Below are 111,384 nucleotides of genomic sequence, written 5' to 3'. Positions count from 1 at the left end.
TGTCGATCGCGCCCACGCTGCGCCTGTTCCGCAGCTTCGTGCTCGACGAAGTAGGGCAGGACTACGTGCGCACCGCGCGCGCCAAGGGCATGCCCGAGCGCCGCGTGGTGTGGGTGCACGTGCTCAGGAACGCGGCGATCCCGATCATCACGCACGTCATGGCCAACCTGCCGGCGCTGCTCATCGGCGCCTTCCTGCTCGAGCGCTTCTTCGGCATTCCGGGCATCGGGCGCGAAGTGATCCTGGCGGTCGAGCGCAGCGACTTCCCGGTGATTAAGGCGATCACGGTGTACGTGGCCGCCGCCACCATGGTGTTCAACCTGCTGGCCGACCTGATGTACCAGGCGGTCGATCCGAGGGTGCAACTGAAATGAGCGGCAATCCGGTGACCCTCGATCATGTGGCTTCGCCCGGCCTGTGGGCGCTCGCGTGGCGCCGCCTGCGCGCCGACAAGGTGGCCATGGGGTCGCTGGCGGTGGTGGCGGCCTTTTTGCTGATGCTGGTGCTGTCGGCCAGCGGCCTGGTGGCGGCCGACTGGGAGGACGAGGTGGCCGTGAATTACGCGCCGCCCACCTTCATGGGGCCGGACCCGGCGCTGGCCGCGGCCAGCGCGCGCGCCGCGCAGCCGGTGCCCGACAACGCCTTCGACCCGCTCGCGCCCGAGCTGCGCGAACTGCGCGCGCAGCTCGACAAACAGGGCGTGACGGCCCAGCGCGAGCGCCGCGCCACGCTGCCCTTCGGCGCCGACAAATGGGGCCATGACATCATCAAGAAAACCATCAAGGGCGGCGAGACCTCGATCGTGGTCGGGCTGGTGGCGGCACTGGTGGCGGTGGCGCTGGGCACGCTGTTCGGCGCCGTCTCGGGCTTTTACGGCGGCCGCGTGGACGATTTGTTCAACTGGTTCTACAGCGTGTTCACCTCGATCCCGTCGATCCTGATGATCCTGACCGTGGCCGCGGTGCTGCAGCAAAAGGGCGTGCTGACGATCGTGCTGATCCTGGGCCTGACCGGCTGGACCGGCCCGTACCGCCTGATCCGCGCCGAATACATCAAGCACAAGGCGCGCGAATACGTGATGGCGGCCGACGCCATCGGCGCGTCCAGCTGGCGCAAGATGTTCGCCCACATCTTCCCCAACGTTTCGCACGTGGCGCTGGTGCAGATGTCGATCCTGGTGGTCGGCTTCATCAAGGCCGAGGTGATCCTGTCTTTCCTCGGCTTTGGCGTGCCGGTCGGCGTGGTCTCGTGGGGCAGCATGCTCAACGAGGCGCAGAACGAGCTCATTCTCGGCAAATGGTGGCAGCTGACCGCGGCCGCCAGCGCGATGGCGCTCCTGGTGACGGCGTTCTCGCTGTTCACCGACGCGCTGCGCGACGCGCTCGACCCCAAACTGAAGTGAGGCAGGCGATGACATCCACCATGCTGCTGTCGGTGCGTGACCTGCGTGTCTCGTTCAGGACCGACAAGAAGAACACTTTCGAGGCCGTCAAGGGCATCTCCTTCGACATCCCGCACAACGCGACCGTCGCGCTGGTGGGCGAATCCGGCAGCGGCAAGTCGGTGAGCTCGCTGGCCGTGATGGGGCTGCTGCCGCCGGAGACCACGATCATCGACCCGCGCTCATCGATCCTGTTCGGCGATCGTGAGGTGATCGGGTTGCCGGTGGCCGAGCGGCGCAAGTTGTGCGGGAAGGACATCGCGATGATCTTCCAGGAGCCGATGTCCTCGCTGAACCCGGTGTTCACGGTGGGCTTCCAGATCGGCGAGGTGCTGCGCCGGCACATGGGATTGAGCCAACGCCAGGCGCGCGCGCGTACGCTCGAGCTGCTCGAGGAAGTCGGCATTCCCGACCCGGCCAACAAGATCGACGCGTTCCCGAGCCAGATGTCGGGCGGCCAGCAGCAGCGCGTGATGATCGCGATGGCGATCGCCTGCGAGCCGCGGCTCCTGATCGCGGACGAGCCCACCACGGCGCTGGACGTGACGATCCAGAAGCAGATCATGGAACTGATCGCGCGGCTGCAGAAGAAGCACCAGATGTCGGTCCTGTTCATCACCCACGACCTGGGCCTGGTGGGCGAGATTGCCGACCGCGTGATCGTGATGCGCCATGGCGTGGTGCGCGAGGAGGGCACGGCCGCGCAGGTGTTCGGCGCGCCGCAGGACGCCTACACGCGCGCGCTGCTGCACTGCCGGCCCAGGCTGGACGAGCGACCGCTGCGCCTGCCGGTGATCGACGACTACCTGTCGGGCAGCGTCAAGCCCGGCATCGTGCTGCCGCAGCGCGAGCGCGGCACTGCGCCGGGCGACGAGAACGTGCTGGAGGTGAAGAACCTGTCCAAAAGCTTCTGGCTGCGCGAGGGCCTGTTCGGCAAGCGCGAGTTCAAGGCGGTCAAGGACGTGTCCTTCAACCTCGCGCGCGGCAAGACGCTGGGCGTGGTCGGCGAATCCGGTTCGGGCAAGACCACGGTCGGCCTGACCCTGCTGCGCCTGCACCGGGCCACCGGCGGCAGCGCCATCTTCGACGGCCGCGACCTGGTCACGATGGCCGACCGCGACTACCAGCCCTACAAGCGGCGCATCCAGATCATCTTCCAGAACCCGTATGCCTCGCTCAACCCGCGCTTTACCGTCGGGCAGATCCTGCTCGAGCCGATGCGCATCCACCGCATCGGCGCAAGCGACGCCGAGCGGGTGGAGATGGCGCAGCACCTGCTGGCGCGCGTGGGGCTGCCGGCGCAGGCCTTCCACCGCTACCCGCACGAATTCTCGGGCGGGCAGCGCCAGCGCATCGCGATTGCGCGCTGCCTGACCATGAAGCCGGAGATCCTGGTGTGCGACGAGTCGGTGTCGGCACTGGACGTGTCGGTGCAGGCTCAGGTGCTCAACCTGCTGCAGGACCTGCAGGACGAGTACAAGATGAGCTACATCTTCATCTCGCACGACCTGTCGGTGGTCAAGTACATCTCGGACCAGGTGATGGTGATGCACCACGGCAGCGTGGTCGAGATGGCCGACTCGGACGAGCTGTACCGCAATCCGCAGCAGCCGTACACGCGCCAGTTGCTGGCCGCGATCCCGCGCGGGGCGTAGGGCCACCGCATACCGGTAGGGTGGGCGGGTCTCCCGCCCACGCGTTCAAGCGACGCAAGCTCTCTCGCTCAGGCGTTCAGGCCACACAAGCGTGGGCTGAACGCGTGGGCAGGAAACCTGCCCACCCTACGCAAATGCATAAAACCCTGCTACAAAGATGCATTTTAAATGCATCTTTAGTGCTAAGATGCAAGCCTAGCATTTGAAAAGGAAGCATCATGAACATCGAAAAATTCAAGCACCAGCACCTGGACATCCTTGCCAGCATCGCGCGCCTGCGCAAGCTTGCGCACGCGGGCGTGGCCGAGAACGCGGCCGCAATCGCCGAGGCGATCGTCGGCTTTTCCGGCATCATCAAGCTGCACCTGGCGGTGGAAGACCGCAGCCTGTACCCGGCGCTGGAGGCGAGCGGGGACGCGGAGCTGGCGCGCATGAGCCGCGCCTACCAGAGCGAGATGGACGGCATCGCCGGCGCCTACCTGCAGTTCGCGGCGCGCTGGAACACGCCGCGCCAGGTGGCCGGCGCGCCGGACGCGTTCCGGGAGGACGCCAACGTGGTGCTGCGCCAGCTGTATGAGCGCATCAAGCGCGAAGACCACGAGTTCTATCCCGCGATCGACGCCGCCACCGCGATCGCCTGAGAAGGTTGCCAAAAAGCCGCGCGGGTCCAGCGGGCGCCGCGCTTTTCCGCTACCATCCACCCATGTCCCAGCTCGCCCACCTCATCCAAACCTACGGCCTGTTCATCGTGTTCGGTATCGTCCTGATCGAACAGGCCGGTTTGCCGATCCCGGCCATGCCGGTCCTGATCGTGGCCGGGGCCCTGGCGGTGGACGGCCAGGTCAACTGGGCGCTGTGCCTGGTGGTCAGCGTGGCGGCCTGCCTGGTGAGCGATTATTTCTGGTTCCGCGCCGGCCGCTACTACGGCAAGCGCATCCTGCGCCTGCTGTGCCGCATCTCGCTGGCGCCCGATTCCTGCGTCGGCCAGACCGAGGACAGGTTCAGCCGCTTCGGCCCCAACGCGCTGGTGGTGGCCAAGTTCGTCCCTGGCCTGAACACCGTCGCGCCGCCGCTGGCCGGGGCCATGGGCACCACCACGCCGCACTTCCTGGCGCTGTCGGTCGCCGGCGCGTCCTTGTGGAGCGGGGTGGGCGTGGGCGTTGGCGCGTTTTTCCACGACAGCGTGGACAGCGTGCTGAGCATGTTCGAGTCGATGGGCACCACGGCACTGGAAATCGTGCTCGGGCTGCTGGCCCTGTTCATGCTGTACAAGTACGCCGAGCGCCGCCGCGTCCTGCGCGAAATGGGCGTGCCGCGCATCGGCATCGAGGAACTGAAGGCGCTGATCGACGGCGGCCACGACCCGGTCATCATCGACGCGCGCGGCACCACCGCGCGCCAGCTGGAAGCGGCGATCCCGGGCGCGCTGGTGTACCTGGACCACGAGCCGGACAAGCTCATGGCCACGCTCGACCACGACCGCCACATCGTCGTCTACTGCAGCTGCCCGAACGACGTCACCGCCGCCCAGGTGGCCAAAGAATTCCTCACCAAGGGCTTCCACCGCGCCCGGCCACTGCAGGGCGGCCTGGATGCCTGGAACGCCTTCCACGCGCTGCCGCCCGTGCCGGCCCAGCCTTGCGGCTGCAACGCCACCGGCGCCTGATTTCCGCTTTCCCACGCCGTCTGCCGCGCCTTGCGGTAACTTGACTACTTTTTCTCGTCACCGCAGGGGCTTCGGCTCGTCCAAAGTCGTCATTCTTCTGTACCTAAACTACAAATTACTTGCGTTCACGCCAATAAATCCTTAAAGTTGGGGCTTGTCCGTATGTAAGCTCCCCATGACCGTCCACCTCGATCCCGCGCCGTCCCGGCAACCCGTTCCCGTCCATGCCGGCGGGGCACGCCTGCTGGCGGACATTGGCGGGACCAACGCGCGCTTCGCCCTCGAAACCGGCCCGGGCAGCATCGGGCTGATCGAGGTGTTCGCCTGCCGCGACTGGCCCACCCTGGCCGATGCGGTGCGCGCCTACCTGGCGCTGCCCCAAGTGGCTGCGGCCGGCGCGGTGCGCCATGCCGCCGTGGCCATCGCCAACCCGGTGGACGGCGACCTGGTGCGCATGACCAACCACCACTGGGAATTCTCGATCGAGGCGTTGCGCCAGGCCTGCGGTTTTGACACGCTGGTGGTGGTGAACGATTTTTCGGCGCTGGCGCGTGCCTTGCCGCACCTGGACCAGGACCAGAAGCGCCAGGTCGGCGGCGGCACCGTGCGCCCGCGCAGCCCGCTCGGCCTGCTCGGCGCGGGCACCGGCCTGGGCGTGTCTGGCCTGATTCCGGCAAACGCGGGCTACACCGCGCTCCAGAGCGAAGGCGGCCACGTCACGTTTTCGCCGGCGAACGAGGAAGAGGTCGCGATCCTGCAATATGCGTGGCGCGAATTCGGCCACGTATCGGCCGAGCGTTTGCTGTCGGGCGCCGGGGTCGAGCTGATTTACCGGGCGCTGGCGCACCTCGCCGGCGGGCAGGCCGAGCCGCTGGATGCGCCGGAGATCTCGCGCCGCGCGCTGGCCGGCGAATGCGCGCTGTGCGACCGCGCGCTGGAAGCGTTTTGCGGCATGCTCGGCACCGTGGCGGGCAACCTGGCCGTCACCCTGGGCGCGCAGGGCGGCATCTACATTGGCGGGGGCATCGTGCCGCGGCTGGGCGCGCGCTTTGACAGCTCGTGCTTCCGCCAGCGCTTCGAGGCCAAGGGGCGCTTTTCCGACTACCTGGCCCAGGTGCCGACCTTCGTGATCACCGCGCCGTACCCGGCCTTCGTCGGCGTGTCGGCGATCCTCGCGGAAGCACTCGGCGCTTGACATTTGCCGGGTTGTCGCAAGAGGCTTGTCCGTTTGCGTGTTTTATCGGGTACAATGGCCGCCAGTTGGAAGAAACGGTGTCGTTCGCCCGCACCGTGCGCTGTCGGAGCCTGGCCTCCCAGCCGCATCCGGGCTCCGCGTTTCGCTTGAAAATCAACGGCGTGCAGCCCGCCTGGCGGTGCTGCCATGTGGCCGGGCCCAGGTCCCGGCGCCAGTAACGTTCTGTCCGGCATTCACACCGGGCCACGGAAATCCAGTTTCAACGGGCAGTATCCATGGCGCGCCTTCTTGCGAGTGGCGGCGTCTGGCTTTCGTTAATCTGGGTTTTGTTTGATATTTTCTTCGCACCCGATTTGGATTGATCCGCTGACGACACCGTATGAATATTGATGAGGCCAAACAGGTCCTCGAGACCGCCTTGTTGTGCGCGCGCGAGCCGCTGTCGATCCATTCGATGAAAAAGCTGTTCGGGGACGACGACGCCGAGGGCGGGCAGGACAGTATCGGCTCCGACAAGATCAAGATCCTGCTGGAAGAATTGCGCCAGGAATGGCAAGGACGCGGGGTCGAACTGGTGGCGCTGGCCACCGGCTGGCGCTTCCAGAGCCGGCCGGAGATGAAACAATACCTCGACCGGCTGTCGAACGAAAAGCCGCCGAAGTATTCGCGCGCCACGCTCGAGACGCTGGCGATCATCGCCTACCGCCAGCCGGTCACGCGCGGCGACATCGAGGAAATCCGCGGCGTGGCGGTGAACTCGCAGACGATCAAGATGCTCGAAGATCGCGGCTGGATCGACGTGGTCGGCCACCGCGAAGTGGTGGGGCGCCCGGCCTTGCTGGGCACCACCAAGCAGTTCCTGGACGACCTCGGCCTGTCCTCGCTGTCCGGCCTGCCGCCGCTGCAGCCGCTGGCCGAACTGCCCGACACGCGCAGCATCGAAGCGCTGGAAGCGGCGCTGCAGGAAAACTTCGAGCAACCCGGCGATGCCTTGCCGGACCAGGCGGCAAACGATACTTCACCCGTTGAAGTCCCGATTCCCGACAGTGCGCCCGAGCCCGAGATGGCGGTGGCGTCCAGTCAGCAAAACCAAGAAATCGAATGATGAATCAAGTTGACACCACCGAGACCATCGCCGCGGAGACTGGCGCGCCAGAGCAGGCCAAGCCGAAGCGGCGCACGCGCGCCAAGCCCGAGGCCGACCAGCCGCAAGCGGACAAGCCCCGGCGCGCCGCCAAGAAGCCGGTAGCGCAGGAAGCGGCGGCGCCGCAGCCGGCGCCGGAGGCGGCCCCGGCACCGGAAGCCGGCAAGAAGGGCCGCGGCCCGCGCCAGATGCGCGAGCAGCGCAGTGCCCGCGCCAAGGAAGCGCAGCGCGTTCAGGGCGCCGAAGCCCCGGCGGCCGAGGAGCGCCAGGAGCGCGCCGACCAGGCCCCGCAACCGCAGCAGGCAGGCGCCAAAGCCAAGCCGGGCAAGCACAAGCAAGGCAAGCAAAAACAACAGGGCAGGAACAAGCAGGCCAAGGGCGGCGCCCCGCAGGGCAAGGGCAACCAGGCCGACGCCGTGTTCTCGTTTGTCACCTCCGACGAGTTCGACGCCAGCGAAGGCGGCCGCGGCGCCCAGCCGAAGGCCAAGGTGCGCCGCGACCTGACCGCCGAGGACGACGCGCCCAAGCTGCACAAGGTGCTGGCCGAAGCAGGCCTGGGTTCGCGCCGCGACATGGAAGAGCTGATCATCGCCGGCCGCGTGTCGGTGAACGGCGAGCCGGCGCACATCGGCCAGCGCATCCTGCCGACCGATGCGGTGCGCATCAACGGCAAGCTGGTCCAGCGCAAGGTCTCGACCAAGCCGCCGCGCGTGCTGGTGTACCACAAGCCGGCCGGCGAAATCGTCAGCCACGACGATCCGGAAGGCCGCCCGTCGGTGTTCGACCGCCTGCCCACGATGAAGACTGGCAAATGGCTCGCCGTCGGGCGCCTGGACTTCAATACCGAGGGCCTGCTGCTGTTCACGACCTCCGGCGACCTGGCCAACCGGCTGATGCACCCGCGCTACAACATCGAGCGTGAATACGCGGTGCGTACGCTGGGCGAGCTGGAAGAGGGCATGCGCCAGAAGCTGCTGTCCGGCGTGCCGCTGGACGACGGCACGGCCGCGTTTTCCAAGGTGCAGGACGGCGGCGGCGAAGGCGTCAACAAGTGGTACCGCGTGGTGATCGGCGAAGGCCGCAACCGCGAGGTGCGCCGCATGTTCGAGCAGGTCGGGCTGACCGTCTCGCGCCTGATCCGTACCCGCTACGGCATGATGACCCTGCCGAGCGGCCTGAAGCGCGGCCGCTGGGAAGAGCTGGACGAGCACGAGGTGCGCGCCCTGATGAGCGCGGTCGGGATCGAGAAGAAGGCCGGCGCCGGCGACAAGGGCAGGAACGGCGCCAAGGGTGCCAAGCCGGATCCGCGCCGCGCCGACGGCAACCGCATCGACCGGGCCGACGCCAACCGCAACGTGGACCCGTTCGGGCCGCCGGTGGTGCGCGTCGGGACCGCGCCGGGGGCGGGCCTGCCGGGCGTGCGTCCCGCAGGCAAGGGCAACCGTGGCGCCAACCCGTTCGCCGGGCAAGGCGGCGCGCGCCAGGGCCAGGGGCAGGGCCAGGGCCGCTCGGGCGGTGGTGGCGGTGGCCGTCCGCGCCAGCCGGACCCGCTGCAGACCACGTTCGGCTTTGCCGGCACCGGCGGCGGACGCCGCGGCGGCCAGGGCCCGCGCGGCTCCGAGCACGGCCTGCCGCGCCGCGGCCGCCGCGGTTAAGCCATAGGGTGGGCAGCTTTGCTGCCCACGCGTTCAAGCAGCTTAAGAATGCCCGCTGCGCCGAACCTGCATACGATTGTTGAACGCGTGGGCGGGAGACCCGCGCACCCTACCGGGTCGCTGGCGGGGCTTGCGTGATAAAAACAACAATCTGGCCGCATCTATTCATTTGGAACGCCCCAGATTGCGGCTGGTGCGGTTTTTGGTTATAATTCGCAGCCTAATCAAAGTTCTTCCCAGCGTTTTCTTGGTGCAAGTGCTTTCATCTGGTTGGGAATACAAAAAGATGGGCAGATGCCCATTTTTTTTTTGTTGAATTGGTTTTTCGCCCTGGAGAAGTGCGGTGCAGCAGTTTGAATTGATCGCCAAGACAGTAAGCGGCCTGGGCTACGAGCTGGTCGATGTGGAACGGGGCGAGCGCGGTATTTTGCGCGTGTACATTGATTTCCCGGCCGCCGTGGCCGAGGAAAAAGGCCCGATCACGGTCGAGGATTGCGCGACCGTGAGTTACCAGCTGTCGCACGTGCTGACCGTGGAAAACGTCGATTATGAACGGCTCGAGGTGTCCTCGCCCGGGCTCGACCGGCCGGTGCGCACGCTGTCCGACTTCGCCCGCTTTGCCGGGCACGAGGCGACGGTCAAGCTGCGCGTGGCGATGCCGGGCACGAACCGCAAGACTTATACCGGGATCTTGCACGCGCCTGAAGGCGACAAGATCGGTTTGGAATTTGAAGGCAAGGATGGGCCGGCGTTGTTGGAATTTACGCTCGCCGAATTGGACAAGGCACGCTTGGTGCCGCAGGTGGATTTTAGGAGTCGCAAAGCATGAGTCGCGAAGTTTTGTTATTGGTTGATGCGCTCGCGCGCGAAAAAAACGTCGATAAGGAAGTCGTCTTCGGGGCGCTCGAGTTCGCCCTGGCGCAGGCGACCAAAAAACGCTATGAAGGCGAAGTCGACATCCGCGTGTCCATCGACCGCGAAACCGGCGAGTTCGAGACTTTCCGCCGCTGGCACGTCGTCCCCGACGAGGCCGGCCTGCAGCTGCCCGACCAGGAAATCCTGCACTTCGAAGCGAAAGAGCAGATCCCCGACATCGAAGTGGACGAGTACATCGAAGAGCCGATCGAGTCGGTCGAGTTCGGCCGCCGCTTCGCCCAGGACACCAAGCAGGTCGTGCTGCAGCGCGTGCGCGACGCCGAGCGCGAGCAGATCCTGCAAGACTTCCTCGAGCGCGGCGACGCGCTGGTGACCGGCACCATCAAGCGCATGGAACGCGGCGACGCGATCGTCGAGTCGGGCAAGATCGAGGCGCGCCTGCCGCGCGACCAGATGATCCCGAAGGAAAACCTGCGCATCGGCGACCGCGTGCGCGCGTTCATCCTGCGCGTGGACCGCAACATGCGCGGCCCGCAGGTGATCCTGTCGCGCACCGCGCCGGAATTCATCATGAAGCTGTTCGAGCTGGAAGTGCCCGAGATCGAGCAGGGCCTCCTGCAGATCAAATCGGCCGCGCGCGACCCGGGCGTGCGCGCCAAGATCGCCGTGTACACCGCCGACAAGCGCATCGACCCGATCGGCACCTGCGTGGGCATGCGCGGTTCGCGCGTGCAGGCCGTCACCGGCGAGCTGGGCGGCGAGCGCGTGGACATCGTGCTGTGGTCGGAAGACCCGGCCCAGTTCGTGATCGGCGCGCTGGCCCCGGCCAACGTCTCGTCGATCATGGTGGACGAAGAGAAGCACGCGATGGACGTGGTGGTGGACGAAGAGAACCTGGCAATCGCGATCGGCCGTTCGGGCCAGAACGTGCGCCTGGCCTCGGAGCTGACCGGCTGGAAGATCAACATCATGACCGCCGAAGAGTCGGCCAACAAGGTCGCGCAAGAGACCGCAGCGATCCGCGCGCTGTTCATGGAAAAGCTGGATGTGGACCAGGAAGTGGCCGACATCCTGGTGGAAGAGGGCTTTGCCAGCCTTGAAGAAATCGCCTACGTCCCCATTTCCGAGATGCTCGATATCGAGTCGTTCGACGAAGACACCGTCAACGAACTGCGCACTCGCGCCCGCGACGCGCTGGTGACCGAAGCGATCGCCTCCGAGGAAGGCCTGGAGGGCATGGACGACGATCTGGTCAACCTGGAAGGCATGGACCGCACCACCGCCGGCAAGCTTGGCCTGGCAGGCATCAAGACGCTCGAACAATTCGCAGGCCTGGCCTACGACGAATTCGGCGCCATCCTGGCGCTGCCGATCGAACGCGCCCGCGAACTGATCAAGAACGAGTTTAATGATGTGACCGACGACGAGATGAAGCTGGTCGACGCCAAGTACGACGACCGTGCCAAGGGGCTGCAGGCGAAAGCCTGGAGCCAGGTGGAAGCCACCGCCAAGGCATAAGCAACAAATCTTTATCATCTGTCGCGACACATAGAAAAGAGGACTGAATGGCGAGTAACAACGTAGCCCAATTTGCCACCGAACTGAAGATGCCTGCAGACCTGCTGCTGACTCAGCTGCGTTCTGCTGGCGTCGAGAAAAGTTCGACGTCAGATCCCTTGTCGAAAGATGATAAGGACAAGCTGCTGAACCACCTGCGCCGTACCCACGGCGCCGGCGCGCAAACCGAGAAGAAGAAGATCACGATCACGCGCAAGGAAACCACTGAGATCAAGCAGGCCGATGCCACCGGCAAGAGCCGCACGATCCAGGTCGAAGTACGCAAGAAGCGCACCTTCGTGCAGCGTGACGACCAGCTGACCACGGCCGCTGCCAAGCCGGCCGAGCCGGCCGCCGCGCCCGTCGTCGACGCCGCCGAGCAGGCGCGCCGCGAGGAAGAGGCGCGCCGCCAGAGCGAGCTGATCGCACGCCAGGAAGCCGAGCTGCGCGAGAAGCAGGAGCGCCTGGCCAAGCTGGAAGCCGAGAAGGCCGCCCAGGCCAAGGCTGCCGAAGAACAAGCCAAGCGCGACGCCGAAGCTGCTGCCAAGCGCGAAGCCGAGCGCAAGGCTGCCGAAGCCGCCGGCGCTGCCGCCGCCAAGAGCGAGACGGCACGCAAGGCCGAGGACGAGGAAGCCAAGCGCGTGGCTGCTGCCGCCGCCAAGGAAGCTGCCGAGCGCGCCGCCGAAACCGAGCGCGCACGCAAGGCCGTGGCCGACGAGGTGGCGCAGATCCGCGCCATGATGTCGCAGCCGCGCCGCGTGATCAAGGCGCCCGAGCCGACCCCGGCCCCGGTGGCCGCCAAGCCGAAGGCCGCCGAAGGCACGCTGCACAAGCCGGCTGAGAAGAAAGCCGCCGAGGCAGCGCCCAAGAAAGGCGCCGACAAGAAGTCGATCAAGTCCGCTAATGTCGCCTCGACCTGGTCGGACGACAAGAAACGCGGCGCTGGCATCAAGACCCGCGGCGCGGCAGTGCCGGCCGGCCGCGATGGCTGGCGCGGTGGCGCCAAGGGCCGCCGTGGCCATGGCGAGGACCGCGAGTCGAACTTCCAGGCCCCGCTCGAGGCGATCGTGCACGACGTGTACGTGCCCGAGACCATCACCGTGGCCGAACTGGCGCACAAGATGGCGGTCAAGGCCTCCGAGGTCATCAAGCAGCTGATGAAGCTGGGCCAGATGTGCACCATCAACCAGGTGCTGGACCAGGAAACCGCCATGATCGTGGTCGAGGAAATGGGCCACAAGGCGCACGCCGCCGCGGTGGACGATCCGGAAGCGATCCTGGCCGAGCAGGGCGAACAGACCCAGTACGAGTCCAAGCCGCGCGCTCCGGTGGTCACCGTCATGGGCCACGTTGACCACGGCAAGACCTCGCTGCTGGACTACATCCGCCGCGCCAAGGTGGCGGCGGGCGAAGCCGGCGGCATTACCCAGCACATCGGTGCGTACCACGTGGACACTCCGCGCGGCATGATCACCTTCCTGGACACCCCGGGCCACGAGGCGTTCACCGCCATGCGTGCCCGCGGCGCCAAGGCGACCGACATCGTCATCCTGGTGGTGGCGGCGGACGACGGCGTGATGCCGCAGACCAAGGAAGCGATCGCCCACGCCAAGGCGGCCGGTGTGCCGCTGGTGGTGGCGATCAACAAGATCGACAAACAAGGCGCCAATACCGACCGCGTGACCCAGGAGCTGGTGGCCGAAGGCGTGGTGCCGGAAGAATACGGTGGCGATTCGCCGTTCGTGCCGGTGTCGGCCAAGACCGGCCAGGGCATCGACGACCTGCTGGAAAACGTGCTGCTGCAGGCCGAAGTGCTGGAACTGAAGGCACCGACCGACGCGCCGGCCAAAGGCCTGGTGGTCGAGGCCCGCCTGGACAAGGGCCGCGGCCCGGTCGCGACCATCCTGGTGCAGTCGGGTACCCTCAAGCGCGGCGACATCGTGCTGGCCGGTTCCTCGTATGGCCGGGTGCGCGCGATGCTGGACGAGAACGGCAAGTCGGTGGCCGAAGCCGGTCCGTCGATCCCGGTCGAGATCCAGGGCCTGACCGAAGTGCCGCAGGCCGGCGAAGAGACGATGGTGATGGCCGACGAGCGCAAGGCGCGCGAAATCGCGCTGTTCCGTCAGGGCAAGTTCCGCGACGTCAAGCTGGCCAAGCAGCAAGCAGCCAAGCTGGAGAGCATGTTCGACCAGATGGCCGAAGGCGAAGTCAAGAACGTGCCGCTCATCATCAAGGCCGACGTGCAGGGTTCGCAGGAAGCGCTGGTCGGTTCGCTGCAGAAACTGTCGACCTCGGAAGTGCGGGTGCAGATCGTGCACGCAGCCGTGGGCGGCATTTCGGAGTCGGACGTCAACCTGGCGGTTGCGTCGAAGGCAGTCATCATCGGCTTTAACGCCCGTGCCGACGCGTCGGCGCGCAAGCTGGCCGAGGCCAACGGCGTCGATATTCGCTACTACAACATCATTTACGATGCGATCGACGACATCAAGGCCGCCATGTCGGGCATGCTGGCGCCGGAGAAGCGCGAGCACGTCACCGGCCAGGTCGAGATTCGCCAGGTCATCCTGGTGTCCAAGGTCGGCGCGGTCGCGGGCTGCCTGGTCACCGATGGCGTGGTCAAGCGTACCTCGTCGGTGCGCCTGCTGCGCAACAACCTGGTGGTGTGGACCGGCGAGATCGACTCGCTCAAGCGCTTCAAGGACGACGTCAAGGAAGTGCGTGCCGGCCTCGAGTGCGGCCTTTCGCTGAAGAACTACAACGACATCCAGGTGGGCGACCAGCTGGAAGTGTTCGAGATCCAGGAAGTGGCCCGTACGCTCTAAGCACAGTCTTAGGAGTACCATCTGGGGTCAGGGAGCATGAAAGCTTCCTGGCCCCAAGTTTTATTTGAATCGCACACGTCGTCCCGGCGAAGGCCGGGCCCCATGCTGAGCTTGCTGAAGCGGCGACTGTCGCGTGCTGGCACACTCAGCATGGGTCCCCGCCTCCGCGGGGACGACGATAAAAGAATAAGCAGTCAGAACATGGCAAAACACAGCAAAAGCATCCCCCAGCGCGGCCAGCGCGTGGCGGACCAGATCCAGCGCGACCTGTCCGAGATCATCAGCTTCGAGCTGAAGGACCCGCGCGTGGGCATGGTCACGCTCACCGAAGTGCAGGTCACGCCCGACTACGCGCACGCGAAGGTCTACTTCACGCTGCTCAAGGACAGCCCGGAAGCGGTGCGCGCCACGCTGGACGGCCTGACCAAGGCGGCCGGCTTCCTGCGCAACCAGCTCGGCAAGCGCCTGCACATCCATACGCTGCCGCAGCTGCACTTCATCCACGACACCTCGACCATGCGCGGCATGGCCATGTCGGCCCTGATCGACCAGGCCATGGCCACCACGCGGCCGCAGGAAGACAGCGACAACGACGCGGACACCGAGTGAGCGAGCGCCCGTTCAAAAAAGCACGCGAGATGGTGGACGGCGTGCTCCTGCTGGATAAGCCGGTCGGCCTGTCGTCCAACGACGCGCTGATCAAGGCCAAGCGCGTGCTCAACGCTAAAAAGGCCGGCCACACCGGCACGCTCGATCCGTTCGCCACGGGCCTGTTGCCGCTGTGCTTCGGCGAAGCGACCAAGTTCTCGCAGGACCTGCTGGAAGCAGACAAGACCTACGAGGCCACCGTGCACCTGGGCGTGATGACCACCACCGGCGACACCGAAGGCAGCGTGGTCGAGGGCCGCGAAGTGGACGTGACGCTCGAGCAGATCGAGGCGGCGCTGGCGCGCTTTCGCGGGCCGATCATGCAGGTGCCGCCGATGTACTCGGCCTTGAAGCGCGACGGCAAGGCGCTGTATGAATACGCGCGCGAAGGCGTCACGCTCGAGCGCGAGGCGCGGCCGGTCACCATCCACGGGCTCGATTTCATCGGCTACGAGGCCCCGTTCCTGAAGATCCGCGTCACCTGCAGCAAGGGCACCTACGTGCGCGTGCTGGGCGAGGACATCGGCGCGGCGCTGGGCTGCGGCGCGCACCTCACGGCACTGCGCCGCACCGGCGTTGGCGGCTTGACCTCCGAGCACATGATCACGCTCGAAGCGCTGCAGGCGCATCCCGATCCGCGCTCGCTGCTGGCGCCGGTCGATGCGCTGCTGTCTTCGTTCCCGCGCATCGACCTGACCGACGATCTGGCCAAGCGCTTCCTGCACGGCCAGCGGCTGGCGCTGGGCAAGGAGCCGGCGGTGGCGGTGCCGGCCGAGCAGGGCAGGGCGCGCATCTACCACAACGGCCGGCTGCTTGGCACTGGCCTCTTCGGCGAATACGCGATCCTCGCGCCCGAGCGCCTGGTCGCGGCGGCCCCTTCGGCATAACGCTGTCCGCGCTGTCCGGCGGACGCGGTATGCATGCGTCCGCGGACGGCGCCGCCGCTGGCTTTCCCCTGTAAGGACAGGCTGGCATGGGTCTTGCAAAAAGTGGGTACCGTCACTTTTTGGAGATTGTCCATGCACCTGCGTTCGCTGGCCCTTGCCGCCACCGTCTTCCTGGCCTTTGCCCCGGCCGTCCACGCCGCCCCTGCCACGCGCGATGCCGTCATCGACGAGACGCTCGCCCGCATCAAGGCCGACTACGTCTTCCCCGACCGCTTCGGCGCGATCGAGCAGAACGTGCGCCGCCACCAGAAGGCCGGCGACTACGCGGGCGCGGCCGACGAGCGGGCGTTTGCCACGCTGCTGACCACGCACCTGCAGGAGGTCTCGCACGACAAGCACATGTCGCTGCAGCACCAGCCCAATGCGCAGGCGATGCGCCCGGCCGCCTTTGTCAGCTCGCCCGCGCAGCGCGACAATGAACGCCGCGAGAACTACGGGCTGCGCAAGGTCGAGGTCCTGCCGGGGAACGTGGGCTATCTGGACGTCATCCAGTTTCACGACAACGGCCAGCTCTGCGGCGAGACGATCGCGGCGGCGATGGGCTTTTTGGCCAACACCGACGCCCTTATCATCGACCTGCGCAGCAACCGCGGCGGCGGCGAAGCGATGCAGCTGCTGGCCAGCTACCTGCTCGACGGGTCGATCGACCTGATGGAGCTGCGCATGCGCGGCCGCGGCACGGAGCACATGTTCACGCAGGCCTACGTGCCGGGCAAGCGCTACCTGGACAAGCCGGTGTACGTGCTCACGTCCAACCGCACCTTCTCGGCAGGCGAGGCGTTCGCCTACGCGCTGCAAAGCCTGAAACGCGCGACGCTGGTGGGCGCCACCACGCGCGGCGGCGGCAATCCCAACGAGCTGGTGGCCGTAGCCAACGACTACCTGCTGTCGGTGCCGATCGGCGAGTCGGTCAGCCCGGTCACCGGCAAGAGCTGGGACGGCGTCGGCGTGCCGCCGGACGTTGCGGTGGACGAGAAAGAGGCGCTGGCCGTGGCGCATCGCCAGGCGCTGCAGGCGCTGCGCGAAGCGAGCAAGGACGAGGCGCAGCGCACCAGCATCGGCAAGGCGCTGGCCGCGCTGGACAAGGCCTGATCGCTGACTGCCTGACCGTCGTTCCGGCGCACGCCGGAACGACGTTTTCACTGCTGACGAAAGGGCTGGCTGCGTGCCCGGTCGAACGTGCTCAGTGCGAACCGGCCGCGCTGAGCGCATCGGCCATGCGCACCAGCCGGACGAATTCGGCGCGGTAGCCATCGGGGTCCGTGCCGCGCGCCGAGTTCGCCAGCGTGGCGATGTCGGCATAGCTGTAGTCGGCCAGCTGGTGTTCGCCGCGCAGGCGCTGGCCGAATGCGGCAACAGCGACCGCGAAGCGCTGCTCGTCCGGCACCGCGTCCAGGCGCTTGTGCGCCGACGCCGCGCGCACGGCATGCTCGACCAGCCGGCTGGACGCTTCGCCCGGCAGCTTGTAGCGCAGCTTGACGAAGCAAAGCTCGTCGCCCTTTGCACCCGAAGCCGGCGTGGCGCGCGCGCCGCCGTAGCGCAGCGGATCGACGCTGCCCGTGCTTGCCCCAACCGGCGTGATCTCGTAGATCGCGGTGACGGTGTGGCCGGCTGCCATGTCGCCGGCATCGACCTTGTCGTCGTTGAAGTCCTGGCGATCGAGCATGCGGGTTTCGTAACCGATTAGGCGATAGGCCTGCACCTGGCCGGGGTTGAATTCGACCTGCAGCTTGACGTCGTTCGCGATCGGGAACATGGTCGAGCCGAGCGCATCGCCCATGGCCTTGCGCGCTTCGAGCAGGGAATCGATGTAGGCTGCCTGGCCGTTGCCCGACTGGGCCAGGCGCTGCATCAGCGCGTCGTTCAGGTTGCCCTCGCCAACGCCGAACACCGACAGGTAGACCCCGGTCTTGCGCTTGGACGCGATGAAATTCTCCAGCTGGCGCGGATCGGTGATGCCGACGTTGAAATCGCCGTCGGTGGCAAGGATCACGCGGTTCACGGCTTGCGCGTCGAAGTTGCGCTCGGCAAGCGCATAGGCGCGCTGCAGCCCCTCGCCGCCGGACGTGCTGCCGCCGGCCCGCAAGGCTTCGATCGCGGCGAGGATCTTCTGCTTGTCCTTGCCCGGCGTCGGCTCGAGCGCCACGCGGGTGTCGCTGGCGTAGGTGACGATGGCCACCTGGTCGTCATCGCGCAGCTGGCTGGCGAACAGGTGGAAGCCTTGCTTGAGCAGCCCCAGTCGATCGGCGGCGTCCATCGAACCCGACACGTCCACCAGCAGCACGACGTTGGCGCGCGGCCGTTCGGCTGCATGCAGGTCGAACCCGCGCACGGCGATATGCACCAGCTGGTTCGCTGGGTTCCATGGACTCGGCATGACCTCGGTGGTGACCGCGAACGGCTCGCTGCGGCCGCGCGGCGCGCTGTACTGGTAGGGGAAGTAGTTGACCATCTCATCGACGCGCACGGCGTCGGGCGACGGCACGCGGCCCTCGGTCAGCACGCGCCGCAGATAGGCGTACGAGGCGGTGTCGACGTCGGCGCTGAAAGTGGAGACCGGCTGCTCGGCCACCAGCAGCGGCTTGTTCGGCGCGCTGGTTGCAAACCGGTTGCCCGGCTGGAGAAACGGCGCGGGGCTGTACCGGGCGCCAGTGACCGAAATGCGCGCGGCCTGCGTCGGGGCCAGGGCGCGCATCTCACGGGCGCGCGCAAACTGGAAATCGCTGCCGGACGCGGGCGGCGCCGGCGCCGGGCTGGGCGCGGGGGGACTGGTGCTGCAGGCTGCAAGCAGGACAAATACGAACGCCAGCGCAGGGGTGATGCCGATCGAGCGTCTCATGACAGGGCCTTTCGCAGGTTGTTGTCGCGATAACTTGCGATAAGGACGAGCCCGCTGCAACGGCATTTACATCCTGTAATCGATTCGTGAAATTGTCACGCTCGGATGCGATACTGGCCGCGCCTGCCGCGCGCTTGGCCCCCTGCTGTGGCGGCTCATCCGCAAGCCGTTGAAAATTCACGGCTTTTTCGGGGCTGCGATGGAGCAGCGGCCGTATCCGTGCTATACTAGCCGGTTTCCGAAATTGGCAGCACGTACGGCCCCTCGTACACCCGCAACAATCTCACCTGGATAGACAATGTCAGAGACCAAACGCGCGATTCGTAATATCGCAATCATCGCCCACGTTGACCACGGCAAGACGACCCTGGTCGACCAGCTGCTGCGCCAGTCGGGCACCTTCCGCGAAAACCAGCAGGTCGATACCCGCGTCATGGACTCGAACGACCTCGAGAAGGAACGCGGCATTACCATCCTGTCGAAGAACTGCGCGGTCGAGTACGAAGGCACCCACATCAACATCGTCGACACCCCGGGCCACGCCGACTTCGGCGGTGAGGTCGAGCGCGTGCTGTCGATGGTGGACTCGGTGCTGCTGCTGGTCGATGCGCAGGAAGGCCCGATGCCGCAGACCCGCTTCGTGACCCGCAAGGCGCTGGCGCTGGGCCTGAAGCCCATCGTCGTGCTCAACAAGATCGACCGTCCGGGCGCGCGCGCCGAGTGGGCGATCAACCAGACCTTCGAACTGTTCGACAAGCTCGGCGCCACCGACGAGCAGCTCGACTTCCCGGTCATCTACGCCTCGGGCCTGAACGGCTACGCGGGTCTTACCGAAGACGTGCGCGACGGCGACATGAAGCCGCTGTTCGAAGCGATCCTGAAATACGTGCCGGTACGCGACGACAACCCGGACGGCCCGCTGCAGATGCAGATCACCTCGCTCGACTACTCGTCGTACGTGGGCAAGATCGGCATCGGCCGCATCAGCCGCGGCCGCATCAAGCCGGGCATGGACGTGGCCGTGTTGAACGGCCCGGACAGCACCCCGATCAAGGGCCGCATCAACCAGGTGCTCAACTTCAAGGGCCTGGAGCGCGTGCTGGTCGATGAAGCCGTCGCCGGCGACATCGTGCTGATCAACGGTATCGAAGAAATCGGCATCGGTTCGACCGTGTGCGCACCGGACACCCTTGACGCGCTGCCGATGCTGACCGTGGACGAGCCGACCCTGACCATGAACTTCATGGTCAACACCTCGCCGCTGGCCGGCCGCGAAGGCAAGTTCGTGACCAGCCGCCAGCTGCGCGATCGCCTGGACCGCGAACTGAAATCGAACGTGGCGCTGCGCGTGCTGCCGACCGACGACGACACCATCTTTGAAGTGTCGGGCCGCGGCGAGCTGCACCTGACGATCCTGCTGGAGAACATGCGCCGCGAAGGCTTCGAGCTGGCCGTGTCGCGCCCGCGCGTGGTGTTCAAGGACATCGACGGCGTCAAGTGCGAGCCGTACGAACTGCTGACCGTGGACGTGGAAGAAGTGAACCAGGGCGGCGTGATGGAAGAGCTGGGCCGCCGCCGTGGCGACCTGCAGAACATGGAACCGGACGGCAAGGGCCGCGTGCGCCTCGAGTACCGCATCCCGGCGCGTGGCCTGATCGGCTTCCAGGGCGACTTCATGACCCTGACCCGCGGCACCGGCCTGATGAGCCACGTGTTCGATGCCTACGCCCCGGTCGATAACGGCAAGGGCGAGCTGGCTGGCCGTCGCAACGGCGTGCTGATCTCGCAGGAAGACGGCGCCGCCGTCGCCTACGCGCTGTGGAAGCTGCAGGACCGCGGCCGCATGTTCGTCGAGCACAACACCCCGGTGTACGAGGGCATGATCATCGGTATCCACTCGCGCGACAACGACCTGGTGGTCAACCCGGTCAAGGGCAAGCAGCTGACCAACGTGCGCGCCTCGGGCACCGACGAAGCCGTGCGCCTGGTCCCGCCGATCCAGCTGTCGCTGGAGTACGCGGTCGAGTTCATCGAGGACGACGAACTGGTCGAGATCACGCCGAAGAGCATCCGCCTGCGCAAGCGCTTCCTGAAAGAGCACGAGCGCAAGAAGGCCAGCCGCGAGGCCGCATAAGCCGCCGCGCTGCACAAAAAACCCGCTGTTTTACGACAGCGGGTTTTTTTTCGCGCCTGCCGCGCGCGTGGCTCGGCAAGCCATCCATTTGGCTTCTGCCGCCAGCGTGTGCCGATGCATTTTTCAACACGGCAGTTATAACATGGTCATTCTTAATTAGCTTTTGATTAAGAGCAACTCGCTCCCACCGGACCGCCTCGGAGAAGGCCACAAGCCGGGATCGGACACGCGCGGATCGTGCCGGGAGCCGGGCAGAGTCCCATCGTAGCAATTACAACAACCATGGAGATAACAATGAAACTGCTGAACAAACTGGCTCTCGCCGCCGTCGTGTCCTCGTTCACCGCCTACGCCTCGGCCATGACGCCGATCGCGGACAAGGAGCTGTCCAAAGTCTCGGGCCAGGACGGCGTCTCGATCGCCGCCGACCTGCATATGAACATCGGCGAGTTCAAGTACACCAACACCACCGAAAACGCCTCGGTCAGCTTCAAGAACATCGGCATCAACGGCACGTTCGCGATGACCCTGGACGTGATCAACGGCACCTCGTTCCTGGCTGATGCCTACGGCAGCACGCTGGGCGTGATCGACCCGACCACGATGGGCGCAACCCCGGCTGCGGCCGCACAGGGCGCCGCGCTGCAGGCCTTCTACGGCGGCGGCGACGTGGTCAAGATCGCGATCCCGAAAATCGCGGTGGCAGCTGCCAACGGCCTGAACGTGTCGGTGGGCGGCATCTCGATGGGCGGCTCGAACGCCTCGTTCGGCGCCATGGCGATGAACGACATCAAGCTGCAAGGCAGCAGCGTCTACATCTGGGCCCACTAAGCCCTGCGCAGCGGCCCGCGGCACAAGCGCGGGCCGCTTTTCCTACCTCGCCAAACACCACTGCCGATGCGTGTTCCGACACTTCGCACCTGTGCGATGCGGCTTGCCGCGTCCCTGCTCGCCTGCGTGACGCTGGCCGCGCAGGCGCAGCTCAAGCCCATGTCCGACGCCGAACTGGGCGCGGTGCGTGGTCAAGGCTTGTTCACGGTGTCCAACAGCAGCCTGAACGGCTTCGATTTCACCCGCATCGGCCTGGACGCCGACGTGACGCTGAGCGCCAACCTGTACCAGATGCGCATGGGCGAGTACACCTGGGCCGCGCGCAACGGCGGCGGCGCCGACCTGGACATCGGCGCGCTGCAGTTCGGGCGCAGCGACGCGGGCGATGCGCGGCGGCTGGTCCAGATCACCAACCCTTACTTTGAATTCGTCTATCGCGACACGGCCACGGCGGGCGTGCGCGAAGTGATCGGCATGCGCCTGGGCTTTGACGGCATCGCGGGCGACGTCGGCATGCGCATCGCGACCCTGTCCGGGGCGCTGCGCATCGACGGCGGCGCGGCCGGCGTGGTCGATACGCTCAACGATCCCGGCGGCGGCAAGCGCTGGGATGGCACCTGCGCCACGTGCACGCTGTCGCTGTCGCAGGTGGGCGCGGTGACCGCGGGCGACGCCAACGGGCCAAGCCGCGACTTCTGGATCGCGGTGCTCAAGGCGCCGGTGCAGTTCCCGTCCGCGCCCGGCATGCCGGCGCTGACCACGGCGCAGGCCGGGGTCTGGCTCAACTGGCGCGACAAGCTCACCGCGCTGACGGTGAACGGCGCGCTGCCGCCGAACCTGCCGCCGGGACGATGAGGCGCCTGCTGCTCCTGTTGCTGTCGGTCCCGGCCGCCGCGCCCGCGCTCGAGCGCCTGCCGGACAGCGCGCTGGCCAAGGTGTCCGGGCGCGACGGCATGAGCTTCAACCTGTCCGGGTTTGCGATCGGCGGCAATGCCGAGCTGCGCTACACCACGGGCGACAACAGCAGCGGCTTTGCCATCTCCAGCTTCAGCGCCTCGCGCTCGGACAATACCGCCGCGCCGTTCGCCGACCCGTATCGCCTGGACGTGCTCAAGGGCGCGCCCGGCATGGCCGACATCATCACGCTGGCGCGGCCGGCCAACGCGGCCGGGCTGGAGGTGTGGCAGGCCGCGTTCGACTTCAGCGTGCGCGCCGGCGGGCGCGACGCCTACGGCGGCTGCGTGATGCTCAAGGACCTGAGCCTGTTCGGCGGCGCGCTGCAGTGGTCCACGCCGCAGGCGGACGAGGGGCTGGCCTTCGGCTACTCGCTGCGCGCGACGCTGGGCAGCCTGACCCTGCAGCCGAACGGGCGCGATGCGCCAGGCGAGGCGATGGTGCTATCAGGCCTGCGCATTGGCGCGGCCAACGACGGCGCCGAGCCGGTGGCGCCGTGGAAGGTCGCCGACATCACCAGCCAGCCGGGCATCTTCAACGCGCGCACCGACGCGGCGGGCAATCCAAGCCTGCACATCGGGATCGGCTGGCCCGACGCGCAAGGCGCGCCGTCCGGCACGCTGCAGATCTCGAACATCGGCTTTCGCAGCGATGTGGGCGGCGCGGTGGACCTGGGGTCGTCGCGCATCGGCGCGATCCAGCTGCAGTACCTGGACATCAAGTTCCGCCAATGAAGCGCCACGCTTGCGCCTTCCTGTTGTGCGCAGCCGCGGCAGGCGCGCTGGCCGGCCCCAGGCCGCTCGACGAGGGCGAGCTGGCGCAGGTGGCAGGCCGCGACGGCGTGAGCTTTGCGGTGCGGCTCGAATTGAATACGCCCGGGGCCGACGGCAGCAGCGGCGACAGCCGGTTGTCGATCGGCCAGCAGGTGGACGGCAGGACCACCTACACGGTGGTGAAGAACCTGTCGGGCGTGGTGCAGATGGTGGGCCTGAACATTTCGGCGCACACCGCGCCGGACGGCAGCGCCTACGTGGCCATTGGCCTGCCCGGATCGACCCGGTTCACCGACGCCGGCTTCGAGTCGCTCAGCGTGCAGGCCGACCCGCGTGCGCCGGTCACCAGCAGCCTTGGCCGCTTCATCCTGAACGGCGAGATGACGATGCAGGGACAGTTGCGGCTGTGGGGGCATTAGCGCGGCTGGCCAGCTGCAGTTCCTTGGGCGCCTTGCCGAACCAGCGCAGGCAGGCGCGGTGGAAGGCGCTGGGGTCGGCAAACCCGAGCTTGTAGCTCAGGTGCTTCAGGCTGGTCTTGTCGCTGCCCAGCTGCTGCTGCGCGATCGCGCGCCGCACCTCGTCCAGCAGGGTCGAGAAATCGGTGCCTTCGTCGGCCAGCCGGCGCTGCAGCGTGCGCTCGCTGATCGCCAGGCGCCGCGCCACCGTCTCGCGCACCAGCGCGGCGCCCTCGTCGATCATGGCCGGCAGCAGTGCGCGCACCCGCGCGGCCACGCTGCTGCGCTCGGCCACGGCCAGCTTCTCGTCCAGCAGCCGCGTCAGCCCGGCGGCGGCCAGCGGACTGGCGGTGGGGATCGGCGCCAGCAGGTCGGCGTTGGCGAATGCGAGCGCGTTGCCGGGCGCGCCGAAGTGCACCGGGCAGCCGAAGCGCTGCTCGTACTGGCTGCTGGCGGCCGGCGCGGGATAGGCATATTCGACCAGGGCCGGGCGCAGCGCCGGGCGCCCGGCGACGAAGCGCAGCGTGGACAGCAGCAGGTTCCAGGTGAAGTCGTAGCGCTGCTGCGGCACCGGGCGCGCGCTGCCGATCAGGTGCAGGCCGACGCGGGTGTGCTCGCCGGTCGGCTCGATGGTCGCGCGCACGATCGGCGAGAACAGCGGCAGGTAGCGCATCAGGCTGTCGGCCGCGTTCTTGAGCGTGGGCGCGGCCAGCATCAGGTGGCCGAGCGCACCGAGCCAGCTGAGCGGGTCGGGCGGGAAGATGCGAAAGCCGAGCAGCGGGTCGCCGGCCGCAGCGGCCAGCGCTTCCCACAGCAGGCTGAACTGGTCCGAGAGCGCCAGCAGGTCGGGGGCCTGCGCGGCGCTCTCTTCGAAATCGGCCAGCCCGGCGCGGGCGAACAGCGCGCCCGCGTCTTCGCCGCCAGCCTCGAGGCAGGAGCGGATGCACTGTACGACGTCGTGGGCGGACAGGTAGTTCACGCCGACACGCGCACCAAACGGCGCGCAGAGTTCGCGGTGCTCATCGATTGTCTCCGTCAAGGCGGCCCTGGCCGGAGCGGCGGGCCGTCGTGTTTTTGTTAATTATGTAACTTGCAGAAACAATGGCGCGTCGGAAAACGATCCCGTCTTTATCAAAAAACGCTCAAGCGGCCCTCACGGGCGGGCTTGCTGGCGCGCACGCGCCGGGGTGATGCCGTAGGCGGCCGCAAAGCAGGCCGTCATGTGGCTCTGGCTGTTGAAGCCGCATTGCGCGGCCACGCGCGCGATCGAAAAGCTGGTGCGGGTGAGCAGCTGGTACACCCGCTCCAGGCGCTGGCGCAGCACGTAGCGGTGCGGCGGCATGCCCATCGCCTCTTCGAAGATGCGGCGAAAGTGCGATTCCGAGACCCCGGCGCGGGCGGCCAGCGCGGCGTTGGACAGGTCTTCCGACAGGTTCTGCCCGATCCATTCGAGCACCCCCTGCAGGCGCCCCAGGTGCAGCGGGTCGGGCGGGGCGCGGCGCGCGCTGTGGCCTTCGATCACGCGGCAGGTCTGTTCCAGCATCAGTTCGGACAGGCGCGCCAGGAAGCCCTGGTTGGGGGCGGCCGGTCCGCCGATCTCGGCCAGCAGCTGCTGCGCGCTGGCCCCCACCAGCGGATCGGACAGCGGGGCCGATTTGCCGCGCCGCGCCAGCAGGCTGGCCAGGTGGGTGACCTTTTCGTGGCTGGCATCGAGGAAGTGGAACATCGCGAAGTCGATCGCGCCGCCGAACATCCAGCGGCTGGCAAAGCCGGGCTGGAATACCGCCGAGGAGCTGGGGATGAAGTCGAGCGGGCGCCCCGATGGCCGGCGGATGGTGGCGCGCGCGCCGCCCAGGTGGCAGGCCATCACCATGGCGTCGAGCGCGGGCACGTCGCAGGCGTTGAGCTGGAAGATGTAGCGTTCCGCGCGCAGCGGCAGCCCGGCAATCTCGGCGCTGGCGACCGGCTTGACGCCCAGCGCCTGGCTGATCCTTTCCCACGTCCTCATCCTGGCCCTTCCATGAGCGGTTTTTAACAAAAACGTCAGCGTTTTATAACACTTGCTTTGCTTGCATGCATCCAAAATATGAACAAAGTGCAATAAACGTAGCCAAAGAGCCACGTTAAGACAAAAACAGCCGGCGCTGCTGCGCCAGGGAGACGCAATGATCACAGTGTTGCTGGGAGTCCTGGCCATGGTGCTGGGAGGCTCGGGCATCTGGTCGCGGCACGCGCCGCAAGACCGGCCGGAGGGGCAGTTCGCGATGCCCGCGGCGCTGTCGGTCGCCTCCAGCGCGCCGCAGGCGGTGACGCTGGAACCGTTCTCCGAACTGAAGTACAAGCACATCGTCCGCCAGGCCTACGACTACAGCTGCGGCTCAGCCGCGCTGGTCACGATCCTCAACTACCACCTGGGCATCGCCGTCACCGAGCAGCAGTCGATGGAAGGCATGATGGCCTTCGGCGAGAAGGACAAGATCATCGAGCGGCGCGGCTTTTCGCTGCTGGACATGAAGCGCTACCTGGCTTCGCTCGGGGTGGACAGCGCCGGCTTCAAGGCCGAGCTGCCGGACCTGCTCACGCTGGCCGAGCCGGCCATCGTCCCGATCGACTACGCCGGCTTCAAGCATTTCGTCGTGCTGCGCGGCGTGCGCGACGGCCTGGTCTTCCTGGCCGATCCGTCGGCCGGCAACATCACTTTCTCCGTGACCGAATTCGCCACGCTGTGGGACCGCAACACGCTGTTCATCGCCTATCCCCCCAAGGGCCACGCACCGGCCGCGCTGCTGGCGCTGTCGGACCAGGAGTTGGGCGTGGTGGACATGGACCGCGTGCGCGACCGCGGTTTGCTGCGCGCACCCGATATCCAGCCGCAGATGGAACGCCTGCTCAACGGCATGGGCGGCACCTGGATCCACAAACAATAGCCAATCAAGGAGCCCCATGAGAATCCCCCGATCGCTGGTACTGGCCGCCATCTTCTTCGCCGCCCCTGGCTGGGCCCAGCAAGCGCCAACCGGCGGCGCGAGCAGCGATGCCGTGCGCGATGCGCTGGCCAAGAAGGACGGCGACGTCGACCAGACCACGCTGCTGAAGGACACGCTGACCGCCGTCGACAAGCAGTACTCGCTGATCCGCAAGGGCCACACCCAGCTCAACTACGAATTCAACTACGCCTACATCGGCCAGGAAAAGATCAACGCCGACCTGTCCTCGGGCACCGCGACGCTGTTCTCGATCGAGAACACGAGCTCGCACACGTTCACCAACACGGTGATGATCGACCATGGGCTGCTCAACAACCTGAGCGCGAACGTGACGCTGCCCTTCATCAGCCGCTATTCGGACGCGGCCGGCTACTCGGGCGTGTCGCACACGATCGGCGACCTGGGGCTCGGGCTGCGCTGGCAGCCGCTCGAATCGAAGCGCGACGAGACCACGCTCACCGTGACCAGCGCGCTGCGCCTGGCCACCGGCACCAGCCCGTTCAAGGTCGATCCGCAGCGCGGGCTGGCCACCGGTTCGGGCATCCACATGCTCAACCTGGGCCTGAACATGACCAGGATCGTCGATCCGGTGGCGCTGTTCGGGTCCTTCAGCGCCGGCTTCGGCGCGCCGGCGCGGCATCTGTCGCAGATGCTTTCGGGCGCGGTGCTCAAGGACGTCAAGCCGGGCGGCACGGTGGGACTGGGGCTGGGCTTTGCCTATGCGCTGTCGTACAAGATCACCACCTCGTTCTCGTTCCAGGAGGCGATCACGGCGCAGTCGCGGCTGCGCTTCGAGAACGGTAGGGAGGCGCAGACCGGCACCCAGTCGGCCGGGGTGCTGTCGGTGGGCGTGGGCTACCGCACCTCGCCCAAGACCACCGTCAACGTCACCGTCGGCGCCGGCCTGACGGCATCGGCGCCGAACATGAGCGTCACCGTGGGCGTGCCGCTGTCGCTGTGAGGCCGCGCATGCGACCGCTCCTGTTCGCCTGTGCGCTGGCCGCCGCGCTGCCGTGCGCGCGCGCGGGCGTGACCGAGAACCTGGCCACCAGCGCGATTGCGATGTCGCTCGGGAACGCGGTCACCGCCGACCCGCCGGGGATCGAGTCGATCCACTTTAACCCGGCCGGGCTGGCGCGGCTGAAGGGCTTCAACCACGTCGACACGGCGTTCGTGGCGTCGATCCGCAACCCGAACGAGTTCCACAGCGCGCCGGACATCGACATCGGCGGCTTCAAGGATGACCCGATCAACGGCAAGCACAGCGGACCGGTGCGGCAGGCGATTGCGCTGCCGTTTGTGGGCGTGCCCAAGGCGCGCCTGCCGGGCGTGGCGGTGCCGGGCCTGGGCGTGGCGTGGAACGCGCCCGATTCGCGCTGGACCTTCGGCACCATGGTCTACCTGTCGCAGGCGATGAGCATGGACCGCACCAAGGATCCGGACGACCCGGCGCGCTTCGACGGCCGCCTGGTGCAGCTGCAGCGGCTGGTGTACCTGTCGCCCGCCGCCGGCTACAAGATATCGGACACGCTGCGCGTGGGGATCTCGGTGCCGATCGCGTATTCGAACTTCGCGATCAACACCGACTACCGCGCGCCGAACAAGCTGCTCGGCACGGTGGGCCAGCTGCAAAAGGGCTTGTGCCCGGACGGGAACGGCACGATCCTCGATACCCTCACCTTCGGCCTGTGCGGCGGCGGTCCGGACGGGATGGTCGATCCGTTCAAGCGCGCGGCCAACATCGACTTCGACCTGCACGCCTCGTTCGACCCGACGGTCAATATCGGCGTGCTGTGGGAGCCCAGGCCGTGGCTGGCGCTGGGCGCTGTGTACCAGGGCGGCACGCGCACCGCCTACAGCGGCAACTACAACTTCCATTCCGACCCGATGCTGCGCGCATTCACGCGCGGCCTCAATTCCAGCTTGCTCGGTCCCGTCGTGGGTGCGGTCACCGGGCTGCCGCCCGACATTCCCGAGTACCAGACCGGGAACATGATGGCCTCGATCCCGTTCCCGTGGCGCGTGCAGGCCGGCGTGAAGATCAAGCCGCTGCCGTTCCTGCAGCTGAACGCGGACGTGAGCTACGCCGACTGGGCGCAGTGGAAGGAGATCACCTTCCGCTTCGACCGCAGCATCAAGATGCTCGAGCTGGCGCGCCTGTTCGGCTACGCCGATTCGACCAAGGCCACGTTCCAGATGGGCTTTCGCAGCGTGGTCAACTTCGGCTTCGGCGCGCAGCTGTTCGTCACCCCGAAGCTGACGCTGCGGGCCGGCTTCGAGCCGCGCAAGAGCTCCATCCCCGGCGACAAGATGAGCCTCCTGGCGCCGCTGCCGGACACCAGGCTGCACAGCCTGGGCCTGCGCTACCGCTTCGACAATGGCAGTGAACTGAACCTGGCGGCCAGCTACCTGACCGGCAAGTACAACATCCCCGCGCGCAGCGACTGCAACCTGAACTGCGACGGCTTTTTCAACGTGATCTATAACCCGTACGCGGCCACCGACGTGGCCGGCAAGCTGGTGGTGCGCTATGCCGGCCTGTCGTTCACGCGGCCGTTCTGACACAGGAGGAATCGATGCTTCGTCTCTCACTTGCCGTGCTTGCCGCGCTTGCCGCCGGCAGCGCATGGGCCCAGCCGGCGCAGCCGGTCTCGCCGGAAAAGCAGGCGCTGGTGCAGCGCGTGCTGGCCAAAATGCCGATGGAGAACGTGGGCCTGTCGATGCTGCAGGCGCCGGCGGCCGAGGCGGTGCGCCAGGCGCGCGCGGTGCTGCAGGGGCGTGCGGCGCCGGACAAGCAGGACGCGGCACTGAAGGACATTGCCGACGAAGCCAACAAGTTCCTCGCGGAGGAGGCGCCGCTGGTGCGCGCGAGCACGCAGCAGGTGGTGGCATCGACCATCGCGCCGCTGCTGGCGCAGCGTTTCACGGAGGAGGAGCTCAGGCAGCTGGCGGCGATCCTGGAGTCGCCGGTCAAGGCCAAGTTCGAGGCACTGGCGCCCGAGATCCAGAAGACGCTGGGCGAGGGCGTGGCCAAGGCCAACCAGGCGCAGGTGAACGCCAGGCTGACGGAACTGAACAACAAGATCGGCATGCGGCTGCGCGCCGCCGTGGCCCAGTAAGCGACCACGGCTGGCGGCGCCAGGGAGGGGCATATGGATTGGCTGGGACAACGGCAGGAGCAGTCGCGGCTCGGGCAGATCCTGCTCGGGAAGAAGCTGATTTCGGAGGAACAGCTGGCGCAGGCGATCGCAGCGCAGCGCAGTTCGGGCAAGCGCCTTGGCGAAGTGCTGGCCGAGCTGAAGCTGATCACCGAAGCGCAGGTGCGCGGCGCGATGCGGCGCCAGCGCAACCTGCGCATGGCGGCGGCGCTGGCCGGCGCCCTGCTGGCACCGGTGCAGGCGCTGGCCGCCAGCACTGCCGTCGCGCCGCCCGTGGTCCAGCGCAGCATGACCGCACTGTCCGATGCCGAACTGGGCAAGGTGGCGGGGCAGGGCGCGGGCGAGGACGGGTTGCGGCTGCAGGCGCAGCATGCAGAGCGGCTGCTGGCGGCGCTGCAGCAGCTGCATGCGGACGCGGCCAGCCAGCACGGCAAGCACGACGACAACGGCGGCGCCCGCGTGCTCGCGCAGCTGGCAACGCTGTTCAATCCCATGGCCGGGCTGTTGAATGCCGATGTCTCGGTGAAGGACGTGAAGGTCGACCCGGCGCAGGCGCGCGCGGTCGTGAACAAGGACGGCTCGGTGACCTTTTACCTGCCCAGCTCCATCGGCGAAATCCAGCTCAAGAACATCCGGGTCGGGCACGCCACCAGCGGGCCGAGTTTCGGCAGCCTGCAGATAAGGGACATCGACCTGCGCGGCAGCTCGATCACGGTGCGCAGGATCTAGCGCGGGCCGTCAGCCCTGGCCGAGCAACGCGATCACGCGGTCGCGGCTCACGCCCACCAGCGCGGAGGTGAGGGCGATCAGCGAGTCGTAGTCGGGGCTGGACGCGGTGTCGACGAACTGCTGCGCCAGTTGCTGCGCTTCCTGGGGCGGCGGCGCCTTGGCGTGGTTCATGCGCTCGATCGCGGCGGAGAGCGCGGCGCTGGCCGCCTCCTGCGAGCGGCGCACGCGCGCGAGCGCCTGCACCACTTCGCGCAGGCTCTGGCGCAGCGCGTCCGCATTGCCGGTATCCCAGGCCTGCGGCTCGAGCGCGGTGCCCACTTCCTCGGTGGTGACGCGGCCGGCGCCGACCAGCACGATGCTGTCCTTGACCTTGGCCCAGTCGGCTTCTGCGCTGGAAAAGACCAGCTGGCCGTGCTCGTCCAGGCTGGCGTGCAGGTTGAGCGGGGCCAGTGCGCGGTCGAAGCGCTGGGCCACCTGCGTTGACGTCATGTCGCCCTCGAGATCGACCTTGACCTGCGGGCCGCCGCCTACCGTCAGCGCAAGCGTGCGCGTGCCGGCGGCCTTGAGCGCCGCGAGATCCAGGCCGCGAATGCGAAAGTGCTGCCGGGCCGGCGCCCCGCCGGAAAAGCCGAGCTGCGCGTCCACGCCGCCGGCCTCTTTGCCGCGTGCCGACAGCATGCCGCCAAGCTGGCGGATGCGCGTTTCGAGCTGGCGCGAATTGCGCGCGCCGGACAGGCGCGCGGCCAGGTCGCCCTTGATGTTCTCCAGCTGCCCCTGCAGCCGCTCCAGGTAGTCGAGCGCCTCCTGCGCGCGCGCGACGTCGTCCTGCAGCTGGCTGTCCCACGCCTGCAGGCCGCCCCTGAGCTGGGACGGGGCATGCTGCGGCCGCGCCGCTGCGCCGGGCTCGTTCACGCGCCGCGTGGGCGGCAGGGCAGGCACGCGCGCCGGCGCCGGGCCGTTGCCTGCGGCGACGGCGGCGTTGGCGTTGGCGTTCGGTGAGATGGGGCGGACGGTGCTATCCATGCCGGTCAGAGTTCAGCGAACAGCGTCAGGTTGCCGATCTTGGCGTAGGCCTTGTAGGTCGCCTGGAGCGCGGTCTGGTAGCCGTTCAGCTCCGTCGCGGCCTGCGCCATGTCGAGCTGGCCGATCTCGTTGATCGCGTTCTGGTTCGACAGGCTCACGTTGGCGTGGTTGGCGTCCAGCGTCTTGAGGATGTTCTGGGTGCCGCCCATGACGGCGATCTTGCTGGCCAGGAGCTCCATGGTGTCGTCGAAGCCGGACAGGTTGGCCGTGACGATGGCGCGGGTGGCCGGATCGTTCACGTCCACCGTGGGCGCGGAGATCGTCGCGATGGTCTTGTCGAGCTGGTTGAGCAGGTTCTCCAGCCCTTTCAGGTTTTCGTTCGCCACCTGGGTGATGCCATTGCCGACCACGACCGATTGCGCATTGGTGTTGCCGACGAAGCTGTAGCGCGCGCCGGGGAGCTGCGTCTTATCGTACGCCATCGGCGCCGTCGCCGTGGCGGTACCGGAAAAGACGTAGCGGCCTTCCTGGTCGATCGTGTTGGCGTTGTAGAACAGGCTGTCGCGCAGCGCCTCCAGCGGCTGGATCATCGCCTGCAGGTCGGCCGGGGCGTTGCCGCCGTCGCTCGCCCACACCAGCAGGTCGCGGCCGCCCATCATGTCGTTAATCATGTTCTGCAGGTAGCCTTCGTTCTTGGACAGGCGGATCTGCACCGCCGCGATGTTGTCGCGGTACTGGGTGAAGGCCGACTCCTCGCGCTGCAGGCGCGACAGGCGCACGTTGTCCACCGGGTCGTCCGAGGGCAGCATCACGCGCTGGCCGGACGCCATCTGCTGCGTCAGGCGCGAGAGCTTGTCCTGGTTGAACTGCAGCGACTGGTTCATGATCGCTTGGTACTGGGTGCTGGCGATACGCATCGGGTGCTCCTTTAGCCCATCATCTGCAAGGTGGCGTCGAACAGGGCATTCGCGACCGACATGACCTTCATGTTCGCCTGGTACATCTTCTGGTACTCGACCAGGTTGACCGCTTCCTCGTCCTGGTTGACCGCGCTGGTCGATTGCCAGTCCTGCTCGGCCTGCGTGCGCACCGTCTCGGCGGTGGTGAGCGAGGACTGGTTCTGCTGGCTGTCCACGCCCAGCTTGCCGACCAGCTGGGTGTCGGCGTCGCCCACCAGGACTGTGCCCAGGCCGGTGACGCTGATCGGCGCGCCTTTGAGCGTGAGCAGTTCCTGCAGGTTGCCGGTGTCGCCCGGGTTGCCGTCCTTCGAAAACGCAAGGTCCGCGGCCTGGAAGCCCGGCGCCACCTGCAGCATGGCCGAGGTGCTGCCGGGGTTGAACACGAACAGCGGCTTGCCGGGCGTGGCCCCGCTCATCGTGTAGCCGGCCGAGAGCGTGGTGTTGACCTTGTCCGACAGCTGGCGCGCCAGGTCGGCCACGCCCTGCTGCAGCGGGGCCAGCACGTTGTGCTCGAAGGTGGTCAGCCCGCCGAGCTGGCCGCCGAGGACCGCCGTGTTGACGTTGAAGGTGGAGGACGCGAAGCTGAGCGAGAACGACTGCGCCGACGTGACGCCGCCGCTGGCCGCCAGCTTGCCGCCAACCCCGCCGATGACCAGCGATTCGCCGGTGACGAGCGAGATGTTGCGGGTGCCGTCCGGCTGGTCGCTGACCTCGAGCGCCATCTGGCTGGCCAGGCGGTCGATGGCCTGGTCGCGCGCGTCGATCAGGCTCGATGCGCTGGCGCCGGTGGAGGCAGCGTGCGTGATGCGCAGGTTCAGGCTGGCGATTTCGGCGATCGCCGAGTTGGCCGAGTCCACGATCGCGGTGCGCTGCTGGACCACCGACTGCAGCTGCGAGTTGAATACGTTGTTCAGGTTGTTGAAGCGCTGGGCCATCAGCCCGGCCGCGGTGAGCACCTGGCCGCGCAGGGCGCTGGAAGTCGGGTCCACCCCGGCCACCGCGTTGAGCGCGGCGAAGAACTTGTCGATACCGGCCGACAGGCTGGCCGAGTCGTCGCCCATCACCCGCTCGAGCTGGGTGAGGTAGGGCTGGCTCTGCGAGAACTGGCCCACGCTGGACGCGGCGCGCCACATCTGCTGGCTCTTGTAGCCGTCCGAGAAGCGCATCAGCTGCGACACCGCCACCCCGTTGCCGGCGTCGCGCGCGTTGCTGCCGCCGATGGCCGCGAGCAGCGCGGCCTGGCGGGTGTAGCCCTTGGTCTGCAGGTTGGCGATGTTCTGGCTCGTGGCCGACAGGGCGACCTGGGAAGCAAGCGCTCCGGAGAGCGCGTTGTTCATGATTGTCATGGCAGTTCTTTCACGGTGCGGCGTCCACTAGGGAAAGGCGACCGGTTTGGCAAAAACATTAAGCCTTGCGCGGCAAAAGTTGGCGCAGGATGGCGTCGGCGATGCCAAAGGCGCGCTGGCCGGCCATTTTCCCGGCCAGCAGGTCGTCGGCCATGTCCAGCATGTCGCTGTTGACGCGGTCGCGAAACACGCTGTCCTCGGGCGCGAGCTCCTTGGTGGTCGAACGCATCTGGTGCAGCATGTGCGAGATGAAGAAGCTCTCGAATTCCACCGCGGCCTTTGTCGCCTTGGCGACGTAGGCCGGATCGGGCGCGCTTGGCGCCACCGGTTCGTCGCCGTTATGCTGCGCGGGTAGCGCGTTCTCGATTGTCTTGTCGGTCAGGTTCATATCACCACCAGTTCCCCTTCAATGGCGCCGGCCTGGTCGAGCGCCTGCAGGATGGCCATGATGTCGTCGGGCGAGGCCCCCAGGCTGTTGACGGTATCGATGATGGCCTGCAGCTTGGCGCCCTCGGGCCACTTGAACATCTGCGCGTGCCCCTGGTCCACCGAGACCTTGGACACCGGGGAGCTGGTGGTCTGGCCGTTGGAGAACGGGCCGGGCTGGCTCACCGCCGTGCTCTCGCTGATGATGACCTTGAGCGCGCCGTGGGTGACCGCGGCCGCCTTCACGCGCAGGCCTTCGGCGATGACCACGGTGCCGGTGCGCGAGTTGAACACCACCTTCGGCACCTCGACCCCGGCTTCCACCGGCATGTTCTCCAGGCGCGCGACAAAGGCCACGCGCTCGGTCGGGTTGTCGGGGGCGACCACCGACACGCTGGTGCCGTCGGTGGTGGTGGCGATCGGGCCGTAGCGCTGGTTGATGGCCTGCACCACGTTGGTCGCGGTGTCGAAGTTCGGGTGGCGCAGGCGCAGCAGCACTTGCGGGCGGGTCGAGAAGTCGGTCGGGATCTCGCGCTCGATGAGGGCGCCGTTCGGGATGCGCCCGCCGGTCGGCGTGTTGACCGTCACCGACGAGCCGCTGCGGCCGGACGCGGCCAGGCCGCCGACCACCAGGTTGCCCTGTGCCAGCGCGTACACCTCGTTGTCGGCCGCGCGCAGCTGGGTCAGCAGCAGGGTGCCGCCGCGCAGGCTCTTGGCGTCGCCCAGCGAGGACACGGTCACGTCGATGCTCTGGCCGCGGCGGTACCCCGGCGGGAACACGGCGGACACCATCACGGCCGCCACGTTCTTGTTGCGCGCGTCCTCGCCCTCGGGCAGCTTGACGCCGAACTGCTTGAGCATGTTGACCACCGACTGGCTGGCGTACTTGACCTGGGTGGAGTCGCCGCTGCCGTTCAGGCCCACCACCAGGCCGTAGCCGACCAGCGGGTTCTCGCGCACGCCTTCGACGCTGACCAGGTTGCGCAGCGCCTGCGCGGCGTGGGCCGGCAGAGCGAGTGCGAAGGCGATGCAGAAGGCGGCGAGCGGTCGCGTAAATCGATTCATGTTGACCTCAGAACGGCATCAGGGGGCCGGTGAAGAAGCGCGTCAGCCAGCCGGGGGTGTTGGCGTCGGCCAGCGCGCCCTGGGCGGAGTAGGCGATGCGGGCGTTGGCCACGCGCAGCGACGAGACCTGGTTGTCGGCATTGATGTCGGCCGCGCGCAGGTAGCCCTTCAGGCGCAGGAACTCCTCGCCCTGGTTGAGCAGCAGCGTCTTTTCGCCGGCCACGCGCAGCAGGCCGTTGGGCAGCACCTCCTGCACGACCACGGTGAGCGCGCCGGACAGCGCGTTCTGCTGGGTGCTGGTGGCGTCGCCCGCGAAGCTGCGGTCGGCCGAGGCCGAGAGCGCCGTCTTGTTGTACGTCTTGCCGAGCGCCTTGAGCGGCGCCACGTTCACGTCCGATCCTTTGGAGAAGCTGGTGCCGGCCTTCTTGCTGGCCTGGGTGGTCTCCTCGAGGATCACGGTGACGATGTCGCCGACCCGGAACGCGCGGCTGTCGGAGGTGAGCGGCACCGCGTCGGCATTGAAAACGCCGCCGGACACGCCGGTGCGCACGGGCGCGGCGTGCGGCAGCAGCGGGTCTTCCGCGGCCGGGGTGTTGAGCGGAACGCGCGAGGCGCAGCCCGCCAGCAGCGCCACGACGCACAGGGCCAGGCGTTTCATCAGCGTGCCGCCTGCGCCAGGTACTGCAGCATGTTGTCGGCCGCGGACAGCACCTTGGTGTTCATCTCGTAGGTGCGCTGGGCCGCGATCATGTCCACCATCTCCTCGACCACCTGCACGTTGGAGCCTTCCAGCGCGCCCTGCTTGATCTTGCCGAACGCGCCTTCGCCCGGACGGCCTTCGTTGGGCGTGCCCGATGCCGGGGTTTCCTGGAACAGGTTCTCGCCCAGCGCCAACAGGCCGGCCGGGTTGACGAAGGTGGCCAGGTTGATCGTCCCCAGTTCGACCGGGGTGGTGGTGCCGGGCACGGTGGCCGAGACCATGCCGTTTTCGCCGATGGTGAGCGAGGTGGCGTTGTTCGGCACCGTGATTTGCGGGACCAGCGGCAGGCCCTGGGCGTTGACCAGGGTGCCGTTGGCCTCCACTTGCAGCTGGCCGGCGCGGGTGTAGGCGTTCTGGCCGTCCGGGCGGCGCACCTGCAGGAAGCCGTTGCCCATGATGGCTACGTCCAGCGGCTGGCTGGTGGTCTGCACGCTGCCGTTGGAGAACACCTTCTGGGTGCCGACCACGCGCGTGCCGTTGCCGAGCTGGACGCCGGAGCTGACGGTGTTGTCCGCGCTTTGCGCGCCCGGCTGCTGGTCCACCTGGTAGAACAGGTCTTCGAACACGACGCGGTCGCGCTTGAAGCCGACCGTGTTCACGTTGGCCAGGTTGTTGGCGATCGCCTGCAGCTTGGCGTCTTGCGCTTGCACGCCGGTCTTGCTGATCCACATTGCTGGATTCATGGTTCTCTCCTCGGGTTGGGGCTCAAGCGCCCAGCAGGCGGTTGCCCGTTTCGTTCATGTCGTCGCTGGCCTTGAACAGCTTCATCTGCATCTCGAACTGGCGCGTCAGGCTCATGGTGGCCACCATCTCTTCGACGGCCGACACGTTGCTGCCTTCGAGCGCGCGGCTCCTGACCGTGAGCGCCGGGTCGGCGTCGAGCTGGCCGCCGCCACGCAGCACGACCAGGCCCGCCTCGTTCTTGGTGAGCTGGCTCGCTTCGCCGTTCACGATGCGCAGGCGGTCCACCACCTGCAGCTGGTTCGAGCCTTCGGTCTTGACCGAGATGGTGCCGTCGCGCGCGATCTCGACCGCGGTGTGCGCCGGCAGCACGATCGGGCCGCCTTCGCCCAGCAGCGCGCGGCCCTGCACCGACAGCGCGCCGTTGGCGTCGATCTCGATGTTGCCGGCGCGGGTGTAGGCTTCGCCGTCGCCGAACTGCACCGCCAGGTAGCCCTTGCCGTCCAGCGCCACGTCGAGCGCGCGCCCGGTCTCGCGCACGCTGCCGGCGCGCGTGTTGATGCTGTCCGCTTCGATCTTGGCCATGTGGCGGTCGTCGTAGCCCTGGCCGTAGCCGTTCATCAGCGCGGCCGAGGTGGCCAGCTCGAAGTTGGCGCGAAAACCGGTGGTGTCCATGTTGGCCAGGTTGTTCGCGTGCACCCGCTCGGCGCGCATCACGCGCTCGGCGCCGCTGACGGCGGTATAAATCAGTTTGTCCATCGCGGTCCTCGCGTGATCACATCGCCTGCATCAGGGCTTGCATCATGGCGCTCTCGGTGCTGATCACCTTCGAGTTGGCCTGGTAGTTGCGCTGCGAAGTCATCAGGCCCACCAGTTCGGAAGTGATGTCCACGTTCGATCCTTCCAGCGCGCCGGTATTGAGCTTGCCCGCCAGGCCCACGCCCGGGCGTTCGTACAGCGCCAGGCCCGAGCGGTCGTTGGCGACCCAGCTGGTGTCGCTGACCTGGGTGAGCGCGCCTTCGTCCGGGAAGGTGGCCACCGCCAGCACGCCGATCACCTGCTGCTGCTCGTTGCTGTACTTGGCGACCACCGAACCGTCGTTCGCCAGCTCGACGCCGACGAAGGCGCCCGAGGCGTAGCCGTTGCTGCTGTTGGTGGTCGTGAGCGCCTGGCCGGCGAACTGGGTGGTGCCGCTGTAATCGATGCTGAAGGTCTGCGCGGCCGCGCCGTTGGTCGGCGTGAGGGTCAGCGTGGTGATGGTGGGGCTGGTGGCCAGCTGGCCCTTGGCATCGAATGCGATCGACGTCGGGGTGGACGTGGCGGCCTTCACGGCGGCGCCGTCCATCGAGTAATACACGTCGACCTTGTTGGCCGCGGCATTCTTGACGAAGTACTGCGACACCGTGTGCTGGGTGCCGAGCGAGTCGAACACCACCGACTGCTTGACCATGTTGTAGGTGGCCGAATCGCTGGAGTCGAATGCGGTGGCGGGCACGGTCCAGTCGGCGGACAGGTTGCCGACGTAGGAGATCTTGGTGGTGGCGACCGCCGGGATCTGGCCGGTCGGCACCGACAGGTCGCCCAGCACGCCGAGCGCGCCGCCGCCGGTGGCGCCGTAGCCCTGCACGCGGCGGTTGCCCGAGTCCACCACGTAGCCGTGCTTGTCGACCGAGAAGATGCCGACGCGGCTGTAGTTCATCAGGCCCTGCGGGTCGCGCGCCACGAAGAAGCCGCGGCCGGCGATCATCGCGTCCATGGCGCGCCCGGTGGTCTGCACGCCGCCGTTCAGGCCGATGTTCTGGGTCCGGGAACCGATCTCCACGCCGTTGGCCTGCTCGCCGGCGTACAGCGACGAGAAGTTGGCGCGGCTGGCCTTGAAGCCGTACGTGCCGGAGTTGGCGATGTTGTTCGAGACGGTCTCGAGCTGCTCGTTGATGGCCTGGATGCCGGACAGGGCGATATCGAAACTCATGTCAGTTCCCTTTCAGTTGGTAGGAGTGAGGGCGGCAACCTGGGCTGCGCCCGCCTTGCCGTTGAAACCGGTGATGGCGGACGGATCGATCTCGCCAATATTCGCCACTTGCAGCAGCACCCCGCCGGAGGCGGACATGCGCACGCTGTCGAGGCGACCGGTGACCTCGACCTGTGGAGCGGTGCCGTCGGCCGCCAGGGCCTGCAGCGTGTAGGAGCCAGCCGCCAGTCCCAGCGCCGCCGGGTCGATGGTGAAGGGCAGGGCGCCGGGGCCGTGCGGGGGCAGCGCGATCTCGTGCGCGGCGCCGTCCGCGCCGGTGAGCACCAACTTGGTTGCGGCGCTGCCCGCGGACAGCATCACGCTGCCGGACACCTTGTCGCCGTCAAGGCGCACCGTGCCGGTGGCCACGCTCACCTGCGAGCCGACCTGGGCGCCCATCGCCAGCACCTGCAGGCTTTGCAGCAGGCTGGCGCTGGTGCTGTTGGTCTGCGCAAGGCTCTGCAGCGCCTCGGTCTGCGACAGCTGCGACAGCTGGTTGACGAACTGCGTCGGGTCGCTCGGCGACAGCGGGTCCTGGTTGCGGATCTGCGCCACCAGCAGCTTGGTGAACATGTCGCGGTTCTCGTTGGACGGCGCGCTGGTGGCGACCTTGTCGCTCGCGGCGCCCGCCGTGTTCTTGTTGAACAGGTTGGTGGAACTGGTCTGCATGGGTCAGCCCTCCCCGAGTTTGAGCAGCGCGTTCTGCATCGACTTGATCCGGCCCAGCACCTCGACGTTGGTCTCGAACGCGCGCGAGGCCGACATCATGTCCGCCATTTCGGAGACCTGGTTCACGTTGGGGTAGAACACCATGCCCTCGGCATTGGCAAGCGGGTTGCCCGGCTCGTAGGTCTGGCGCACCGGGTCCGCGCTCGACACCACGTCCACCACCTGCACCTGTCCGCCGGCGCCGCTGTTCATCACGGTGGCGAACACGGGCTTCCTTGCCCGGTAGGCCGCGTTCTCGGATCCGGCGGCGGAGTCCGCGTTGGCCAGGTTGCTGGCGATCGTGTTCAGGCGCACCGATTGCGCCGCCATTGCCGATCCGGCGATTTGGGAGATGTCCTTGAAGCCCATGGTCATTGTCCGTTGATTGCTTTGGCCAGGCCCTTCAACTGCATGTTGATGAAGGTGAGGCTGGTCTGGAAGTCGGAAGCGTTCTGCGAGAACGCCGCTTGCTCGACGCCGATTTCGACTGTGTTGCCGTCGGCGCTGGGGTGGAACGGCACGCGGTACTGGGGGCCGGCCTCGGTGAGCGGCAGCTCACCCTGTTCCTCGGCGGTGCGCGCCGCGAGCATCGCCCCGAAGTCGAGGTCGCGCGCGGTGTAGCCGGGCGTGCTCTCGTTGGCGATGTTCGCGGCCAGCACCCGGGTGCGCTCGGCGCGCAGCTCGAGCGCGTCGGCGTGCACCCCAAGCGCGTCCTTGAAATTAATCGTCATGTCGAACCTCCGTCGCAAAAACTGCAGGGTGATTGTTAGAATGGGATTTTTCTTTTCCCAGGTACTCTTCGATGAAAGCTTCCCGTGTCTTGCGCCATGCCGTGCTGGCGGCGCTCGTGCTGGCCGGGCCGGCATCGGCGGCCACCGTCGCTGCGCAGGTCGAACAGGCCGCGCGCGACGTGCTCGCGCGCCAGCTCGAATCGGCCGCGTTGTCCGAGCCGCAGGTCCAGGTCGAGGTGGCGACCACGCGCGCTGCCGCGCCGTGCGCGCAGCCTTTGGCGATCGAACCGCTGGACACGCGCCAGCTCGCGCGCATGCGCTTTGCCGTGAGCTGCCCGGTGGCGGGCGGCTGGCGGTACGAATACGTGGTGCGCGCGCACGTCTCGGCCGTGGTGGCAGTGGCGGCCAGCGCGGTCGCGCCGGGCGAACCCTTGACCGACGCGGCGGTGGCGCTCGAACGGCGCGACGTTACGCTCATTCCCGACGCGATCGGCGCGCCCGAGACGGCCGTGGGCCAGACCAGCCGCCGGGCGCTGAGGCCCGGCGACGTGCTGCGCGCGGGGCAGCTGGCGGCGCCCGTGCTGGTCAAGCGCGGCGACCAGGTGACCATGGTGGCGCGGCGCGACCAGGTCGAAGTCAGCACCAGCGGCGAAGCGCTCGACAGCGGGGCGCGCGGCGCGTCGGTGCGCGTGCGTAACAACGCCAGCGGCCAGGTCGTGCGCATGCGCGTGACCGGGGCCGGCACCGTGGAACCGGTGGACGGCCGCATCACCCGCTGACTCCCTGCAGGCGGGCGGCCACGCTTTGCAGCTTGGCCGCGTAATGCGGGTCGGTCGCGTAGCCGCCCTTGGCCAGCCCTTCCGCAAAGGCACGCGCATCGTTGCCGGCGCCAAGCGCGCCGCGAAAGCGCGGGTTCTCCAGCAGCAGCTGAGCGTAGTCGCGGAAGGCGCTGGCCTGGTCGGGATAGGCGCGAAAGGCCGCGCTGGTCTTGAGGGCGGCGCCGTGGACGTACTCGGTGGTTTCCGATTGCGCGACCGCGCCGTTCCAGCCGGCGCCGGCCTTGATGCCGAACAGGTTGTGGCTGCTGGCGCCGTCCTGCGCCTTCAGCGGCCGCTGGCCCCAGCCCGATTCGAGCGCGGCGTGGGCGGACACCAGGGCGGGGGACACGCCCAGCATCTCGCCGGCCTCGCGCGCCCATGGCGCAATACTGTCGATGAATTCCTGCTGGCCCGGCGTGTCGGCGCTTGCAGCGGCGGCGTCAACGCGCGCGCGCAGCATGCGGGCGCTTGGCGTAAGCGACGGCTGCGCGAAGCCGGCCGGGTCGCCGTTCTTGATGAAATCGGCCACCTCGCCCTGGACCTCGCTGAACACGCGCCCGAAACCGGCGCCGCCGCCCAGCGGGGGCGTGGGACGGGTTGGCGCGAGCGCGGGCAGCGGCGCGGTCGAAAATTCAACGTGGCGCATAGATCTGCTCCTCGCCGTGCAGCACCCGCTGCATCACGCTGAACTGCTCGGTCATCAGTGCGGTGTTGCGCGCGGTGGCTTCCTTGCAGGCGCGTACGCGCCGTTCCAGTTCGGCCCAGTCGGCCGCCAGCGCGGTTTGCGCGGTGGGCGGCAGGGCCGCGATCAGGTCGGCCATGGCCGCTGCAGGGCCATGCAGCGCGCGCACCAGCGACAAGCGGCGCACGCGGCGCGCTTCCATCGCATCGAGCGCCGGCGCCAGCTCGGCGGTCAGTGCGGCCAGTTCGGCGCTCTTGTGGTGCAGCGCGGCCGCGAACTGGCGGTCGAGCAGTTCGAGCATGGCGCCGACGGCTGCCAGGTCGGCGCGCACGTCGCCTGCCAGCTGGGCCTGGGCCTGGTCGCGGGTCATGCGGCTCATCGCTGCTTGCCGTGGAAACGCTCGATCAGGCCGGCCAGGCGCGCCGGGTCGAACGGCAGTTCGCCCTTGGCCAGTGCGTCGCGCAGTTCGGCCACGCGGGCGTGGTCGATCTCGGGCATGGCGCGCAGCGCGTCCATGGCCGGCGCCAGCGTGTCGGATTGCAGCGGCGCGGCGGCAGCGGCTGGGCCGGCGGCAGCCGGGAGGGCGCCGGCCGGCGTCTCGGGCGGCGGCGCGAGCGGGACGGAAGGGGCAGGGGCGCCGGTGATCTTCATGCGTGCTCCTCGTGATTTCGGTTGGATCGTCATGGTTATTTCGCCAGCTGGCGGCGCAGCGTCTCGATCTCGGCGGCGTCGCGTTCGTCGGCGCGCGCGTCGCGCTGCGGCGCCTTCGCGCCCGGGGCGCCGAACATCGCGGCCACGGTGGCGGCCTGCGCGCGCGTCAGGATCAAGAGTTCGATGCGCCGGTTGGCGTCGGCCTTGGTGTTGGCCGCGTCCAGCGGCGCGCGGTCGGCCATGCCCACCACCTGCAGCACGCTTTCCTTGCGCATGCCGCCGTCCAGCAGCTCGGAACGCGCAGCCAGGCCGCGGTTGGTGGACAGCGTCCAGTTCGAGTAGGCGCCGTGGCCGGCGTCGGCGTACTGCACCGAATCGGTATGGCCGACGATCAGCATCTGGTTTTCCATGTGTTCGAACAGCGGGGCCATCTTGCGCAGCAGGCGCGCAAAGCGCGGCGTGGGCAGCGGGCTGCCGCGCATGAACATGCCCTGGCGGTCCGTGTCGTGCAGCATGACGCGCAGGCCGAACGGCGTCACGACGGCCGACAGGTTCGCGGCCAGACCGGCCTCCTGGCTCATCTGGGTGAGCGCCTGCGACAGCTTGGCCAGCTCCTGCGGCGAGTCGTAGCTCACGCGCGCGCCCACGTTCGGGCCGGCGCCTTCGTGCGCCAGCGGGAAGCGCTCGATCAGGCTGCCGTTCGGGCTGTTGGCGATGTCGGGCTTGATGCCGTCGCCGCCGATCTGGCCGCTGGTGGTGGCGTCGCGCACGATCCGCGCCAGCGACTCCTGCTGGCGCGCGGCCATCAGCCACAGCACCAGGAACAGCGCGGTGAGCGCGAGGCAGAAGTCGGCGAACGCGACCTTCCACGCGCCGCCATGGTCGTCGTCGTGCGCGCGCTTGCTGGCGCGCTTGACGATGGCCTGCTCTTCCTTGTCGTGCGCTTTAAGCACTTTCGGCCCCCATCATGCGGTCGCTGGTGCGGCGCCGTTTGTTCTGCGACTGGTCTTCCATGCCCATCGCGGTGATCCACGCCTCCAGCTGGGCGAAGCTGGGCTTGATGTTCAGCTGCACCAGGCGGCGGCCGGCGTCGATCGCCAGCAGGGCCGGCTTGCCGGCCACGTGGGTGACCAGCACCACCTTCACGCATTCCAGCGTCGAGGCTTCCTCGTTCACCAGCTGCTTCATCATGTTGCTGATCGGGTCCATGACGCCGTAGCAGAAGAAGATGCCGATGAAGGTGCCGATCATGGCCGACCCGACGCGCTCGGCGATCTCGCCGGCGTCGGCGCCGTCGGACACCGAATGCATGGCCAGCACGATGCCAAGCACCGCGGCCAGGATGCCGAATCCGGGCATTGCCTCGGCCACGCGCGCGAGCGATTTGGACGGCTGCATCAGCTCCTCGTGGATTGCGTCCAGCTCCTGTTCCAGCACGCCTTCGAGCTCGTGGGCGTTGATCTTCCCCATGGCCATCAGGCGGAAGTTATCGACGATGAAGTTGAGCAGCTTGGGCTCCCGCAGGATCAGCGGATAGCGCTGGAACAGGCTGGACTCGCGCGGCGCCTCGACGTGGGCGTCGAGCGCCTTCAGGCCGCCGGCGGCGGTCTGCAGCAGTTCGTACATCAGCAGCAGCAGCTGGCGCTGGAATTCCGGGCCCTGCTTCTTGCGGAAGATGATCTTGCGGAATTGGGTCATCATCTCGGACAGCACGTGGCGCGGGTTGCCCAGCACCAGCGCGCCGCAGGCGGCGCCGGCGATGATGAGCAGCTCGATCGGTTGCCAGATCGTGTTCACGGTGCCGCCCATGATCGCGAAGCCGCCGAACACGCAGCCGAGCACAATGAAAATACCGAGGATTTGCTGCATTTGGACGCCTTTCCGCTTCTCTTTCAGGTTATTGGACTAATTGTTTTTATCGTTCTTTTTTATGCGGCCTGCAGTGCCGCCTTCATCTTGGCCAGCGCACTCTTGTTGAGCTGGCAGACGCGCGCGTCGGACAAGTCCAGCACCGCCGCGATTTCCTTGTAGCTCAGCTCGAACTCGTAAATCATCTGGATCACGCGCTGCTCGCGTTCGGTCAGCGCGCCCAGCGCCTGCTCCAGGCTGCGCCGCACCAGGAGCTGTTCCTCCGGGCCTGGGGCACTGTGGGCGCGCTCGGCCGCCTCCTGCACCACCTCGTCGAAACTGAGCAGCTCCCCGGCGCAGTCGTCGAGCTGGTGCTGGTAGAAGTCTTCGTGGCTGATCCCGAGCGCGTCGGCCGCCTCCTGCGCCGACGGCTCGCGCCCGAGGCGGCGCGTGAGCGCGCGCAGCTCGTCGCGCAGCCGGTGGCTGTCCTGGCGCACCGCGCGCGGACGCCAGTCCTGGCGGCGCAGCTCGTCGAGGATCGCGCCGCGCACGCGCAGGCTGGCGTAGCTGCCAAAGCCGGTGTCGGGCTGGCCGTAGCGGCGCAGCGCCTCCAGGAGGCCCATCAAGCCGATCTGCTCCATGTCCTCGCGCGACATCGCGCCCGACACCTGTGCGTTCAGCTGCCGCACGATGCGCTTGACCAGTGGCGCATAGGCCAGCAGGTGGCGCTGCTCCTCGCGCGCGTCCATGGCCGCGGCCTCGGCATAGCCGGCGGCGCTGGCGGGATCGAGGTAGTCGGCGAGGTAGCTCACGGGCGCACCAGACGCTTATTCGATGATCAGCTTGCTGATCATGACTTCGGAAAACGGCTTGTCGGCCTTGTCCTTGGCGTAGCTGGCCTCGAAGGTCTTGTTCAGCTGCTCGGCGTACTGCTCGACGGTCATCTCGGCGGCGGCCGGCATGGCATAGCCCGACAGCGCGCGCACGGCGACGCTGCGCAGCATCGGCAGGTGTTCCTTGGTGGTGCGTTCCTTCTCGTCCGTGGTCGCCAGCACGAGGTCGGCGGCCAGGTAGTGCGGGCCGGTGTCGCGCGGGCCGCGCCGCAGCATCACGATCACCTTGTCGAGCGTGACATAGCGGTTGGCCCGCTTGACGGTCTCGGTTTTCTTGGCCAACGGCGCGCGCGCGGTGGCCGGCTGGCTGAATCGCCACATCGCGCCAGCGGCCAGCGCGCCGCTCAACAGGGCGACGCCGGCGAAGGCGAATATGGATTTGATCGACATCTTCATCTTGTTTTACTCGCGCCCCTTCAGGGAAAAAGCGTTGTCGCCGCCGGCGTCGGCCAGGGCCAGGCCGGGTGCGGCGTCCTCCGGTTCGCGCCCGCCCTGGCGCTGCCGTTGCTGCTGGTCGCCAAAGCCGGCAAAGCCGCCTTGCTGGGCGCGCGGCGTTTGCGAGACGCTCACCGTCACCTCGGCGTACTGGCGGCCAGCCAGGTCGTTGCGCAGGTTGTCGCTGACGTTTTGCAGCTGGCGCACGACCTCGCTGTGGGTCGCGGAGAGCGCCACCTGCAGCGTGCCGGCGCTGTGGCGGATCGAGATATCCACGCGCCCCAGGTCGGGCGGTTCAAGGCGAATCACCGCCTGTTCGATGTTGTTGCCGGCCTGGACGCGCAGGCGCTCGCCGAGCGCCTCGTGCAGTGCCTGGCGCCATGCGGCCGGCTGGCCGGCCAGCACGACCGGTGCCGGCCCGGACGTGGGTGCGTTGTTGGCGGACGGTGCGGCGACGCCCCAGCCGGGGGCCGTGCCGGCGGCTGCCGGCGCCGGGCTGTCGCCGGCGGCATTGCGTTCGCTTGCGGCGGCAGGCACGGCGTTACGCGGCGCGGCCGGCAGTTGCGTGGCATCGGCGCCATCCGTGGCCTGGGCCGCGTGCGGCGGCGCGTCGTTCGCGCGCAAGGATTCGTCAACGGCGGCGGGACTGGCCAGCGGCGCGGGAGTCACCATGGGGACCGCTCCCGCCGCCATGGCTGCGCGCGTCGCGGCTTGCTGCGCGGTCGCTTGCACCGGCATGTCGGCGGTGCCTCCCGCTTCGCCCGGCTGCGCGAGCGGGAGCGGGGCCGCGGCCGGGGCGAGCGTGCCCGCCGGGACGAGCGGCATGGCCATCGCCGCCAGCGAGGGCATGGGCTGCTGCGGCACCGCGGCTGCGTCCTGCGCGGGGTCGGTGCAGGCATCGGCTTGGTCGCCAGCGTGCGGCGCGTCCGGCGCGGCATCGTCCGCGCCGGTGCCGGCCGCGTCGAGCGGCAGCGCGGCGGCCAGGTCGTCCAGCCACTGGGAAAATCCTGCCGCTGGCGGCAGCCCGGCCGGCGGCATGGCAGCACCATCGGCCGCCTGCACAACGGCGGCGGTATCGGCAGGGCCGGCAGGAGGGAGGTTGGTGATCGTGAGATTCATGGTTGTTCCACGGCCGGGTCGTTGTCGCCGCCGAGGGCGTAGGCGATCCAGCCTTCCTTGTTGTTGCGCATGTCGTCCAGCCGCAGCTCCAGGTCGTGCGCGGCGCGCGCGCATGCGCCTTGCGCCTGTTCGTAGGCGCTGCGCAGCCAGGCCAGGGCCTCGCGCTCGCGCGCGGTGAGCGGCCCGCGCCCGGCCAGCTCGCGCAGCGCGGACGGCAGCGCGCGCGCCGCCACCCGCAGGCGATCCCAGTCGGATGCCGTGGCGGCCGCCGCCAGCTCGTCGCCCAGCGCGCGCATCGCTTCGCTCCTATCCATGGCGCGCCTGGACACCCTGCCAGCCCTGGCGGATCGTGGTCAGGATGCGCACCACTTCGTCCACCATCGCCGGGTCGAGCTTGATGCCCGCCCCGTTCAGGTGTTGGGCGCAGAAGTCGTACAGGTTGGCCAGGTTGGCGACGACTTCGCCGCCGTGCTCCAGGTCCAGGGAGCTGGACAGGCCATGGATGATCTCCACGCACTTGTCGATGCTCTTCGCCTTCTGCTCGTAGCGCTTGTGCACGATGTGCGCGCGCGCGCGGGCCAGCTCGTCGAGCAGCCCGTCGGTGAGCAGCAGCACCAGCTCCACCGGGGAGGCGCGCGCGGTCTGCGCATCGAGGTTGACTGCGTGGTAGTCGCTGTAGGCGTCTGTGTAGGCCATGTGCTTCGGGTCCTTACTTCGATTTGTCGCCGAACAGGGCGTCGAACATCGACGAGTTCGAGTTCATGGTGCTCTGCAGCGTCTGCAGCTGGGTGAACTGCAGCAGGTAGCGCTGGTAGGCCGCGTCGTACTGGGCGTCGAGTGCGGTCTGGCGTACGGTCAGGCTTTTTTGCAGCTTGTCGTTGGCGTCGCTGCGCATCTTGAGCTGGCCGCTGGTCGAGTCGCTCCACTTTTCCAGGAAGGTCTGCAGCGCGCCCGCGATGCCGCTGCGGGTGCTGGTGTTGGCCGTGGCCTTGCCGATCAGCGCGTCCAGCCCGTTCGGGTCCCTGGCCAGCTGGTTGGACAGGCGGGTCGAGTCGACGGCCAGCGTGCCCTCCTTGGTCGCGATGATCCCGTAGCTGGCGAGCGAGGCGCCGACCGTCGGGCGCATCAGTGCGACCAGGCGGTCGCGCAGCGCGCGAATGCCCGAGTCATGCGCAAACGTGCCGGGCGCCTTCTTCTTGGCGGCGTCGCCGGTGTCGAGCAGGCCGTCGATGGCCTTCTTCAGCGTGTTGTAGGCATCCACGAAGTCCTGGACGTTCTTGCTGGTCTTGCCGCTGTCGGGGCTGACGGTCACCGTGACCGGCGTCGCGCCGGCGGCCTGCGCCTTGGTGAACGTGACGCTCAGGCCGTCGTAGTTGGTGAAGGTGTTCGATGCCTGCTCGATCCTGGGGCCGGAGGCGTCGCCCAGGTAGGCGACCGCGTTCTGGCCGGTGACCGTGGTGCTGAAGTTGAGCGGATCGGTCAGCTTGGTCTTGAGCGTGCTGGCGGTCATGCCCGACGCGTCCAGCGTGATCGCGTGGCCGGTGCCGGTGGCGGTCGAGGTCAGCGTGAGCTTGGGCACGCCGGCGATGGTCACCACCGCCGCCTGCACGCGCCCGGCGTTGGCGGAGGCTTTGTTGATCGCCGCCGCCAGTTCGGCCACGCTCATCTTGCCGTCCTTGCTGGTGTCGGCCCCTGCCAGGCTGACCGTGAAGGGCGTGCCGCCGATGCTGATCGCGACCGAGCCGCCGGCCAGGCCGTCGTTGCTCAGGTTGTCGTAGGCGACCTGGGTCGAGGTGGCGATCTGCTCGACGAAGAAGCTGAATGTGCCAGTGCCGGCGGTGGCGGTCGCGGTGGCCGTGCCGAGCGAGGTGTCGGACATCACCGCCGATTGCGCGAACAGGGTCTTGTTCAGGCCCGTCAGCGACGACAGGCTGGTCTGGAAGGCGCCGATGGCCAGGCCCAGGTCGGACAGCGCCTTGGTGGTCGCCTGCGCGTCCTTGGTCTGCGCGGTCAGCATGTCCTGGGTCGGCGCGGTGAACTTCTGCGCCAGGGCCGTCGCGGTGCTGGCCGGGTCGTAGGTCGGGCTGTTGATCGTCATCTCATGCTCCTCTTCGTTCTAACCGGGCGTTATGCCCGTCCTGCCAGCCACGCCTGGGTGGCGGTTTCGTCTTCGCGCTTGCGCAGCGCGCGATCGCGTTCGCGGTCGGCGGCGCCCTGGTGCCGGTCCAGCACCATGCCCAGCACCTCGCGCCGCGTCCATGCGTGGGCCAGCTCGCGCTGGGCGACCTGCATGTTCGCTTCGTGCAGGTGCAGGTCGGTGCGGTGGCTGTCCGCCAGCGCGAACACGGCCTGCTTGTACTGCCCGCAGTTCAGGGCCAGCGCCGGCGACAGCGCGCCGGACGCGCCGCTGCCTTCCACCAGCGCATGGAGCCGGTCCAGGTTGGCCTGGTAGCGGCCGCGCGTGGCTTCCTGGCGGGCCAGGTCGGCCTGGATGCGGTCCACCTCGCTGGCGCGCACGCGCACCAAAAGGTCAAGGCTGTCGATCGTCGCTTGCCTGCTCATGCCATCAATACCTCCAGCTGCTGCACGCACTGCGCCAGCGGCGCGGCTTCGCGCGTGCCCTGGCACAGGAATGCTTCGATCTTCGGATGCAGGTTGACCGCGCGGTCGGTCTCGGGATCGGCGCCGGCCACATAGGCGCCCAGCGGGATCAGGTCGCGCACGCGCGCATGGCGCGCCATGCTGGCCTTGAGCTTGCGCGCGGCTTCGGCATGCGCCGGTGCGACCACCTGCGCCATGCAGCGGCTGATCGAGGCGGCCACGTCGATCGCCGGGTAGTGGCCGCGCTCGGCCAGCTCGCGGCTGAGCACGATGTGGCCGTCGAGGATCGCGCGCGCGGTGTCCACCACCGGATCCTGCTGGTCGTCGCCTTCGGCCAGCACGGTGTAGATCGCGCTCATGCTGCCGGCTTCGCCCTCGCCGTTGCCGGCCGACTCGACCAGCTGGGGCAGGGTGGAGAACACCGACGGCGGATAGCCGCGCGTGGCCGGCGGCTCGCCCAGCGACAGCGCCACTTCGCGCAGCGCCATTGCGTAGCGGGTGAGCGAATCGACCAGCATCAGCACGTGCTGGCCGCGGTCGCGGTAGTGCGCCGCCACCGCGTGGCACAGTTCGGTCGCGCGCACGCGCATGAGCGGCGATTCGTCGGCCGGGGCCACCACCAGCACCGCGCGCTTGAGGCCTTCGGTGCCGAGCGAGCGCTCGACGAATTCGCGCACCTCGCGGTTGCGCTCGCCGATCAGGCCGACCACGATCACGTCGGCCACGGTCTGGCGCGTGATCAGGCCGAGCAGCACGCTCTTGCCCACGCCGCTGCCGGCCATCAGGCCGACGCGCTGGCCGCGGCCGAGCGTGAGCATGCCGTTGATCGCGCGTACGCCCACATCCAGCGGCTGGTCCACCGGGTGCTTGCGCAGCGGGTTCACGTGCGGCGGCGTCATCGCCAGCTGCGTGTCGCCGCCCAGCCGGCCCAGAGCGTCGATCGGCTCGCCCAGCCCGTTGACCATGCGTCCCAGCCATTCCGGGCCGATGAGCGGGCCGCGCGCCGGCGGCGCCGGCAGCACGCGGGCGCCGGTGGCCAGGCCCTCGGCCTTCTTGAACGGCATGAGATAGGAGACCTTGTCGCGAAAGCCCACCACCTGGGCGTCGAGCCAGCCGCCGTCGACCGTCTCGACGCGGCAGCGCTGTCCGGTGTGCAGCTTGCAGCCGACGCTCTCGAGCAGCAGCCCGCGCGCGCCGACCAGGCGGCCGGTCGGCGTCGCGACCGGCACTTCGCCGATGTCCAGCAGGCGCAGGGTCTCGGCCAGCTCCATCATGCCGCGGCCTCCTCGCCGTTGGCGGCGGCCTGCAGTTTTTCGGCGACCTGTTCCATGCAGGCGGCAAGCCGGCCCTGGCAGCCGGCATCGACCTCATGGTCGCCGGCGCGCACGCGGCACTCGCCCGGCTCCAGCGACGGGTCGGCCATCAGGGTCCATTTCTTGGCGCGCTTGGGATCGAGCTCGGTCACGCGCTTGAGCTCTTCGGGATTGAGGAATACCTCGACCGCGTCGCGGGTGGGCGGCATGGCGGCCAGTGCTTCGTCCACCAGCGCGAGCAGTTGCACCGGCTGCAACGCGAGCTCGGCGCGGATCACCTGCCGCGCGATCTTGCCGACCAGGTCCACCACTTCCTTGCGCTGCGCAGCCTTGAGGTCGGCGCGCAGCTTCTTGAGCGTGCGGAGCATGGCATCGACCGGCTTGGCGGCCTGCTCGAACTGGGCGCTGGCCTGTTCGCGCGCCTGCTCGGTGCCCTGGGCCAGCCCGGCTGCCATGCCTTGCGCGTGGCCGGCCTGCCGGCCTTCGGTCAGGCCCTGCTCGAAACCGGCATCGTAGCCGTCGCGCTGGCCCTGGCGGTAGCCGTCGGCGAGCGCGCCCTGCCAGTCCTGGTCGGGCAGGGCCGGCGCGCCGTCTTCGAGGGCGGCGCCGAACTGCGCGAGCGGCGGGAAGTGGTAGGGACGGAAGTGTTTCATTCGGCGGTGGCCTCGTCGTACAGCTGCACTTCGATCTGGCCGGCCTCGGACAGCTCCTTGACCACGCCCATGATGTCCTTGCGGGTTTGCTCGATGCGCGACAGCGGCACCGGGCCGGAGCGGCGCATCAGCTCGTCGAAGCTCTGGGCCTGGCGGCGCGGCATGGCATTCAGGATCGCGTCGCGCAGCGCCGGCTCGGCGCCCTTGAGCGCGATCGCCCACTGGTCGAGCGGCACTTCGTCGAGCAGGCGCGTGATGGTCTGTTCGGACTGGCGCGACAGGATGTAGAAGTCGTACATCGACATCTCGATTTTGCTGCACACGTCCGGATCGTGGGCGCGGATCAACTCGACCATCGCGGCGCGGTTGCCCGGCAGGCGGTTGAGGATCTCGGCGACCTGGTGCACGCCGTCCACGCTCGCGCTTTGCGAATCGAGCGCGGCCAGGCAGCGCGCCACCAGGTCCTCCAGCTCGCCGAGCAGGTCGCGGTCGATCTCGTCCAGCCGCGCCAGGTGCAGCAGCACCAGCTCGCGGCCGTCGCCCGGCAGGCTTTCCAGGATCTGGCCGGCCAGCGCCGGCGGCAGGAAGGCCAGGAACACGGCCTGCATCTGCACGTGCTCGCGCATCACGAATTCGGCCAGCCACTTGGGCGAGGCGTACTGCAGGCGCGCGGTCATCGGGCGGATCGCGTCGCCGTAGATCGTGTTCAGCACGCTGTTGGCGATGTCGCTGCCCAGGGCCAGGTCGAGCGAGCGTTTCAGGTAGCTGCGCGAGGCGCCGTGCAGGCCGCTCTGCTGGCGGTAGTCGTCGAAGAAGTTCTGCAGCGAGACGCGCACCGTGTCCACCTTGATGCCGCTCATCCGGCTCATCACCTGGGTCAGTTCGAGCAGCTCCTCGCGCTCGAGGCAGCGCAGCACGGCGGCAGCCTGCTCCTCGCCGATCGACAGCAGCACGATCGCCGCCTGCTCGACCGGGGACAAGCCGGCCTCGTTCGGCTGGAGCGGGGAATTACTGTTGTTGGGGTTCGCTTCGGCCATTTTTCTTCTGTACCCATTGTTTGACCACTTCGGCCACGCGTTCCGGCTCTTTGCCGGCCAGGACCTTGAGGTGGTCGACCATCACGTCCACGGCCGATCCGGCCGGCGGCAGGTCATAGTTCTCCAGCAGCGGCACCACCGGCATCTGCTTTGCGTCGCCCGCCGCGAGGGCGGGGGTGCCCGCTGCGGCCGCGGCTGCGGTCGTGCCGGGCAGCGCGGCAGGCGCGATCTTCGCCGGCGGCTGCGGGCCGAAACGATGGTTGAGCAGGCGCAGCAGCGGGCGCACCAGCGCCAGCCACGCGAGCAGCAGCCCGACCGCCCACGCGGCCCAGCCGCTGGCATCGACCACCGTGTCGCGCTCCTGCCACCACGGTTCGGGGGCCGGCGGCGCCGGGAAGCGCAGGCTGGACACGGCCAGCACGTCGCCGCGTGCCGCGTCGATGCCAAGCCCGCCGCGCAGGATCTTGTCGATGCGCGCCAGTTCGGTGGCGTTCCAGCCGCCCTTGGGCGCGCCCGGCGCGGCGTCGTTCAGCACCACCGCCACGGACAGCTTGCGCAGGCGCCCGCGGCTCTTCTTGATCTGGGTGATCGAGCGGTCATACGCGAACTGGCGGGTGCTCGCGTTCTTGCGCGCGCTGCCGTCGTCGTTCGGCTTGTTCGGGTCTTCCGGCTTGGTGGTGTCGACCTGCGGCGGGCGATTCGACAGCGTGCCGGGCACGCCCATCGCCACGCGGCTCTTCTCCAGCTCCTCGCGCATCGCTTCGCTGGTGATCTTGGGGTCGGCGCCGTATTTTTCCTGGGTCTCTTCGACCTTGTCGTTGTCGATGTCGGCGGTGACCGAGACCTTGTAGTTGTTCGCGCCCAGCACCGGCCCGAGCAGCTCGTTGACGTTGGCGCGCACGCCGTCGGTGACGCGCTTGTCGGTGTTCTCGCCCGAGCTGGCGGCATCGAAGCCGTCGGCCAGGTCCACGCGCGAGGAAAGGAAGTTGCCGGCCTGGTCCACCAGCGACACGCGCGACGGCGACAGGTTGGCCACGCTGCCAGCGACCATGTTGACGATCGCCGCGATCTGCTCGTTGGTGAGCGTGCGGCCCGGCTTGACCGCGACCACGACCGAGGCCGAGGACTTCTCGCCATCGCTCGCCACGAAGGAGCTGGAGCGGGCGATCGCCAGGTGCACGCGCGCGCTGGCGATCGCGTCCAGCGTCAGGATGCTCTGCGCCAGCTCGCCCTCCAGGCCGCGCCGGAAGCGCACGTCCTGCACGAACTGCGACACGCCGAGCGGGTCGTTGTGGTCCATCAGTTCCAGGCCGGCCGGCAGCTGCGCGGTCACGCCCTTGGCGGCCAGCAGCATGCGGGCCTTGCCCAGGCTGCTTGCCGGCACCAGCACCTGGCCGCTTTCGGGGTGCAGCCGGTAGGGGATGTGTTCGGCGTCGAGCACGCCCATCATGTCGCTGGCGGCGACCTTTTCGTGCGCGCCGAACAGCGGCTTGTAGCTGGCCTGGTCGCGCCACTGGTACAGCGTGACGGCGGCGGTGATCGCCAGCGCGAGCAGCAGCAGCGGCGCGAGCTTGTTGCGCAGTGCTGCTGGCAGCGCCGGCAGCGCACCGAGGCGCTTGTTTTCGAGGGCCGATTTCAGGGTGGAGATCACAGGGTGGCTTTCGCGAAGGTCAGACCGGCAGCTTGAGCAGGTCGTCGACCGCGCCCATCACCTTGTTGCGCACCTGGAGCAGCATCGAGAACGACAGGTTGGCCTGCTGCGAGGCCAGCATCGCGCCGACCAGGTCGTCGCTCTTGCCGCTGTCGACCGCGTTCATGCGCTCGGCGGCGGTGCGTTCGTCCTGGTCCACGCTGGCCAGCGCGTCCTTCATGCTCTGGGTGAAAGAGACGCCCGGATGGGCGTGGTGGGCCGCATCGATTGCCGGCGTCACCGCCAGCCGGCTCGCTTCGTTGGTGAGCGCTGCCAGGTCCGCCTGGATCGCGCCAGCAAGTTCAGTTGCCATCGTTTCGTCCGTTACAATTTCTCACTGTTGTTAAATGTAAACACGCCGTCCGGTGTTTTACTGCCAACGTTGACTTACATCAACATTGTGACTCGCGGTCGTGGTAGGAATCCGGTGATCGCTCTATTTTTCATAGCGCGCCTTCTCCCCTGTGATGCTTTGCCATTGCCCTACGGCAACGGATCGTTTACGATCTTACCGTACGGCAACGCGCTTTTCCAAGCGAAATATCAAAGTTTCAGTGAGATTTTGGCCGTTATAATCATTGCCTAAGGGAATTTCTTTGACTTTTGTGCAGACGTCCCGCAGGCCGCTTCTGTCTGGAAAACACAACGCTGACCATGCCAAGTTCAATTTCTGCTGACCGCTGCCCGGTGCTCGACCCGACGCTGTTGGGCCGGCCCGTGCACCTGCTGCCGCAATTCGCGGCCCGGCTGCGCGAGGCACTTGGCGCGGCCATGCGCCTGCCCGCGCGGCGCCGCTACTGGGACGCGTTCGACGTGGACGAGCTCGAATTCACGCGCGCGCCAAGCCAGGATCCGCTGCGTTGGCTCGAGGTCGAATACGGCTTCGGCCGCGCCAGCGTCGCCTTCGAGCGGCCGTTGTTGCTGGCACTGCTGGACTGGCGCTATGGCCGCACGGCCACGCCGCCCGCCGGGCGCGACCTGGGCGAACGCGTCACCGCCACCGAGGAGCGGCTGGCGCTGATGCTCACCCGCCAGCTGGCCGAGGTGCTGGCCGGGCGGGTGCTGGCGGCGCTGGGCGAGACCGCGCCGATGCGCGAGCTGGTGCCGGTGGCGGCCAGCGCGCCGCCCGCGGGCGGCTGGGCGATCCGGCTGGTGCTGCGCGCCCACGGCGGCGAGCGCGGCACCGTCTGGTTCGCGCTCGACCAGCCCCTGGTGGCCGCGATCCTGCGCGGCCTGCTGCCGCCGCGCCGTGCACAAGGCGGGCCGTCGGCCGAGCCGCTGGCCACGCGGCTGGCGGTCAGGCTCGAGGCGCGTTTGGCCAGCAAGGAGATGACGCTGGCCGCCCTGTTCGACCTGAAGCCGGGCGACGTGATCCCGTTCAGCCTCGGGCGCGCCGACGTGCTGCTCGACGAGAACCGCCTGTTCACGGCCGCCGTGGCCGAGCACAAGGGCAAGCTGTGTTTAACCTCTTTTGAAGACACCGATTAAATGGACATGAACCCGAACGACCAAGAAGACGTGATCATCGACGATCACATCGACCCGGTGGCGCCGGCGACAGCCCAGCGCGCACCGCGCTCGCTGCCGCAGATGATGCGCCGCATCCCGGTCACCCTCACGCTCGAAGTGGGTTCGGCCCGCATCTCGCTGCAGGAGCTGATGTCGATCGGCCCGTCGTCGGTGGTCCCGCTGGACACGCTGGCCGGCGAGCCGCTGGTCATCCGCGTGAACGGCGCCCCGATCGGCCGCGCCGAGGTGGTGGTGGCGGGCGAGCAGTACGGGCTGAAGGTGATCGACCTGGACGGCCTGGACCTGGACGCGATCGCCCCATGAGCTTGAGCACCGCCGGCCGGCGCCGCTTTGCCGCGCCGGCCTTGCTGGGCGCGGCGCTGTTTGCCTGCGCTGCCCCGGCGCTGGCTACCGACGTGCTGGCCGGCGTGATCCCGGGCGCCAACAGCGGCATGAGCGTCAAGTCGCAAATCCTGGTCCTGATGACGATCCTCGGGCTCTTGCCCGTGATCGTGATGATGATGACCAGCTTTACCCGCTTCGTGATCGTGCTGTCGCTGCTGCGCCAGGCGCTCGGGCTGCAGCAGGGCCTGCCCAACCGCGTCATCACCGGCATCGCGCTGATCCTGACCATCCTGGTGATGCGTCCGGTGGGCGAACAGGTCTGGACCGAAGCCTTCATCCCCTACGACAAGGACAAGATCGGCCTGGAGCAGGCCTTGAAGACGGCCGAAGTGCCGCTGTCGCGCTTCATGCTGGCGCAGACCAGCAAGGCCGCGCTGACCCAGGTGGCGCACCTGGCGGGCGAGCCGGCCGACCTGGCGCCGCAGCAGCGCGCGTTCACGGTCAAGCTGGCCGCGTTCGTGCTGTCGGAGCTGAAAAGCGCGTTCCAGATCGGCTGCATGCTGTTCATCCCGTTCCTCATCATCGACCTGGTGGTGTCGTCGGTGCTGATGGCGATGGGCATGATGATGCTCTCGCCGCTGGTCATCTCGCTGCCGTTCAAGCTGCTGCTGTTCGTGCTGGTGGACGGCTGGACGCTGACGGTGAACACGCTGGTCGGCTCGATCCACGGCTACTGACGAAAGGACTGGTGGATGACGCCTGAAATCGCCGTCGACATCGTGGTCGAGGCACTGCATATCGTGATGCTGCTGGTGGCCGTGCTGGTGGTGCCGGGCCTGGTGGTGGGCCTGCTGGTCTCGCTGTTCCAGGCCGCCACGCAGATCAACGAACAGACATTGAGCTTCCTGCCGCGCCTGTTGGTAACGCTGTTCGCGCTGATCCTTGCCGCTCACTGGATGACCGGCTACCTGATGGATTACTGCGTCTCGGTGTTCCAGCGCGCGGCCACGCTGGCGGGGTAGCGGTGGAAGTCGTCGGCTTCCTGCTGCCCCTGATCGGCGCCCTGTGGTGGCCGTTCTGCCGCATCATGGCGCTGCTGTCCACCGCACCCGTGATCGGCGAAGGCATGGTGCCGTTACCGGTGCGCGCGCTGCTGTCGCTGGTGCTGGCCTTCCTGATGCTGCCGCTCACCCGCGCCGGCGTGCAGCCCGACCCGTTCTCGCTGCACGGGGTGGTGGCGATGATGGAGCAGGCCATCATCGGCGGCACCATCGGGCTGGCGCTGCAGTTCGCAATGGCGGTCATCAACCTGCTCGGCTTCGTGGTGTCCAGCCAGGTCGGGTTCTCGATGGCGCAGATGAACGACCCGATCAACGGTTCGCCTTCGGACGTGGTCTCCACGCTGCTGTCGCTGGTGGCGATCCTGGTGTTCTTCGCGATCGACGGCCACCTGGTGCTGGCCGGCGTGCTGGGCCAGAGTTTCAAGGCCTGGCCGGTGGGCGCGCCGTACCCGCCGCTGTTGCTGCACACGGTCGCGCTCAACCTGGGCTGGGTGTTCTCGGCGGCGATGCTGCTGGCGCTGCCGATCGTGTTCTCGACCATGGTGGTGCAGGTGGGCTTTGGTTTCCTGAACCGGGTCGCGCCCACGCTGAACCTGTTTTCGCTCGGTTTTTCGCTGGTGGTGCTGTTCGGGGTGCTGATGCTGGCGCAGGTGGTGCGCTTCGTTCCCGAGCATTACATCGCGCTCACCAACCGGGTCCTGGAAATGCTGCAGCAGCAGATGGGAGCGGCCCATGGCTGACAACCAGACCGGCGGCGACAAGACCGAAAAGGCCTCGCAGCAGAAGCTGCGCAAGGCACGCCAGGAAGGGCAGGTGGTGCGCTCGCGCGACCTGGGCACCGCCATCGGCATCCTGGCCGGCCTGAAGATGTTTTCGCTGCTGCTGCCTTCGTACGTGGAGTCGTTTCGCCACCTGTTCCAGCTGGTGTTCGCGCCAACGGGCGAGCCGGGCGCGCTGGAAAACGCGCTGTCGCTGATTTTTTCCAGCGCGGCGTCCTTGCTGGTGCAGATGGTGCTGCCGCTCCTGGTGGTGCCGCTTGCGATCATGCTTGCCGCGCTGGTGCCGGGCGGCTGGGTGGTCTCCACCTCGCACTGGGAGCCGCGCTTCGACCGCCTGTCGCCCATCACCAACCTGGGCCAGCTGTTCGGCGCCAAGCACTGGATCGCGGTGGCCACCTCGCTCGGCAAGGCGGTGGTGCTGGCGGCCGTGCTGTGGCACGTGACCACCTCCGGCACCGCCGCCTGGGTCGACCTGCAGCACCGCACCCTCGACCAGGCCATCGTGCGCGGCGGGGCCATGCTGTTCGACGGCTTGATGTCGCTGGTGATGGTGTTCGTGCTGTTCGCGGTGGTGGACGTGCCGCTGCAGGCCTTCCTGTTCGCGCGCAACCAGCGCATGAGCAAGCAGGAGGTCAAGGAAGAGCACAAGAGCAACGAGGGCCGCCCCGAGATCCGCCAGCGCATCCGCCAGCTCCAGCACCAGCTGGCGCGGCGCAGCGTGAGGAAGACCGTGCCCACCGCCGACGTGGTGATCGTCAACCCGGAACACTACGCGGTCGCGCTCAAGTATGACGTCAAGCGCGCCGAGGCGCCGTTCGTGGTCGCCAAGGGCCTGGACGAGATGGCGCTCTACATCCGGCGCGTCGCCAGCGAGCACAAGGTCGAAGTCCTGACCCTGCCGCCGCTGGCGCGCGCCATCTACAACACCAGCCAGGTGCAGCAGCAGATCCCGGCACAGCTCTACCAGGCCGTGTCGCAGGTGCTCAACTACGTGCTGCAGCTGAACGCATTTCGCTCCGGCCGGCGCCAGGCGCCGCCGCGCTTCCCCAACGAGGTGGCCGTGCCGCCGCATCTTTCCGAGGACCCCGTTCGATGAACCTGTTCCAGACCATGCTGGCTGAGCTGCGCCGCCAGAAGTTCGCCACCCCGGCTTTCCTGCTGCTGATCCTGGCAATGATCATGCTGCCGCTGCCGCCGGTGCTGCTGGACGTGCTGTTCACCTTCAACATCGTGCTGGCGCTGATCGTGATCCTGGTGTCGGTGTCGGCGCGCCGCCCGCTCGACTTCTCGGTGTTCCCCACCGTGATCCTGGGCACCACGCTGATGCGCCTGACCCTGAACGTGGCCTCCACCCGCGTGGTGCTGCTGCACGGGCACGAAGGCACCGGCGCCGCCGGCCACGTGATCGAGGCCTTCGGTAACGTCGTCATCGGCGGTAACTACGTGGTCGGCCTGGTGGTGTTCGTGATCCTCATGATCATCAACTTCGTGGTCGTGACCAAGGGCGCGGAGCGGATCTCGGAAGTGTCGGCGCGCTTCACGCTGGACGCGCTGCCCGGCAAGCAGATGGCGATCGACGCCGACCTGAACGCGGGCCTGATCAACCAGGAAAAAGCGCAGCTGCGCCGGCGCGAAGTGGCGGCCGAGGCGGACTTCTACGGCGCCATGGACGGCGCCTCCAAGTTCGTGCGCGGCGACGCGATCGCGAGCATCCTGATCCTGTTGATTAACATGATCGGCGGCGTGGCCATCGGCGCGCTGATGCACGGGCTGTCGTTCGGCGACGCCTTCCGCCAGTACGCGCTGCTGACCATCGGCGACGGCCTGGTCGCGCAGATCCCGGCGCTGCTGTTGTCGGCCGCGGCGGCGATCCTGGTCACCCGCATCGGCGAGTCGGGCGATTTCGAGCAGCAGGTCGGCGGCCAGCTGCTGGCGCAGCCGACGGTGCTGTACTCGGCCTGCGCGGTGATGGTGGTGCTGGCGCTGGTGCCGGGCATGCCGTGGCTGCCGTTCATGGTGTTCGCGGCGGCGCTGGGCTTTGTCGGCTGGCGCATGAACACGCGCGTGGCCGCGCCCGACCCGGCTGGGGTGGCCGCGATCGAGGCGGCGCTGCTTGACGAGCGCGTGCCGGAACTGGACTGGGAGCAGCTGCCGGTGGTGCAGCCGATCGCCGTCACCGTCGGCTACAAGCTGGTGGGGCTGGTGGACCGCGCGCATGGCGAGCCGCTGGTCAAGCGCGTCAAGGGCGTGCGCCAGAGCCTGTCGGAGCAAATGGGTATTTTGCTGCCGGCGATCGGCGTGCGCGACGACCTGGCGCTGCGCCCGTCGCAGTACGCGATCAGCATTTCCGGCACCGTGGTGGCCGAGGGCGAGGTGCTGCCCGAGCACCTGATGGCGATCCCGTCGCCCAACGTGTACGGCCAGCTGGACGGGATTCCCGGCATCGAGCCGGCGTACGGCATGGCGGTCACCTGGATCAAGCCGGACGAGAAGGCGCATGCGCTCGGCCTGGGCTACCAGGTGATCGAGGTGCCCAGCGCAATCGCCACCCACTGCGCCAAGGTGATCCGCGACTACCTGCCGGACCTGTTCCGCCACGAGGACGTGCCGGCGCTGATGGAGCGCCTGACCGCGCTCTCGCCCAAGCTGGCCGCCGCGCTGGACAAGGCGCTGACCCACACCCAGCTGCTGCGGGTGCTGCGCGTGCTGCTGGCCGAGAACGTGTCGCTCAAGGACATCGTGGTGATCGCCACCACGCTGCTGGACAGCTCGGAGACGACCAAGGACCCGATCCTGCTCGCGGCCGAGGTGCGCTGCGCGCTGCGGCGCCAGATCGTGTCCGCGCTGTTCGGCAAGAAGAAGGACATGCCCGCGTTTAACCTGTCGGCCGAGCTGGAGAACATGCTGCTCGGGTCACTGAACCAGGCGCGCCAGGGCGGCAAGGTGGCGCTGGATAACTACCCGATCGACCCGCAGCTCCTGTCGCAACTGCAGGTGAACATGCCGGCTGCGCGCGAGCAGATGAAGCAGCAGAACAGCACGCCCTTGCTGCTGGTGCTGCCGCAGGTGCGGCCGCTGCTGGCGCGCTACGCGCGGCTGTTCGCGCCCGGCCTGCACGTGCTGTCGTATAACGAGATTCCCGAAAACCGCGAAGTGGCGATCATCGGCACCGTGGGCTGAGCCGGCGGCGCTAGGTGAGGACCGGGGACGCGCCCGGCAGCAGCAGGGCCAGTTCGGCGATCGCCCGGAACACCGGCAGCGGCAGGGCGCTGGCCGACTCGGGCGCCGGTGCGCGCGCGTGCACCTGGCTGGCCGGCAGGCTGTCGCGCCAGCGCCAGCGCGTGACGCGCAGGCCCGCGCGCCCGACCGCCAGCTCGAGCGCCGGCTGCAGCGCCTGCAGCCGTTCCAGTACGGCGGGGTTGGGTGCGCACAGCTCCAGCGCCACGCCGCCCGGCACCGGGTCGGCCTGCACGGTCACGCGCGTGCCGTCCGCCAGCTCCAGTTCCAGCCGCAGCGCCGCGCGTGCGCGCCGGCGCCGCCCCGACTGGTGGTCGGGGTCGCCCGTCACCATCGACAAATACTGCTCCTGCGGGCCGCGCGCGTGCACGGTGAAGCGCCATGCGTCCGGGTGGATGGTGCCGAGCGTGTCGACGCCGCGCTGCACGCGGGCGTCCTGGCTGGCGGCCAGCAGGCCGGCCGGCACCAGGCCGGCGCGCGCCTGCTGCTCGCGGCTGGCCAGCTGCGCCGCGTAGCTGCGCACCGTGGCACGCCATCCGGCCGCGAGGGCTGCGCCGTCGGGGGCAGGGTAGGTCAGCTGGCGCGCCATGATGACCTGGTCCGGGCGCAGTGCCGCCGGGTCCTGCGCTGTGGCGCCGGCTGCGGGCAGCGGCAGCGCCGCTCCGGCCTGCGCCAGGGAGAACGGCAGCGTTTCGGCATCGGCCACCAGGGCCGCCGGCAGTGCGGGTGTGACCGCGTCCACGCGCAGCGGCTCGGTGGCCGGTGGTACCAGTGGCGGAAAGCTGATGCTGGCCATGTGCGGGCCCCTACAGGTTGAAAGAAAAAAGGCCAACCGTGCTCCGGTTGGCCTTTGCTGGTGCTACACCAGGGAAGTGCCGATTACTGGAGCAGGGACATCACCATCGACGACATGCTGTTGGTCTGCTTGAGCATGGCGGTGCCGGCTTGCAGCAGCATCTGGTTCGAGGTCATGTTCGACGACTCGGTCGCGAAGTCCACGTCCATGATACGGCCGGTTGCGTTCTTGGTGTTGGTGCTGACGTTGGCCAGGTTGTTGTACACGTGGTCCAGGCGGTTGGACACGGCACCGATCTTCGAGCGCAGCGAGCTCACGGAGTCGATGGCGGTGGCCAGCTTGGTGATGGTGCCGTTCGCGTTGGTCGCGCCGGTGTCCGGGGTGGTCGCGGTGTCGCTGATTTCCTTGCCGCCGCCGCCGCCCACTGCGCCGTCGCCGTCGTATTTGGTCGAAGCCAGCTTGATGTCGGCGTGCACTTTGTCCAGTTCGGTCTTGAAGGCGCCAGTCATGGTCTCTGCGCCGTCGGCGCCGATCTGGAACTGGATGCCGCTTGCCGCTTCCAGTTTGCCGGCGGTCTTGGCCAGCAGCGCGGTGCCGCCGAACTTGGTGTTGCCCATGATGTTGGCCAGCTCGTCGTTCAGCGAGTCAAACTCGGCCTGCATCGACATCTGGTCGTCGCCCGACGAGGAGCCGTCAGCAGCCTGGGTGGCCAGGTCTTTCATGCGGGTCAGGATGTTGGTGACTTCGTCCAGCGCGCCTTCAGCGGTCTGCAGCATCGAGATCGAGTTCTGGGTGTTGCGCATTGCCACAGCCATACCGCTGGTCTGGCTCTTCAGGCGGGTGGCGATCTGCAGGCCGGCGGCGTCGTCCATTGCCGAGTTGATGCGGTAGCCGGTCGACAGACGGGTCATCGAGGTCGACAGCGAGGTCTGGGTGCGGGTGATCGAGTTCTGTGCCGAAAGGGCTGCTGCGTTGGTGTGAAGGCTCAGCATGTTAGGCTCCTAGTTGGTGGTCTGTTACTGTTGAAGGTCGCGTTTGTCGCGCACTCATGAGTACTAGACGACCAATTTCTCCTAGGCATTAAATGCCATGCGGAAATTTTTTCGAGTTTTCGTTTGATGCGCCGCAAGGTGAGGCAGGTGGCCGGGCGCGCCGCCGCGATTTCAAGGAACGTGCCGCTGGCCCAATCCGCGACTGGCCCGCGCCGTTCCTGCCGCGCAGGCCGCTTGCATTGGGGCCGGATCAAGCGCAGGATCATCTGCAGGTTCCGTTGGCCGCCCGCACCGCGCTGCCGGGCCGGCGACTTTTTGGGGGGAATTGCATGCCAAGCCTGCCACCGGACGACACCTCGGCCACCAGCGAACCGTGGGCGGGTATTCCGTTTGACGGACGCGCCTATCACTATAGGCAGTACAGTTACGACCGGGTGGAAGATGCGCTCAACTATGCCCGGCTCGAGTTCGCCAAGCCGGGTGTGCACATCGAACCGGCTGCGCCGCTGCGCTGGCGGCAGTTTCCCGACCCCACTCAGCAGGAGCGCGGGCAGATGGCCGAACACGGTATCGTCTACGAAGCCGGCCGCTTCGTCTACGGACCCTACCGCTACGACGTGCTGGCCGATGCGCTCCTGTACGCCACGCGCCGTCCAGGCATGCCCCGCTCGGGATAGGCCTGCCCCAGGATCGCGGCCATCGCGCCGCCTGCCGACAGCCCGGCCACGCAGACCCGTCCCGGGTTTGCATGCCATGCCGCGACGACTTCCCGGGTCGTGCCGGCGAGTTCCAGTTGCTCGCCGGCGGCCACGACGCGTTCCAGCTCGGCGCGGGAATAGCGCTGCATTCCCATCACAAAGCGCTCGCGCGGCACCGTCTGGCGGATCGCTTCCGCGTGCTGCTGCAGCTGGTTGCGCACCGGCTTTCGCCGCAGTCCGTTCGCATGGCCGAGGCCCCAGGACCCGTGCCAGCAGGAGCGGGGCAATGCGCTCGAACGGGCTATGATGGTTTGGCGTCGCCCGCGCGCGGCCGCCGGCCCGGCGTTCAATGTTGAGCGTTGGCGGGTATAAGTGGAGAAAGGCCCCGTCATGCCGATGACGTACTGGATGCTGTTTGGCGGCCTCACGCTGATTGCGATGATGCTGATCGGAACGCTGCTGGCCCGGCTGCCACTCAGCGGTGCGATGATCTACCTGGCGCTTGGCTTCGTACTGGGCCCGGCCGGGGTCGGCGTCCTCATGCCTGATCCTTGGCGCAACGCCGCCATGCTGGAGCTGGGGGCCGAGGCGGCCCTCCTCATATCGTTGTTCGCCGTCGGCCTGAAGCTGGAGGTTCCCCTGCTGGATCGGCGCTGGATCGCTCCCCTGCGGCTGGCCTTCGTATCGATGGCAATCACGGTCGGGTTGATTGCGGCAATGGGCGTGTACGGCTTGCGCTTGCCGCTGGGCGCTGCGGTATTGCTGGGCGGGATTTTGGCCCCCACCGATCCGGTGCTGGCGTCGGGCGTCCAGCCGGAATCCGGCCATGCCCCCAATCCGGCCCGCTTCAACCTGGCTGGCGAAGGCGCGCTCAATGACGGCTCCGCGTTTCCTTTCGTGCTGCTCGGCCTCGGTTTGATGGGGTGGCACGATCTCGGCGCCAGGGCATGGCACTGGTGGCTTGTCGACCTGCTCTGGGCAACGGTCGGCGGCACGCTGGTCGGCGCGATGGTGGGAGGGCTGCTCGGTACGCTGGTCGTCTTCTTGCGCAACCGGCACCAGGAGGCGCTGGGCCTGAGCGAATTCCTCTCGCTCGGCACCGTCGCGGTCGCGTACGGGCTGGCGCAGCTCTGCCTGGCGTCCGGCTTCCTGGCCGTGTTCACCGCCGGCCTGGCACTGCGGCGGGTACAAGAACACCCGTCCATGTCCCAGCCCAGCCCGGTGCCACCTCCCAGCACGGGGCCGGTGCATCACCATGTCAGCGCCGCGATGAAACGGGAGGTACAAGGGTTCAATGAGCAAATCGAGAAACTGGCGGAGCTGGTGCTGGTCATCCTGACAGGCGCCATGCTGGGATACATCACGATCTTCCCGGCCCTGTGGTGGTTCACCGCCGTGTCGATCTTTGCGGTGCGGCCGCTATCGGTGTTCGTTGGCATGGCGGGCAGCGCGCTGCCGCCGCACCGTTGCGTGGTGATGGGCTGGTTCGGTATTCGGGGCATCGGGTCGGTGTACTACCTGATGTTTGCGCTGAACCACGGCTTGTCCGGCGCGCTGGCGCAGCAGTTCGTGGCGTTGACGCTGGTGGCGGTGACCGCGTCCATTTTGCTGCATGGCATTACTGCGCATCCGGTCATGCGCTGGTATGCACACGCCCAGGCCGTCACCCCCGAGCGGTGAGGCGCGCTGCCACGCGCACGACCGGGAACACGAATGTCACGCGCATGCCCTGGCCCGGTCCCTGGCGGACGGCTCGTCCCACACGCCCGCGCGCGCCGCGTCCGCATGCGGGCCGGCACCGCAGTGCATTCGATGCGCTCTTTTAGGGTAAGATGCGCGGGCTCGCGCGCCTCATCGAAGCGTTTGGCCTTCCTCCGGGCTTCGATCTTCCCCTTCCTGCGGACCTGTGCCCGCCACGTGTTCCCGATCTCGAGAAGCGATAATTCTTGGCACTGAGGGTGGGGTAGCGCGGGATCGCAGTCCGCGCCCCAGAGGGAAAACGAAATCTTTAGATGACAAACAGCAAACGAAAACTGAGCGTCGCGCCCATGATGGACTGGACCGACCGCCACTGCCGCGTCTTCCACCGCAAGATCACCCGCCACACCTGGTTGTATACAGAGATGGTGACCACCGGCGCGCTGGTGCACGGCGACGTCGCGCGCCACCTGCGCTACAGCGCGGAGGAGCATCCGGTCGCGCTGCAGCTGGGTGGCAGCGATCCGGGCGAGCTGGCGCACAGCGCCAGGCTGGGCCAGGAGTGGGGCTACGACGAAATCAACCTGAACTGCGGCTGCCCGTCCGAGCGGGTGCAGAAGGGCGCGTTCGGCGCCTGCCTGATGGCCGAGCCGCAGCTGGTGGCCGACTGCGTCAAGGCGATGCGCGATGCGGTCTCGATCGACGTCACGGTCAAGCACCGGATCGGCATCGACAAGGTCGAGGACCCGGCGTTCGTGCGCGATTTCGTCGGCACCATCGCCGACGCCGGCTGCCGTACCTTCATCGTCCATGCGCGCAACGCCATCCTCAAGGGCCTGTCGCCCAAGGAGAACCGCGAGATCCCGCCGCTGCGGTACGAGGTTGCCTATGACCTGAAGCGCCAGTTCCCGGACCTGGAAATCATCATCAACGGCGGCGTGAAGACCGACGACGAAATCGCGCTGCACCTGGAGCACGTGGACGGCGTGATGCTCGGGCGCGAGGCCTACCACAACCCGTGGATCATGGCCGGCTGGGACGCGCGCTTCTACGGCGACGCCGCTACCGCCAAAACCCGCCGCCAGGTGCTGGAAGAGATGCTTCCCTACATCGCCGCCCAGCTGGCCGAATTCGGTCCCCATGGCCTGAAGCTGAACAGCATCACGCGCCACATGCTCGGCCTGATGGCCGGCCTGCCTGGCGCGCGCGCGTTTCGCCAGCTGCTGTCCGATCCCAAGCGGCTGGCGGCCGGCGACCCGGCCTTGCTGCTGGAAGCGGCCGACCGCATGGCGCGCGCCGCCTGACCCACGCTGCGGGCCGCCACGCCGGCCCGCCAGAAAATAAAGTTTTTCCTGTATTGCTGTAGGAAAATAACTACAAGGCACCGCGCCGCGCGTAGCCAAAAGCCGTATTTTGCTTGCCGTAAGGAAATAAATTTACCTATAATCGCGGCTCACCCTCATTTTTTGCCAGCCGAATAACCCCTGTTGTGAACTCGAAACATTCATGTTGTCGTTCACAAAATCTGTCTATGCCGGCTGGTTTTGATTTATCCTCACGGAAACACGAACATTTCCCGCCAGAAGCATGGAAATTTGACATTGCACATTGACAAGTGTCACTCGTGGTCCGATCAATAAAGAGGGAATAGGGACGAAATGAATTTGACAAACATGAAGGTCGGAATGCGCCTGGGTTTGGGGTTTGCCCTGGTGCTGGTGCTGCTGGTCGCGGTGACCGTGGTCGGCATCCTTCGCATGGCGCAGATCCAGGACCGCCTCGACCACGTGGTAGGTGTCAACAACGTGGTCACACGGCTCGTGATCGACATGCGCAACAATGTGAGCGAGCGCGTCACTTCGCTGCGTACCCTGACCCTGATGACCAATGCGGATGACATGGAGCCTGAACTGAACAAGTTCAAGGAACAGACCCGCAAGTACGACGAGATCCAGGCCAAGCTGGAAGGCAAGTTCGCCGCCGAGTCCACCCAGCAGGAAAAGACCCTGCTGTCCCAGATCAAGGACGCCGAAAGCGTGGCGATGCCGGCCATCAGCAAGGCATCCGAGCTGTACCTGGCCAACAAGGCCGAGGACGCCACCCGCGTGATGATCAAGGAAATCCGCCCGGCCCAGAAGAAGTGGCTCGAGGCGCTGGACCAGCTGGCCACCGTCGAGGACAAGCAGAACTCGCAGGCCCAGACCGATGCCCAGGCCGCGTTCGCGAACGCGCGCAATTTCATGATCGTGATGCTGGCGCTGGCCGTGGCCATGGGCGTGGCCGCCGCCTGGGTGATCACCCGCAGCCTGCTCAAGCAGCTGGGCGGCGAACCGGGCTACACCGCCCGCATCGCCGGCAGCATCGCCCATGGCGACCTGTCGATCCGCATCAACACCTCCGTCTCCGACCGCGGCAGCCTGCTGGTCGAGATGCGCGAGATGCGCAACAGCCTGGTGGGCATCGTGTCCCAGGTGCGCCGAGGCACCGAGACCATCGGCACCGCCTCGCGCGAGATCGCCGCCGGCAACCTGGACCTGTCCTCGCGCACCGAGCTGCAGGCCAGCTCGCTGGAGAAGACCGCATCGGCCATGGACAAGCTGACCGCGACCGTGCGCCAGAACGCCGAAAACGCCCGCGAAGCCAACCAGCTCGCAGCCAGCGCCTCGGACGTGGCGCGCAAGGGCGGCGAAGTGGTGTCGCAGGTGGTGGGCACGATGGGCGAGATCAACAGCTCGGCCAGCAAGATTGCCGACATCATTGGTGTGATCGACGGTATCGCGTTCCAGACCAACATTCTCGCGCTGAATGCCGCCGTTGAAGCGGCACGCGCCGGCGAGCAGGGCCGCGGTTTTGCGGTCGTGGCCTCCGAAGTGCGCAACCTGGCGCAACGCTCGGCCGCCGCCGCCAAGGAAATCAAGACGCTGATCGGCGACTCGGTCGAGAAGGTCGAGCGCGGCAGCAAGCTGGTCGGCCAGGCCGGCGTGACGATGGAAGAAGTGGTCTCGAGCGTCAAGCGCGTGACCGACATCATGAGCGACATCGCCGCCGCCAGCGCCGAGCAGAGCGCCGGCATCGAGCAGGTCAACGTGTCGATCATCGAGATGGACAGCATGACCCAGCAGAACGCCTCGCTGGTCGAGGAAGCCGCCGCCGCTGCCCAGAGCCTGCAGGACCAGGCTGGCGAACTGGCGCGCGTGGTCAGCATCTTCAAGCTGGCCGAAGGCGAAGAGAACCAGGCCGAAGCGCTGGCCGCGCTGGCAGCCCCGGCCCCCGCCGCGCAAGTGGCGCCGCGCCCGGCAGCCAAGCGCGCCGCCGGCGCCCGCCCGGCGCTGAAGAAGCCGGCCGCCGCCGCACCGCGTGTCGAGCCGACCGAAGGCGACAGCGCGCCAGCCAAACCGAAGAAGGCCGCAGCCGCAACTGCAGGCGACGAGTGGGAAGAGTTCTGACGCGGCGGCCACAAGCCGTCGCCGACGAGAGCAGCACGAAACAAGAAGCGTGAACTAAAAACTTTTGGGAACTGGTATGTCTACGAAAAAGCCTTATTTGAGTGTTATCGCCACCTTGATCCTGTCCGGCGTCGCCGGCATGGCCGCCGCCGGTGAAGTGCCGGCCAGCTTCGACGCGTCCAAGTGCAAGGTCGAGTACCCGAAGGCCTCCCTGATGAACGAAGAGCAGGGCACGACGTCGATGTCCTTCCTCGTGAACGCGGACGGCAGCGTGGCCGATTCGAAGCTGGAGAAATCGAGCGGCTTCAAGAACCTCGACAAGGCAGCGCTCAAGGGCATCTCGGCATGCAAGTTCAAGCCGGGCACCAAGGACGGCGCACCGGCCCAGACCTGGACCAAGATCGACTACGCCTGGAAGCTGGACTAAACTGTTCCACCCCGCGGCCGGCTCCCAGCCGGCCGTTTTCTTTGCTGGAACCACATTCGCTGGAACACGCCGTCGCGGTCGACCAGCGCGTGCTTGAGCCCCGCCGCCACATGCAGCGCCACCAGCGCGGCCATCGCCCACACCAGCGTCTCGTGCACCTCGAAGAAGGCCTCGGCCGTGTCGTGCGCGGGCGCGGCCCAGCGCGGCAACTGCAGCCCGAAGAAGGCGACCCCGCTTTTCGTGTACAGCGAGCCGAGCAGGCCAGTGATCGGCAGCAGCACCATGCCCGCGTACAGCAGCCGCTGCACCACGAGTGACGCCACCACCTCCCAGCGCGGCATGCTGGCCGGCAGCGCGGCCGGCCGGTGCGTGAGGCGCCACAGCGCGCGCGCCAGCACCAGCACGAAGATGACGATGCCCACCGACTTGTGCAGGTCGAACCAGCGCTCGGCGCCGGGATCGTCCTCGATGCTCGTCATGTACCAGCCGAGCGCTGCGGTGCTGACGATCAGCAGCGCGAGCAGCCAGTGCAGCGCCACGGCGACCGGGGCATAGCGCCACTCGCCGGGCTCCACCATCAGCTGCGGATCGTCGTCTATTCGCATTGCCGGCGCATCATCTCCAGGTGCTGCTGGCGCGACGCGGCCGACATGTTGGGCATCATCTGCTCCATCAACGACTGCCGCTCCTCGGGCGTGCGCGCGCCCATCATGCGCCCGTACATGGCGCAGGCCTGCTGCGTGGAGCCGGTGGCCGCGCCCGTGCTGCCGGCCGCCCCGCCCATCGAGGCGGCGCTGCCGCTTTCGCCGGTGCCGTAGGCGCCCGGCGCAGCCGAGCCGGTTACGCCGGTGCCGCCGGAACCCTGGGCGCCGCTTTCGGGCGGACGCTGGCCCGGCACGGCGTTCACATTGCCGCCGGGCGCCTGCGTGCCGTAGCCGGGGCCGCCCTGCTCGGGAACGTATTCGCTTTCGCCCACGCGGCCCTGCTGCGCGCAGCCTGCCAGCAGGCCCGCGCACAGGAGCGTGGCGATATGGATCGGGAACTTCATGGAACCTCCTCGGCGCCGGCGCTTGCAAAGCCGTTCGACCGCCGCGTTCCGGTTCCGGTTCCGTAGGGTGGGCAGGTTCTCCTGCCCACGCGTTCAAATCCCGCGTGACGGGCCACGCAAACGTGAGTCGAACGCGCGGGCAAGGGACTCGCCCACCTGCGGCCGAGTCGGCTCAGCCTTTTTCCTTCTCCAGGTTGATCGAGTAGCGCGGGATCTCGACCACCAGGTCGGTCTCGCCCAGGACCACCTGGCACGACAGGCGCGAGGTCGGCGCCAGCCCCCACGCGCGGTCGAGCATGTCCTCTTCGCCGTCGCTTGGGTCCTCCAGCGCGCCGTAGCCTTCGCGGATGATGACGTGGCAGGTGGTGCAGGCGCCCACCTTGCCGCACGCGTGCTCGATCTCGACACGGTGCGCGAGCATGGCGTCGCACAGCGAGGTGCCAGGCTCGGCATAAAAGGTGGCGCCCTCGGGCGCGAAATCAGGATGTGGCAGCACGGTAATGTTCGGCATCTCAAACCTCGATGTGATAGGGTCCACTCTAATCCTTCCAGCAGGGGGAAGGTCAAGCGGTTGGTGTCTTGCCGCAACGCCCTGCGTCGTGCCGATCGTTCCTTCGCACACACACGAGCGTTGCCCATGGCCCAGGCGTTTCATCCTGCAACCGTCCTTGTACTCAAGCTCGCCCTGGTGGCGGCGCTGCTGGCCGCGCTGGCGCTGGTGCTGCTGGCACGCTGGCGCATGATGCCGCCGGCCGCGGGCGGCACCGTGGTCGCGCAGCCCATCCCGTTCAGCCACAAGCACCATGTGGGCGACGACGGCATCGACTGCCGCTACTGCCACACCTCGGTCGAAAAGTCGCGCTTTGCCGGGCTGCCGTCGAGCGACATCTGCCTGACCTGCCACTCCCAGCTGTTTCGCGACGCGCCGCTGCTCGCGCCGCTGCATGCCAGCGCCCGCACCGGCCTGCCGATCCGCTGGAACCGGGTGCACGACCTGCCCGATTTCGCCTACTTCGACCACCGCATCCACATCAACAAGGGCGTGGCCTGCGTCGAGTGCCATGGCCGCGTGGACCGCATGCCGCTCATGCTGCGCACGGCCCAGCTCGAAATGCAGTGGTGCCTGGGCTGCCATCGCAATGCGCGCCAGCACATCCGGCCACTGGCCGACGTTTTCCTGATGCAGGACAAGCGCCCGCTCTCGGCGCAGGAAATCACACAACTGAACCGCCTGCTGCAGATTCAAAGCACACGCCGGCTCACCGATTGCTCCACCTGCCACCGCTGACGATGCCACCATACCCGCACATTCCGCTTGTCCCCGACGGCGCCCCGGCCAGCCTGGCCCGCCGCGCGGCGCTGCGCGTGATGGCGGCCTCGGCCGCGCTGGCGGCAGCCGGCTGCAAGGGGCCGCCGCAGGAGCAAATCCTGCCGTACGTGCAGATGCCCGAGCAGCTGGTGCCGGGCCAGCCGCTGTTTTTCGCCACCGCCTTCGTGCGGCGCGGCCTGGCGCACGGCGTGCTGGTGGAATCGAACGAGGGCCGCCCGACCAAGGTCGAAGGCAATCGCCTGCACCCGGCCAGCCTGGGCGCCACCGACGTGTTCGCCCAGGCATCGATCCTGCAGCTGTGGGACCCGGACCGTTCGCAGGCGGTGCGCCAGGCCGGGCAGCTGTCGGGCTGGCAGGCGTTCGAGGCGGCCTTGCTGCCCGTGCGCGCACGCTGGCAGGCCGATGGCGGGCGCGGCCTGCGCATTCTCACCGGCAGCGTCACCTCGCCCACGCTGGCGGGCCAGCTCGCCGCGCTGCTCCAGCGCTATCCGGCCGCGCGCTGGTGCCAGTGGGATCCTTTGCACGACGAAAACGGTCTGCAAGCGGCGCGGCTGGCGTTCGGCCGTCCGCTCGACCTGTTGCTGCACTGCGAGCGCGCCGCCGCCATCGTCAGCTTCGACGCCGACCTGTTCGGCGACTGGCCCGGCGGCATCGCGTATGCGCGCCAATGCCTGCAGGGCCGCACCAGCGCCGACCCGCGGTTCGACCGGCGCCTGTACGTCGTCGAGCCCAGCCCCACGCTGACGGGCGCGGCCGCCGACAACCGGCTTGCCGCGGCGCCGGCCGAGCTCGACTGGCTGGTGCGCCGCGTGGCCGCGCGCTTCGGGCTGGGCGCTGCGCCGCCTGCCCGGCCGCCCACTTCGGAACTGGCTCGGTGGGAAAGCCGCCTGGCCGCCGTGCTTGCGCAGCACCGGGGCAATTCCCTCGTGGTGGCGGGCGGTTGCGTGCCGGCCGGCACCCGCGCGCTGGTGCACGCACTCAACGAACGGCTCGGTAATGCCGGTCGGACGTTCGCGCTGGTCGAACCTGTCGCGGCGCGTCCCGAGAGCCACCTGGCGTCGATCCGCGCCTTGGCCGACGAGATGCGTGCGGGCGAGGTGGGCGCGCTGTTCATCCTTGGCGCCAACCCGGCCTACGACGCGCCCGTGGATTGCGGCTTTGCCGAAGCGCTTGCCAGGGTGCCGTTCGCGGCGCACCTCGGCCTGTACCGGGACGAAACGGCGCGCCGCTGCGCCTGGCACCTGCCGCTGGCGCACGACTACGAGCGCTGGGGCGACGCGCTGGCGTTCGACGGCACGGCCAGCATCGTGCAGCCCCTGATCGCGCCGCTGTACAACGGGCGCAGCCCACACGAGCTGCTGGCGCTGGTCGGCGACGACCCCGTGCGTAGCGGCTACGAGCTCGTGCGCCGCCACTGGCAGGCGGCCGCGCCAGGCGACTTCGACGACTTCTGGCAGCGCGGCCTGCGTCGGGGCGTGCTCGACGTGCCCGCGCGCGCGCCGGTGAGTGTGGCCGCCGTGGCGCCGCCCGCAGCCCCCGAGCCGCCCCGTCCCGCCGGCCTTGCCGCCGTGTTCGCGTCCGACCTGCGTCTGGCCGACGGCGCCTTCTGCAACAACGCCTGGCTGCAGGAGCTGCCGCACCCGCTCACGCGCCTGACCTGGGACAACGCAGCGCTGCTCAGTCCTGCGACCGCCCAAAGCCTGCAGCTGCAGACCGGCGACGTGGTACGGCTGGCCGACGCCAAGGGCAGGGCGCTCGAGGCGCCGGTGTGGATCCTGCCCGGCCACGCGGACCATTGCGTGACCCTGCCGCTGGGCTACGGCCGGGACGCGGCCGGCCGCGTGGGCGATGGCGTCGGCTTCAACGCCTACCGCCTGCGCACTGGCGACGCAATGCTGGCAGGCGCCGTGCTGACCCTCACCCGCACCGGCCGCCGCCACGTGTTCGCCGTCGCGCAAGGCAGCGATCGAATGGAAGGCCGCGACCTGGTGCGCACCGCGACGGTCGCGCGGTTTCGCGCCAACCCGTCGTTTGCGCAAGCCGCGCCAAGCGAGCGCCAGCCCGCGCAGAGCCTGTACCCGCCGTACGACTACCCGCGCTACCGCTGGGGCATGGCGATCGACCTGAACAGCTGCATCGGCTGCGGCGCCTGCACCATCGCCTGCCAGGCCGAGAACAACATCCCGGTGGTGGGCAAGGAACAGGTACTGCTCGGGCGCGCGATGCACTGGATCCGCGTGGACCGCTACTACGAGGGCCCGGCAGAGCGCCCGCGCACGCTGTTCCAGCCGGTGCCGTGCATGCACTGCGAAAACGCGCCGTGCGAGGAAGTGTGCCCGGTGGGCGCGACCATGCACGACAGCGAAGGGATCAACGTGCAGGTCTACAACCGCTGTGTCGGCACGCGCTTTTGCTCGAACAATTGCCCGTACAAGGTGCGGCGCTTCAACTTCCTGCAGTTTGCCGACAACGAGACCGAATCGCTGAAGGCCCAGCGCAACCCGGAAGTGACCGTGCGCCGGCGCGGCGTGATGGAGAAGTGCAACTACTGCCTGCAGCGCATCACCCGCGGCCGCCTGGATGCCGAAGTGGAAGGCCGCAAGGCCCGTGATGGCGAGATCGTCACCGCCTGCCAGGCCGCGTGCCCGACCGCTGCCATCGTGTTCGGCGACCTCAACGATCCGGGCAGCCACGTTAGCCGTGCCAAGGCTTCGCCGCTGGACTACCTGCTACTGGCCGAGCTCAACACCCGGCCGCGCACGAGCTACGCGGCGCGCCTGTCCAACCCCGACCCGGAGCTCGGCTAGATGGCCGCGCCTGCCGAGCAGCCACCGGTCTCCGGCCCCAGCCCCGTGCTGCGGCCCGGCTGGGGCTACGCCAGCGTGTCGGACAAGATCGCCGACATCGTGCTCACGCGCCCGGTGCACTGGCCGTGGATGACGCTGTTCCTGGCCAGCTGCGCGGGTGTGCTGGTGCTGGTGGGCGCGGTGTCGTGGCTGTTTGCCGAAGGCGTGGGCATCTGGGGCGTGGACATTCCGGTGGCGTGGGGCTTTGCGATCGGCAACTTCGTATGGTGGATCGGGATCGGCCACGCCGGCACCTTCATCTCGGCGGTGTTGCTGCTGCTGCGCCAGCGCTGGCGCACGTCGGTCAACCGCTTTGCCGAGGCAATGACACTGTTTGCAGCCGGCATCGCCGGCCTGTTCCCGATCCTGCACCTTGGCCGTCCGTGGTTCTTCTACTGGATCGTGCCTTACCCGAGCGTGATGAACGTCTGGCCTCAATGGCGCAGCCCGCTCGTATGGGACTTCTTTGCGATCAGCACCTACCTGCTGGTGTCGCTGCTGTTCTGGTACGTGGGGCTGGTGCCGGACCTGGCCACGCTGCGCGACCGCGCCGGTGTGGCGCCGCGCCAGCCGGCCAAGCAATTCATCTACGGCCTGCTCGCGCTCGGCTGGCGCGGCGAGGCGCGGCACTGGGCGCGCTACGACATCGCCTACCTGCTGCTGGCCGGGCTGGCCACGCCGCTGGTGGTGTCGGTGCACACCATCGTCTCGCTCGACTTTGCAATCGGCAATACGCCTGGCTACCACTCGACGATTTTTCCGCCGTACTTTGTCGCAGGCGCATTGTTCTCCGGCTTTGCCATGGTGCTGACATTGGCCATACCGCTGCGCCATTTCTTCAAGCTCGAGGATTTCATCACCGCGCGCCACCTGGCCAACGCCGCCAAGGTGCTGCTGGCCACCTCGCTGCTGGTCAGCTACGGCTATGCGGCCGAGATCTTCACCGCCTTCTACAGCGGCGACGAATTCGAGCGCTACATGACGGTCAACCGCTGGATCGGGCCATATGCGCCGGTGTACTGGCCCATGATGTGCTGCAATGTGCTGGTGCCGCAGCTGCTGTGGTTCCGGCGTGCGCGGCACAGCGTGGCGCTGCTGTTTGCGGTGAGCCTAGTGGTCAACGTGGGCATGTGGATGGAGCGCTTCCTGATCGTCGTCTTCAGCCTGCACCGCGACTTCATGCCCTCGGCCTGGGGCATGTTCTACCCGACGCTGTGGGACTGGCTCACGCTGTTCGGTTCCATTGCGCTGTTCGTCTGGCTGTTCCTGCTGTTCGTGCGGGTGCTGCCGGTCATTTCCATTGCCGAGATGCGCGAGCTGGTGCGCGAGACGGCCAAGGGGCAGGCATGAGCGCGCCCTACGGCCTGCTGGCCGAATTCGCCACCGCCGACCTGCTGCTGGCCGCGGTGCGCCGCGCGCGCGAGAACGGCTGCCGCCAGGTCGAGGCGTATGCGCCGTTCGCGGTTGACGGGCTGGCCGAGGCGCTTGGCTTTCGCAGCCACGCGGTGCAGGCCTGGACCTTCGCCGGCGCCGTTGCCGGCGGACTCGGCACCTATTTGCTGCAGTGGTATTCGGCGGTGATCGACTACCCGCTCAACATTGGCGGGCGCCCGCTAGACAGCTGGCCCTCGTTCATACCGCCCACTTTCGAGCTGGCCGTGCTGGGCGCGGCGTTCGCGGCGGTGCTCTCGATGCTGATCGCAAACGGTCTGCCGCGCCTGGTGCATCCGTTGTTCGGCGCGCCAGAGTTCGACCTGGCCTCGCGCAACCGCTTCTTCCTGTGCCTGCGCGCCAGCGACCCGACCTACCACGTCGGCCGCAGCAGGCAGATGCTGGACGACCTGCACCCCTTGCTGCTGCGCGAGGTGGCTGCATGAGATGGCTCCTGTTCATCGCGATACTGCTGTCCGGCTGCGAGAAGGCCAAGCAGGACATGTACGACCAGCCGCGCTACAAGCCTTTCGCGCCGAGCAATCTGTTCGCGGACGGCGCCTCGGCGCGCCCGCTGCCGCCCGGCACCGTGGCGCACGCGCGCGGCGCGTTTTCCGGTTCGACCGGCGGACAGCTGGGGGAACAAGCGGCCGAGCGCGACCAGGCCGCGCAGGCCGCGCAGGCCAATCCCTACCCGGTCACGGCGCAGCTCTTGCGGCGCGGGCAGGAGCGCTTTTCGATTTACTGCGTGCCATGCCACAGCCCGGCGGGCGATGGCGACGGGAGGGTGGTGCGCCGTGGCTTTCCGGCGCCGCCCAGCTTTCACCAGGACCGGCTGCGCAACGCGCCGGACCGCCACTTCTTCGACGTGATCACGCATGGCTACGGCATCATGTACCCGTACGCCGACCGCGTCGAACCGGCAGACCGCTGGGCAATCGTCGCCTACATCCGCGCACTGCAACTGAGCCAGCACGCGAGCGTATCGGCCTTAAGCGACGCGCAGCGCGCCAGGCTCACGGACGGGGAGGGGCGGCCATGAAGGCGCGCCTGCCATGGCTCGCCGCCGCCGTCGCGCTGCTCGTGGCCTGCGGGGCCGGCTGGCGCGCCAACCCCACCGCGCTGCTGGCGGCATGGCTGGCCGCGTGGTGGTGCTGGAACGGCATCGTGATGGGCGCGCTGGCCCAGGTCTGGCTGCACAACCTCACGGGCGGTCGCTGGGGTGAGCCGATCCGCGCGCCGGTGCTGGCGCTGGGCCGCACGCTGTGGTTCCCGGCCCTGCTGTTCCTGCCGCTGCTGGCGGCGCTGCCCGTGCTGTATCCGTGGGCGCAGCACGCCGCCAGCGGTCCGGCGCGCTGGGCCGGCGAATTGTCCGCGCCCGCGTTCAAGAGCGCCTGGCTGCAGCCGCTGCCGTTCGTGGTGCGCAGTGTGCTGTGGCTCGTGCTGTGGAATGCGCTCGCTTGGCTGAGCTCGACTGCGCGCCTGGCCCGTTCGCAGGGCTTTGCCGCCGCTGCGCTGATCGGCTACAGCCTCACGGCCAGCATCGCCGCCGTGGACTGGATCATGTCGCTGATGCCGCTGTGGTACTCCAGCGTGTTCGGGCTGCTGGTGCTGATGGCGCAGTCGCTCGGCGGCATGGCGCTGGCGATCCTGCTGGCCGTGCGCCGGCGCGACAAGGACGGCGAACTGTTGGGCGACCTCGGCAACCTGCTGCTGGCCTACGCGATGACGCTCGCCTACCTCGGCTTCATGCAGTACCTGGTCATCTGGGCCGAGAACCTGCCGCACGAAATCATCTGGTACACCGCGCGCGGCACGCCGCTCTGGCGCACGGTCGGCTGGCTGCTGGCGCTGCTGCTGTTCGCGCTGCCGTCGGCGCTGCTGCTGTTTCGCGCCGTCAAACGCAATCCTGCGGCGATGGCATGGCTGGCGTGGCTGGTGCTGGCCATGCTGCTGGTGCACGCGTGGTGGCTGGTGCTGCCTTCGGTGCCGGTAGCGCGGGGCGACGCGCCGTGGGCTGCGCCACTGGGCGCGCTCGCGCTCGCGGGCGTGCTGGCGGCGTACTTTCGATGGCGGCCAGTGCGTTGGGAGACAGCATGAGCGACATCCACGACCCCGCCCTCGACCTGCGCGGCATCGCCCGCGGCGCCATCGGCATTGCGGTGATGATCGTGCTGGCCGCGACCGCCGCGTGGTTTGCCTGGACCCGCTGGACGCCGCCAGGCGCGCGCGGCGACCCCAACGGCCCGCTCGACTTCAGCGTGGACGGCGCCCGCCTCAAGAGCGCGCCCACGGCCGAGCGCAAAGCCTACTTCGACCAGAAGGAGCGCCTGCTGCATTCGTGGCAGTGGGTGGACCGGCAGGCCGGCATTGCGCGCATCCCGGTGGAAGAGGCGATGGCCGTGCTGGCGCGCCAGGACGCCGCGCGCCGGCAGGCAGCAAGGGCAGGGGAACGGCCATGAGATGGCCCATCGTGATCCTGTTGTGGTGCATGGCGTTCTCATGCCACGCCGCACCCGGCTGGGACCAGCGCCTTGGTGCACGCTTGCCGCTGGAAGTACGCCTGGCCGGCGCGGATGGCGTGGCGCCACTCGCGCGCTACTTCGGTGTGCGCCCGGTCGTACTGGTGCTCGGCTATTTTGCCTGCCCCAACCTGTGCAGCGCCAACCTGCTGGAAGTGCTGGCCGCCGCCGGCGCAACCGGCTTGCCGCCGGAGCGCTACCGCGTGCTCATGGTCAGCATCGACCCCGCAGAAAACCCGCAACTGGCCGCGCGCAAACGCAGCGCCTGGCGCGACCAGCTTGCGCCAGACGGCATCACGCTCGACCTGCTGACCGGGCCCGCGCAATCCACAACGCCGCTCGCGCAAGCCGCCGGCTTTCGCTTTACGCAGGATCCGGGCCGCGGCCTCGTGCACCCGTCCGGCTTTCTCGTTGCCACCCCCGGTGGCGTGGTGTCGCGCTACTTCCCGCAGGCGCACGTTGCTCCGCGTGACCTGCGCCTGGCCCTCGTGGAAGCTTCCGGCGGCGCGGTGGGCACCGTGTCGGACCGCATTGCGCTGGTGTGTTCGCACTTTGATCCGGCAACTGGCCGCTACACCGGCATGGCGCTGGCCCTGGTGCGCGCCGCGGCCATGCTTGCGCTGGCCATGCTCGTCGCCGTCATCGTGCACACGCGCCGCAGGGCAGGGAGGCGGCCGTGAACCCGCCAGTCGAGATCCTGCCCGCCGCATCGAGCGCCGCCGGCCCGTTCGACCTGCTGATGCTGGCCCTGCTGCTGCTATCAACCCTGATGGCGGTGGCGCTGACACTGATGGTGGTCGGCTTCTCGATCCGCTATCGGGCCGGCTCGCGCGCCGAGCGGCCCGGCCCGGTGCGGCACCGGCGCGCGATCGAATATGCGTGGACCGGCATCCCGCTGCTGCTGTTCTGCGCCATCTACGCCTGGGCCGCCTACGACTACGCGCAGCTGTTCCGCCCGCCGGCCGGGGCCATGCCCGTGTTCGTGGTGGCGAAGCAATGGATGTGGAAGCTCGAACACCGCAACGGCCGGCGCGAGATCGGCGAGCTGCACGTGCCGCTGGGCCAGCCGGTGCGGCTGGTGATGACCTCGCAGGACGTGATCCACAGCTTCTTCGTGCCCGCCTTCCGTCTCAAGCAGGACGTCGTCCCGGGCCGCTACACCACGCTCGCGTTCACTGCGACAAAGCTGGGGCGCTTCCACCTGTTCTGCGCCGAGTACTGCGGCACCGAGCATTCGCTGATGCGCGGCGAGATCGTCGTCATGCGCCCGGCCGAGTTCGAACAGTGGCTGCAGCAGGGCACAAGCACCCCCGGCATTGCCGCGCGCGGCTTTGCGCTGTACCGCCGCTACGGCTGCAGCGGTTGCCACGAACCGGGCTCCAGCGTGCATGCGCCCAGCCTGGCTCACCTGGTCGGACGCACCGTGCACCTGCAGGATGGCCGCACGCTGGTGGCGGACGAAAACTACGTGCGGGACTCGATCCTGCTGCCGCGCAAGGACATCGTCGCCGGCTACGGCCCGGACATGCCCTCGTTTGCCGGCCAGATCAGCGAGGAAGACCTGCTGGCCATCATCGCCTACATCAGGGAGAAACCGGATGAGCGCTAGCACCGAAACCTTGCCAGCCGCCGACTACCTGCGCGTGTCGTACACGCTGCGTTCGTGGCTCACCTCCACCGACCACAAGCGCATCGCGCTCCTGTACCTGGTCTCGATCACCGCGTTCTTCTTCGTCGGCGGCGCGGCAGCCACCCTGATCCGGCTCGAACTGGCCACCCCGCAGGGCGACCTGGTCAGCCACGACACCTACAACAAGCTGTTCACCGCGCACGGGGTGGTGATGGTGTGGCTGTTCCTGATCCCGTCGATTCCCTCGGTGCTGGGCAATTTCCTGATGCCCCTGATGATCGGCGCGCGCGACCTGGCCTTCCCGCGCCTGAACCTGGCCAGCTGGTACATCTACATGGTGGGCGGCATCGTCACCCTGTGCGCGCTGGCGGCCGGCGGTGTCGATACCGGCTGGACCTTCTACACGCCGCTGTCCACCATGTTCACGCGCACCCATGTGGTGCTGGTGCTGCTGGGCGTGTTCATCACCGGCTTCTCGTCCATCCTCACGGGCCTCAATTTCATCGTCACCGTGCACACCATGCGCGCGCCCGGCATGGGCTGGTTCCGGCTGCCGCTGTTCGTGTGGGCCAACTACGCCACCAGCATCATCCTGGTGCTGGCCACGCCGGTGCTGGCGATGACGCTGCTGCTGGTCGCGGCCGAGCGCTTCCTGCATGTGGGCATCTTCGACCCCGCGCTGGGCGGCGACCCGCTGCTGTTCCAGCACCTTTTCTGGTTCTATTCGCACCCGGCGGTGTACATCATGGTGCTGCCCGGCATGGGCGTGGTCAGCGAGATCATTCCCTGTTTTGCGCGCAAGCGCATCTTCGGCTACCGCTTCATGGCCTACGCGCTGCTGGCGATCGCGTCGATCGGCTTTTTGGTCTGGGGCCACCACATGTTCGTGAGCGGCCAGTCGGCCTATGCGGGCATGGTGTTCTCGCTGCTCAGCTTTTTGGTCGCGATCCCGTCCGCGATCAAGGTGTTCAACTGGAGCGCGACCCTGTACCGCGGCTGGATCACGTTCTCGGCGCCCATGCTGTACGCGCTCGGTTTCGTCGGCCTGTTCACGGTTGGCGGCCTGACCGGCCTGTTCCTCGCCTCGCTGGCGCTGGACGTACACCTGACCGACACCTATTTCGTGGTTGCCCATTTCCACTACATCATGGTCGGCGGCACGGTCATGGCCTACCTGGGCGCCATCCATTTCTGGTGGCCCAAGATCAGCGGACGCATGTACCCGGAAATGTGGGGCAGGGTGGCCGCCGTCATCATCTTCTTCGGCTTTAACCTGACCTTCTTCCCGCAATACATCCTCGGCTACGAAGGCATGCCGCGCCGCTACCACACCTATCCGCCGGAATTCCAGGTGCTGCACCTGCTGTCGTCGAGCGGCGCGGCGCTGCTGGCCGTCGGCTACCTGATGCCGCTTGGCTATTTCGCCTGGTCGATGTACTACGGCAAGCGCGCGGAGCCGAACCCGTGGCGCGCGACCGGCCTGGAGTGGCAGACCAGCTCGCCGCCGCCGGTCCACAACTTCGACCGCACCCCGGTCGTCACGCAGGACGCCTATGCCTACAGCCCGCCGGGGCGGGGAGAGCAAGTGTGATCCCGCAGGCAACGGCATCGCAGCCGGGAGCGCCGGCGGCGGCAGGCGCGCACGTCGCGCGGCTGGGCATGTGGATCTTCCTTGCCACCGAGCTGATGTTGTTCGGCCCGCTGTTCCTGGCCTACCTGTACGGCCGCACCCACTTTCCCGATGCCTTCGCCGCCGCCAGCCGCCACACCAGCTTCTGGCTTGGCACCGCCAACACGGCCGTGCTGCTTTCCAGCAGCCTGGCAATGGCGCTGGCCGTGCATGCGCACGAAGAAAGGCGCGAGCGTGCCGCCCCGCGCCTGCTGCTGCTTGCCGCCGCCTGCGGCGTGTTGTTCCTGTTCATCAAGGGCAGCGAGTACGCGCACGACTGGCGCGAGCACCTGTTTCCCGGGCCGGGCTTCAGCCTGCGTGGGGAGACGGGCGCCGAAATCTTCTTCTGGCTGTACTTCGCCATGACCGCGCTGCACGCGCTTCACCTGGCGATCGGCATTGCCGCCACGCTCCTGTTTGCGCTCGGGCTGCGCTTGCAATGGCCCTTGGTGCAGCCGGCGCAGCGGCTCGACGCGCTGGCCCTGTACTGGCACTTCGTCGATTCCGTCTGGATTTTCCTGTATCCGCTGCTGTACCTGGTCGGGCGCAGCGGCGCGCCGGGGTAGCCATGCACGAGAAGCCCACCACACTGGTCAAGGTCTGGATCGCGCTGCTGGCGTTGCTGGCGCTGTCGGCGGCCAGCGCCTGGCTGCGTCTTGGGGCTTGGAACAGCGTCGCCAACCTCGGCATTGCGGTGCTCAAGGCGCTGCTGGTCGCGCTGTTCTTCATGCGGCTGGCCACCGGCGGCGCGCTGCTGCTGCGCGTGGTGGCGCTGACCGCGCTGTTCACGCTGGCCCTGCTGCTGGCCTTGTCCGGCAGCGACTATGCCACCCGCGAGCTGTTCCGTGCACCGTGGGACCAGCCGACCGCCGCACAGGTGCAATCCGCCGCAGCCAGCGCGACAGGCAGAACTCGTTCCGGTCGCGACGATCAGAACGAACCGTGACCCGTAAGACCATGCCCAACCAGAACGACAAGCAAATCGCCCACGCCTTCGAGCCCGCCAGGCTGTCGCGCTCGTTCATCTTCGCCACCGGGATCGAGAACAGCTCGCCCACGATCACCGGGCCGGGTGGCAAGCCCGTGCGCATCGACGAAATGGACCTGTCCGGGCACTACCACCGCTGGCGCGAGGACTTCCAGCGCGTGCGCGAGCTCGGCATCCGCTGCCTGCGCTACGGCCCGCCGTACTACCGCACGCACGTGGGGCCGGGCCAGTACGACTGGTCGTTTGCCGACGAGACCTTCAACGAGCTCAAGCGCATGCGCATCCAGCCCATTGCCGACCTGTGCCACTTTGGCGTGCCCGACTGGCTGGGCAACTTCCAGAACCCGGACTTTCCGCGCTATTTCGCCGAGTATGCCGGCGCTTTCGCCAAGCGTTTTCCCTGGGTGCGCATGTTCACGCCGGTCAACGAGATGCTCGTCACAGCCGAGTTTTCGGCCCGCATCGGCTACTGGAACGAGCAACGCTGCGACGACCGGTCCTTCGTCACCGCCGTCACGCATGTGGTGGAGGCCAATATTCGCGCCAGCGAAGCGATCTGCGAAGCGTGCAACCCCTGGTTCGTCCAAAGCGAATCGACGCGCTACTACCATCCCTACAATCCGGATGCGGTCAAGCACACGGCGCACCTGAATGAGCGGCGCTTCCTCACGCTCGACCTGAACTACAGCCACGCGCCATCGGCGCGCATGCTTGAATACCTGCTCGACAACGGCATGGCGCGCGAAAAATTCAACTACTTCATGGACCGCCACATCTGGCCATCGTGCGTGATGGGCACCGACTATTACGAGACCAACGAAACCATCGTGTACCCGGACGGCAGCACCGACGTCTGCAACGTGCTCGGCTACTACGGCCTGACGCGCCAGTATTACACCCGCTTTCGCCTGCCGATCATGCACACCGAGACCAACCAGATGCAGGAACTGCGCGCCCGCCACTGGCTTGAGCGCCAGTGGGCCAACGTGCTGCGCCTGCGCCAGGAGGGCTACCCGATCATCGGCTTTACCTGGTACAGCCTGACGGACCAGGTGGACTGGGACATCGGCCTGCGCGAACTGCGCGGCCACCAGAACTCCAACGGCCTGTACGACATGGACCGCAAGATCCGCCCGGCGGGCGAGGAATACCGCCGCATCGTGCGCGAGTGGAGCGACGCGCTGGCGCACTCCGACATTCGTTTTTAAGAAGGGAGGCAGCATGCAAGGACAAGTGGTGGTGGTCACCGGCGCCAACGCCGGGGTAGGGCGCGCCGCCGCGCGCGCATTCGCCGAGGCCGGCGCCGGCTGCGTGGCGCTGCTGGCGCGCGACCGCGAGCGGCTCGAGAGCACGGCGCAAGAAGTGCGCGCGGCCGGCGCCAGGGCGCTGGTGATCGAAGTGGACGTGGCCGACGCCGCCGCAGTCGAACGCGCGGCCCAGCAGGTGGAGGCCGAGGCTGGGCCGATCGCGGTCTGGGTCAACAACGCGATGGCGACCATCTTTTCGCCCGTTGGCGACATCACGCCCGAGGAGTTCGCGCGCGTGACCGAGGTGACCTACCTGGGCACCGTGTACGGCACCATGAGCGCGCTCAAGCGCATGCGCTCGCGTAATGCCGGCACCATCGTGCAGGTTGGCTCGGCGCTGGCCTACCGCTCGATCCCGCTGCAGTCCGCGTACTGCGGGGCCAAGCACGCAATCCGCGGCTTCACCGATTCGGTGCGCAGCGAACTCATTCACGACAACAGCGCGATCCGCATCTCCATGGTCCAGCTGCCCGGCGTGAACACCCCGCAGTTCGAATGGTGCCGCACCAAGATCCACCAGCACCCGCAGCCCGTGGGCACGGTGTACCAGCCGGAAGTGGCGGCCCGCGCCATCGTCTGGGCGGCAACCCACTACCGGCGGGAGATCTACGTTGGCCTGCCGGCGGTCGTGTCCATCGTGCTCAACAAGATGCTGCCCGGTGTGCTCGACAAGGTAATGGCGCGCCGCGCCTACGAGCAGCAGTTCACCGCCCAGCCGATGCCGGCCGACCGCCCGGACAACCTGTTCCATCCGGTGCCCAGTCCCTACCGCGCGCACGGCAGCTTCGAGCAGCGCGCCCACGCCAGCAGCCCGCAGCTGTGGACCTCGCTGCACCGCGACCTGGTCGGCAGCGTGCTGGCCCTGGCGGCCGTGTCAACGCTGGCGTGGACCCTGCTGCCACGCCGCCGGCTGCGGCGCTGACGAACGGAACGCGCGCGACAAGGGTCAAAAATCGGCGTAAGGTTTTCAGTTTGTTGAACAAGCGGTGCGTGCCTGATCGGTTGGCGCGGCCGTGGCAAGGGCAGAGCATGGACGCACGACCGGGACGTGTAGAACGCTTGCGCAGGCTGAAGTCCGCAATGGCGGAGTGCGACCTGTCGGCGCTGGTCTGCGTGCGCAACCTCGACGTATTGCTGGTCAGCGGATTCTGGCCGGTGATCGGCAACGCCGTGGCCATCGTCACCGACGAACCAAAGGTGTTCCTGGTCGTGCCCGAGGAAGCGCGCGAGCTGGCCGAGCGTGGCTGGGCCGATCGCATCGAGACCTACCGCCTCGGTTCCCTCGACCGCCTGGAAGACACCCCGCGCGTGCTGCTCGCACTGGTCGAGTCGCTGCTGCGCCCCCTCGCGGACGGACTGACCCGCATCGGCATGGAAATGGGGCCGGTGCACCTGCCTGCCGCCTATGTGTCAATGAACGTGTACGGCGCCGCATTGCGCGCCGAGCTGGAACACGCGTTCGCGCGCACCCATCTGGCGCCTTCCGACGCGCTGCTGGCGTCGATGCGCATGCGGCCCACGCCGTGGGAACGCGAGCGCATCCGCGACTCGTGCGCGATGGCCGGCGCCGCCTACCGCATGGGCGCCGCCGCGCTGCGCCCGCAGGTGCCCGAGACGAACGCCGTGCTGCCGTTCCGCGATGCCTACGCCGAGTGCGCGACCGCGCATGCGCAAGTCGCGCGTGCCGACAGCTTCTTCTACTGCATGTCCGGCTCCAATGCCGCGTCGGCCTGGGCCGCGTTCCAGCAGTCGCGCATGACGCGGCTGGCGGCCGGCGTCACGGTCCTCGTGCACTGTAACGCCTACGCCGATGGCTACTGGACCGACCTGACCCGCACCTACGTGCTCGGCGCACCGGGTGAGGAGCTGCGCCGCATGTTCGACGCCATCGCCCGCGCGCGCGATGCGGCGCTGGCGGCGATTCGGCCGGGCGTGCGCGCCTGCGACGTCGACAAGGCCGCGCGCGACGTGCTGGCCGCAGCCGGCTACGGCGCCGCATTCAAGCACCCGCTCGGCCACGGGGTCGGTTTCACCGCCATCGACCACAACGAGCCGCCGCGCATCCACCCGGCGTCGCACCAGCTGTTGGAAGAGGACATGGTCTTCAACGTCGAGCCGGGCATCTACATCGATGGCTTCGGCGGCGCGCGCGACTGCAATGTGGTCGGGGTGACGGGCGATGGCGTCGAGCTGCTGTCGCCATTCCAGCAAAGTCCGCAAGAGTGGTGCATTCCATTGAGTTGAGGGAGGGAGATCATGGCCAAGACAGTCGGCGATTTCGTGGTGGAGCGCCTGTACGAATGGGGCGTGCGCCGCATCTTCGGGTACCCGGGCGACGGCATCAATGGTGTGCTCGGGTCGCTCAACCGCTTCGGCAACGACCGCATCACCTTCATCCAGGTGCGGCACGAAGAGATGGCCGCCTTCATGGCCTGCGCCTACGCCAAGTTCACGGGCGAGCTGGGCGTGTGCCTGTCCACCGGCGGCCCCGGCGCCACGCACATGATCACGGGCCTGTACGACGCCAAGCTGGATCACATGCCGGTGCTTGCGATCACCGGGCAGGCGCCGCGTACCGCACGGGGCGCGCACTACCAGCAGGAGCTCAATCTGGACCGCGTGTTTGCCGACGTCGCCGAATACGTGCAGGAGGCCGAGGCGCCGGCCCAGGTGCGCCACCTGGTCGATTCCGGCTGCCGCATCGCCATCGCGCGGCGCGGCGTATCGGTGCTGGTGCTGCCCGGCGACCTGCAGGACATGCCCTACCACGACCCGCCGCGTCACCATGGTGCGGTCGCTTCCGGCATCGGCTACGCGCGCCCGACAGTGCTGCCGCACGAGGCCGAGCTGCGCCGCGCGGCCGACGTGCTCAATGCCGGCGACAAGGTGGCCATGCTGGTGGGCGCCGGCGCGCTGGGCGCATCCGACGAAGTGGAGACGGTCGCGCGCAAGCTCAACGCCGGCGTGGCCAAGGCGCTGCTGGGCAAGGCTGTGCTGCCGGATGACCTGCCGTGGGTGACCGGCTCCATCGGCTACCTCGGCACGGAGCCGAGCTACGACATGATGATGGAATGCGACACGCTGCTGATGGTCGGCACCGGCTTCCCGTACAGCGAATTCCTGCCCAAGGAAGGCAAGGTGCGCGCGGTGCAGGTGGACATTGACCCGTCGATGCTCAGCATCCGCTTTCCGTGCGAGGTCAACCTGCACGGCGACGCCGGCGCCACGCTGCGCGCCTTGCTGCCGATGCTAAAGGATCGCCCAGCCGGCGGCGCCTGGCGCGAGCGCATCGAACACCACGTGCGCGAGTGGTGGAAGACGGCGCAGGAGCGCGCCATGGCCAAGGCCAACCCGATCAACCCGCAGCGCGTCGCGTGGGAGCTGTCGCCGCAGCTCCCGAGCCACGCCATCATCACCAGCGATTCCGGCTCGTGTGCCAACTGGTACGCGCGCGACCTCAAGATCCGGCGTGGCATGGACTGCTCGCTGTCCGGCAGCCTGGCGTCGATGGGCGCCGCGGTGCCATACGCGATCGCGGCCAAGTTCGCGCACCCTTCGCGGCCCGTGATCGCCATGGTGGGTGACGGCGCCATGCAGATGAATAACATGGCCGAGCTGATCACGATCGCGAAGTACTGGCGCACCTGGTCCAATCCCGCCTGCGTGGTCTGCGTTTTCAATAACGAAGACCTGAACCAGGTCACGTGGGAGCAGCGCATCATGCAGGGCGATCCCAAGTTCGAGGCGACCCAGCGGATCCCGGACGTGCCATACCACCGCTTCGCCGCGCTGATCGGCCTGAAGGGCATCTTCTGCAACGAGCCGGACAAGGTGGGGCTGGCGTGGGAGGAAGCGCTGGCGAGCGACAGGCCGGTGGTGGTCGAGTTCAAGACCGACCCCGAGGTGCCGCCGCTGCCGCCGCACATCACTTTCGAACAGGCGCGCAAGTTCGCTTCCACCACCTTCAAGGGCGACCCCAACGAAGCCGGCATGCTGGGCGGCGTGGTACGGCAGGTCCTGTCCGGCATCCTGCCCGGGGAAAAGGAATGAGGCCCGAGCCGCAGCTTGCGACGCTGCGGCGCCCGCACGCCGGCAGCGCGCCGATGGCGCAGGTGCTGGGCGGCGTTTGCCTGGCCGCCGCGCTCGCCGCACTGCTGCGCCCCCCGCGCCGCCACGTCGTCCCGGCACACGCCGGGACCCATGCTGAGCACGCCGCCACGCGCCCCCCGAGCCACCCCCATCATCGCCCCGTCGTCCCGGCGCATGCCGGGACCCATACTGAGCACGCAGGCACGTGCCCCCCGAGCCACCCCCATCATCGCCCCGTCGTCCCGGCGCACGCCGGGACCCATGCTGAGCACGCAGCCACGCGCCCCCCGAGCCCCCCCCATCATCGGCCCGTCGTCCCCGCGCAGGCGGGGACCCATGCTGAGCATCCTGCCACGCGCCACGACGCATCGCTAGTGGCCGCGCGTTCCCTGCACCACGCCGCCGCGCTGCTCGCCCTCTCGGTGCTGCTGGACAGCGCCATCGAACACTACCGCGGCCATTTCGAGAACCCCGGCATGTTCGCGCCGCTGGCCGCGTCGCTCGCCGCGAGCTGGGCGGGCGCCAGGGCAGGGCACACGCGCGCCAACGGAACAATTTACGCGACCGCGCTCGCCACCGGCCTCGCCGGCACCGCCTTCCACGCCTACAACCTCGCGCGCCGCCCCGGCGGCCTGTGCTGGCAAAACCTGTTCTACGCCGCGCCGCTTGGCGCCCCGGCCGCCCTGGTGCTGGCCGGCGCATACGGACTGGCAGCAACCCGCGTGGCCAGCAAGGCCCCGGCCACGCTGCTCGGCATGCCGTCCGGCCGCGCCCTCAGCGGCCTGACCGCCATCGGCATCGCCGGCACGGTCGCCGAGGCGGGCATGCTGCATTTTCGCGGCGCCTATCACCGCCCGGCGATGTGGCTGCCGGTGACGCTGCCGCCGCTCTCGGTGGCCTTCCTGCTGCGTGCCGCAAGCGGCGCACGCGACCGGCTGGCGCGTGCTTGCCTTGGCCTGACCGCGCTGCTCGGCGTGGCCGGCGTCGCCTTCCACGCAAACGGCATCGCGCGCCAGATGGGCGGCTGGCGCAACTGGCGCCAGAACCTGCTGTCCGGTCCGCCGCTGCCCGCGCCGCCGAGCTTCCTGGCGCTGGCCATCGCGGGCCGCGCCGCGCTTCAGCTGCAAGAGCGCGGGAGGATGCGATGAATCCTGTCTATCCCGGCTACCAGGTGCTCGACAAGTGGGACAGCGTGTCCTTCGACGACACCACGCGAACCGTGCTGCGCGAGCGCCTCGACGACGTGCCGCCGCGCCGCTTCTTCAGCGAACAGGAATGGCGCCTGCTCGACGCCATCGTCGCGCGCGTGCTGCCCCAGCCCGACCGCAGCGAGCCGGTGCCCATCACGCCATGGATCGACGCGCAGCTGCACGACGGCGTTCAGGAAGGCTTCCGCTACGCGAACATGCCGCCGCAAGCGCAGGCGTGGCGGGGCGGCCTGGCCGCCATTGAAGCGGAGGCACGCTACTGCCACGACCGCGGCTTTTGCGAACTGCCTGCTGCTCTCGCCGATGACCTGCTGGCGGCGTTGGAACGGGACGAAGCAACGCCCGGCCTGTGGCCCGGCATGAACGCACAATGCTTCTTCATTACCGTGCTGGCCAAAACGGTCGTCGGCTACTACTACGCGCACCCGGCGGCATGGAGCGAGATCGGCTTCGGCGGCCCGGCCAGCCCGCGCGGCTACGTGCGGCTGGGCTTTGACCAGCGCGACCCCTGGGAAGCAAAGGAGGCGCAGTGGAACCCGGAGTGATCCGCGCCGCTCACGGCCGCGCCCCGGACGTGTTCACGCCCGGCGGCTGGGTGCCCATGCGTGAGTATTCGCTCGACGAGCCGGTCGATTTCGCCATCGTCGGTGCCGGCGCGGGTGGCGCGACGCTCGCCTGCAAGCTGTCCGGCTACGGCTTTTCCACTGTGGTGTTCGACGCCGGCCCGTTCTGGCGCCCGCTGGACGACTTCGCATCCGACGAACTCGAACAGCAGAAGCTCTTCTGGCTCGACGAGCGCATCACGGCCGGCGACGACCCGATCGCGCTTGGCGGGAACAACTGCGGCCGTGGTGTCGGTGGCTCGACCGTCCACTTCAGCATGATCTCGCTGCGCTGGCGGCCCGAGTGGTTCCAGTGCCGCAGCCGCCTGGGCTACGGCTTCGACTGGCCGATCACCTACGAGGAGCTGGCGCCTTACTACCGCGAGGCCGAACAAGCGCTGCGCGTGGCCGGCCCGGTGCGCTATCCGTGGGGGCCGCCGCGCGAGCGCTACCCGTACCGCGAACACGAACTGAATGCCGCCGCGCTGGTGCTGGCGCGTGGCGCCGAACGGCTCGGCATCGGCTGGGCCGCCACACCGCTTGCCACGCTTTCTGCGCCCGGCGGCCAGTCGCCGCCATGCGTGTACCGCGGCTTCTGCAACTTCGGCTGCTCCACCAACGCCAAGCAAAGCGCGCTGGTTACGTGGATACCCCGCGCGATCAACAACGGCGCCGAGGTGCGCGACCTGGCCATGGTCGGCCGCATCGAAACCGACGCGCTGGGCAGGGCGGCCGGCGTGCACTTCATGCGCGAAGGCCGCTGGCAGTTCCAGCGCGCCCGCAACGTCGTGGTATCCGGCTACGCCATCGAAACGCCGCGCCTGCTGCTCAACTCCACCTGCCCGCGCCACCCGCACGGCCTGGCGAACAGTTCTGGCCTGGTCGGCACGCACCTGACCACGCACGCGGGGCCGGGCGTGTGGGCCACGTTCGACGAAGCCATCCGCTGGTACAAGGCGCCGCCTAACATGGCCGTGACCGAGCACTGGAACTACCACGACGACGGCAAGGACTGCCACGGCGGCTACGCCTTCATGAGCCAGGGACCGCTGCCGCGTGCATGGGCGCAGATTCTCGTCACCGAGCGCCACCTGTGGGGCGCGCGGCTGCGCGACGAGATGGCGAAGTACAACCACATGGCTGGTTTCGTCGCTGTAGCCGAGACCGAGCCGCGCCCGCAAAACCGCGTCGAGGTGGTGCCCGACGAGGTGGACCAGTACGGCCTGCCGATCCCGCGCGTGACGTTTTCGTATTCCGACAACGACCGCCGCCTGCAGCGCCACTCGGTACAGTCGATGCGCGCCTTGCTGGAGGCGGCCGGCGGCTACGACACCTGGACCAGCGACGACACCAGCCACCTGATGGGTACCTGCCGCATGGGCACCGACCGCATCAACAGCGTCGTCGATGCGGACGGCCGCAGCTGGGACGTGCCCAACCTGTGGATCTGCGACGGCTCGCTGTTCCCGACCTGTGGCGGCGTCAACCCGTCGCTGACGATCCAGGCGCTGGCCTGCCGCATGGGCGACCGCATTCGCGCGCTTGCCGGCGGCGGCGAACTTTAGGAGGACAGCATGGGACCGATCACCAGCGTATTCGATCTTGAAACCATGGCGCGAAAGCGCCTGCCGGCAGTCATCTTCGACTACGTGCACGGCGGGGCAGGGATGGAGCTGACCCTGCAACGCAACGAGGACGACCTGTGCGCGCTCGCGCTGCGCCAGCACGACATGCGCGACGTGTCGCACCGGACCATGAGCGTGAAGATGGTTGGCGAGCCGGCCGAGATTCCGCTCGCGATCGGACCGACCGGGCTGGCCGGGCTCACCTGGGCCAACGGCGAAGTCGAGGCGGCGCGCGCGGCCGAACACTTCGGCGTGCCGTTCTGCTTGTCCACCATGTCGATCTGCTCGATCGAGGACGTGGCCGAAGCGACCAGCCGCCCGTTCTGGTTCCAGCTGTACCTGATGAAGGACCGCAAGGTCAATGAGAACCTGATCCACCGCGCGCACGCCGCTGGCTGCAGCGCGCTCATTCTCACGCTCGACCTGCACGTGCAGGGCAAGCGCTGGGCCGATGCCAAGAACGGCCTGTCGGTGCCGCCGCGCCTGACGCTGCACAACACGATGGACATCCTGTCGCACCCGCGCTGGCTGGTTGGCATGGCCCGGAGCCGCCGCCGCACCTTCGGCAACCTGCAGGGCGAAGTGCAGCACGCAAAGCACCTGTCGGCGCTGACGCAATGGATCGAGTCGCAGTTCGACCCGTCGTTCGACCTCGAGACCGTCAAGTGGGTGCGCAAAACGTGGGACCGCAAGCTGATCCTGAAAGGCATCATGCATGTGGACGACGCACGGCTGGCCGTGGACGCGGGCGCGGACGCGATCATCGTCTCCAACCACGGTGGCCGCCAGCTCGACGGCGCACCCTCGTCGATTTCGGTGCTGCCCGAGATCGCCGACGCGGTGCGCGACCGGATCGAGGTGTTCTTCGACGGCGGCATCCGCACCGGGAGCGATATCATCAAGGCGCTCGGCTATGGCGCGCACGCCTGCCTGTCGGGCCGCGCGTGGCTGTACGGATTGGCGGCGCAGGGCAGGGAAGGCGTGCTGTGCGCGCTGAAGCTGTTGCAGGAAGAGCTGAGCGACTGCATGGCGCTCACCGGCCTGTCGGACCTGCACAATATCGCTCCGGACGTGGTGACCGCGCAACCGGCCTTGCGTCCGCCAGGCAGGCCGGGAGCCAGTGGCCCGGCCCCGCAACTGCAGGGCGCCTATCGCTGAGCCGCGCGCGAAATCATCTGTGCTACTTCACGTTGATGAACGGGACCGCGCCGCCGGCCACGTTGGGCAGTTTGCCGTCCCACTTGTCGATCGCCATGCGCTGGTTCTCCATCTCGCGCAGGCGGATCAGCTCCGGGGTCACCTGCTGGCGCTGGATTGCCAGCGACTCAGCCTCCGCGCGCGCTTGGGCAACCCGCTGCTTCGCTTCGACCTCGATGCGCTGCAGGTCGCGCTCCGCCTTCAGCTTCAGTTGCTCGGCGGTGGTCTTGGCCTCGATGGCATCGTTGAACGATTTCGAGAAGTTGAAGTTCACGATCGAGAACTCGTCCACCACAATTGCATGCCGCGCGAGCCGCTCGCGCAGCTGGGCGATGATCTGGTCGCGCACGTCGGTGCGCTTGGCGATCAGCTCCTCGGCCGTGAAGCGCGCGGTGACTGCCTTCACCGCTTCCTGCACGGCAGGGATGATGATGCGCTCGCCGGGCTCGTTGCCAAGGTCGCGGAACACCGACACCGCGCCTTCCGGCTTGACGTGGTAGTTCAAGGCGATGCGCGTGTGCACGGTCTGCAGGTCGCGCGAGGCGGCGTCGCCTTCGCCTTCGCCCTTCTGGATCGATACGTTCACCAGGTTCAGCTTCTGGGCCAGCGGCACGCGAAAGTGGATGCCCTCGCTCAGCACCTGGTCGCTCGGGTTGCCGAATGTGGTCATGACACCGCGGTGCCCGGCGGGCACAGAGGCAAACGGCGCCAGCGCAAACAGCAGCAACAGCACGGCGGCGCCAGCGAAAAACTTCAATGGCAGTGTCCTCATTCCGGATCCCTTTCTGGTTGAGCCTGCGCCTTTGTTATCCGCAGGTTGTTATTTTCAGTTGCAGCGAGGGCAAGTGTATAGCTGCAAGCCATCCAGGAAAATCAGAAAAAGCAGATGGATATTTGAGAGAAAATCGAAGTGACTGGCCCTTCAGGGAGGGCCACAGGGTTGCACCACGGCGAACAAGAGCACCCCAGAAAGGACCAACCATGGCAACAAAGATGGGGGCGGCCGCGCAACAAGGCCAAAGCAGCGCTGCCGAAGTAAATGTACGTACGGCACGGACGGCGCACCACGACCTACCATCGCACCACAGCACCTGATGGAGATCCGCGAGCGCGCTCGGCTCGGCCTTCAATTTCGGCTTACGAGATGTCAGAAAAATAGGAGGATTGGAAGACCCACAAGAACCGGGCGACGACCGACCGAGTCTACAACCGGACCCGGACGGTCAAGGTCAAGCCGGTGGCATAGCTGCTATTCAATCGGGGCGATATTCCACGAGAACCCGTCCTCGAAGTTGCGCAGTTCTACCTTCCATTTCTTCGAGAACTTCTTCTTGAAGAACAGAATTTTGGCTTCGTACTTTAGACGTAAGACGTAAGAGAAGGTGGTCAGCTGGGCGGCCTCGCTCAGGTGAACGCCGGGAGTGACGGAGGTTTCGGCGCTTTCACCACCCGATAACTTGTGGATTCGCGTCGAGCCGGTGTTTATGGCGGTCATTTTCAGTTTAATCGGCCCCATCCTTATGTCGCCGTCGTGCACATCGCAGAAAATATTGATCGCTGGGAGCTTGCCCAGGTTCTTGATCTTGATACGCGACTCGGAATTGAATTTTTTGCTCTTGTCGATGACCGACTCGATAGCAAGCTCAGGAGGGAATGCTAGCAATGCCGACCAGGACGATAGAACACCTGCTATGGATGTTGCCCCAAGTACTTGCAGTAGCGTTGTTATTGCTTGTGGGAGTTCTAGGGCTGTGCTTTGGGGCATTCGTATTCCTCCTGCTCAACGGTTGGAAGATCGACCTCGGCCGGAACAAACCCCGCTGGCGATAGAGCCCCTGCCATCGGATTTTTATAAAATTCCGGCGACTTTAGCAAATACGAAAAAGGGCTACAAGCCGAAGCGTGTAACCCTTTGATTCGATTGGTGTTCTTGGGGTGGCTGATGGGACTCGAACCCACGACAACAGGAATCACAATCCTGGACTCTACCAACTGAGCTACAGCCACCACTGGTGTTGCTTTTTGTCCGCATGACAGCGGGACAGCTCGAGATTATACAAAGAACTGGCGAGACAGGCAAATTTAAATGTGCTGCTCAGCTAGCGAAGGGCGGGAAGGCGACCTCGTGCACCGGCGGGTCGATCCCGAGCAGGCTGTTGAACGCGGCCGACAGGGCGGTGGCGCTGGCCGTCGTGTAGCCGTCCAGCGTGCCCGGCCCCGGCGCCGTTCTTGCCGTGCCGGCCGCTTGCAACAGGCGCGCGAGCTGGCGTGCCACCGCGTCGCCGGTGTCGATCAGCGCCACCTCGCGCTTCGTCGCGTTGGCGATGACGCGCTCGATCGACGCGCGCACCAGCGGATAGTGGGTGCAGCCGAGCACCAGCGTGTCGGCCCCTGCGTCGAGCAGCGGCACGATGTAGTGTTCGAGCAAACGCGTGGTCGCGTCCGAATCCAGCTCGCCCAGTTCGATCTGGTCGGCCAGGCCGTGGCAGGGCTGGAGCAGGAATTCGGTGTCGGTTGCCGCGCGAATCTGGTCGCGCAGCAGCAGGAACTTGTCGCCGGCGAGCGTGCCCTCGGTCGCCATGACGCCGACCTTGCCGTTGCGGGTGGCTGCCGCCGCCGGTTTCAGGCCCGGCTCCACGCCCACGATCGGCAGCTTGGGATAGGTCTTGCGCAGGAGCGCAATGGCCGCCACCGTCGCCGTATTGCAGGCCACTACCAGCGCCTTCGCGCCGTGCTCGATCAGGAACTGCGCAACCATCAGCGACCGCTCAGCGATCACGTGTTCCGGCTTGTCGCCGTAGGGGGCAAAGCCGGAGTCGGCAAAGTAGAGCAGGTGTTCATGCGGCAGCTGCGCGCGGATATGCCGCAGCACCGACAGGCCGCCTACGCCGGAGTCGAAGATGCCGACCGGCGCGTCGTTGGCGGAAAGGGGGAGATTCATGCAGGAATGGTAGCGCTCATGGATGCCGGCGGCAAGGCCGAGTGGACCGAACCAGCAGCCCAAAAACCGTCGTCCCCGCGCAGGCGGGGACCCATGCTGAGTTTGCATAGCGGCTGCTTCAAGCGAAGCGGCAGCGCAAATCGTCCATGGGTCCCCGCCTGCGCGGGGACGACGTGAAGCAGGTGGTGCTTTAGGCGACGACCACCGGCACGTTCAGCGCCTCGATCTTGGCCGCCCACTCTTTCGGGCCGGTCTCGTGCACCGAGGTGCCGGTCGAATCGACTGCCACGGTCACCGGCATGTCCTTGACCTCGAACTCGTAGATCGCTTCCATGCCCAGGTCCGCAAAGCCAACCACCTTGGCCGACTTGATCGCTTTGGACACCAAGTAGGCCGAACCGCCCACCGCCATCAGGTATGCCGACTTGTGGTTCTTGATCGACTCGATCGCCACCGGACCGCGCTCGGCCTTGCCGATCATGGCGATCAGGCCAGTCTTCTCGAGCATCATGTCGGTGAACTTGTCCATGCGGGTTGCGGTGGTCGGGCCTGCCGGGCCAACCACCTCGTCGCGCACCGGATCGACCGGGCCAACGTAGTAGATCACGCGGTTGGTGAAGTCCACCGGCAGCTGCTCGCCCTTGGCCAGCATGTCCTGGATGCGCTTGTGCGCGGCGTCGCGGCCGGTCAGCATTTTGCCGTTGAGCAGCAGAGTCTGGCCCGGCTTCCACGCAGCCACTTCTTCGCGGGTCAAGGTATCAAGGTTCACGCGCTTCGATTTCTCGGTGTCCGGAGCCCAGTGCACGTCCGGCCAGGTCGACAGCGCGGGCGGCTCGATGTAGGACGGGCCCGAGCCATCGAGCACGAAGTGCGCGTGGCGCGTTGCAGCGCAGTTCGGGATCATCGCCACCGGCTTGGATGCGGCGTGGGTCGGGTACATGTTGATCTTCACGTCCAGCACCGTGGTCAGGCCGCCCAGGCCCTGCGCGCCGATGCCCAGTGCATTGATCTTGTCGAACAGCTCGATGCGCAGCTCTTCCAGCTTGTTCTGCGGGCCGCGCTGCTTGAGCTCATACATGTCGATGTCTTCCATCAGCGACTCTTTGGCCAGCAGCATCGCCTTCTCGGCCGAGCCGCCGATGCCGATGCCCAGCATGCCCGGCGGGCACCAGCCGGCGCCCATCAGCGGCACGGTCTTGAGCACCCAGTCCACCAGCGAGTCGGACGGGTTGAGCATCACGAATTTGGTCTTGTTCTCCGAGCCGCCGCCCTTGGCCGCAACGCTCACGTCCACCTTGTCGCCTTCGACCAGTTCCATGTGCACCACGGCCGGGGTGTTGTCCTTGGTGTTCTTGCGGTCGAACTGCGGGTCGGCCACGATCGAGGCGCGCAGCTTGTTGTCCGCAAAGTTGTACGCGCGGCGCACGCCTTCGTTGACGGCGTCGGTGACGGTGCCGGTGAAGCCTTCGAAGCGCACGTTCATGCCGATCTTCAGGAACACGTTGACCATGCCGGTGTCCTGGCAGATCGGTCGCTTGCCTTCGGCGCACATGCGCGAGTTGGTCAGGATCTGCGCGATCGCGTCTTTCGCTGCCGGGCTCTGTTCCACCTCATAGGCGCGTGCCAGGTGCTGGATATAGTCGGCCGGGTGGTAGTAGCTGATGTATTGAAGCGCGGCCGCAACGGACTCGATCAGGTCTTCCTGTTTAATGACTGTCATGGGTGTTCTCGCATTGATGAAATCGGAGCTGACAGTAGGGTGGGCACTTGTGCCCACGCGGTCACGCGCAGCGTCAAGGCACCGGTCGCGCGTGGGCACAAGTGCCCACCCTACGCACTTGCAGCCCATCATTCTACACCCGACGCGCATAGCTGTTCACAAGCTGCAATGCTTTGCGCAGCATTGGTAAAATCACACAACGAAAGGGGCGGGCGTGTGCGGCTTGTAAGGGCTCAGTAAGCGTGTGCGCCTAAGTTAACTAGCAAAATTACACTATGGAGACTAGCATGGCCGAAACTGAGACTTCCCAGCAACAAAATGGCTTGCAGGAGAACCGCATCTTCCCGCCGCCCGCCGATTTTGCTGCGCAGGCCGCCATTTCCGGCATGGACGCATACAACAAGCTGTGCGCCGAAGCCGAGAAAGACTACGAGGGTTTCTGGGGGCGCATGGCGCGCGAGACGCTCGACTGGCACAAGCCGTTCACCAAGGTCCTGGACGAGTCGAACGCACCGTTCTACACCTGGTTCGAAGACGGCGAACTGAACGCTTCCTACAACTGCCTCGACCGTAACCTGACCAACGGCAACGCCGACAAGGTCGCCATCATCTTCGAGGCGGACGACGGCAAGGCCACCACCGTCACCTACCGCCAGTTGCACGAGCGCGTCTGCAAGTTTGCCAACGCGCTCAAGTCGCGCGGCATCAAGAAGGGCGACCGCGTCGTCATCTACATGCCGATGTCGGTGGAAGGCGTGACCGCCATGCAGGCCTGCGCCCGTATCGGCGCAACCCACTCGGTCGTGTTCGGCGGCTTCTCGGCCAAGTCGCTGCAGGAGCGCATCATCGACGCCGGCGCCGTGGCTGTCATCACCGCCGACGAGCAAATGCGCGGCGGCAAGGCCCTGCCGCTCAAGGCCATCGTCGACGAAGCCTGCGCCATGGAAGGCTGCGACACCGTGCGCGACGTGATCGTCTACAAGCGTACCGGCGGCAACATCAACTTCCAGCAGGGCCGCGACATCTGGATGCACGAGCTGGTCGATGGCCAGAGTGCCGAGTGCGAGCCGGAATGGGTTGGCGCCGAGCACCCGCTGTTCATCCTCTACACCTCCGGCTCGACCGGTACCCCGAAGGGCGTGCAGCACGCCACCGGCGGCTACCTGCTGTGGGCCGCGCAGACGATGAAGTGGACCTTCGACATCAAGCCGAACGACGTATTCTGGTGCACCGCCGACATCGGCTGGGTCACCGGCCACACCTACATCACCTACGGTCCGCTGGCCGTGGGCGCGACCCAGATCGTGTTCGAAGGCATCCCCACCTTCCCGAACGCCGGCCGCTTCTGGGAGACCATCGCCAAGCACAAGGCGACCATCTTCTACACCGCGCCGACCGCAATCCGCTCGCTGATCAAGGCATCCAATGCCGACGAGAACGTGCATCCGAAGAAGTTCGACCTGTCCTCGCTGCGCCTGCTCGGCTCCGTGGGCGAGCCGATCAACCCGGAAGCCTGGATGTGGTACTACCGTAACGTCGGTAACGAGAAGTGCCCGATCGTGGACACCTTCTGGCAGACCGAAACCGGCGGCCACATGATCACCCCGCTGCCGGGCGCCACCCCCGAAGTGCCGGGTTCGTGCACGCTGCCGCTGCCGGGCATCATGGCCGCGATCGTGGACGAAGCAGGGCATGACGTGCCCAACGGGCAGGGCGGCATCCTGGTCGTCAAGCGTCCGTGGCCGTCGATGCTGCGCACCATCTGGGGCAACCCGCAGCGCTTCAAGGCCGGCTACTTCCCTGAAGAACTGGGCGGCAAGTACTACCTCGCCGGCGACGGCGCGATCCGCAACAAGGACACCGGCTACTTCACCATCACCGGTCGTATCGACGACGTGCTGAACGTGTCGGGCCACCGCATGGGCACGATGGAGATCGAGTCGGCGCTGGTGGCGCACGAGCTGGTGGCCGAAGCAGCAGTGGTCGGCAAGCCGGACGACACCACCGGCGAGGCGATTTGCGCGTTCGTCGTGCTCAAGCGCGCACGTCCGTCGGGCGAGGAAGCCAAGCAGATCGCGCAGCAGCTGCGCAACTGGGTGGCCCACGAGATCGGCCCGATCGCCAAGCCCAAGGAAATCCGCTTCGGCGACAACCTGCCCAAGACCCGCTCCGGCAAGATCATGCGCCGCCTGCTGCGCGTGCTGGCCAAGGGCGAGACGATCACGCAGGACGTCTCCACGCTGGAAAACCCGGCGATCCTGGAGCAGCTCAAGGAATCGACCTGACGCGCTGCGTCAGCTACGCAAAGCCGCCCCGCGAGGGCGGCTTTTTTTTGTTCGGCGGCCGTGCCCGCGCTCATTGTTAACCCAAAAACCGTCGTCCCGTTGAAGGCCGGGACCCATGCTGAGCCACCGGTCACGCAGCCACAGCAGCAGCCCCGCATCTTATAATCCTCACAATTTTCTGAGGAGACACCCATGCGCCTGAACGCCGCCTGTTCCATCCTGCTCGCCGCAGCCTGCCTCACTGGCTGCGCAGCGCCATCGCACACCGCCCGCTTCAACCCACCGGGCCTGTCCAAGCCCAACGGCTACTCGCACGCGCTTGCCACGACCGGCGGCACCACCGTCTACGTCTCCGGCCAACTGCCCCTGACCGCCGATGGCAAGCCAGCCGGCGACGACGCCCGTGCCCAGGTGCGCCAGGCGCTGGAAAACCTGAAGACCGCACTGGCCGCATCCGGCGCATTGCTGAACGACGTAGTGAAGATCAACGTCTACCTGACCAACATGGACGACCTGCCGGCCTTCCGCGAAGTGCGTGATATCTACTTCGTCGGCGAACCGCCTGCCAGCAGCCTGGTCCAGGTATCGCGGCTGGTGCGCAGCGATTGCCGCATCGAGATCGATGCCGTCGCCGTCGTTCGTTAGTCCGGCCCGAAAATCATCGCAAGCAGTGCCCGAAACGCCAACCCGCAGTAAACTGGCTGCATCACGAATAACGTAGAGGCGCACATGAGCTTGCAAGAACTGTTTGGGATAGCCCTGCCAATCATCCAGGCGCCGATGGCCGGCGCGCAGGGCAGTGCAATGGCGATCGCGGTATCGAATGCGGGCGGCCTTGGCTCGCTGCCATGCGCGATGCTCTCGCCCGACGCCATGCGCAAGGAGCTGGCCGCCATCAAGGCCGCCACCGACAAGCCTTTCAACGTCAACTTCTTCTGCCACACCCAGCCCGATCCCGATGCGGCGGCCGAAGCGCGCTGGCGCCAGGCTATGACGCCGTTCTACCGCGAGTACGGCATCGACCCCGCCAGCATTCCCACCGGGCCGGGCCGCAATCCGTTTTCCGCCGAAGTGGCCGACATCCTGCGCGAGTTCAGCCCGGCCGTGGTCAGCTTTCACTTTGGCCTGCCCAGCGACCAGTTGATGGAGCAGGTCAGGTCGATGGGCTCGAAGATCATCGCTTCTGCCACCACCGTGGACGAAGCGCTGTGGCTGCAGGAGCGCGGCGTGGACGCGATCATCGCGCAGGGCCTGGAAGCGGGCGGCCACCGCGGCATCTTCCTCACCGACGACCTGACCACGCAGGTGGGCACGTTCGCGCTGGTGCGCCAGGTGGCGCAGGCAGTGAAGGTGCCGGTGATCGCAGCCGGCGGCATTGCGGACGCCGCAGGCGTGACTGCCGCAATGGCGCTTGGCGCGGCCGGCGTGCAGGTTGGCACGGCCTACCTGCTGTGCCCCGAGTCCACCATCAGCGCCATCCACCGCGAGGCTCTCGCCAGCCCGGCGGCGCGCCACACGGCCCTCACCAACCTGTTCACCGGTCGGCCCGCGCGCGGCATCGTCAACCGCGTGATGCGCGAGCTTGGCCCCGTCAACGACCAGGTTCCAGCCTTCCCGCTCGCGACGTCGGCGATTGCACCCTTGCGCGCCAAGGCGGAGGCGCAGGGATCCGGCGACTTCTCGCCGCTGTGGTCTGGCGAGAACGCAACCGGCTGCGCGGCGGTGTCGGCCGCCGAGATCACCAGGCGGCTCGCAGCCGGGTTGTGAATCAGGCGAACTTCGTGAAAGCGCGCTCGCTGAAGTAGCGGCTCAGCGCTTGTGCCGAGCCGCCGGGCTCGGCCAGCGCCACGTAGGTGTCGGGTCGCAGCAGGTAAGCCGCATTGCGCGCCATTCCGGCCTTGTCGTACTCGTCGTGCCAGGCGAATTCGTGCAGCGCGATGTCGCGTGCTTCGCACCACGCCCGCAGGTCGGGCGTCGCCTGCCCATATACGTGCACCTGCCACTCGATTGCGGTGAGCGGCGCATAGTTGTCGACTGTATCGGCGCGCACCCACGGCAGCCGGTCGCCGCCTTTGACGTGGCCGGCCGTCCCTTCGCTCAGCGGGCTGGTGTGGTAGCTCACCATCGTCTGCGACAGCACGCGGAACATGAACTCCTTGACCGCGTCGATGTGGTCCACAGCAGTAGCGAACAGCGGCGCAACGTGCATGCGGACGAAGTCGGCAAAGCCGCCTTCCGCCGTCACGAACGTGAAGACGCGGTCCGTGGTCTCCACCAGCTTCTTGGCAAACGCAATGCGCTCGGGTTCGTAGCTGTCGAGCAGGCTGTCGCCGGCTTCGCCATGGAGCACGGCCTTGAGCTTCCATGCCAGGTTGATCGCGTCGCCGATCCCGGTGTTCATGCCCTGGCCGCCAGCCGGGCTGTGGATGTGGGCGGCGTCCCCGAGCAGGAACACGCGGCCCTGGCGGTAACGGTCGGTTATGCGGTGATGCACGCGGTAGGTCGAGAACCACTTCACCTCGTCGATCGTCAGGCGCAGGCGCGCGATGGCGCGCTGGCTCACGTCCTCGAACGTGAGCTGCTCCGCTTGTCCCGCGCGGTCCTCGCGCACGGTGCCAATCAGCCGCGCGTGCCCGTCGTCCGAGTAGGCCAGGATGGCCACGAAGTCCGACTGGTCGAGCGAGATGTTCACCTCACCATTTGCGGCCGGACCGCTGATCTTCACGTCCGCGACGTAGAAAATGTGCTCGTACGTGCCACCCTCGAAGCGCGCGCCCAGCTGGTGCCGGATCGGCGAACGTGCGCCATCGCAGCCGGCCAGGAAGTTCGCCTCGCAGGTCTCCATGGTGCCATCGGGCTTGCGCAGGCGGGCCCCAACGTGGTCGCCCTTGTCGTCGAAGTCCAGCAGCTCGGTGTTGCGCTCCACCGGCACGCCCATTTGCTCCAGGTGGCGCACCAGCAGTGCTTCGTGCTGGTCTTGCGGATAGACGAGGAGGAAAGGGTAGGGCGTGAGCTGAGCGCCGGCCTGGGCGAACGAGAGGTGCGCTTTGCGTTCACCGCCGACCCACAGGTTGAAGCCGGGGTTGCGCTTGCCGGCCGCGAGCACCTCGTCCGCAAGGCCAAGCTGGCGATACAGCTCGAGCGTGCGCGCCTGCACTGCCAGCGCGCGCGAGGTGGTGCCCGGTCCCGGCGTTTTGTCCACGATGCGAACGCCAACGCCCTGCTGTGCGAGCCACAGCGCGAGGACCAGGCCGGTCGGCCCTGCGCCAACGATCAACACATCAACACGTGCCATGACTGCCTCCCGATTTAATGGAACGGCTCTGTCGGGACATCCTGTCACCGGACTGGCGACGAGTCAATGCGTGCTGGGCACCGGAGCGCAGGCTCACCCAAAACGTCGTCCCGGCGCACACCGGGACCCATGCTGAGCTTCGCGGAACGCGGCTTCGTCGGGTCACCCGGCACCGGGATCGGACCGTGTGCGCCGTCCATCGCTGCCGTTCCCCGACACTTCCGCCCGCAAGCCCGACGGATACTGGGCGGCGAACCGCTGCACGAGATCGGGGCTGACGCCACTGAGGCGCAGGTAGTTCTTTGCCGCATGCAAGTCGAACGCGCGCGCCGCCAACGCGGCAAGATTGATCCGCTCTGCCGTCCACCCATCCCTGCGCCGGTCCTGTCCGCTGCGAGTGCGCATCAGTGCTCCTTTCCGCCGCAGTATCCCTCAGCCGGGACCGTTTGCTCCGTTGGCCAGTTCACACTCAGCTCACGCGGCCAGGTGGCGCTCGCGCGCATGCCGGACCAGGTCGGCAATCTTGCGCACGCATGCGATGGTCGTGGTGCCCGACCCCGGGTCGAAGCCCATCGCATATTCGCGGGCGATCTGGGTGGCCACGCCAGAGCCGCCGTCGATGTGTTCGCGGAACAGCTTCATCAGCGATACAACGGTTTCGTCGAACGCGAACCGCGTAGAACGCGCGATGTTCGTGCCGGCCGGCTGGATCTTCAGCGTGTCGGCCACCACCTGCTCGAGCTGCCGTTCCGCGCGGCAAATGAGCATCGTGACCTGTGCCGGGGTGAACTGGTGGCGCATGGTTGCTGTCACTCCATGCCGGGGTAGGTGGCTGCCTGGTCGATGATGGCCGGCTGTGCCGGGCACTGCCGGGCGTACGACTTGCCGGGCCGCACCCGCAGCGGCGCGCCGCGTGGCGTGTCGGCACGCACCTGGGTCAGCTTGCCGGCAAATGGGGCGATCGAGTGGTCCACAGGGGTAGCTTCGCCGGCGTGCTGCGCGCGCGCGAGGAACTGGGCAATTGCGATGCGCACGATGTCGCGGTTGCTCAGTTCCGGCTTGAACTCGGCGGTGTGGTTAAGGTAGAAGAAGGTGCTCACCTGGCCGGCAGGCGTGGTGATCTCGACCTTTTTCGGCAGCGAAAATCCGTAGCGGCCGCTCGCCCACAACTTCACCCGGCAGAGCCCGAACTCGTGTGATGAAAAAGTAAAGTTCATGGGCTCATGCTATACACGCTTGAGCTAGCGCACGAAACGAAGTTGTTCCAAATCGTTACGGCGGGAAGACCTCTTTCTTCGCTTCAAAACCGGGTCGAGGGGCTGGGTCTCCGGTTGTCCCGGGGACGCGACATCGGCAAACAGTTGTACTGCCGAGAATCCTTGCTATAATATGCGGCTCCCGTGCAAGCGGGACCCCATCAGGAGAGATGGATGAGTGGTTTAAGTCGCACGCCTGGAAAGCGTGTATAGGTTCATAGCCTATCGGGGGTTCGAATCCCCCTCTCTCCGCCAAGATCACTAAGCCCCTGATTTTCAGGGGCTTTTTTGTTATTAAACACATCCGCCCCGATCTAACATTTTCGACGCTGCTTTGATGCCCAATCGTCCCGATATGATTAAAGTCCGGCGCAGGCAATTTTGGGGATAGTAACGGCCGCGACTGTCGTTCCGTCATCCGACAGTTGAAGATTCACGCGTGCGATGCATGTACTGGGCATCAAGCTTTGATGCGTTCGCGTGCAAGTTAACAATGGGCTCATGGCCTGCGAATCACAATGGAATCCCTCGTTCTCGAGTCGACGAGCCGCCTCCGGCATCGCCATTCCCGGTTTGACAAGCGTAGTAACGTCAGCAGCCAAGCGTTCTTGACTCGTCGCGTGGCAGCCCGCGCTTAGCAATACTACGCTTAGACAAATCCAATAAGACTTCATGTGCTTTCCTTAGCCTTGGGAAACCAAATGATGTTTCGCCTATCCTCATCACCCGTCCTGCTGGCCCTTCATTGACTGAAGAATGGCGCAAACGCTTTTTGTAAACGGTGGCTGGTCGCTCTCGACCGCGGTGGCCGTCGTGCTGATTGCGAGCAGGGCCACAGCAGCAATACTACCAGTAGCGGTAGACGGTATTGGTGGCCTTTCTTTCCGACGGTTTTGCCCGCTTAGAAATCACGTTGAACGAGATCCAAAAATCGCCCGTCGCAAAGCCGATCCAGTAGGGAAAGCGCTCCAATAGCCGTTCTTACCTAGCTGGAAATAGAGAAACTTGGCAGACCGCAACACTCGGCGTCGCAGAGAAAAACTAGCAGACTCATCCATCTTGTGAGCCCTCAACGCTCCACCCCGCAGCGCTCGGTACAGTCGATTCGTGCTTCATTCGACAAACGGAGGCGGCCATGCCGGACGATTCCCTTGCGCAGCCAGCGCACCAGCTCGACCAGGTGCTGGACGAATGGCTGGCATGCCAACGCGATGCCGAAGCCTGGATCGCGCCCGGCGGCAAGCTGATCGAGGACCGGGCACTGCGCAACCGCCGCATCAGCGCCGCCTACGCCTCGCTTTGGCTGGCAGATCACCGCTTCCAGTGGGCCGCCCTGGCCGCCTTCGCGTCCAAGCAGGTCGGCTGCAGCCTGCAAAACGCCGCCGACACCATGCAGCGGCTGGGCGACGACATCCGCGCCGCGCACACCGCCGACAGCTTCGAGTGGCTGTACAGAGTGATGATCCCCGCACTGGTCGGCACCGGCGCAGGCTTCATGCGCGGTCAGCTCTCGCTGGGCAACCTCACCGTGTTCCTGGACGCCTACCCGCTGCACCGCTTCTACACCCGCAACGGCATCGACGCCATGCGCAAGGCCATCGGCCTGCGCCACCTGATCGCCGACCGCGTGCACTGGCCGGTGGCAAGCCAGCTGCTCCCGTTCGGCAAGCCTTTCCGCGAGATCTTGGAGGGCTTCGAGCTCATCGAGCCCGGGCGGCTGCACGAGAGCGTGGCGAAACTGGCCTGGCATGAGCAGGTCAACGTGCTGCAAACCGTGATGTACAACGACCCCAAGATGCGGCTGGCGCTGGACAGCAACCAGATCGGCACGGTGGCAGGGCAGCAGTCGGCAGACTTCGAAGAGGTCGGCGTGTCGCTGGACGCGTCCTGCCATGCGCTCGGCCCCGACAGCATCCTGTTTTCGCCGCTGGCCAACGCGCACCTTTACGACGTGGGCCAGCGCATGGCCTTCGTGATGCGCGCCGCGGCCAGGATGGACGAGATGCTGCGCGGCCCGCAGGGTGCATCGGTGGCAGCCTCACTGCGCGATATCGCCGCGCTCGCCGGCCACCCGGTTGATGCAGATCAATAAACTTTCAATTACCAGCCGGGCCGGGGCACCCCTCGCCGGATGGGGTTTTTTTTCTTAATTTTGTTTAAGGAAAGCGTTGGGCTGGCGTTCGTATAGTTTCGGGTCTGAACTCCCGGTCCAAACGCATCATGAACGCCCCAGCACCAATGGCCGCGCCGCCTCGCGCCGCCAAGCCCCTCGAACTTGTTTGTCCCGCAGGCAGCCTGCCTGCCCTGAAGGGCGCCATCGACAACGGCGCCGATTGTGTCTACCTCGGCTTTCGCGACGCGACCAACGCGCGCAATTTCGCCGGCCTGAATTTTGACGACAAGGCGATCGAGCAGGGCATCCGCTATGCCCACGACGCCGGCCGCAAAGTACTGCTGGCCCTGAACACCTACCCGCAGGCTGACAGCATGAAGCTGTGGCAGGCGGCGGTGGACAGGGCCGCCGGCGCCGGCATCGACGCGATCATCATGGCCGATCCGGCCCTGATGGCGTACGCCAGCGAGCGCCATCCGCAGCTGCGCCTGCACCTGTCGGTCCAGGCATCGGCCACCAACCACGACGCGATCAACTTCTACCACGAGCGCTTCGGCATCGCGCGCGCCGTGCTGCCGCGCGTGCTGTCGCTGGCGCAGGTCGAACAGCTGATCGGCAACACGCCGGTCGAGATCGAGGTGTTCGGCTTTGGGAGCCTGTGCGTGATGGTGGAAGGCCGCTGCTCGCTGTCGTCGTACTGCACCGGCGAGTCGCCCAACACCCACGGCGTGTGCTCGCCCGCCAAGGCGGTGCGCTGGTTCGAAGGGCCCAAGGGCCTGGAAGCGCGCCTGAACGGCGTGCTGATCGACCGCTATGCCGAGGGCGAGAACGCCAGCTACCCGACCCTGTGCAAGGGCCGCTTCGAGGTCGGCGGCGAGGAATACTACGCGATGGAAGAGCCGACCAGCCTGAACACCATCGAGGTGCTGCCGCAGATGATCCAGATGGGCGTGCGCGCGGTGAAGATCGAGGGCCGCCAGCGCAGCCCGGCCTACGTGGCGCAGGTCACGCGCGTGTGGCGCGACGCGATCGACGCAGCCAGCGACCCGGCCGGCCGCTACTCGGTCAAGCCGGCGTGGATGGCCGCGCTGAACGCGGTCGCGGAAGGCCAGCAGCACACGCTGGGCGCATATCATCGGAAGTGGAAGTGACATGACAGACGTAACCCAACGAACCCTGAAGCTGTCGGTCGGCCCGATCCTGACGTACTGGCCGCGCGAGACCGTCTTCGAGTTTTACCAGATGATCGCCGACACCCCGGCCGATATCGTCTACCTTGGCGAGACCGTCTGCTCGCGCCGCCACGAGCTGCGCCTGTCGGACTGGGAAGACGTGGCCGAGATGCTGGCCGAACGCGGCAAGGAAGTGGTGATGTCCACCCAGACCCTGATTGAGTCGAACGCCGAGCTGGCCACACAGCGCAAGATCACGGCCAATGGCCGCTACCGCGTCGAGGCCAACGACATGGGCGCGGTGCGCCGCGTGGCCGGGCGCGGCGATTTCGTCGCCGGGCCGCACCTGAACCTGTACAACAGCGCCTCGCTGTCGCTGATGTCGGGGATGGGCGCGCGCCGCTGGGTTATGCCGGTCGAGATCGGCCGCAGCCAGCTGGCCGAGCTGCGCCGCGACATGCCCGAGCTGCTCGAGACCGAGGTGTTCGCCTACGGCCGCATGCCGCTCGCTTTTTCCGCACGCTGCTTCACCGCGCGTAACCGCAACCTGCCCAAGGACGACTGCCAGTTCAGCTGCCTGCAGCACCCGGACGGCATGCTGCTGTCCACCCGCGAAGGCGAACCCTTCCTGGTCCTGAACGGCACCCAGACCCAGTCCGCCTCGGTCAACTGCCTGGTGGGCCAGGTGGACGAGATGCGCGAGCTGGGCGTGGACGTGCTGCGCATCAGCCCGCAGTCCACCGACACCGGCGAGGTGATCCGGATTTTCGACCAGGTACGGCGCGGCGAGCTCGATGGCGAGAGCGCCCAACAACAACTGGAGCCGCTGATGCCGGGACGGCCCTGCAATGGCTACTGGTACGGCGACCCCGGCCAGGAATGACCGACGAAAGGATGCATATGCAGACCACCACGCAAACCTACACCATGCCCGCGCCGATTGCCGGCGTGTTCGCGCGCCTGCCCGCGTACCCCGGCTCGTGGCTGTTCACGCGCGGCCTGAACCTGGTGCTGGCGCCGCAGCTGCCCGCCGACGTGCGCGAGGCGCTGGCCGGCCGCACGCTGCGCCTGCGCGTGTCCGACGCGCGCATCGTGTTCGACTTCAAGTGGCAGGGCAACGCCTTCGTGCCGTCCAAGACCGTCGGCACGCCCGACCTGACCATCGGCGCGTGCGCGCACGACCTGCTGCGCCTGGCGCGCCGCGAGGAAGACCCGGACACGCTGTTCTTCAGCCGCCGCCTGGCGCTGGAGGGCGATACCGAGCTGGGCCTGCTGTTCAAGAATACGCTCGACGCGTTCGACGTGTCGCTGTTCGATCCCGCGACCTTCTTCGGCAAGCGCCGCCCGCGCGCAAGCTGATCGCGGGCCGCGGAACCGGCTTGCCCGGCCGCGGTCAGAAGGGCAGGAAAGGGAGGTACAAGCGATGAATTCGTCTCTCGGACGCAGCTTGAAGGCCGGCTTGCTGGTGCCCGGCCTTCTCACTGCCGGGCAAACCGCCGGCGAGGCGCAGGACCGGGTGCTGCCCGCCATCGTCCTGCCCGCCCCGCAAACGGACGGCGGCGCGCCGCTGATGCAGGCGCTGCGCCGCCGCCACAGCACGCGCGAGTTCGCGCACAAGCCATTGCAGCCGCAGCAGCTCTCCAACATGCTGTGGGCGGCCTTCGGCATCAACCGTCCCGATACCGGCGGGCGCACGGCGCCTTCGGCGCACAACGCGCAGGAGATCAGCATCTACGTGGTGCTGCCCGGCGCCAGCTACCGTTACGACCCCGCAGCCAACAAACTGGTGCCCGTCCACACCGGCGACCTGCGCGCACTCACCGGCACGCAGCCGTTTCCCGGCGAAGCGCCGCTCAATTTGGTGTACGTGGCGGACCTGGACAAACTGGGCCGCGACACCGACGAGAACCGGCGCTTCTATGCAATCGCCGACGCGGGCCACATCAGCGAGAACGTGTACCTGTTCTGCGCGTCCGAAGGCCTGGCAGTGGTGGTGCGCGGATCGATCGACCGGCCGGCGCTTGCCACGGCGCTCGGGCTCGGGCCGTCGCAGCGGGTGATGCTGGCGCAGTCGGTCGGCTATCCCAAATAAGCCTTAGCGCAGGTTGGCCAGCGGGACCACCATCCCCGTGAACAGCGACCAGCGGGCGGCGCCCGGCGCGAGGCCGCGGGTCAAGCCAAAGTCCAGCGCAAGCCGCTTGTTGGGCATGTAGCCGAGCGCCGCGAGCACTTGCGCACTGGTTGGCGCGCCGGCGTTGTGCAGGCCCGACAGCTCCCCGGTGGCCGACCAGCGTTCGTCCAGCGGCACCGAGAACGAGGCCGAGGCGCCGGTCTGCATGCGCGCGGCGCCGGCATCGGGGGCGCCCAGCCGCGTCGCGTTCAGGTTGGCGTCCATGTGCAGGTCGCCAAAATCGCGGCTGTAGATCGTGTTGATCGTCCAGTCGGCCTTGCCGCTGCCGATGGCGCTGCTGGCGGTGGGCACTTTCACGCCCAGCTCCAGCCCAAAGGCGCTGGCGTCATTCACGATGAAGGCGCGCTTGAGCACCAGCGAGGTGTCGCCGATGCCGGTGGCGGCAGCCCCGCCGTCGCGCGTGTGCACGAGCGCTTCGCCGCCCAGCAGCACGCCCCAGTCCTTGTCGAAGGCCAGCTTGAAGGTGTAGGGCAGGCTGTCGCGCGCGGGTTGCCTGCCGCGCGCGGCGAGCGCGCCGAATTCGAATTCGAGCTGGCCCGGTGCCGGCAGTTGCGCCGGCGTCGATACCGATGGCCGGTAGGGCGTGACCGGCGCCGCCTCCTGGGCGCAGGCGGTGGCGCTGCAGGCGGCCAGCGCCGCCAGCATCCAACGATTCCTTATCTTCATGGTCGCGAGAACGTGCTGCGTGGTTGGGATCCGCAAGTCTAATGCACTTTGCGCTGCGCGGTGGCGCTACCCGCTTGCGTTCGAGACGACGAATCGGTGCTTGCCGCCCGGCGCGCGCACCACCTCCGGCACCACCTGCACCGAGATGTCGAAGAACTCGCCCCACCGTTCGCGCTGCCGTGCCAGCACCAGCTGCCGCTGCGCGCTCGTCAGCTTGCCGGCACGCGGGACCAGCGCAATCGTGATTGCGCCCGGCCGGCTCTGCCAGATCTGCCAGGTCCGCACGAACTCCCACGTATCGGGGTCGATGATCACGGTCAGGCCAGGGATGCGGCGGCCGGTGCGGTCGAGCAGGAAGTCCTGTTCGCGGCCGTCGATCGCCTGGCAGGCGCCGTCGGCGCCGATCGTGCCGTAGTCGCCGGTGCGGTAGCGTATCAGCGGCATCACGTCGTTCCACAGCGAGGTGCCCACGATCTCGGCGCCGTGTGCGTTCACCCGGTTCTCGTTCACGGCATACAGACGGTTGAAGCGGTAGGCGCTGCACACACCGCCCGAGCCTTCGGCGAACCCCAGGTTGGTCCGCTCGGTCAGTCCGTAGCTGATGGAGATCGGGCAGCGGAACAGCTTTTCGATCGCGCCCAGCTGGCCGGCCTTCACCGGCTCGGACGCAAGCAGCACCGCGGCCACCTCGAAGTCGAGCTCACCAGGCGCGAGCATGTGCGCCAGCGCAGCCGCGGTGCTCGGGTATGCATGCACGAAGCGTGGCCGGAAGCGGTTGATCGCGTCGAGGATGGCCGGTTTGTGTTCCTCGCCCAGGTGGTAGGGCGAGAGCAGCAACCGGTTGCCCCATACCCGTGCCGGCGCTTCGTGCCGAGGGCGCGCGGCGTCTGCCCCGATGCGCAGGTACTTCGCCTTGTCGAAGCTGAAGCCAAAGCACGACCACGCGTGGGCAAAGAAGGCCTTTTCGATGTCCGCCAGCCGCTTGGTGCGCCAGACGCCGATGCCTTCGCCGGTCGAGCCGCTGCTGGTGGTGTAGATCAGCCAGCGCGGGTTGATGCGCTCGTCGAGGAAGTCGCGCTGCTGTGCCATCACGGTGCGCTTGTCGATGAACGGGAAGCGCGCCAGCAGTTCGTGCGCCGGTGCGTGCGCCAGTTCGCCGGCGGACAAGCGCATGCAGCGGCGATAGAAGGGGACGTGGCGCACGGCCGCCCGGAGCACGTGGCGCAGCCGTTCGTCGATGACCGCGTCAAGCACGTGCGGCGGCGCGCCGGACAGCTGCAGGATGCGAAAGTAGTCGGAATGGTAGAGCAGGCGCGCGGGAACGTATTGGCGCCACCGGTAGTACCGCC

At 67.5% G+C, this 111,384-nt stretch carries 113 protein-coding genes and 2 tRNA genes (2 of these 115 running past the window's edge); 66 read left to right on the top strand and 49 right to left on the bottom strand.

Going from position 1 to position 111,384, the window contains the following annotated elements; genetic code table 11:
* From NX774_RS13555 to NX774_RS13490, 14 genes are all read left to right on the top strand, one after another.
* On the top strand, positions 1-374 hold the 3' end of the coding sequence (locus NX774_RS13555) for an ABC transporter permease (protein WP_258822700.1). It extends 565 nt beyond the left edge of the window; 374 of the gene's 939 nt are visible here — the last part of the coding sequence; its start codon lies beyond the left edge, outside the window; its stop codon occupies positions 372-374.
* On the top strand, positions 371-1,402 hold the full coding sequence (locus NX774_RS13550; RefSeq protein WP_258822699.1) for an ABC transporter permease: 1,032 nt from the start codon (positions 371-373) through the stop codon (positions 1,400-1,402). Before NX774_RS13555 ends, NX774_RS13550 begins: the two co-directional genes overlap by 4 nt.
* A gap of 8 nt (positions 1,403-1,410) precedes the next feature.
* Entirely contained in the window at positions 1,411-3,096 is a 1,686-nt protein-coding gene (locus NX774_RS13545; RefSeq protein ID WP_258822698.1) for an ABC transporter ATP-binding protein, read from the top strand.
* A gap of 218 nt (positions 3,097-3,314) precedes the next feature.
* Positions 3,315-3,737: a hemerythrin domain-containing protein gene (locus tag NX774_RS13540; RefSeq protein ID WP_258822697.1), complete on the top strand. Its 423-nt coding sequence runs from the start codon at positions 3,315-3,317 to the stop codon at positions 3,735-3,737.
* Positions 3,738-3,799: 62 nt separating this feature from the next.
* The gene (locus tag NX774_RS13535; protein ID WP_258822696.1) at positions 3,800-4,762 is read left to right on the top strand and encodes a DedA family protein/thiosulfate sulfurtransferase GlpE; all 963 of its coding nucleotides are present in this window, start codon (positions 3,800-3,802) and stop codon (positions 4,760-4,762) included.
* Positions 4,763-4,937: 175 nt separating this feature from the next.
* On the top strand, positions 4,938-5,957 hold the full coding sequence (locus tag NX774_RS13530) for a glucokinase (RefSeq protein ID WP_258822695.1): 1,020 nt from the start codon (positions 4,938-4,940) through the stop codon (positions 5,955-5,957).
* Positions 5,958-6,336: 379 nt separating this feature from the next.
* Complete coding sequence (gene scpB / locus NX774_RS13525) at positions 6,337-7,062, top strand: SMC-Scp complex subunit ScpB (protein WP_258822694.1); 726 nt, start codon at positions 6,337-6,339, stop codon at positions 7,060-7,062.
* Positions 7,062-8,756, top strand: coding sequence for a 23S rRNA pseudouridine(2605) synthase RluB (rluB, locus tag NX774_RS13520; protein WP_370660433.1), 1,695 nt, complete (start codon positions 7,062-7,064; stop codon positions 8,754-8,756). Before scpB ends, rluB begins: the two co-directional genes overlap by 1 nt.
* 343 nt (positions 8,757-9,099) lie before the next feature.
* Positions 9,100-9,585, top strand: coding sequence for a ribosome maturation factor RimP (rimP, locus tag NX774_RS13515; protein WP_258822692.1), 486 nt, complete (start codon positions 9,100-9,102; stop codon positions 9,583-9,585).
* Positions 9,582-11,150, top strand: coding sequence for a transcription termination factor NusA (gene nusA / locus NX774_RS13510; protein WP_258822691.1), 1,569 nt, complete (start codon positions 9,582-9,584; stop codon positions 11,148-11,150). Before rimP ends, nusA begins: the two co-directional genes overlap by 4 nt.
* 47 nt (positions 11,151-11,197) lie before the next feature.
* Positions 11,198-14,011: a translation initiation factor IF-2 gene (gene infB, locus NX774_RS13505; RefSeq protein WP_258822690.1), complete on the top strand. Its 2,814-nt coding sequence runs from the start codon at positions 11,198-11,200 to the stop codon at positions 14,009-14,011.
* A 201-nt stretch (positions 14,012-14,212) separates the two neighbouring features.
* Complete coding sequence (rbfA, locus tag NX774_RS13500) at positions 14,213-14,620, top strand: 30S ribosome-binding factor RbfA (RefSeq protein ID WP_258822689.1); 408 nt, start codon at positions 14,213-14,215, stop codon at positions 14,618-14,620.
* A gap of 29 nt (positions 14,621-14,649) precedes the next feature.
* Positions 14,650-15,546, top strand: a complete 897-nt coding sequence (truB, locus tag NX774_RS13495) for a tRNA pseudouridine(55) synthase TruB (protein ID WP_258822769.1) — start codon at positions 14,650-14,652, stop codon at positions 15,544-15,546.
* Between the two features lie 132 nt (positions 15,547-15,678).
* Positions 15,679-16,698, top strand: coding sequence for a S41 family peptidase (locus NX774_RS13490; RefSeq protein ID WP_258822688.1), 1,020 nt, complete (start codon positions 15,679-15,681; stop codon positions 16,696-16,698).
* Between the two features lie 91 nt (positions 16,699-16,789).
* Here NX774_RS13490 and NX774_RS13485 read toward each other — a convergent pair whose 3' ends face one another.
* Positions 16,790-18,445 carry a vWA domain-containing protein gene (locus tag NX774_RS13485; protein WP_258822687.1) on the bottom strand — a complete coding sequence of 552 codons (1,656 nt, stop codon included), beginning with the start codon at positions 18,443-18,445 and terminating at the stop codon, positions 16,790-16,792.
* A gap of 298 nt (positions 18,446-18,743) precedes the next feature.
* On the opposite strand from NX774_RS13485, the gene typA reads away from it, so the two are divergent.
* The 5 genes from typA to NX774_RS13460 all read left to right on the top strand — a co-directional run bounded on the left by typA (position 18,744) and on the right by NX774_RS13460 (position 23,556).
* Positions 18,744-20,579 carry a translational GTPase TypA gene (gene typA / locus NX774_RS13480; protein ID WP_258822686.1) on the top strand — a complete coding sequence of 612 codons (1,836 nt, stop codon included), beginning with the start codon at positions 18,744-18,746 and terminating at the stop codon, positions 20,577-20,579.
* A gap of 294 nt (positions 20,580-20,873) precedes the next feature.
* On the top strand, positions 20,874-21,410 hold the full coding sequence (locus NX774_RS13475) for a DUF6160 family protein (protein WP_258822685.1): 537 nt from the start codon (positions 20,874-20,876) through the stop codon (positions 21,408-21,410).
* 66 nt (positions 21,411-21,476) lie between these two features.
* Entirely contained in the window at positions 21,477-22,265 is a 789-nt protein-coding gene (locus NX774_RS13470) for a hypothetical protein (RefSeq protein ID WP_258822684.1), read from the top strand.
* A complete protein-coding gene (locus NX774_RS13465; RefSeq protein WP_258822683.1) occupies positions 22,262-23,098 on the top strand; it encodes a hypothetical protein in 837 nt (278 codons plus the stop codon). Before NX774_RS13470 ends, NX774_RS13465 begins: the two co-directional genes overlap by 4 nt.
* Positions 23,095-23,556, top strand: coding sequence for a hypothetical protein (locus NX774_RS13460; RefSeq protein WP_258822682.1), 462 nt, complete (start codon positions 23,095-23,097; stop codon positions 23,554-23,556). The genes NX774_RS13465 and NX774_RS13460 overlap by 4 nt, the downstream gene beginning before the upstream one ends.
* Here NX774_RS13460 and NX774_RS13455 read toward each other — a convergent pair.
* Positions 23,501-24,631: an AraC family transcriptional regulator gene (locus tag NX774_RS13455; protein ID WP_258822681.1), complete on the bottom strand. Its 1,131-nt coding sequence runs from the start codon at positions 24,629-24,631 to the stop codon at positions 23,501-23,503. The genes NX774_RS13460 and NX774_RS13455 overlap by 56 nt on opposite strands.
* A 114-nt stretch (positions 24,632-24,745) precedes the next feature.
* The gene (locus tag NX774_RS13450; protein WP_258822680.1) at positions 24,746-25,600 is read right to left on the bottom strand and encodes a helix-turn-helix domain-containing protein; all 855 of its coding nucleotides are present in this window, start codon (positions 25,598-25,600) and stop codon (positions 24,746-24,748) included.
* A gap of 157 nt (positions 25,601-25,757) precedes the next feature.
* Here NX774_RS13450 and NX774_RS13445 point away from each other — a divergent pair, with 157 nt between their 5' ends.
* The 5 genes from NX774_RS13445 to NX774_RS13425 are packed head-to-tail and all read left to right on the top strand — an operon-like array spanning position 25,758 to position 30,466.
* Positions 25,758-26,519: a C39 family peptidase gene (locus NX774_RS13445; protein WP_258822679.1), complete on the top strand. Its 762-nt coding sequence runs from the start codon at positions 25,758-25,760 to the stop codon at positions 26,517-26,519.
* A 16-nt stretch (positions 26,520-26,535) separates the two neighbouring features.
* A complete protein-coding gene (locus NX774_RS13440) occupies positions 26,536-27,540 on the top strand; it encodes a transporter (protein WP_258822678.1) in 1,005 nt (334 codons plus the stop codon).
* A gap of 8 nt (positions 27,541-27,548) precedes the next feature.
* Positions 27,549-29,141, top strand: coding sequence for an OmpP1/FadL family transporter (locus tag NX774_RS13435; RefSeq protein WP_258822677.1), 1,593 nt, complete (start codon positions 27,549-27,551; stop codon positions 29,139-29,141).
* 14 nt (positions 29,142-29,155) lie between these two features.
* Entirely contained in the window at positions 29,156-29,698 is a 543-nt protein-coding gene (locus NX774_RS13430) for a DUF2059 domain-containing protein (RefSeq protein ID WP_258822676.1), read from the top strand.
* Positions 29,699-29,731: 33 nt separating this feature from the next.
* The gene (locus NX774_RS13425; RefSeq protein WP_258822675.1) at positions 29,732-30,466 is read left to right on the top strand and encodes a cyclic di-GMP-binding domain-containing protein, MshE-related; all 735 of its coding nucleotides are present in this window, start codon (positions 29,732-29,734) and stop codon (positions 30,464-30,466) included.
* A gap of 9 nt (positions 30,467-30,475) precedes the next feature.
* Here NX774_RS13425 and NX774_RS13420 read toward each other — a convergent pair whose 3' ends face one another.
* The 12 genes from NX774_RS13420 to flgB are packed head-to-tail and all read right to left on the bottom strand — an operon-like array spanning position 30,476 to position 40,176.
* The gene (locus NX774_RS13420) at positions 30,476-31,489 is read right to left on the bottom strand and encodes a hypothetical protein (RefSeq protein WP_258822674.1); all 1,014 of its coding nucleotides are present in this window, start codon (positions 31,487-31,489) and stop codon (positions 30,476-30,478) included.
* A 5-nt stretch (positions 31,490-31,494) separates the two neighbouring features.
* On the bottom strand, positions 31,495-32,406 hold the full coding sequence (flgL, locus tag NX774_RS13415; RefSeq protein ID WP_258822673.1) for a flagellar hook-associated protein FlgL: 912 nt from the start codon (positions 32,404-32,406) through the stop codon (positions 31,495-31,497).
* Between the two features lie 11 nt (positions 32,407-32,417).
* On the bottom strand, positions 32,418-33,794 hold the full coding sequence (gene flgK / locus NX774_RS13410) for a flagellar hook-associated protein FlgK (RefSeq protein WP_258822672.1): 1,377 nt from the start codon (positions 33,792-33,794) through the stop codon (positions 32,418-32,420).
* 58 nt (positions 33,795-33,852) lie between these two features.
* Complete coding sequence (locus NX774_RS13405) at positions 33,853-34,182, bottom strand: rod-binding protein (protein WP_258822671.1); 330 nt, start codon at positions 34,180-34,182, stop codon at positions 33,853-33,855.
* Positions 34,179-35,285, bottom strand: coding sequence for a flagellar basal body P-ring protein FlgI (locus tag NX774_RS13400; RefSeq protein WP_258822670.1), 1,107 nt, complete (start codon positions 35,283-35,285; stop codon positions 34,179-34,181). The genes NX774_RS13405 and NX774_RS13400 overlap by 4 nt, the downstream gene beginning before the upstream one ends.
* Positions 35,286-35,292: 7 nt before the next feature.
* Positions 35,293-35,943, bottom strand: coding sequence for a flagellar basal body L-ring protein FlgH (gene flgH / locus NX774_RS13395; protein ID WP_258822669.1), 651 nt, complete (start codon positions 35,941-35,943; stop codon positions 35,293-35,295).
* Positions 35,943-36,728, bottom strand: coding sequence for a flagellar basal-body rod protein FlgG (flgG, locus tag NX774_RS13390; protein WP_258822668.1), 786 nt, complete (start codon positions 36,726-36,728; stop codon positions 35,943-35,945). Before flgG ends, flgH begins: the two co-directional genes overlap by 1 nt.
* 22 nt (positions 36,729-36,750) lie before the next feature.
* On the bottom strand, positions 36,751-37,485 hold the full coding sequence (locus NX774_RS13385) for a flagellar basal body rod protein FlgF (RefSeq protein WP_258822667.1): 735 nt from the start codon (positions 37,483-37,485) through the stop codon (positions 36,751-36,753).
* A 16-nt stretch (positions 37,486-37,501) separates the two neighbouring features.
* Positions 37,502-38,698: a flagellar hook protein FlgE gene (locus tag NX774_RS13380; protein WP_258822666.1), complete on the bottom strand. Its 1,197-nt coding sequence runs from the start codon at positions 38,696-38,698 to the stop codon at positions 37,502-37,504.
* A 12-nt stretch (positions 38,699-38,710) separates the two neighbouring features.
* A complete protein-coding gene (locus NX774_RS13375) occupies positions 38,711-39,406 on the bottom strand; it encodes a flagellar hook capping FlgD N-terminal domain-containing protein (protein WP_258822665.1) in 696 nt (231 codons plus the stop codon).
* Positions 39,407-39,409: 3 nt separating this feature from the next.
* On the bottom strand, positions 39,410-39,814 hold the full coding sequence (gene flgC, locus NX774_RS13370) for a flagellar basal body rod protein FlgC (RefSeq protein WP_258822664.1): 405 nt from the start codon (positions 39,812-39,814) through the stop codon (positions 39,410-39,412).
* A 2-nt stretch (positions 39,815-39,816) separates the two neighbouring features.
* Entirely contained in the window at positions 39,817-40,176 is a 360-nt protein-coding gene (gene flgB / locus NX774_RS13365; RefSeq protein ID WP_258822663.1) for a flagellar basal body rod protein FlgB, read from the bottom strand.
* A gap of 71 nt (positions 40,177-40,247) precedes the next feature.
* On the opposite strand from flgB, the gene flgA reads away from it, so the two are divergent.
* Positions 40,248-40,955, top strand: coding sequence for a flagellar basal body P-ring formation chaperone FlgA (gene flgA, locus NX774_RS13360; protein WP_258822662.1), 708 nt, complete (start codon positions 40,248-40,250; stop codon positions 40,953-40,955).
* On the opposite strand, the gene NX774_RS13355 is transcribed toward flgA, so the two are convergent.
* From NX774_RS13355 to fliE, 17 genes are read right to left on the bottom strand one after another with little or no spacing between them, the layout of a single operon-like run.
* Positions 40,945-41,640, bottom strand: a complete 696-nt coding sequence (locus NX774_RS13355) for a glycoside hydrolase family 73 protein (protein ID WP_258822661.1) — start codon at positions 41,638-41,640, stop codon at positions 40,945-40,947. The two genes, flgA and NX774_RS13355, sit on opposite strands and share 11 nt — an antisense overlap.
* Entirely contained in the window at positions 41,627-42,055 is a 429-nt protein-coding gene (gene flgN / locus NX774_RS13350) for a flagellar export chaperone FlgN (protein ID WP_258822660.1), read from the bottom strand. The genes NX774_RS13355 and flgN overlap by 14 nt, the downstream gene beginning before the upstream one ends.
* Positions 42,052-42,327, bottom strand: coding sequence for a flagellar biosynthesis anti-sigma factor FlgM (locus tag NX774_RS13345; protein WP_258822659.1), 276 nt, complete (start codon positions 42,325-42,327; stop codon positions 42,052-42,054). Before NX774_RS13345 ends, flgN begins: the two co-directional genes overlap by 4 nt.
* 35 nt (positions 42,328-42,362) lie before the next feature.
* Positions 42,363-43,280: a flagellar motor protein MotB gene (locus tag NX774_RS23485; protein WP_258822658.1), complete on the bottom strand. Its 918-nt coding sequence runs from the start codon at positions 43,278-43,280 to the stop codon at positions 42,363-42,365.
* Positions 43,273-44,196, bottom strand: coding sequence for a flagellar motor stator protein MotA (motA, locus tag NX774_RS13335; protein WP_258822657.1), 924 nt, complete (start codon positions 44,194-44,196; stop codon positions 43,273-43,275). The genes NX774_RS23485 and motA overlap by 8 nt, the downstream gene beginning before the upstream one ends.
* 59 nt (positions 44,197-44,255) lie before the next feature.
* Positions 44,256-44,987 (bottom strand): FliA/WhiG family RNA polymerase sigma factor, encoded by a 732-nt coding sequence (locus tag NX774_RS13330; RefSeq protein WP_258822656.1) that lies wholly within the window; start codon positions 44,985-44,987, stop codon positions 44,256-44,258.
* A gap of 15 nt (positions 44,988-45,002) precedes the next feature.
* Positions 45,003-45,458 (bottom strand): flagellar basal body-associated FliL family protein, encoded by a 456-nt coding sequence (locus NX774_RS13325; RefSeq protein ID WP_307731209.1) that lies wholly within the window; start codon positions 45,456-45,458, stop codon positions 45,003-45,005.
* 12 nt (positions 45,459-45,470) lie between these two features.
* On the bottom strand, positions 45,471-46,622 hold the full coding sequence (locus NX774_RS13320) for a flagellar hook-length control protein FliK (protein ID WP_258822654.1): 1,152 nt from the start codon (positions 46,620-46,622) through the stop codon (positions 45,471-45,473).
* On the bottom strand, positions 46,619-46,936 hold the full coding sequence (locus tag NX774_RS13315; RefSeq protein ID WP_258822653.1) for a hypothetical protein: 318 nt from the start codon (positions 46,934-46,936) through the stop codon (positions 46,619-46,621). The genes NX774_RS13320 and NX774_RS13315 overlap by 4 nt, the downstream gene beginning before the upstream one ends.
* The gene (fliS, locus tag NX774_RS13310; protein WP_258822652.1) at positions 46,929-47,318 is read right to left on the bottom strand and encodes a flagellar export chaperone FliS; all 390 of its coding nucleotides are present in this window, start codon (positions 47,316-47,318) and stop codon (positions 46,929-46,931) included. Before fliS ends, NX774_RS13315 begins: the two co-directional genes overlap by 8 nt.
* 13 nt (positions 47,319-47,331) lie before the next feature.
* Positions 47,332-48,720, bottom strand: coding sequence for a flagellar filament capping protein FliD (fliD, locus tag NX774_RS13305; protein ID WP_258822651.1), 1,389 nt, complete (start codon positions 48,718-48,720; stop codon positions 47,332-47,334).
* A 29-nt stretch (positions 48,721-48,749) separates the two neighbouring features.
* On the bottom strand, positions 48,750-49,184 hold the full coding sequence (locus tag NX774_RS13300) for a flagellar export protein FliJ (protein ID WP_258822650.1): 435 nt from the start codon (positions 49,182-49,184) through the stop codon (positions 48,750-48,752).
* Positions 49,181-50,497, bottom strand: coding sequence for a flagellar protein export ATPase FliI (gene fliI / locus NX774_RS13295; RefSeq protein WP_258822649.1), 1,317 nt, complete (start codon positions 50,495-50,497; stop codon positions 49,181-49,183). The genes NX774_RS13300 and fliI overlap by 4 nt, the downstream gene beginning before the upstream one ends.
* Complete coding sequence (gene fliH, locus NX774_RS13290) at positions 50,494-51,189, bottom strand: flagellar assembly protein FliH (RefSeq protein WP_258822648.1); 696 nt, start codon at positions 51,187-51,189, stop codon at positions 50,494-50,496. Before fliH ends, fliI begins: the two co-directional genes overlap by 4 nt.
* Positions 51,186-52,226, bottom strand: coding sequence for a FliG C-terminal domain-containing protein (locus NX774_RS13285; protein ID WP_258822647.1), 1,041 nt, complete (start codon positions 52,224-52,226; stop codon positions 51,186-51,188). The genes fliH and NX774_RS13285 overlap by 4 nt, the downstream gene beginning before the upstream one ends.
* A complete protein-coding gene (gene fliF / locus NX774_RS13280; RefSeq protein ID WP_258822646.1) occupies positions 52,198-53,877 on the bottom strand; it encodes a flagellar basal-body MS-ring/collar protein FliF in 1,680 nt (559 codons plus the stop codon). Before fliF ends, NX774_RS13285 begins: the two co-directional genes overlap by 29 nt.
* Before the next feature lie 19 nt (positions 53,878-53,896).
* A complete protein-coding gene (gene fliE, locus NX774_RS13275; protein ID WP_258822645.1) occupies positions 53,897-54,229 on the bottom strand; it encodes a flagellar hook-basal body complex protein FliE in 333 nt (110 codons plus the stop codon).
* A gap of 341 nt (positions 54,230-54,570) precedes the next feature.
* On the opposite strand from fliE, the gene NX774_RS13270 reads away from it, so the two are divergent.
* From NX774_RS13270 to NX774_RS13240, 7 genes are read left to right on the top strand one after another with little or no spacing between them, the layout of a single operon-like run.
* On the top strand, positions 54,571-55,404 hold the full coding sequence (locus NX774_RS13270; protein ID WP_258822644.1) for a FliM/FliN family flagellar motor switch protein: 834 nt from the start codon (positions 54,571-54,573) through the stop codon (positions 55,402-55,404).
* Positions 55,405-55,749, top strand: a complete 345-nt coding sequence (locus tag NX774_RS13265) for a FliM/FliN family flagellar motor switch protein (protein ID WP_258822643.1) — start codon at positions 55,405-55,407, stop codon at positions 55,747-55,749.
* Complete coding sequence (gene fliP, locus NX774_RS13260; protein ID WP_258822642.1) at positions 55,746-56,507, top strand: flagellar type III secretion system pore protein FliP; 762 nt, start codon at positions 55,746-55,748, stop codon at positions 56,505-56,507. Before NX774_RS13265 ends, fliP begins: the two co-directional genes overlap by 4 nt.
* 15 nt (positions 56,508-56,522) lie before the next feature.
* Entirely contained in the window at positions 56,523-56,792 is a 270-nt protein-coding gene (fliQ, locus tag NX774_RS13255; RefSeq protein WP_258822641.1) for a flagellar biosynthesis protein FliQ, read from the top strand.
* Between the two features lie 2 nt (positions 56,793-56,794).
* Complete coding sequence (gene fliR, locus NX774_RS13250; RefSeq protein WP_258822640.1) at positions 56,795-57,571, top strand: flagellar biosynthetic protein FliR; 777 nt, start codon at positions 56,795-56,797, stop codon at positions 57,569-57,571.
* Positions 57,564-58,706 carry an EscU/YscU/HrcU family type III secretion system export apparatus switch protein gene (locus NX774_RS13245; RefSeq protein ID WP_258822639.1) on the top strand — a complete coding sequence of 381 codons (1,143 nt, stop codon included), beginning with the start codon at positions 57,564-57,566 and terminating at the stop codon, positions 58,704-58,706. The genes fliR and NX774_RS13245 overlap by 8 nt, the downstream gene beginning before the upstream one ends.
* Positions 58,703-60,790 carry a flagellar biosynthesis protein FlhA gene (locus tag NX774_RS13240; protein ID WP_307731207.1) on the top strand — a complete coding sequence of 696 codons (2,088 nt, stop codon included), beginning with the start codon at positions 58,703-58,705 and terminating at the stop codon, positions 60,788-60,790. Before NX774_RS13245 ends, NX774_RS13240 begins: the two co-directional genes overlap by 4 nt.
* Positions 60,791-60,800: 10 nt before the next feature.
* Here NX774_RS13240 and NX774_RS13235 read toward each other — a convergent pair whose 3' ends face one another.
* Positions 60,801-61,643, bottom strand: coding sequence for a hypothetical protein (locus NX774_RS13235; RefSeq protein WP_258822638.1), 843 nt, complete (start codon positions 61,641-61,643; stop codon positions 60,801-60,803).
* Between the two features lie 83 nt (positions 61,644-61,726).
* A complete protein-coding gene (locus NX774_RS13230) occupies positions 61,727-62,635 on the bottom strand; it encodes a flagellin N-terminal helical domain-containing protein (RefSeq protein WP_258822637.1) in 909 nt (302 codons plus the stop codon).
* Positions 62,636-62,727: 92 nt separating this feature from the next.
* On the opposite strand from NX774_RS13230, the gene NX774_RS13225 reads away from it, so the two are divergent.
* Positions 62,728-63,312, top strand: coding sequence for a hypothetical protein (locus NX774_RS13225; protein ID WP_258822636.1), 585 nt, complete (start codon positions 62,728-62,730; stop codon positions 63,310-63,312).
* Here NX774_RS13225 and NX774_RS23480 read toward each other — a convergent pair.
* Complete coding sequence (locus NX774_RS23480) at positions 63,246-63,554, bottom strand: ribbon-helix-helix domain-containing protein (protein WP_370660425.1); 309 nt, start codon at positions 63,552-63,554, stop codon at positions 63,246-63,248. The two genes, NX774_RS13225 and NX774_RS23480, sit on opposite strands and share 67 nt — an antisense overlap.
* Positions 63,555-63,723: 169 nt before the next feature.
* On the opposite strand from NX774_RS23480, the gene NX774_RS13215 reads away from it, so the two are divergent.
* The 4 genes from NX774_RS13215 to NX774_RS13200 all read left to right on the top strand — a co-directional run bounded on the left by NX774_RS13215 (position 63,724) and on the right by NX774_RS13200 (position 68,904).
* The gene (locus NX774_RS13215; RefSeq protein ID WP_258822635.1) at positions 63,724-65,013 is read left to right on the top strand and encodes a cation:proton antiporter; all 1,290 of its coding nucleotides are present in this window, start codon (positions 63,724-63,726) and stop codon (positions 65,011-65,013) included.
* 332 nt (positions 65,014-65,345) lie between these two features.
* The gene (gene dusA, locus NX774_RS13210) at positions 65,346-66,335 is read left to right on the top strand and encodes a tRNA dihydrouridine(20/20a) synthase DusA (RefSeq protein ID WP_258822634.1); all 990 of its coding nucleotides are present in this window, start codon (positions 65,346-65,348) and stop codon (positions 66,333-66,335) included.
* Positions 66,336-66,704: 369 nt separating this feature from the next.
* Complete coding sequence (locus tag NX774_RS13205; RefSeq protein WP_258822767.1) at positions 66,705-68,477, top strand: methyl-accepting chemotaxis protein; 1,773 nt, start codon at positions 66,705-66,707, stop codon at positions 68,475-68,477.
* A gap of 139 nt (positions 68,478-68,616) precedes the next feature.
* Positions 68,617-68,904 (top strand): energy transducer TonB, encoded by a 288-nt coding sequence (locus NX774_RS13200; protein WP_370660432.1) that lies wholly within the window; start codon positions 68,617-68,619, stop codon positions 68,902-68,904.
* Here the strand turns inward: NX774_RS13200 and NX774_RS13195 are convergent.
* The 3 genes from NX774_RS13195 to fdx all read right to left on the bottom strand — a co-directional run bounded on the left by NX774_RS13195 (position 68,901) and on the right by fdx (position 70,463).
* Entirely contained in the window at positions 68,901-69,509 is a 609-nt protein-coding gene (locus NX774_RS13195) for a cytochrome b (protein WP_258822632.1), read from the bottom strand. The two genes, NX774_RS13200 and NX774_RS13195, sit on opposite strands and share 4 nt — an antisense overlap.
* A complete protein-coding gene (locus tag NX774_RS13190) occupies positions 69,500-69,952 on the bottom strand; it encodes a hypothetical protein (protein ID WP_258822631.1) in 453 nt (150 codons plus the stop codon). The genes NX774_RS13195 and NX774_RS13190 overlap by 10 nt, the downstream gene beginning before the upstream one ends.
* 172 nt (positions 69,953-70,124) lie before the next feature.
* Positions 70,125-70,463, bottom strand: coding sequence for an ISC system 2Fe-2S type ferredoxin (gene fdx, locus NX774_RS13185; protein ID WP_258822630.1), 339 nt, complete (start codon positions 70,461-70,463; stop codon positions 70,125-70,127).
* Positions 70,464-70,589: 126 nt separating this feature from the next.
* On the opposite strand from fdx, the gene NX774_RS13180 reads away from it, so the two are divergent.
* The 20 genes from NX774_RS13180 (at position 70,590) to NX774_RS13085 (ending at position 92,357) form a co-directional block, all read left to right on the top strand.
* Positions 70,590-71,240 carry a cytochrome c3 family protein gene (locus NX774_RS13180; protein ID WP_258822629.1) on the top strand — a complete coding sequence of 217 codons (651 nt, stop codon included), beginning with the start codon at positions 70,590-70,592 and terminating at the stop codon, positions 71,238-71,240.
* A 2-nt stretch (positions 71,241-71,242) separates the two neighbouring features.
* On the top strand, positions 71,243-74,089 hold the full coding sequence (locus tag NX774_RS13175; RefSeq protein ID WP_258822628.1) for a 4Fe-4S dicluster domain-containing protein: 2,847 nt from the start codon (positions 71,243-71,245) through the stop codon (positions 74,087-74,089).
* The gene (nrfD, locus tag NX774_RS13170; RefSeq protein WP_258822627.1) at positions 74,090-75,478 is read left to right on the top strand and encodes an NrfD/PsrC family molybdoenzyme membrane anchor subunit; all 1,389 of its coding nucleotides are present in this window, start codon (positions 74,090-74,092) and stop codon (positions 75,476-75,478) included.
* Entirely contained in the window at positions 75,475-76,005 is a 531-nt protein-coding gene (locus tag NX774_RS13165) for a DUF3341 domain-containing protein (RefSeq protein ID WP_258822626.1), read from the top strand. The genes nrfD and NX774_RS13165 overlap by 4 nt, the downstream gene beginning before the upstream one ends.
* Positions 76,002-76,601 (top strand): c-type cytochrome, encoded by a 600-nt coding sequence (locus NX774_RS13160; protein ID WP_258822625.1) that lies wholly within the window; start codon positions 76,002-76,004, stop codon positions 76,599-76,601. Before NX774_RS13165 ends, NX774_RS13160 begins: the two co-directional genes overlap by 4 nt.
* Positions 76,598-77,659: a hypothetical protein gene (locus NX774_RS13155; protein WP_258822624.1), complete on the top strand. Its 1,062-nt coding sequence runs from the start codon at positions 76,598-76,600 to the stop codon at positions 77,657-77,659. The genes NX774_RS13160 and NX774_RS13155 overlap by 4 nt, the downstream gene beginning before the upstream one ends.
* A complete protein-coding gene (locus tag NX774_RS13150; protein WP_258822623.1) occupies positions 77,656-78,021 on the top strand; it encodes a hypothetical protein in 366 nt (121 codons plus the stop codon). The genes NX774_RS13155 and NX774_RS13150 overlap by 4 nt, the downstream gene beginning before the upstream one ends.
* Positions 78,018-78,761, top strand: a complete 744-nt coding sequence (locus NX774_RS13145) for an SCO family protein (RefSeq protein ID WP_258822622.1) — start codon at positions 78,018-78,020, stop codon at positions 78,759-78,761. The genes NX774_RS13150 and NX774_RS13145 overlap by 4 nt, the downstream gene beginning before the upstream one ends.
* Positions 78,758-79,690, top strand: a complete 933-nt coding sequence (gene coxB, locus NX774_RS13140; RefSeq protein WP_258822621.1) for a cytochrome c oxidase subunit II — start codon at positions 78,758-78,760, stop codon at positions 79,688-79,690. Before NX774_RS13145 ends, coxB begins: the two co-directional genes overlap by 4 nt.
* Positions 79,680-81,302 (top strand): cytochrome c oxidase subunit I, encoded by a 1,623-nt coding sequence (ctaD, locus tag NX774_RS13135; protein WP_258822620.1) that lies wholly within the window; start codon positions 79,680-79,682, stop codon positions 81,300-81,302. The genes coxB and ctaD overlap by 11 nt, the downstream gene beginning before the upstream one ends.
* Positions 81,299-81,946, top strand: a complete 648-nt coding sequence (locus NX774_RS13130) for a cytochrome c oxidase subunit 3 (RefSeq protein ID WP_258822619.1) — start codon at positions 81,299-81,301, stop codon at positions 81,944-81,946. The genes ctaD and NX774_RS13130 overlap by 4 nt, the downstream gene beginning before the upstream one ends.
* Positions 81,947-81,948: 2 nt before the next feature.
* Positions 81,949-82,326, top strand: a complete 378-nt coding sequence (locus NX774_RS13125) for a cytochrome C oxidase subunit IV family protein (RefSeq protein ID WP_258822618.1) — start codon at positions 81,949-81,951, stop codon at positions 82,324-82,326.
* A complete protein-coding gene (locus tag NX774_RS13120) occupies positions 82,323-83,576 on the top strand; it encodes a family 1 glycosylhydrolase (RefSeq protein WP_258822617.1) in 1,254 nt (417 codons plus the stop codon). The genes NX774_RS13125 and NX774_RS13120 overlap by 4 nt, the downstream gene beginning before the upstream one ends.
* Positions 83,577-83,589: 13 nt before the next feature.
* Positions 83,590-84,597 (top strand): SDR family oxidoreductase, encoded by a 1,008-nt coding sequence (locus NX774_RS13115; RefSeq protein WP_258822616.1) that lies wholly within the window; start codon positions 83,590-83,592, stop codon positions 84,595-84,597.
* Positions 84,598-84,704: 107 nt separating this feature from the next.
* Complete coding sequence (locus NX774_RS13110) at positions 84,705-85,919, top strand: M24 family metallopeptidase (protein WP_258822615.1); 1,215 nt, start codon at positions 84,705-84,707, stop codon at positions 85,917-85,919.
* Positions 85,920-85,931: 12 nt separating this feature from the next.
* A complete protein-coding gene (locus tag NX774_RS13105) occupies positions 85,932-87,725 on the top strand; it encodes a thiamine pyrophosphate-requiring protein (protein WP_258822614.1) in 1,794 nt (597 codons plus the stop codon).
* Positions 87,726-88,138: 413 nt separating this feature from the next.
* The gene (locus NX774_RS13100) at positions 88,139-88,912 is read left to right on the top strand and encodes a hypothetical protein (protein WP_258822613.1); all 774 of its coding nucleotides are present in this window, start codon (positions 88,139-88,141) and stop codon (positions 88,910-88,912) included.
* Positions 88,909-89,517 (top strand): gluconate 2-dehydrogenase subunit 3 family protein, encoded by a 609-nt coding sequence (locus NX774_RS13095; RefSeq protein ID WP_258822612.1) that lies wholly within the window; start codon positions 88,909-88,911, stop codon positions 89,515-89,517. The genes NX774_RS13100 and NX774_RS13095 overlap by 4 nt, the downstream gene beginning before the upstream one ends.
* A gap of 56 nt (positions 89,518-89,573) precedes the next feature.
* A complete protein-coding gene (locus tag NX774_RS13090; RefSeq protein ID WP_258822766.1) occupies positions 89,574-91,139 on the top strand; it encodes a GMC family oxidoreductase in 1,566 nt (521 codons plus the stop codon).
* A gap of 9 nt (positions 91,140-91,148) precedes the next feature.
* Positions 91,149-92,357, top strand: coding sequence for an alpha-hydroxy acid oxidase (locus NX774_RS13085; RefSeq protein WP_258822611.1), 1,209 nt, complete (start codon positions 91,149-91,151; stop codon positions 92,355-92,357).
* 22 nt (positions 92,358-92,379) lie between these two features.
* Here NX774_RS13085 and NX774_RS13080 read toward each other — a convergent pair whose 3' ends face one another.
* The 5 genes from NX774_RS13080 to NX774_RS13060 all read right to left on the bottom strand — a co-directional run bounded on the left by NX774_RS13080 (position 92,380) and on the right by NX774_RS13060 (position 97,057).
* Positions 92,380-93,153: a prohibitin family protein gene (locus NX774_RS13080; protein ID WP_258822610.1), complete on the bottom strand. Its 774-nt coding sequence runs from the start codon at positions 93,151-93,153 to the stop codon at positions 92,380-92,382.
* A 492-nt stretch (positions 93,154-93,645) separates the two neighbouring features.
* Positions 93,646-94,161 (bottom strand): hypothetical protein, encoded by a 516-nt coding sequence (locus NX774_RS13075; RefSeq protein WP_258822609.1) that lies wholly within the window; start codon positions 94,159-94,161, stop codon positions 93,646-93,648.
* Between the two features lie 166 nt (positions 94,162-94,327).
* Positions 94,328-94,403: transfer RNA gene (locus NX774_RS13070), tRNA-His, on the bottom strand.
* Between the two features lie 88 nt (positions 94,404-94,491).
* Positions 94,492-95,337, bottom strand: a complete 846-nt coding sequence (gene murI, locus NX774_RS13065) for a glutamate racemase (protein WP_258822608.1) — start codon at positions 95,335-95,337, stop codon at positions 94,492-94,494.
* A 190-nt stretch (positions 95,338-95,527) separates the two neighbouring features.
* The gene (locus NX774_RS13060) at positions 95,528-97,057 is read right to left on the bottom strand and encodes a fumarate hydratase (RefSeq protein WP_258822607.1); all 1,530 of its coding nucleotides are present in this window, start codon (positions 97,055-97,057) and stop codon (positions 95,528-95,530) included.
* A gap of 287 nt (positions 97,058-97,344) precedes the next feature.
* On the opposite strand from NX774_RS13060, the gene acs reads away from it, so the two are divergent.
* The 3 genes from acs (at position 97,345) to NX774_RS13045 (ending at position 101,109) form a co-directional block, all read left to right on the top strand.
* A complete protein-coding gene (gene acs, locus NX774_RS13055; RefSeq protein ID WP_258822606.1) occupies positions 97,345-99,342 on the top strand; it encodes an acetate--CoA ligase in 1,998 nt (665 codons plus the stop codon).
* 192 nt (positions 99,343-99,534) lie between these two features.
* A complete protein-coding gene (locus tag NX774_RS13050) occupies positions 99,535-99,987 on the top strand; it encodes a RidA family protein (protein WP_258822605.1) in 453 nt (150 codons plus the stop codon).
* Between the two features lie 84 nt (positions 99,988-100,071).
* Positions 100,072-101,109 (top strand): NAD(P)H-dependent flavin oxidoreductase, encoded by a 1,038-nt coding sequence (locus tag NX774_RS13045; RefSeq protein ID WP_258822604.1) that lies wholly within the window; start codon positions 100,072-100,074, stop codon positions 101,107-101,109.
* A 1-nt stretch (position 101,110) separates the two neighbouring features.
* Here the strand turns inward: NX774_RS13045 and NX774_RS13040 are convergent, their stop codons facing one another.
* From NX774_RS13040 to NX774_RS13025, 4 genes are all read right to left on the bottom strand, one after another.
* On the bottom strand, positions 101,111-102,637 hold the full coding sequence (locus tag NX774_RS13040; RefSeq protein WP_258822603.1) for an FAD-dependent oxidoreductase: 1,527 nt from the start codon (positions 102,635-102,637) through the stop codon (positions 101,111-101,113).
* 162 nt (positions 102,638-102,799) lie between these two features.
* The gene (locus tag NX774_RS13035; RefSeq protein WP_258822602.1) at positions 102,800-103,042 is read right to left on the bottom strand and encodes a hypothetical protein; all 243 of its coding nucleotides are present in this window, start codon (positions 103,040-103,042) and stop codon (positions 102,800-102,802) included.
* 69 nt (positions 103,043-103,111) lie between these two features.
* The gene (locus tag NX774_RS13030) at positions 103,112-103,438 is read right to left on the bottom strand and encodes a hypothetical protein (protein ID WP_258822601.1); all 327 of its coding nucleotides are present in this window, start codon (positions 103,436-103,438) and stop codon (positions 103,112-103,114) included.
* 8 nt (positions 103,439-103,446) lie between these two features.
* Positions 103,447-103,854: a hypothetical protein gene (locus tag NX774_RS13025; protein ID WP_258822600.1), complete on the bottom strand. Its 408-nt coding sequence runs from the start codon at positions 103,852-103,854 to the stop codon at positions 103,447-103,449.
* Positions 103,855-104,057: 203 nt separating this feature from the next.
* On the opposite strand from NX774_RS13025, the gene NX774_RS13020 reads away from it, so the two are divergent.
* The 6 genes from NX774_RS13020 to NX774_RS12995 all read left to right on the top strand — a co-directional run bounded on the left by NX774_RS13020 (position 104,058) and on the right by NX774_RS12995 (position 109,270).
* Positions 104,058-104,148: transfer RNA gene (locus tag NX774_RS13020), tRNA-Ser, on the top strand.
* 880 nt (positions 104,149-105,028) lie between these two features.
* Positions 105,029-105,985, top strand: coding sequence for a DUF2515 family protein (locus NX774_RS13015; protein WP_258822599.1), 957 nt, complete (start codon positions 105,029-105,031; stop codon positions 105,983-105,985).
* A gap of 128 nt (positions 105,986-106,113) precedes the next feature.
* Entirely contained in the window at positions 106,114-107,157 is a 1,044-nt protein-coding gene (gene ubiU, locus NX774_RS13010; protein ID WP_441294961.1) for a ubiquinone anaerobic biosynthesis protein UbiU, read from the top strand.
* A gap of 25 nt (positions 107,158-107,182) precedes the next feature.
* Positions 107,183-108,061 carry a ubiquinone anaerobic biosynthesis protein UbiV gene (ubiV, locus tag NX774_RS13005; protein ID WP_258822764.1) on the top strand — a complete coding sequence of 293 codons (879 nt, stop codon included), beginning with the start codon at positions 107,183-107,185 and terminating at the stop codon, positions 108,059-108,061.
* 17 nt (positions 108,062-108,078) lie between these two features.
* Positions 108,079-108,537: a ubiquinone anaerobic biosynthesis accessory factor UbiT gene (gene ubiT / locus NX774_RS13000; protein WP_258822598.1), complete on the top strand. Its 459-nt coding sequence runs from the start codon at positions 108,079-108,081 to the stop codon at positions 108,535-108,537.
* 64 nt (positions 108,538-108,601) lie between these two features.
* Positions 108,602-109,270, top strand: a complete 669-nt coding sequence (locus NX774_RS12995; RefSeq protein WP_258822597.1) for a nitroreductase family protein — start codon at positions 108,602-108,604, stop codon at positions 109,268-109,270.
* Between the two features lie 3 nt (positions 109,271-109,273).
* Here NX774_RS12995 and NX774_RS12990 read toward each other — a convergent pair whose 3' ends face one another.
* Together NX774_RS12990 and NX774_RS12985 are read right to left on the bottom strand one after the other, a co-directional pair.
* Positions 109,274-110,014, bottom strand: a complete 741-nt coding sequence (locus NX774_RS12990) for a transporter (protein ID WP_258822596.1) — start codon at positions 110,012-110,014, stop codon at positions 109,274-109,276.
* An 87-nt stretch (positions 110,015-110,101) separates the two neighbouring features.
* On the bottom strand, positions 110,102-111,384 hold the 3' portion of the coding sequence (locus tag NX774_RS12985) for a phenylacetate--CoA ligase family protein (RefSeq protein WP_258822595.1). 25 nt of this gene lie beyond the right edge of the window; the window shows 1,283 of its 1,308 coding nt (coding positions 26-1,308); its start codon lies beyond the right edge, outside the window; its stop codon occupies positions 110,102-110,104.

Source organism: Massilia agilis, assembly GCF_024756255.1.
Lineage (GTDB): Bacteria > Pseudomonadota > Gammaproteobacteria > Burkholderiales > Burkholderiaceae_D > Telluria > Telluria agilis.
Note: the sequence above shows the minus strand (reverse complement) of the source record. Positions and strands in the feature narration are given on the sequence as shown.

Excerpts from the sequence above, each read along its gene's own strand:
- NX774_RS13315 (WP_258822653.1), bottom strand. The coding sequence starts at position 46,936 with ATGGATAGGAGCGAAGCGATGCGCGCGCTGGGCGACGAGCTGGCGGCG.
- NX774_RS13090 (WP_258822766.1), top strand. The coding sequence starts at position 89,574 with ATGCGTGAGTATTCGCTCGACGAGCCGGTCGATTTCGCCATCGTCGGT.
- NX774_RS13440 (WP_258822678.1), top strand. The coding sequence starts at position 26,536 with ATGAGAATCCCCCGATCGCTGGTACTGGCCGCCATCTTCTTCGCCGCC.
- NX774_RS13545 (WP_258822698.1), top strand. The coding sequence starts at position 1,411 with ATGACATCCACCATGCTGCTGTCGGTGCGTGACCTGCGTGTCTCGTTC.
- NX774_RS13125 (WP_258822618.1), top strand. The coding sequence starts at position 81,949 with ATGCACGAGAAGCCCACCACACTGGTCAAGGTCTGGATCGCGCTGCTG.
- NX774_RS13160 (WP_258822625.1), top strand. The coding sequence starts at position 76,002 with ATGAGATGGCTCCTGTTCATCGCGATACTGCTGTCCGGCTGCGAGAAG.
- NX774_RS13150 (WP_258822623.1), top strand. The coding sequence starts at position 77,656 with ATGAGCGACATCCACGACCCCGCCCTCGACCTGCGCGGCATCGCCCGC.
- NX774_RS13245 (WP_258822639.1), top strand. The coding sequence starts at position 57,564 with ATGGCTGACAACCAGACCGGCGGCGACAAGACCGAAAAGGCCTCGCAG.
- nrfD (WP_258822627.1), top strand. The coding sequence starts at position 74,090 with ATGGCCGCGCCTGCCGAGCAGCCACCGGTCTCCGGCCCCAGCCCCGTG.
- NX774_RS13475 (WP_258822685.1), top strand. The coding sequence starts at position 20,874 with ATGAAACTGCTGAACAAACTGGCTCTCGCCGCCGTCGTGTCCTCGTTC.
- NX774_RS13040 (WP_258822603.1), bottom strand. The coding sequence starts at position 102,637 with ATGGCACGTGTTGATGTGTTGATCGTTGGCGCAGGGCCGACCGGCCTG.
- motA (WP_258822657.1), bottom strand. The coding sequence starts at position 44,196 with ATGCAGCAAATCCTCGGTATTTTCATTGTGCTCGGCTGCGTGTTCGGC.
- ctaD (WP_258822620.1), top strand. The coding sequence starts at position 79,680 with ATGAGCGCTAGCACCGAAACCTTGCCAGCCGCCGACTACCTGCGCGTG.
- infB (WP_258822690.1), top strand. The coding sequence starts at position 11,198 with ATGGCGAGTAACAACGTAGCCCAATTTGCCACCGAACTGAAGATGCCT.
- NX774_RS13470 (WP_258822684.1), top strand. The coding sequence starts at position 21,477 with ATGCGTGTTCCGACACTTCGCACCTGTGCGATGCGGCTTGCCGCGTCC.
- NX774_RS13195 (WP_258822632.1), bottom strand. The coding sequence starts at position 69,509 with ATGCGAATAGACGACGATCCGCAGCTGATGGTGGAGCCCGGCGAGTGG.
- acs (WP_258822606.1), top strand. The coding sequence starts at position 97,345 with ATGGCCGAAACTGAGACTTCCCAGCAACAAAATGGCTTGCAGGAGAAC.
- NX774_RS13420 (WP_258822674.1), bottom strand. The coding sequence starts at position 31,489 with ATGGATAGCACCGTCCGCCCCATCTCACCGAACGCCAACGCCAACGCC.
- flgH (WP_258822669.1), bottom strand. The coding sequence starts at position 35,943 with ATGAAACGCCTGGCCCTGTGCGTCGTGGCGCTGCTGGCGGGCTGCGCC.
- NX774_RS13435 (WP_258822677.1), top strand. The coding sequence starts at position 27,549 with ATGCGACCGCTCCTGTTCGCCTGTGCGCTGGCCGCCGCGCTGCCGTGC.
- flgN (WP_258822660.1), bottom strand. The coding sequence starts at position 42,055 with ATGAGCCGCATGACCCGCGACCAGGCCCAGGCCCAGCTGGCAGGCGAC.
- NX774_RS13485 (WP_258822687.1), bottom strand. The coding sequence starts at position 18,445 with ATGAGACGCTCGATCGGCATCACCCCTGCGCTGGCGTTCGTATTTGTC.
- dusA (WP_258822634.1), top strand. The coding sequence starts at position 65,346 with ATGACAAACAGCAAACGAAAACTGAGCGTCGCGCCCATGATGGACTGG.
- NX774_RS13300 (WP_258822650.1), bottom strand. The coding sequence starts at position 49,184 with ATGAGCAGGCAAGCGACGATCGACAGCCTTGACCTTTTGGTGCGCGTG.
- flgA (WP_258822662.1), top strand. The coding sequence starts at position 40,248 with ATGAAAGCTTCCCGTGTCTTGCGCCATGCCGTGCTGGCGGCGCTCGTG.
- NX774_RS13265 (WP_258822643.1), top strand. The coding sequence starts at position 55,405 with ATGGACATGAACCCGAACGACCAAGAAGACGTGATCATCGACGATCAC.
- flgG (WP_258822668.1), bottom strand. The coding sequence starts at position 36,728 with ATGAATCCAGCAATGTGGATCAGCAAGACCGGCGTGCAAGCGCAAGAC.
- NX774_RS13465 (WP_258822683.1), top strand. The coding sequence starts at position 22,262 with ATGAGGCGCCTGCTGCTCCTGTTGCTGTCGGTCCCGGCCGCCGCGCCC.
- NX774_RS13460 (WP_258822682.1), top strand. The coding sequence starts at position 23,095 with ATGAAGCGCCACGCTTGCGCCTTCCTGTTGTGCGCAGCCGCGGCAGGC.
- NX774_RS13175 (WP_258822628.1), top strand. The coding sequence starts at position 71,243 with ATGCCACCATACCCGCACATTCCGCTTGTCCCCGACGGCGCCCCGGCC.
- NX774_RS13215 (WP_258822635.1), top strand. The coding sequence starts at position 63,724 with ATGCCGATGACGTACTGGATGCTGTTTGGCGGCCTCACGCTGATTGCG.
- flgL (WP_258822673.1), bottom strand. The coding sequence starts at position 32,406 with ATGCGTATCGCCAGCACCCAGTACCAAGCGATCATGAACCAGTCGCTG.
- NX774_RS12990 (WP_258822596.1), bottom strand. The coding sequence starts at position 110,014 with ATGCTGGCGGCGCTGGCCGCCTGCAGCGCCACCGCCTGCGCCCAGGAG.
- fliI (WP_258822649.1), bottom strand. The coding sequence starts at position 50,497 with ATGATGGAGCTGGCCGAGACCCTGCGCCTGCTGGACATCGGCGAAGTG.
- fliQ (WP_258822641.1), top strand. The coding sequence starts at position 56,523 with ATGACGCCTGAAATCGCCGTCGACATCGTGGTCGAGGCACTGCATATC.
- NX774_RS13375 (WP_258822665.1), bottom strand. The coding sequence starts at position 39,406 with ATGCAGACCAGTTCCACCAACCTGTTCAACAAGAACACGGCGGGCGCC.
- NX774_RS13105 (WP_258822614.1), top strand. The coding sequence starts at position 85,932 with ATGGCCAAGACAGTCGGCGATTTCGTGGTGGAGCGCCTGTACGAATGG.
- NX774_RS13345 (WP_258822659.1), bottom strand. The coding sequence starts at position 42,327 with ATGAAGATCACCGGCGCCCCTGCCCCTTCCGTCCCGCTCGCGCCGCCG.
- NX774_RS13205 (WP_258822767.1), top strand. The coding sequence starts at position 66,705 with ATGAAGGTCGGAATGCGCCTGGGTTTGGGGTTTGCCCTGGTGCTGGTG.
- NX774_RS13235 (WP_258822638.1), bottom strand. The coding sequence starts at position 61,643 with ATGGCCAGCATCAGCTTTCCGCCACTGGTACCACCGGCCACCGAGCCG.
- NX774_RS13050 (WP_258822605.1), top strand. The coding sequence starts at position 99,535 with ATGCGCCTGAACGCCGCCTGTTCCATCCTGCTCGCCGCAGCCTGCCTC.
- ubiT (WP_258822598.1), top strand. The coding sequence starts at position 108,079 with ATGCAGACCACCACGCAAACCTACACCATGCCCGCGCCGATTGCCGGC.
- fliE (WP_258822645.1), bottom strand. The coding sequence starts at position 54,229 with ATGGCAACTGAACTTGCTGGCGCGATCCAGGCGGACCTGGCAGCGCTC.
- fdx (WP_258822630.1), bottom strand. The coding sequence starts at position 70,463 with ATGCCGAACATTACCGTGCTGCCACATCCTGATTTCGCGCCCGAGGGC.
- rbfA (WP_258822689.1), top strand. The coding sequence starts at position 14,213 with ATGGCAAAACACAGCAAAAGCATCCCCCAGCGCGGCCAGCGCGTGGCG.
- fliS (WP_258822652.1), bottom strand. The coding sequence starts at position 47,318 with ATGGCCTACACAGACGCCTACAGCGACTACCACGCAGTCAACCTCGAT.
- NX774_RS13180 (WP_258822629.1), top strand. The coding sequence starts at position 70,590 with ATGGCCCAGGCGTTTCATCCTGCAACCGTCCTTGTACTCAAGCTCGCC.
- truB (WP_258822769.1), top strand. The coding sequence starts at position 14,650 with ATGGTGGACGGCGTGCTCCTGCTGGATAAGCCGGTCGGCCTGTCGTCC.
- NX774_RS12995 (WP_258822597.1), top strand. The coding sequence starts at position 108,602 with ATGAATTCGTCTCTCGGACGCAGCTTGAAGGCCGGCTTGCTGGTGCCC.
- NX774_RS13095 (WP_258822612.1), top strand. The coding sequence starts at position 88,909 with ATGAATCCTGTCTATCCCGGCTACCAGGTGCTCGACAAGTGGGACAGC.
- rluB (WP_370660433.1), top strand. The coding sequence starts at position 7,062 with ATGAATCAAGTTGACACCACCGAGACCATCGCCGCGGAGACTGGCGCG.
- NX774_RS13155 (WP_258822624.1), top strand. The coding sequence starts at position 76,598 with ATGAAGGCGCGCCTGCCATGGCTCGCCGCCGCCGTCGCGCTGCTCGTG.
- NX774_RS13200 (WP_370660432.1), top strand. The coding sequence starts at position 68,617 with ATGGCCGCCGCCGGTGAAGTGCCGGCCAGCTTCGACGCGTCCAAGTGC.
- NX774_RS13015 (WP_258822599.1), top strand. The coding sequence starts at position 105,029 with ATGCCGGACGATTCCCTTGCGCAGCCAGCGCACCAGCTCGACCAGGTG.
- NX774_RS13445 (WP_258822679.1), top strand. The coding sequence starts at position 25,758 with ATGATCACAGTGTTGCTGGGAGTCCTGGCCATGGTGCTGGGAGGCTCG.
- NX774_RS13325 (WP_307731209.1), bottom strand. The coding sequence starts at position 45,458 with ATGTCGATCAAATCCATATTCGCCTTCGCCGGCGTCGCCCTGTTGAGC.
- murI (WP_258822608.1), bottom strand. The coding sequence starts at position 95,337 with ATGAATCTCCCCCTTTCCGCCAACGACGCGCCGGTCGGCATCTTCGAC.
- NX774_RS13450 (WP_258822680.1), bottom strand. The coding sequence starts at position 25,600 with ATGAGGACGTGGGAAAGGATCAGCCAGGCGCTGGGCGTCAAGCCGGTC.
- NX774_RS13075 (WP_258822609.1), bottom strand. The coding sequence starts at position 94,161 with ATGCCCCAAAGCACAGCCCTAGAACTCCCACAAGCAATAACAACGCTA.
- NX774_RS13385 (WP_258822667.1), bottom strand. The coding sequence starts at position 37,485 with ATGGACAAACTGATTTATACCGCCGTCAGCGGCGCCGAGCGCGTGATG.
- NX774_RS13230 (WP_258822637.1), bottom strand. The coding sequence starts at position 62,635 with ATGCTGAGCCTTCACACCAACGCAGCAGCCCTTTCGGCACAGAACTCG.
- NX774_RS13190 (WP_258822631.1), bottom strand. The coding sequence starts at position 69,952 with ATGAAGTTCCCGATCCATATCGCCACGCTCCTGTGCGCGGGCCTGCTG.
- NX774_RS13550 (WP_258822699.1), top strand. The coding sequence starts at position 371 with ATGAGCGGCAATCCGGTGACCCTCGATCATGTGGCTTCGCCCGGCCTG.
- NX774_RS13540 (WP_258822697.1), top strand. The coding sequence starts at position 3,315 with ATGAACATCGAAAAATTCAAGCACCAGCACCTGGACATCCTTGCCAGC.
- flgB (WP_258822663.1), bottom strand. The coding sequence starts at position 40,176 with ATGACGATTAATTTCAAGGACGCGCTTGGGGTGCACGCCGACGCGCTC.
- NX774_RS13380 (WP_258822666.1), bottom strand. The coding sequence starts at position 38,698 with ATGAGTTTCGATATCGCCCTGTCCGGCATCCAGGCCATCAACGAGCAG.
- NX774_RS13530 (WP_258822695.1), top strand. The coding sequence starts at position 4,938 with ATGACCGTCCACCTCGATCCCGCGCCGTCCCGGCAACCCGTTCCCGTC.
- NX774_RS13355 (WP_258822661.1), bottom strand. The coding sequence starts at position 41,640 with ATGCGCCACGTTGAATTTTCGACCGCGCCGCTGCCCGCGCTCGCGCCA.
- NX774_RS13030 (WP_258822601.1), bottom strand. The coding sequence starts at position 103,438 with ATGCGCCACCAGTTCACCCCGGCACAGGTCACGATGCTCATTTGCCGC.
- NX774_RS13115 (WP_258822616.1), top strand. The coding sequence starts at position 83,590 with ATGCAAGGACAAGTGGTGGTGGTCACCGGCGCCAACGCCGGGGTAGGG.
- NX774_RS13535 (WP_258822696.1), top strand. The coding sequence starts at position 3,800 with ATGTCCCAGCTCGCCCACCTCATCCAAACCTACGGCCTGTTCATCGTG.
- fliP (WP_258822642.1), top strand. The coding sequence starts at position 55,746 with ATGAGCTTGAGCACCGCCGGCCGGCGCCGCTTTGCCGCGCCGGCCTTG.
- NX774_RS13490 (WP_258822688.1), top strand. The coding sequence starts at position 15,679 with ATGCACCTGCGTTCGCTGGCCCTTGCCGCCACCGTCTTCCTGGCCTTT.
- NX774_RS13145 (WP_258822622.1), top strand. The coding sequence starts at position 78,018 with ATGAGATGGCCCATCGTGATCCTGTTGTGGTGCATGGCGTTCTCATGC.
- NX774_RS13400 (WP_258822670.1), bottom strand. The coding sequence starts at position 35,285 with ATGAATCGATTTACGCGACCGCTCGCCGCCTTCTGCATCGCCTTCGCA.
- NX774_RS13165 (WP_258822626.1), top strand. The coding sequence starts at position 75,475 with ATGAGCGCGCCCTACGGCCTGCTGGCCGAATTCGCCACCGCCGACCTG.
- NX774_RS13085 (WP_258822611.1), top strand. The coding sequence starts at position 91,149 with ATGGGACCGATCACCAGCGTATTCGATCTTGAAACCATGGCGCGAAAG.
- NX774_RS13045 (WP_258822604.1), top strand. The coding sequence starts at position 100,072 with ATGAGCTTGCAAGAACTGTTTGGGATAGCCCTGCCAATCATCCAGGCG.
- NX774_RS13270 (WP_258822644.1), top strand. The coding sequence starts at position 54,571 with ATGCCAAGTTCAATTTCTGCTGACCGCTGCCCGGTGCTCGACCCGACG.
- NX774_RS13240 (WP_307731207.1), top strand. The coding sequence starts at position 58,703 with ATGAACCTGTTCCAGACCATGCTGGCTGAGCTGCGCCGCCAGAAGTTC.
- NX774_RS13025 (WP_258822600.1), bottom strand. The coding sequence starts at position 103,854 with ATGAACTTTACTTTTTCATCACACGAGTTCGGGCTCTGCCGGGTGAAG.
- NX774_RS13225 (WP_258822636.1), top strand. The coding sequence starts at position 62,728 with ATGCCATGCGGAAATTTTTTCGAGTTTTCGTTTGATGCGCCGCAAGGT.
- ubiU (WP_441294961.1), top strand. The coding sequence starts at position 106,114 with ATGAACGCCCCAGCACCAATGGCCGCGCCGCCTCGCGCCGCCAAGCCC.
- NX774_RS13430 (WP_258822676.1), top strand. The coding sequence starts at position 29,156 with ATGCTTCGTCTCTCACTTGCCGTGCTTGCCGCGCTTGCCGCCGGCAGC.
- scpB (WP_258822694.1), top strand. The coding sequence starts at position 6,337 with ATGAATATTGATGAGGCCAAACAGGTCCTCGAGACCGCCTTGTTGTGC.
- NX774_RS13060 (WP_258822607.1), bottom strand. The coding sequence starts at position 97,057 with ATGACAGTCATTAAACAGGAAGACCTGATCGAGTCCGTTGCGGCCGCG.
- nusA (WP_258822691.1), top strand. The coding sequence starts at position 9,582 with ATGAGTCGCGAAGTTTTGTTATTGGTTGATGCGCTCGCGCGCGAAAAA.
- flgK (WP_258822672.1), bottom strand. The coding sequence starts at position 33,794 with ATGACAATCATGAACAACGCGCTCTCCGGAGCGCTTGCTTCCCAGGTC.
- typA (WP_258822686.1), top strand. The coding sequence starts at position 18,744 with ATGTCAGAGACCAAACGCGCGATTCGTAATATCGCAATCATCGCCCAC.
- NX774_RS13110 (WP_258822615.1), top strand. The coding sequence starts at position 84,705 with ATGGACGCACGACCGGGACGTGTAGAACGCTTGCGCAGGCTGAAGTCC.
- fliD (WP_258822651.1), bottom strand. The coding sequence starts at position 48,720 with ATGACGATCAACAGCCCGACCTACGACCCGGCCAGCACCGCGACGGCC.
- NX774_RS13035 (WP_258822602.1), bottom strand. The coding sequence starts at position 103,042 with ATGCGCACTCGCAGCGGACAGGACCGGCGCAGGGATGGGTGGACGGCA.
- flgC (WP_258822664.1), bottom strand. The coding sequence starts at position 39,814 with ATGGGCTTCAAGGACATCTCCCAAATCGCCGGATCGGCAATGGCGGCG.
- NX774_RS13425 (WP_258822675.1), top strand. The coding sequence starts at position 29,732 with ATGGATTGGCTGGGACAACGGCAGGAGCAGTCGCGGCTCGGGCAGATC.
- NX774_RS13405 (WP_258822671.1), bottom strand. The coding sequence starts at position 34,182 with ATGAACCTGACCGACAAGACAATCGAGAACGCGCTACCCGCGCAGCAT.
- NX774_RS13285 (WP_258822647.1), bottom strand. The coding sequence starts at position 52,226 with ATGGCCGAAGCGAACCCCAACAACAGTAATTCCCCGCTCCAGCCGAAC.
- NX774_RS13320 (WP_258822654.1), bottom strand. The coding sequence starts at position 46,622 with ATGAATCTCACGATCACCAACCTCCCTCCTGCCGGCCCTGCCGATACC.
- fliH (WP_258822648.1), bottom strand. The coding sequence starts at position 51,189 with ATGAAACACTTCCGTCCCTACCACTTCCCGCCGCTCGCGCAGTTCGGC.